Annotated in this window: 111 protein-coding genes and 4 tRNA genes (2 of these 115 running past the window's edge); 55 read left to right on the top strand and 60 right to left on the bottom strand. The window is 70.5% G+C overall.

Annotated elements, in window-relative coordinates:
- Positions 1-297, top strand: the 3' portion of a protein-coding gene (locus P6897_RS02185; RefSeq protein ID WP_114589053.1) for a metal-dependent transcriptional regulator. The gene continues 342 nt to the left of window position 1, outside the view; the window shows 297 of its 639 coding nt (coding positions 343-639); the start codon falls outside the window, past its left edge; it ends in the stop codon at positions 295-297.
- Positions 298-303: 6 nt separating this feature from the next.
- On the opposite strand, the gene P6897_RS02180 is transcribed toward P6897_RS02185, so the two are convergent.
- Positions 304-1,266: an SDR family NAD(P)-dependent oxidoreductase gene (locus P6897_RS02180; protein ID WP_112616129.1), complete on the bottom strand. Its 963-nt coding sequence runs from the start codon at positions 1,264-1,266 to the stop codon at positions 304-306.
- Positions 1,267-1,308: 42 nt separating this feature from the next.
- Between P6897_RS02180 and P6897_RS02175 the strand changes: the two genes are divergently transcribed.
- Both P6897_RS02175 and P6897_RS02170 read left to right on the top strand, forming a co-directional pair.
- Positions 1,309-2,118, top strand: a complete 810-nt coding sequence (locus tag P6897_RS02175; RefSeq protein WP_112616127.1) for an HAD-IIA family hydrolase — start codon at positions 1,309-1,311, stop codon at positions 2,116-2,118.
- A 112-nt stretch (positions 2,119-2,230) separates the two neighbouring features.
- Entirely contained in the window at positions 2,231-2,416 is a 186-nt protein-coding gene (locus P6897_RS02170; protein WP_112616125.1) for a hypothetical protein, read from the top strand.
- A 21-nt stretch (positions 2,417-2,437) separates the two neighbouring features.
- Here the strand turns inward: P6897_RS02170 and P6897_RS02165 are convergent, their stop codons facing one another.
- Positions 2,438-2,848 carry a RidA family protein gene (locus P6897_RS02165; RefSeq protein WP_282501965.1) on the bottom strand — a complete coding sequence of 137 codons (411 nt, stop codon included), beginning with the start codon at positions 2,846-2,848 and terminating at the stop codon, positions 2,438-2,440.
- Positions 2,849-2,925: 77 nt separating this feature from the next.
- Between P6897_RS02165 and P6897_RS02160 the strand changes: the two genes are divergently transcribed.
- Positions 2,926-3,369: a helix-turn-helix domain-containing protein gene (locus tag P6897_RS02160; RefSeq protein WP_282501964.1), complete on the top strand. Its 444-nt coding sequence runs from the start codon at positions 2,926-2,928 to the stop codon at positions 3,367-3,369.
- On the opposite strand, the gene P6897_RS02155 is transcribed toward P6897_RS02160, so the two are convergent.
- The 3 genes from P6897_RS02155 to P6897_RS02145 all read right to left on the bottom strand — a co-directional run bounded on the left by P6897_RS02155 (position 3,330) and on the right by P6897_RS02145 (position 5,653).
- Positions 3,330-4,421, bottom strand: coding sequence for an alkene reductase (locus P6897_RS02155; protein WP_282501963.1), 1,092 nt, complete (start codon positions 4,419-4,421; stop codon positions 3,330-3,332). The genes P6897_RS02160 and P6897_RS02155 overlap by 40 nt on opposite strands.
- A gap of 114 nt (positions 4,422-4,535) precedes the next feature.
- Positions 4,536-5,114, bottom strand: a complete 579-nt coding sequence (gene pyrE, locus P6897_RS02150; protein ID WP_112616119.1) for an orotate phosphoribosyltransferase — start codon at positions 5,112-5,114, stop codon at positions 4,536-4,538.
- A gap of 44 nt (positions 5,115-5,158) precedes the next feature.
- Positions 5,159-5,653 carry a metallophosphoesterase family protein gene (locus P6897_RS02145; RefSeq protein WP_269267055.1) on the bottom strand — a complete coding sequence of 165 codons (495 nt, stop codon included), beginning with the start codon at positions 5,651-5,653 and terminating at the stop codon, positions 5,159-5,161.
- Positions 5,654-5,716: 63 nt separating this feature from the next.
- Here P6897_RS02145 and P6897_RS02140 point away from each other — a divergent pair, with 63 nt between their 5' ends.
- The 3 genes from P6897_RS02140 to P6897_RS02130 all read left to right on the top strand — a co-directional run bounded on the left by P6897_RS02140 (position 5,717) and on the right by P6897_RS02130 (position 8,625).
- Positions 5,717-6,556 (top strand): exodeoxyribonuclease III, encoded by an 840-nt coding sequence (locus P6897_RS02140; protein WP_282501962.1) that lies wholly within the window; start codon positions 5,717-5,719, stop codon positions 6,554-6,556.
- A gap of 72 nt (positions 6,557-6,628) precedes the next feature.
- Positions 6,629-7,915: a sensor histidine kinase gene (locus tag P6897_RS02135; protein WP_282501960.1), complete on the top strand. Its 1,287-nt coding sequence runs from the start codon at positions 6,629-6,631 to the stop codon at positions 7,913-7,915.
- Between the two features lie 65 nt (positions 7,916-7,980).
- Entirely contained in the window at positions 7,981-8,625 is a 645-nt protein-coding gene (locus tag P6897_RS02130; protein ID WP_112616951.1) for a response regulator transcription factor, read from the top strand.
- 12 nt (positions 8,626-8,637) lie between these two features.
- On the opposite strand, the gene P6897_RS02125 is transcribed toward P6897_RS02130, so the two are convergent.
- Positions 8,638-9,972 carry a DUF2029 domain-containing protein gene (locus P6897_RS02125; RefSeq protein ID WP_240309798.1) on the bottom strand — a complete coding sequence of 445 codons (1,335 nt, stop codon included), beginning with the start codon at positions 9,970-9,972 and terminating at the stop codon, positions 8,638-8,640.
- A gap of 74 nt (positions 9,973-10,046) precedes the next feature.
- The gene (locus tag P6897_RS02120) at positions 10,047-11,858 is read right to left on the bottom strand and encodes a glycoside hydrolase family 15 protein (RefSeq protein ID WP_282501959.1); all 1,812 of its coding nucleotides are present in this window, start codon (positions 11,856-11,858) and stop codon (positions 10,047-10,049) included.
- 81 nt (positions 11,859-11,939) lie between these two features.
- On the opposite strand from P6897_RS02120, the gene P6897_RS02115 reads away from it, so the two are divergent.
- The 9 genes from P6897_RS02115 (at position 11,940) to P6897_RS02075 (ending at position 20,801) form a co-directional block, all read left to right on the top strand.
- Positions 11,940-12,983 carry an ABC transporter substrate-binding protein gene (locus tag P6897_RS02115; RefSeq protein ID WP_282501958.1) on the top strand — a complete coding sequence of 348 codons (1,044 nt, stop codon included), beginning with the start codon at positions 11,940-11,942 and terminating at the stop codon, positions 12,981-12,983.
- A 2-nt stretch (positions 12,984-12,985) separates the two neighbouring features.
- Positions 12,986-14,011 carry an iron chelate uptake ABC transporter family permease subunit gene (locus P6897_RS02110; protein ID WP_258524604.1) on the top strand — a complete coding sequence of 342 codons (1,026 nt, stop codon included), beginning with the start codon at positions 12,986-12,988 and terminating at the stop codon, positions 14,009-14,011.
- Positions 14,008-14,772 (top strand): ABC transporter ATP-binding protein, encoded by a 765-nt coding sequence (locus tag P6897_RS02105; RefSeq protein ID WP_282501957.1) that lies wholly within the window; start codon positions 14,008-14,010, stop codon positions 14,770-14,772. The genes P6897_RS02110 and P6897_RS02105 overlap by 4 nt, the downstream gene beginning before the upstream one ends.
- 134 nt (positions 14,773-14,906) lie before the next feature.
- Positions 14,907-15,803, top strand: coding sequence for an ATP-binding cassette domain-containing protein (locus tag P6897_RS02100; RefSeq protein ID WP_282501956.1), 897 nt, complete (start codon positions 14,907-14,909; stop codon positions 15,801-15,803).
- Positions 15,800-16,888, top strand: coding sequence for an ABC transporter permease (locus P6897_RS02095; protein WP_274178234.1), 1,089 nt, complete (start codon positions 15,800-15,802; stop codon positions 16,886-16,888). Before P6897_RS02100 ends, P6897_RS02095 begins: the two co-directional genes overlap by 4 nt.
- A gap of 171 nt (positions 16,889-17,059) precedes the next feature.
- Complete coding sequence (locus tag P6897_RS02090) at positions 17,060-17,641, top strand: nitroreductase family protein (protein ID WP_112616103.1); 582 nt, start codon at positions 17,060-17,062, stop codon at positions 17,639-17,641.
- A gap of 103 nt (positions 17,642-17,744) precedes the next feature.
- Positions 17,745-18,962, top strand: coding sequence for a type III polyketide synthase (locus P6897_RS02085; RefSeq protein ID WP_282501955.1), 1,218 nt, complete (start codon positions 17,745-17,747; stop codon positions 18,960-18,962).
- A complete protein-coding gene (locus P6897_RS02080) occupies positions 18,953-19,651 on the top strand; it encodes a methyltransferase domain-containing protein (protein WP_282501954.1) in 699 nt (232 codons plus the stop codon). Before P6897_RS02085 ends, P6897_RS02080 begins: the two co-directional genes overlap by 10 nt.
- Positions 19,644-20,801, top strand: coding sequence for an NAD(P)/FAD-dependent oxidoreductase (locus P6897_RS02075; RefSeq protein ID WP_282501953.1), 1,158 nt, complete (start codon positions 19,644-19,646; stop codon positions 20,799-20,801). Before P6897_RS02080 ends, P6897_RS02075 begins: the two co-directional genes overlap by 8 nt.
- Before the next feature lie 4 nt (positions 20,802-20,805).
- Here P6897_RS02075 and P6897_RS02070 read toward each other — a convergent pair whose 3' ends face one another.
- The 5 genes from P6897_RS02070 to P6897_RS02050 form a co-directional block, all read right to left on the bottom strand.
- A complete protein-coding gene (locus tag P6897_RS02070; protein WP_274178230.1) occupies positions 20,806-21,630 on the bottom strand; it encodes a UbiA family prenyltransferase in 825 nt (274 codons plus the stop codon).
- 79 nt (positions 21,631-21,709) lie between these two features.
- On the bottom strand, positions 21,710-23,938 hold the full coding sequence (locus tag P6897_RS02065) for an AAA family ATPase (protein ID WP_282501952.1): 2,229 nt from the start codon (positions 23,936-23,938) through the stop codon (positions 21,710-21,712).
- Between the two features lie 64 nt (positions 23,939-24,002).
- Positions 24,003-25,001 carry a helix-turn-helix domain-containing protein gene (locus P6897_RS02060; RefSeq protein WP_282501951.1) on the bottom strand — a complete coding sequence of 333 codons (999 nt, stop codon included), beginning with the start codon at positions 24,999-25,001 and terminating at the stop codon, positions 24,003-24,005.
- Between the two features lie 261 nt (positions 25,002-25,262).
- A complete protein-coding gene (locus P6897_RS02055) occupies positions 25,263-26,369 on the bottom strand; it encodes a glycosyltransferase (RefSeq protein WP_282502629.1) in 1,107 nt (368 codons plus the stop codon).
- Positions 26,370-26,371: 2 nt separating this feature from the next.
- Entirely contained in the window at positions 26,372-27,586 is a 1,215-nt protein-coding gene (locus P6897_RS02050; protein WP_269267037.1) for a glycosyltransferase, read from the bottom strand.
- 185 nt (positions 27,587-27,771) lie between these two features.
- Here P6897_RS02050 and P6897_RS02045 point away from each other — a divergent pair, with 185 nt between their 5' ends.
- Positions 27,772-28,365 carry a hypothetical protein gene (locus P6897_RS02045; RefSeq protein ID WP_282501950.1) on the top strand — a complete coding sequence of 198 codons (594 nt, stop codon included), beginning with the start codon at positions 27,772-27,774 and terminating at the stop codon, positions 28,363-28,365.
- Positions 28,366-28,440: 75 nt separating this feature from the next.
- Positions 28,441-29,079, top strand: coding sequence for a hypothetical protein (locus P6897_RS02040; RefSeq protein ID WP_282501949.1), 639 nt, complete (start codon positions 28,441-28,443; stop codon positions 29,077-29,079).
- Between the two features lie 268 nt (positions 29,080-29,347).
- Here the strand turns inward: P6897_RS02040 and P6897_RS02035 are convergent, their stop codons facing one another.
- The 4 genes from P6897_RS02035 to dnaK form a co-directional block, all read right to left on the bottom strand.
- Positions 29,348-29,791, bottom strand: a complete 444-nt coding sequence (locus tag P6897_RS02035; protein ID WP_282501948.1) for a MerR family transcriptional regulator — start codon at positions 29,789-29,791, stop codon at positions 29,348-29,350.
- Positions 29,792-29,882: 91 nt separating this feature from the next.
- On the bottom strand, positions 29,883-30,887 hold the full coding sequence (locus P6897_RS02030; protein ID WP_112616079.1) for a DnaJ C-terminal domain-containing protein: 1,005 nt from the start codon (positions 30,885-30,887) through the stop codon (positions 29,883-29,885).
- Between the two features lie 11 nt (positions 30,888-30,898).
- Entirely contained in the window at positions 30,899-31,516 is a 618-nt protein-coding gene (locus tag P6897_RS02025; protein ID WP_274178225.1) for a nucleotide exchange factor GrpE, read from the bottom strand.
- Positions 31,517-31,518: 2 nt separating this feature from the next.
- A complete protein-coding gene (gene dnaK / locus P6897_RS02020; RefSeq protein WP_274178224.1) occupies positions 31,519-33,387 on the bottom strand; it encodes a molecular chaperone DnaK in 1,869 nt (622 codons plus the stop codon).
- 329 nt (positions 33,388-33,716) lie between these two features.
- On the opposite strand from dnaK, the gene P6897_RS02015 reads away from it, so the two are divergent.
- Positions 33,717-34,436: a response regulator transcription factor gene (locus tag P6897_RS02015; protein WP_114589032.1), complete on the top strand. Its 720-nt coding sequence runs from the start codon at positions 33,717-33,719 to the stop codon at positions 34,434-34,436.
- Between the two features lie 113 nt (positions 34,437-34,549).
- Positions 34,550-36,007, top strand: coding sequence for an MFS transporter (locus P6897_RS02010; protein WP_282501947.1), 1,458 nt, complete (start codon positions 34,550-34,552; stop codon positions 36,005-36,007).
- Positions 36,008-36,013: 6 nt separating this feature from the next.
- Here the strand turns inward: P6897_RS02010 and P6897_RS02005 are convergent, their stop codons facing one another.
- The 3 genes from P6897_RS02005 to P6897_RS01995 form a co-directional block, all read right to left on the bottom strand.
- Positions 36,014-36,460, bottom strand: coding sequence for a GNAT family N-acetyltransferase (locus P6897_RS02005; protein ID WP_282501946.1), 447 nt, complete (start codon positions 36,458-36,460; stop codon positions 36,014-36,016).
- 70 nt (positions 36,461-36,530) lie between these two features.
- The gene (locus tag P6897_RS02000; RefSeq protein ID WP_071919447.1) at positions 36,531-38,162 is read right to left on the bottom strand and encodes a BCCT family transporter; all 1,632 of its coding nucleotides are present in this window, start codon (positions 38,160-38,162) and stop codon (positions 36,531-36,533) included.
- 114 nt (positions 38,163-38,276) lie between these two features.
- Positions 38,277-38,801 (bottom strand): MarR family transcriptional regulator, encoded by a 525-nt coding sequence (locus P6897_RS01995; RefSeq protein ID WP_282501945.1) that lies wholly within the window; start codon positions 38,799-38,801, stop codon positions 38,277-38,279.
- Positions 38,802-38,913: 112 nt separating this feature from the next.
- On the opposite strand from P6897_RS01995, the gene P6897_RS01990 reads away from it, so the two are divergent.
- Positions 38,914-39,534, top strand: coding sequence for a hypothetical protein (locus P6897_RS01990; protein WP_282501944.1), 621 nt, complete (start codon positions 38,914-38,916; stop codon positions 39,532-39,534).
- A 69-nt stretch (positions 39,535-39,603) separates the two neighbouring features.
- Here P6897_RS01990 and dcd read toward each other — a convergent pair whose 3' ends face one another.
- Together dcd and P6897_RS01980 are read right to left on the bottom strand one after the other, a co-directional pair.
- Complete coding sequence (gene dcd / locus P6897_RS01985) at positions 39,604-40,209, bottom strand: dCTP deaminase (protein WP_023952839.1); 606 nt, start codon at positions 40,207-40,209, stop codon at positions 39,604-39,606.
- 49 nt (positions 40,210-40,258) lie between these two features.
- A complete protein-coding gene (locus P6897_RS01980; RefSeq protein ID WP_112616065.1) occupies positions 40,259-41,272 on the bottom strand; it encodes a LacI family DNA-binding transcriptional regulator in 1,014 nt (337 codons plus the stop codon).
- 202 nt (positions 41,273-41,474) lie between these two features.
- Here P6897_RS01980 and P6897_RS01975 point away from each other — a divergent pair, with 202 nt between their 5' ends.
- From P6897_RS01975 to P6897_RS01950, 6 genes are all read left to right on the top strand, one after another.
- Positions 41,475-42,779: an extracellular solute-binding protein gene (locus P6897_RS01975; protein WP_282501943.1), complete on the top strand. Its 1,305-nt coding sequence runs from the start codon at positions 41,475-41,477 to the stop codon at positions 42,777-42,779.
- 8 nt (positions 42,780-42,787) lie between these two features.
- Positions 42,788-43,804, top strand: coding sequence for a sugar ABC transporter permease (locus P6897_RS01970; protein ID WP_274178216.1), 1,017 nt, complete (start codon positions 42,788-42,790; stop codon positions 43,802-43,804).
- Entirely contained in the window at positions 43,801-44,697 is an 897-nt protein-coding gene (locus P6897_RS01965; RefSeq protein ID WP_023952842.1) for a carbohydrate ABC transporter permease, read from the top strand. Before P6897_RS01970 ends, P6897_RS01965 begins: the two co-directional genes overlap by 4 nt.
- Positions 44,698-44,775: 78 nt before the next feature.
- Positions 44,776-47,001 carry a glycoside hydrolase family 3 N-terminal domain-containing protein gene (locus P6897_RS01960; protein ID WP_282502628.1) on the top strand — a complete coding sequence of 742 codons (2,226 nt, stop codon included), beginning with the start codon at positions 44,776-44,778 and terminating at the stop codon, positions 46,999-47,001.
- Positions 47,002-47,044: 43 nt separating this feature from the next.
- On the top strand, positions 47,045-47,404 hold the full coding sequence (locus P6897_RS01955; protein WP_282501942.1) for a hypothetical protein: 360 nt from the start codon (positions 47,045-47,047) through the stop codon (positions 47,402-47,404).
- 25 nt (positions 47,405-47,429) lie between these two features.
- Positions 47,430-47,503: transfer RNA gene (locus P6897_RS01950), tRNA-Gly, on the top strand.
- Positions 47,504-47,733: 230 nt separating this feature from the next.
- Here P6897_RS01950 and P6897_RS01945 read toward each other — a convergent pair.
- Positions 47,734-48,570 (bottom strand): alpha/beta hydrolase, encoded by an 837-nt coding sequence (locus P6897_RS01945; protein WP_282501941.1) that lies wholly within the window; start codon positions 48,568-48,570, stop codon positions 47,734-47,736.
- A 290-nt stretch (positions 48,571-48,860) separates the two neighbouring features.
- On the opposite strand from P6897_RS01945, the gene P6897_RS01940 reads away from it, so the two are divergent.
- Both P6897_RS01940 and P6897_RS01935 read left to right on the top strand, forming a co-directional pair.
- Positions 48,861-49,670: a helix-turn-helix transcriptional regulator gene (locus tag P6897_RS01940; RefSeq protein ID WP_282501940.1), complete on the top strand. Its 810-nt coding sequence runs from the start codon at positions 48,861-48,863 to the stop codon at positions 49,668-49,670.
- 22 nt (positions 49,671-49,692) lie between these two features.
- On the top strand, positions 49,693-50,064 hold the full coding sequence (locus P6897_RS01935) for a DUF488 family protein (protein ID WP_282501939.1): 372 nt from the start codon (positions 49,693-49,695) through the stop codon (positions 50,062-50,064).
- On the opposite strand, the gene P6897_RS01930 is transcribed toward P6897_RS01935, so the two are convergent.
- From P6897_RS01930 to P6897_RS01915, 4 genes are all read right to left on the bottom strand, one after another.
- Positions 50,059-51,189, bottom strand: coding sequence for an FAD-dependent monooxygenase (locus P6897_RS01930; RefSeq protein WP_282501938.1), 1,131 nt, complete (start codon positions 51,187-51,189; stop codon positions 50,059-50,061). The two genes, P6897_RS01935 and P6897_RS01930, sit on opposite strands and share 6 nt — an antisense overlap.
- Positions 51,186-51,911, bottom strand: a complete 726-nt coding sequence (locus P6897_RS01925; protein WP_269267018.1) for an alpha/beta hydrolase — start codon at positions 51,909-51,911, stop codon at positions 51,186-51,188. The genes P6897_RS01930 and P6897_RS01925 overlap by 4 nt, the downstream gene beginning before the upstream one ends.
- A gap of 83 nt (positions 51,912-51,994) precedes the next feature.
- Positions 51,995-52,870, bottom strand: coding sequence for an alpha/beta hydrolase (locus P6897_RS01920; protein ID WP_282501937.1), 876 nt, complete (start codon positions 52,868-52,870; stop codon positions 51,995-51,997).
- A complete protein-coding gene (locus tag P6897_RS01915) occupies positions 52,867-54,324 on the bottom strand; it encodes a helix-turn-helix domain-containing protein (RefSeq protein ID WP_282501936.1) in 1,458 nt (485 codons plus the stop codon). Before P6897_RS01915 ends, P6897_RS01920 begins: the two co-directional genes overlap by 4 nt.
- Between P6897_RS01915 and P6897_RS01910 the strand changes: the two genes are divergently transcribed.
- On the top strand, positions 54,221-57,046 hold the full coding sequence (locus P6897_RS01910; RefSeq protein ID WP_282502627.1) for an AAA family ATPase: 2,826 nt from the start codon (positions 54,221-54,223) through the stop codon (positions 57,044-57,046). The genes P6897_RS01915 and P6897_RS01910 overlap by 104 nt on opposite strands.
- Here P6897_RS01910 and P6897_RS01905 read toward each other — a convergent pair.
- Positions 57,018-57,401: a nuclear transport factor 2 family protein gene (locus P6897_RS01905; protein WP_282501935.1), complete on the bottom strand. Its 384-nt coding sequence runs from the start codon at positions 57,399-57,401 to the stop codon at positions 57,018-57,020. The genes P6897_RS01910 and P6897_RS01905 overlap by 29 nt on opposite strands.
- 222 nt (positions 57,402-57,623) lie before the next feature.
- On the opposite strand from P6897_RS01905, the gene P6897_RS01900 reads away from it, so the two are divergent.
- The 4 genes from P6897_RS01900 (at position 57,624) to P6897_RS01885 (ending at position 60,707) form a co-directional block, all read left to right on the top strand.
- Positions 57,624-58,565, top strand: a complete 942-nt coding sequence (locus P6897_RS01900) for a Dyp-type peroxidase (protein ID WP_282501934.1) — start codon at positions 57,624-57,626, stop codon at positions 58,563-58,565.
- Positions 58,562-59,623: an FUSC family protein gene (locus P6897_RS01895; RefSeq protein ID WP_282501933.1), complete on the top strand. Its 1,062-nt coding sequence runs from the start codon at positions 58,562-58,564 to the stop codon at positions 59,621-59,623. The genes P6897_RS01900 and P6897_RS01895 overlap by 4 nt, the downstream gene beginning before the upstream one ends.
- A 124-nt stretch (positions 59,624-59,747) precedes the next feature.
- Positions 59,748-60,167, top strand: coding sequence for a redoxin domain-containing protein (locus P6897_RS01890; protein ID WP_282501932.1), 420 nt, complete (start codon positions 59,748-59,750; stop codon positions 60,165-60,167).
- Positions 60,168-60,179: 12 nt separating this feature from the next.
- Positions 60,180-60,707, top strand: a complete 528-nt coding sequence (locus tag P6897_RS01885) for a thioredoxin domain-containing protein (protein WP_282501931.1) — start codon at positions 60,180-60,182, stop codon at positions 60,705-60,707.
- A gap of 55 nt (positions 60,708-60,762) precedes the next feature.
- Here P6897_RS01885 and P6897_RS01880 read toward each other — a convergent pair whose 3' ends face one another.
- Both P6897_RS01880 and P6897_RS01875 read right to left on the bottom strand, forming a co-directional pair.
- Positions 60,763-61,959, bottom strand: coding sequence for an MFS transporter (locus P6897_RS01880; protein ID WP_282501930.1), 1,197 nt, complete (start codon positions 61,957-61,959; stop codon positions 60,763-60,765).
- Between the two features lie 68 nt (positions 61,960-62,027).
- Complete coding sequence (locus P6897_RS01875) at positions 62,028-63,239, bottom strand: cupin domain-containing protein (protein ID WP_282501929.1); 1,212 nt, start codon at positions 63,237-63,239, stop codon at positions 62,028-62,030.
- A 152-nt stretch (positions 63,240-63,391) separates the two neighbouring features.
- Here P6897_RS01875 and P6897_RS01870 point away from each other — a divergent pair, with 152 nt between their 5' ends.
- On the top strand, positions 63,392-64,120 hold the full coding sequence (locus P6897_RS01870; RefSeq protein ID WP_282501928.1) for a YoaK family protein: 729 nt from the start codon (positions 63,392-63,394) through the stop codon (positions 64,118-64,120).
- 159 nt (positions 64,121-64,279) lie between these two features.
- Here the strand turns inward: P6897_RS01870 and P6897_RS01865 are convergent, their stop codons facing one another.
- Positions 64,280-65,077, bottom strand: a complete 798-nt coding sequence (locus P6897_RS01865) for an MOSC domain-containing protein (RefSeq protein WP_282501927.1) — start codon at positions 65,075-65,077, stop codon at positions 64,280-64,282.
- A 177-nt stretch (positions 65,078-65,254) separates the two neighbouring features.
- Here P6897_RS01865 and P6897_RS01860 point away from each other — a divergent pair, with 177 nt between their 5' ends.
- From P6897_RS01860 to P6897_RS01835, 6 genes are all read left to right on the top strand, one after another.
- The gene (locus tag P6897_RS01860) at positions 65,255-66,166 is read left to right on the top strand and encodes a formate/nitrite transporter family protein (protein ID WP_112616051.1); all 912 of its coding nucleotides are present in this window, start codon (positions 65,255-65,257) and stop codon (positions 66,164-66,166) included.
- Positions 66,167-66,241: 75 nt separating this feature from the next.
- Positions 66,242-68,818: a nitrite reductase large subunit NirB gene (gene nirB, locus P6897_RS01855; protein ID WP_282501926.1), complete on the top strand. Its 2,577-nt coding sequence runs from the start codon at positions 66,242-66,244 to the stop codon at positions 68,816-68,818.
- A 17-nt stretch (positions 68,819-68,835) separates the two neighbouring features.
- Positions 68,836-69,222 carry a nitrite reductase small subunit NirD gene (gene nirD / locus P6897_RS01850; RefSeq protein ID WP_274178537.1) on the top strand — a complete coding sequence of 129 codons (387 nt, stop codon included), beginning with the start codon at positions 68,836-68,838 and terminating at the stop codon, positions 69,220-69,222.
- The gene (gene cobA, locus P6897_RS01845; protein ID WP_274178209.1) at positions 69,219-70,448 is read left to right on the top strand and encodes a uroporphyrinogen-III C-methyltransferase; all 1,230 of its coding nucleotides are present in this window, start codon (positions 69,219-69,221) and stop codon (positions 70,446-70,448) included. Before nirD ends, cobA begins: the two co-directional genes overlap by 4 nt.
- Complete coding sequence (locus tag P6897_RS01840; protein ID WP_112616045.1) at positions 70,445-71,590, top strand: uroporphyrinogen-III synthase; 1,146 nt, start codon at positions 70,445-70,447, stop codon at positions 71,588-71,590. The genes cobA and P6897_RS01840 overlap by 4 nt, the downstream gene beginning before the upstream one ends.
- Complete coding sequence (locus P6897_RS01835) at positions 71,587-72,285, top strand: CbiX/SirB N-terminal domain-containing protein (RefSeq protein WP_112616043.1); 699 nt, start codon at positions 71,587-71,589, stop codon at positions 72,283-72,285. The genes P6897_RS01840 and P6897_RS01835 overlap by 4 nt, the downstream gene beginning before the upstream one ends.
- A gap of 26 nt (positions 72,286-72,311) precedes the next feature.
- Here P6897_RS01835 and P6897_RS01830 read toward each other — a convergent pair whose 3' ends face one another.
- Together P6897_RS01830 and P6897_RS01825 are read right to left on the bottom strand one after the other, a co-directional pair.
- Positions 72,312-72,980: a ThuA domain-containing protein gene (locus P6897_RS01830; protein WP_112616041.1), complete on the bottom strand. Its 669-nt coding sequence runs from the start codon at positions 72,978-72,980 to the stop codon at positions 72,312-72,314.
- 99 nt (positions 72,981-73,079) lie between these two features.
- The gene (locus tag P6897_RS01825; protein WP_274178206.1) at positions 73,080-73,706 is read right to left on the bottom strand and encodes a TetR/AcrR family transcriptional regulator; all 627 of its coding nucleotides are present in this window, start codon (positions 73,704-73,706) and stop codon (positions 73,080-73,082) included.
- Between the two features lie 63 nt (positions 73,707-73,769).
- Here P6897_RS01825 and P6897_RS01820 point away from each other — a divergent pair, with 63 nt between their 5' ends.
- The 3 genes from P6897_RS01820 (at position 73,770) to P6897_RS01810 (ending at position 78,009) form a co-directional block, all read left to right on the top strand.
- Complete coding sequence (locus P6897_RS01820) at positions 73,770-74,861, top strand: agmatine deiminase family protein (RefSeq protein ID WP_282501925.1); 1,092 nt, start codon at positions 73,770-73,772, stop codon at positions 74,859-74,861.
- Positions 74,858-76,579, top strand: coding sequence for an amidase (locus P6897_RS01815; RefSeq protein WP_282501924.1), 1,722 nt, complete (start codon positions 74,858-74,860; stop codon positions 76,577-76,579). Before P6897_RS01820 ends, P6897_RS01815 begins: the two co-directional genes overlap by 4 nt.
- A 62-nt stretch (positions 76,580-76,641) precedes the next feature.
- On the top strand, positions 76,642-78,009 hold the full coding sequence (locus P6897_RS01810; protein WP_282501923.1) for an aminotransferase class V-fold PLP-dependent enzyme: 1,368 nt from the start codon (positions 76,642-76,644) through the stop codon (positions 78,007-78,009).
- A gap of 36 nt (positions 78,010-78,045) precedes the next feature.
- Here P6897_RS01810 and P6897_RS01805 read toward each other — a convergent pair whose 3' ends face one another.
- The 17 genes from P6897_RS01805 to tilS all read right to left on the bottom strand — a co-directional run bounded on the left by P6897_RS01805 (position 78,046) and on the right by tilS (position 93,711).
- Positions 78,046-78,780 carry a hypothetical protein gene (locus P6897_RS01805; protein ID WP_282501922.1) on the bottom strand — a complete coding sequence of 245 codons (735 nt, stop codon included), beginning with the start codon at positions 78,778-78,780 and terminating at the stop codon, positions 78,046-78,048.
- Between the two features lie 60 nt (positions 78,781-78,840).
- Positions 78,841-80,310 carry a cardiolipin synthase gene (cls, locus tag P6897_RS01800; RefSeq protein ID WP_258524646.1) on the bottom strand — a complete coding sequence of 490 codons (1,470 nt, stop codon included), beginning with the start codon at positions 80,308-80,310 and terminating at the stop codon, positions 78,841-78,843.
- A gap of 65 nt (positions 80,311-80,375) precedes the next feature.
- Complete coding sequence (locus P6897_RS01795; RefSeq protein ID WP_112615987.1) at positions 80,376-80,567, bottom strand: hypothetical protein; 192 nt, start codon at positions 80,565-80,567, stop codon at positions 80,376-80,378.
- 4 nt (positions 80,568-80,571) lie between these two features.
- A complete protein-coding gene (locus tag P6897_RS01790; protein WP_282501921.1) occupies positions 80,572-81,744 on the bottom strand; it encodes a DUF4192 family protein in 1,173 nt (390 codons plus the stop codon).
- Positions 81,745-81,840: 96 nt separating this feature from the next.
- Positions 81,841-83,358: a lysine--tRNA ligase gene (gene lysS, locus P6897_RS01785; RefSeq protein WP_282501920.1), complete on the bottom strand. Its 1,518-nt coding sequence runs from the start codon at positions 83,356-83,358 to the stop codon at positions 81,841-81,843.
- Between the two features lie 180 nt (positions 83,359-83,538).
- Positions 83,539-84,177 (bottom strand): SUMF1/EgtB/PvdO family nonheme iron enzyme, encoded by a 639-nt coding sequence (locus P6897_RS01780; RefSeq protein ID WP_282501919.1) that lies wholly within the window; start codon positions 84,175-84,177, stop codon positions 83,539-83,541.
- Positions 84,174-84,878, bottom strand: a complete 705-nt coding sequence (locus P6897_RS01775; RefSeq protein WP_282501918.1) for a DUF2520 domain-containing protein — start codon at positions 84,876-84,878, stop codon at positions 84,174-84,176. Before P6897_RS01775 ends, P6897_RS01780 begins: the two co-directional genes overlap by 4 nt.
- The gene (locus P6897_RS01770; RefSeq protein WP_282501917.1) at positions 84,875-86,662 is read right to left on the bottom strand and encodes a PH domain-containing protein; all 1,788 of its coding nucleotides are present in this window, start codon (positions 86,660-86,662) and stop codon (positions 84,875-84,877) included. The genes P6897_RS01775 and P6897_RS01770 overlap by 4 nt, the downstream gene beginning before the upstream one ends.
- A complete protein-coding gene (locus tag P6897_RS01765) occupies positions 86,659-87,267 on the bottom strand; it encodes a PH domain-containing protein (RefSeq protein WP_274178197.1) in 609 nt (202 codons plus the stop codon). The genes P6897_RS01770 and P6897_RS01765 overlap by 4 nt, the downstream gene beginning before the upstream one ends.
- Positions 87,215-87,703: a DUF3180 domain-containing protein gene (locus P6897_RS01760; protein WP_112615975.1), complete on the bottom strand. Its 489-nt coding sequence runs from the start codon at positions 87,701-87,703 to the stop codon at positions 87,215-87,217. The genes P6897_RS01765 and P6897_RS01760 overlap by 53 nt, the downstream gene beginning before the upstream one ends.
- Positions 87,700-88,248, bottom strand: a complete 549-nt coding sequence (gene folK, locus P6897_RS01755; protein WP_282501916.1) for a 2-amino-4-hydroxy-6-hydroxymethyldihydropteridine diphosphokinase — start codon at positions 88,246-88,248, stop codon at positions 87,700-87,702. The genes P6897_RS01760 and folK overlap by 4 nt, the downstream gene beginning before the upstream one ends.
- Positions 88,245-88,613, bottom strand: a complete 369-nt coding sequence (folB, locus tag P6897_RS01750) for a dihydroneopterin aldolase (RefSeq protein ID WP_114589233.1) — start codon at positions 88,611-88,613, stop codon at positions 88,245-88,247. Before folB ends, folK begins: the two co-directional genes overlap by 4 nt.
- Positions 88,610-89,452: a dihydropteroate synthase gene (folP, locus tag P6897_RS01745; protein WP_282501915.1), complete on the bottom strand. Its 843-nt coding sequence runs from the start codon at positions 89,450-89,452 to the stop codon at positions 88,610-88,612. Before folP ends, folB begins: the two co-directional genes overlap by 4 nt.
- On the bottom strand, positions 89,449-90,039 hold the full coding sequence (gene folE, locus P6897_RS01740) for a GTP cyclohydrolase I (protein ID WP_282501914.1): 591 nt from the start codon (positions 90,037-90,039) through the stop codon (positions 89,449-89,451). The genes folP and folE overlap by 4 nt, the downstream gene beginning before the upstream one ends.
- 9 nt (positions 90,040-90,048) lie before the next feature.
- The gene (ftsH, locus tag P6897_RS01735) at positions 90,049-92,064 is read right to left on the bottom strand and encodes an ATP-dependent zinc metalloprotease FtsH (protein ID WP_282501913.1); all 2,016 of its coding nucleotides are present in this window, start codon (positions 92,062-92,064) and stop codon (positions 90,049-90,051) included.
- Between the two features lie 84 nt (positions 92,065-92,148).
- On the bottom strand, positions 92,149-92,700 hold the full coding sequence (gene hpt, locus P6897_RS01730; protein ID WP_023952935.1) for a hypoxanthine phosphoribosyltransferase: 552 nt from the start codon (positions 92,698-92,700) through the stop codon (positions 92,149-92,151).
- Positions 92,701-92,709: 9 nt separating this feature from the next.
- Complete coding sequence (tilS, locus tag P6897_RS01725; RefSeq protein ID WP_282501912.1) at positions 92,710-93,711, bottom strand: tRNA lysidine(34) synthetase TilS; 1,002 nt, start codon at positions 93,709-93,711, stop codon at positions 92,710-92,712.
- A 160-nt stretch (positions 93,712-93,871) separates the two neighbouring features.
- Between tilS and P6897_RS01720 the strand changes: the two genes are divergently transcribed.
- Complete coding sequence (locus P6897_RS01720; RefSeq protein WP_120263697.1) at positions 93,872-94,405, top strand: inorganic diphosphatase; 534 nt, start codon at positions 93,872-93,874, stop codon at positions 94,403-94,405.
- A gap of 80 nt (positions 94,406-94,485) precedes the next feature.
- On the opposite strand, the gene P6897_RS01715 is transcribed toward P6897_RS01720, so the two are convergent.
- Complete coding sequence (locus P6897_RS01715; protein ID WP_274178191.1) at positions 94,486-95,937, bottom strand: M23 family metallopeptidase; 1,452 nt, start codon at positions 95,935-95,937, stop codon at positions 94,486-94,488.
- 228 nt (positions 95,938-96,165) lie between these two features.
- On the opposite strand from P6897_RS01715, the gene P6897_RS01710 reads away from it, so the two are divergent.
- From P6897_RS01710 to P6897_RS01695, 4 genes are all read left to right on the top strand, one after another.
- Positions 96,166-96,238 (top strand) — tRNA-Glu (locus P6897_RS01710).
- Positions 96,239-96,259: 21 nt separating this feature from the next.
- Positions 96,260-96,333: transfer RNA gene (locus P6897_RS01705), tRNA-Asp, on the top strand.
- A gap of 70 nt (positions 96,334-96,403) precedes the next feature.
- Positions 96,404-96,476, top strand: a tRNA-Phe gene (locus tag P6897_RS01700).
- A 130-nt stretch (positions 96,477-96,606) separates the two neighbouring features.
- Positions 96,607-96,858, top strand: a complete 252-nt coding sequence (locus P6897_RS01695; protein WP_282501911.1) for a hypothetical protein — start codon at positions 96,607-96,609, stop codon at positions 96,856-96,858.
- 73 nt (positions 96,859-96,931) lie between these two features.
- Here P6897_RS01695 and P6897_RS01690 read toward each other — a convergent pair whose 3' ends face one another.
- From P6897_RS01690 to P6897_RS01680, 3 genes are all read right to left on the bottom strand, one after another.
- Positions 96,932-97,627 carry an SOS response-associated peptidase gene (locus tag P6897_RS01690; RefSeq protein ID WP_282501910.1) on the bottom strand — a complete coding sequence of 232 codons (696 nt, stop codon included), beginning with the start codon at positions 97,625-97,627 and terminating at the stop codon, positions 96,932-96,934.
- Positions 97,628-97,708: 81 nt separating this feature from the next.
- Entirely contained in the window at positions 97,709-97,846 is a 138-nt protein-coding gene (locus P6897_RS01685; protein WP_282501909.1) for a hypothetical protein, read from the bottom strand.
- A gap of 16 nt (positions 97,847-97,862) precedes the next feature.
- Positions 97,863-98,747, bottom strand: coding sequence for a DUF72 domain-containing protein (locus tag P6897_RS01680; protein ID WP_274178188.1), 885 nt, complete (start codon positions 98,745-98,747; stop codon positions 97,863-97,865).
- A 141-nt stretch (positions 98,748-98,888) separates the two neighbouring features.
- Between P6897_RS01680 and P6897_RS01675 the strand changes: the two genes are divergently transcribed.
- The 4 genes from P6897_RS01675 to P6897_RS01660 all read left to right on the top strand — a co-directional run bounded on the left by P6897_RS01675 (position 98,889) and on the right by P6897_RS01660 (position 103,488).
- Positions 98,889-100,049 carry a polysaccharide deacetylase family protein gene (locus P6897_RS01675; protein WP_282501908.1) on the top strand — a complete coding sequence of 387 codons (1,161 nt, stop codon included), beginning with the start codon at positions 98,889-98,891 and terminating at the stop codon, positions 100,047-100,049.
- 95 nt (positions 100,050-100,144) lie between these two features.
- Positions 100,145-101,272, top strand: coding sequence for a glycosyltransferase family 2 protein (locus tag P6897_RS01670; RefSeq protein WP_112615951.1), 1,128 nt, complete (start codon positions 100,145-100,147; stop codon positions 101,270-101,272).
- A 19-nt stretch (positions 101,273-101,291) separates the two neighbouring features.
- Positions 101,292-101,552 (top strand): glutaredoxin domain-containing protein, encoded by a 261-nt coding sequence (locus P6897_RS01665; RefSeq protein WP_282501907.1) that lies wholly within the window; start codon positions 101,292-101,294, stop codon positions 101,550-101,552.
- 331 nt (positions 101,553-101,883) lie between these two features.
- Positions 101,884-103,488, top strand: coding sequence for a DEAD/DEAH box helicase (locus tag P6897_RS01660; RefSeq protein ID WP_282501906.1), 1,605 nt, complete (start codon positions 101,884-101,886; stop codon positions 103,486-103,488).
- Between the two features lie 156 nt (positions 103,489-103,644).
- Here P6897_RS01660 and P6897_RS01655 read toward each other — a convergent pair whose 3' ends face one another.
- From P6897_RS01655 to P6897_RS01635, 5 genes are all read right to left on the bottom strand, one after another.
- Positions 103,645-104,766 (bottom strand): hypothetical protein, encoded by a 1,122-nt coding sequence (locus P6897_RS01655; RefSeq protein WP_282501905.1) that lies wholly within the window; start codon positions 104,764-104,766, stop codon positions 103,645-103,647.
- A 97-nt stretch (positions 104,767-104,863) separates the two neighbouring features.
- Positions 104,864-105,946, bottom strand: a complete 1,083-nt coding sequence (locus P6897_RS01650; RefSeq protein ID WP_282501904.1) for an extracellular solute-binding protein — start codon at positions 105,944-105,946, stop codon at positions 104,864-104,866.
- 85 nt (positions 105,947-106,031) lie between these two features.
- Positions 106,032-107,024 (bottom strand): ABC transporter ATP-binding protein, encoded by a 993-nt coding sequence (locus tag P6897_RS01645; protein WP_114588998.1) that lies wholly within the window; start codon positions 107,022-107,024, stop codon positions 106,032-106,034.
- The gene (locus tag P6897_RS01640) at positions 107,021-107,818 is read right to left on the bottom strand and encodes an ABC transporter permease (RefSeq protein WP_282501903.1); all 798 of its coding nucleotides are present in this window, start codon (positions 107,816-107,818) and stop codon (positions 107,021-107,023) included. The genes P6897_RS01645 and P6897_RS01640 overlap by 4 nt, the downstream gene beginning before the upstream one ends.
- Positions 107,815-108,636, bottom strand: a complete 822-nt coding sequence (locus P6897_RS01635; RefSeq protein WP_274178182.1) for an ABC transporter permease — start codon at positions 108,634-108,636, stop codon at positions 107,815-107,817. Before P6897_RS01635 ends, P6897_RS01640 begins: the two co-directional genes overlap by 4 nt.
- A 206-nt stretch (positions 108,637-108,842) precedes the next feature.
- Here P6897_RS01635 and P6897_RS01630 point away from each other — a divergent pair, with 206 nt between their 5' ends.
- Complete coding sequence (locus P6897_RS01630) at positions 108,843-109,829, top strand: LacI family DNA-binding transcriptional regulator (protein WP_274178181.1); 987 nt, start codon at positions 108,843-108,845, stop codon at positions 109,827-109,829.
- Positions 109,830-109,910: 81 nt separating this feature from the next.
- Here the strand turns inward: P6897_RS01630 and pip are convergent, their stop codons facing one another.
- On the bottom strand, positions 109,911-110,888 hold the full coding sequence (pip, locus tag P6897_RS01625; protein WP_282502625.1) for a prolyl aminopeptidase: 978 nt from the start codon (positions 110,886-110,888) through the stop codon (positions 109,911-109,913).
- A gap of 40 nt (positions 110,889-110,928) precedes the next feature.
- Positions 110,929-112,281, bottom strand: a complete 1,353-nt coding sequence (locus P6897_RS01620; protein WP_282501902.1) for an MFS transporter — start codon at positions 112,279-112,281, stop codon at positions 110,929-110,931.
- A 63-nt stretch (positions 112,282-112,344) separates the two neighbouring features.
- Here P6897_RS01620 and P6897_RS01615 point away from each other — a divergent pair, with 63 nt between their 5' ends.
- A protein-coding gene (locus P6897_RS01615) for a CGNR zinc finger domain-containing protein (RefSeq protein WP_282501901.1) crosses the window boundary here: on the top strand, positions 112,345-112,584 show its 5' end (the start). It continues 351 nt past the right edge of the window; 240 of the gene's 591 nt are visible here — the first part of the coding sequence; the start codon lies at positions 112,345-112,347; the stop codon falls past the right edge of the window.

Genomic DNA, 112,584 nt, shown 5'->3' with positions numbered 1-112,584 from the left:
ATCGCCGAACGGCTCGGCGATCCCCGGTTCGATCCGCACGGCGACGCGATCCCGGACGCCGACGGCGAGGTCCATCGCGAACCGTTCGTGCTGCTCGCCGAAGCGGCGATCGGCCACGAGGGCCGCATCCTTCGCGTGAGCGACCGTGATCCCGCCCTGTTGCGCACGCTCGAGGGCCACGGCGTCGACGTGGGCCACACCCTGACGGTCAGCGGACGCGACAGCGTGCGGCTCGACGGCGGCGGTTCCGTCGTGCTGCCACCCGGTGCCGCCGCGGCCATCTGGGTCACCGCCTGAGCGCGATCAGCTCTTCGCGCGCGTCCGGCTCGCCTTCAGATACGGCCACGGCGTGCGCGTCGTGTGCTCGCAGTACGACCACAGGCGCGCGGCGATGTCCGGATCGCGCGTGATCGCCGCGGGCGTCGCGACGCGCGGCTCGCCCCGGAGCACACCGGCCGGCCCGTAATACTCGCCGCCCGCGGCATCCGGGTCGACGAGAGCGCGCACGAGCGCCCACGCCCCCCGTTCCTTGGACTGCGTCACGGCGACCTGCAGGTTGTCGGTGAAACGCGTCATCCGGGACGGCTCGTTGATGCCGGCGATGCCGCGGGTGCGCCCGCTCGTGGAATAGCCGGGGTGGGCGACCAGGCTCGAGACCGGCACGCTCGCCGCCCGCAGGCGCTCGTCGGCCTCGAGGCCGAGTGAGGTCGTGGCGACCTTCGACTGCACGTATGCGCGCCAGGGCGAGTAGTCGCTCTCGAGCTCGATGTCGGTCGGGTCGTACTTCCAGATCGATGTCGACACCGAGCCGACCCAGACCATGCGGCCGCGGCCGGCGGCGAGCGCGATGAGCAGCTCCCCCGCGAGCGCGTAGTGGCCGAGGACGTTGGTGGCGAACACCAGCTCGTGACCGTCGGGGGTCGTGCGGCGCTGACGCGGCGGATGCACCACCCCGGCGTTCAGGAGCAGGCCGTGGAGGGGCTTTCGGCCGCGAGCGGTCGCCGCCGCTGCCCGCACGGAGCCCAGGTTGCTCGTATCGAGCAGCAGCGTCTCGACCGATCCCACCCCGTCGGGCAGGGCTCGCACGACCGAGGCGCGCGCCGTCGCGAGCCGCTGCGGGCTGCGGCCGGTCATGATGACGTGGGCCCCGGCCGAAGCGAGCTGCAGACTGGCGAAATACCCGAGTCCCGCGTTGGAGCCCGTGACGAGATACCGCTTGCCCGACAGGTCGGGCAGCTTGCGGGGATTCCAGTCGTCGTGGGCCACGAGTGAAGACTACGGCCGGATCGCCACAGCTAGGCTGGGGCCATGCGGACACGCGCCGATATCGAGTGCTGGCTCACGGACATGGACGGCGTTCTCGTCCACGAGAACCACCCCATCCCGGGGGCGGCGGAACTGCTCGCGCAGTGGCGCGAGACGGGCACGCCGTTCCTCGTGCTGACCAACAACCCCTTCTTCACGCCCCGAGACCTCAGCGCGCGTCTCGCGCGGTCGGGGCTGGAGGTGCCGGAGGACCGTATCTGGACGTCGGCGCTCGCGACGGCGGACTTCCTGCGTTCGCAGCATCCGGGCGGCTCGGCGTTCGTGATCGGCGAGGCGGGCCTCACCACCGCCCTCCACGAGGCCGGCTACATCATGACCGAGACCGACCCCGACTACGTCGTGGTGGGCGAGACGCGCAACTACTCCTTCGACGCCATCACGAAGGCGATCCGGTTCATCAACGCCGGCGCGCGGTTCATCATCACCAACCCGGATGCCACGGGCCCCACCCCGGAGGGCGTCGTTCCGGCGACCGGTTCGTTCGCGGCCCTCATCTCGCACGCGACCGGGAAGAGCCCGTACGTCGTCGGCAAGCCGAACCCCATGATGTTCCGTTCGGCGATGAACCGCATCGGAGCGCACTCCGAGAACACCGGCATGATCGGCGACCGCATGGACACCGACGTCGTGGCGGGCATCGAAGCGGGTCTGCACACCGTGCTCGTGCGCACCGGCATCTCGGACGACGCCGAGATCGAGCGGTACCCGTTCCGCCCCGACGAGATCCTCGACTCCGTCGCCGATCTGCTCGAGACGGAGCCGTACGAGACCGAGGATCCGGGCATCCTGTGAACGAGTTCGAGCAGAACCTCCTGCTGATCAGCGTCGCGCTCATGCTCACGACGACCCTCGTGGTCGTCATCGTGCAGTTCGTCCGGCGGCGCCGCGACGGGGACGACGACTGATGTCGATCGTCCTCGCGCTCACCGGTCTCGCGATCCTGCTGATCGCGCTGATCATCTTCGTGCGCAACCAGCAGATCGGCACCGACGGCACGAATCGCGGGTCGACCCGTCGCGGCATCATCCTGCTCATGTTCTTCGGCCTGCTGCTCGGCCTCGCGTCGCAGCTGCCCGTCTTCCAGAGCTGAGCCCGGATCGGCCGCCGGGAGTCAATCGAGGACCGCGGTCGCCTCCACCTCGACGAGGACGTCGGGCTCGAAGAGGTAGTCCACCCCGATGAGCGAGGCCGGCGGCATCGGTGTGGGCAGCCCGATCTCCGCGGCCACATCGTGGACGCCCGCCATGAAGTCGGCGATGCGGTCGGGCGCCCACCCCGTGACGTAGAAGGCCAAGCGGACCACATCGGCGAACCCCGCGCCGGCGCTCTCCAGCGCGGCGTGGGTGTTGCGGAGGGCGTGCGCGACCTGACCGGTGAGATCGCCGGGAGCCACCGACCTGCCGTCGGCGGTTCGGGCGATCTGGCCGGCGACGTGGACCTGGCGCGCGCCGGTGGCAACGGCGACGTGGTGGTACGGAACGGCCTGCATCAGCGAGTCGGGCGACGACAGGTGAACGGTCATGGTGAAGCTCCTTGCATCGTTATTGGTATCTCATGGATACCTGGTGCTCGGAAGTCACTTCAACGAGACTGGGTAGCGTGACCGATACCACCCCCGCCGACGCAGACCGATTCGAGATCGCGGCCCCGCATCGCGACCTGCTCGACCAGGTACTCGACAGGTGGTCGCTCGCGGTGCTGAACGAGCTGTGCGACGCGCCCGCCCGGTTCAGCACCCTCAGGCGCGCGATCCCCGCCGTCACGCAGAAGTCGCTGACCGCGACTCTGCGGCGGCTCGAGCGCAACGGCATCGTGGAACGCGTCGTACTCAGCACCCGGCCGGTCGCCGTGGAGTACCGGGTCACAGCGCTCGGCAAGACCCTGCGCCCGCCCGTCGACGTCATCCTCGCGTGGGCGCAGGAGCATATGCCGCGCATCGAGGACGCGCGTCGCCGCTTCGACGAGGCGATGGATGCGACGCTCGGGTTCGGGTCCGGTGTCGTTCAGACCGCGCCGGCGGGCACCTCGTCGAGGAACGGGTAGTCGATGTAGCCCTCGGCGGTCGAGCCGTAGAAGAGCTCGGGGCGCGCCTCGTTGAGCTCCGCCCGCTGCTCCCACCGGGCCGCCAGATCGGGGTTGGCGATCACGGGGCGACCGACGGCGACGGCATCCGTCCAGTCGGCGATCACGAGGGTCTCGGCCTCCTCGCGGGTCGTCGGAGATCCGAAGCCCGAGTTGAGGATGAAGGGGGCGGCGGCCGTGCGACGGGTGTGCTGCACGAGCTCGCCCGTCGGGTCGGCGCTGAGCACATCGACGAACGCGAGCCCGAGGGGGGCGAGCCCCTCGGCGACAGCCGTGTAGGTCGCGCGGGCGTCGGCGTCGTCGTGCTCGAGCACACCCTGGATGTTGTGCTGCGGCGAGAGCCGGATGCCGGTGCGGTCGGCGCCCACGGCAGCGGCTACGGCCCGGGTGACCTCGACCGCGAAGCGCGCGCGGTTCGCGGGCGATCCGCCGTACTCGTCGTCGCGCACGTTGGAGACGGGCGAGAGGAACTCGTGCACGAGGTATCCGTTCGCGCCGTGGACCTCGACACCGTCGAGCCCCGCCGCGAGCGCGTTGCGCGCGGCCTGCGCGAACTGCTCGACGACCTCGGGCACCTCCGCCGCGGTCAGCGCGTGCGCGATCGGCATGTCGGCCTTGCCCTTCGGGGTGCGGGTCTGCCCGGGCGCAGCCAGCGCGCTCGGGCCCACGACTCGGTCGGCACCGGTGATGTCGGGGTGCGACACGCGTCCGCCGTGCATCAGCTGCATGACGATGGTGCCGCCGGCCTCATGGACGGCGTCGGCGATGCGTCGCCAGCCCGCGATCTGTTCCTCGGTCTGGATGCCGGGCTGCCCGGGGTACGACTTGCCCTCCACGACAGGCCACGTGCCCTCGGTGATGATGAGGCCCTGCCCCGCGCGCTGGCGGTAGTACTCGACCATGACGTCGGTGGGAACACCGTCCTCGCCCGCGCGGGTGCGCGTGAGCGGCGCCATGACGACGCGGTTCGACAGGTTCAGGGCACCGAAGACGGCGGGCTCGTACAGGCTCATACTGAACCACAACCGCCCAGGCCCCGCGCGCTATTCCTCGGCGGCTGCGGTTCACCTGGCAGCTCATGCCCCCTCACGCAGCCCGAAGCGGCGGATGCTGCCAGGTGAAGCGCCTTACTGCGGGGCGAGGCCCAGGTCGTCGAGGTCGATCGCGGCGAGCCACTGCAGCCCGGCCTCCTCGACCGCTGCCTGGGCGCCGGTCTTGCGGTCGACGATGACGGCCACCGCGACGGGCTCAGCGCCCTCGCGCCGCAGCGCCTCGACGGCCTTGAGTGCGGACTGGCCGGTGGTCGAGGTGTCCTCGACGACGACGACGCGCTTGCCTGCGACATCCGCGCCCTCGACCTGCCGACCGCGGCCGTGGTCCTTGGGCTCCTTGCGCACGACGAACGCATCGAGGGGGCGGCCCGCGCGCACCGACTCGTGCATGACGGCGTTCGCGATCGGGTCGGCGCCGAGGGTGAGGCCGCCGACCGCGACGACGCCGTCGACGTCCGAGATGAGGTCGAGCATGATGCGGCCGATCGCCGGCGCGGCGCGGTGGTCGAGCGTCAGCCGACGCATGTCGACGTAGTACGTCGCCTTCTTGCCGCTCGAGAGGGTGAAGTCGCCGTGGAACACCGCCTCGTCCTGGATCAGCCGGATGAGATCCTGGCGGTCGGCTTCGAGCTCGGGCGTGCCTGCGACGGTCATGACCCCGATTCTACGAGCGGGTCGCCCCGGCCCGACGCCGTCGCTCAGACCACGACGAGGTCGACATCGCGCAGCTCGCCCGCGTCGACCGTGAGCGTGAGGAACGTCTTGTGAGGCTGGCGACGCCGGTCGGTGGGCGAGCCCGGGTTGAGCAGCCGGAGTCCGCGCGGGGTCGTCGTGTCCCACGGGATGTGGCTGTGGCCGAAGACGAGCACGTCGTCATCGGGGTAGACGGCGTCCATCCGTCGCTCGCGCCCCGCCGCGGCGCCGGTCTCGTGCACGACGGCGAACCGCACCCCCTCGATCGTTCGACGCGCCACCTCGGGCAGTCGCGACCGCAGGTCGGCTCCGTCGTTGTTGCCCCACACCCCCAGCACCTCGCCGTGCCGCTCGAGCTCGTCGAGGACGGATGCCGCGACCCAGTCCCCCGCGTGCACGATGAGGTCGGCCGCGTCGGCCGCGGCGAGCACGGCATCCGGCAGGGCCCGCGCCCGCCCGGGGACATGCGTATCGGCGATGAGCAGCAATGTCGTGGCCATCCCCCGACGGTATCCGGATGCCGCGCAGCGGGCGAGGTCCGAGCCGCCGAATAGGCTGGGGGCATGCGTCTTGCCACCTGGAACGTGAACTCGATCCGCGCTCGCGTCGACCGGATCGTCGGCTTCGCGGTGAACGAAGACATCGACGTCCTGGCGATGCAGGAGATCAAGTGCAAGCCCGAGCAGTTCCCGATGGAGCAGTTCGAGGCGGCCGGCTACCACGTCGAGCTCCACGGCCTGAACCAGTGGAACGGCGTCGCGATCGCCAGCCGCGAGCCGATGACCGACGTGCAGATCGGGTTTCCCGGGATGCCGGGATTCCTCAAGGGCCACGAGGGCCCCGACGCGCCGCAGGAGGCGCGGGCCATCGCCGCGACCGTCGGCGGCGTCCGCGTCTGGAGCCTCTACGTCCCGAACGGCCGGTCGCTCGATGACCCGCACTACGTCTACAAGCTCCACTGGTTGCAGGCGCTCGAGCAGTACACGCGCGACACCCTGGCCGCATCCCCCGGCCTCCCCCTGGCGCTCACCGGCGACTTCAACATCTGCCCCACCCCCGAGGATGTCGGCGACCCGACCCTCGTCGAGGGCGTGACGACCCACGTCTCGGCGCCCGAGCGCGCCGCGTTCCAGGCGCTGCTCGACGCCGGCCTCTCCGACACCGTGCGCCCGCTGGTGCCGACCGGCTTCACCTACTGGGACTACAAGCAGCTGCGGTTCCCCCGCAACGAGGGCCTGCGCATCGACTTCATCCTCGGCTCGTCCGCGTTCGCCGATGCCGTCACCGACGCCGCCATCCACCGCGATCAGCGCAAGGGCGAAGCGCCGAGCGATCACGTCCCCGTCGTCGTCGACCTCGACCTCGACGGCGACGACGATGACGACCGTCCGATGATCTTCTGATCGTCGCGACGGCCGTCCGGCTCCCCCGCTCGGGGGATGTCGCACCCCTGCGCGCACCGTAGCGTGGAGGTCATGTCCGTGGCCTCCCCCGTACCCGACGAGCGTCTCGCCGCGACCCCCGAGCAACTGCGCAACGACCTGTGGCTCGCCGCCGCGCTGCTCGTGAGCGCGATCCTCAGCACCTGGCTCGGCAGTGTCGCGCAGGTCTGGGGCGACGACTCACCGCACCTCGGCTGGGGCCTGCTCTACAGCGTGGCGCTGACGGCACCGCTCGCGCTGCGTCGCCGCATCCCCGAGGTCGCGCTGATCGTCGTCGCTGTCGTCTACTTCGTCGGCATGTCGGTGCACATCCCCGAGATGTACGTCGGCAGCATCGCCCTCTTCATCGCGATGTACTCGGTCGGCGCGTGGGTCGTCGATCGGCGGCGGGCCCTCATCGTCCGCGTCGTGGTCATCATCGGCATGTTCTTCTGGCTGCTCGCGGCGATGTTCCAGGCGGCCAGCGAACAGGGCAGCGACAGCGCCGCGGAGTTCTCGCTGTTCTCCCCCGTCGCGGCGATGATGATGCTGCAGTTCCTCTTCAACGTCGTCTTCTTCGCCGGCGCCTTCGCGTTCGGCGAGCGCGCCTACGCGGGCGCGCTCAGCCGCGAGGAGCTCGAACAGCGCACGCGTGAGCTCGAGCACGAGCGCGAGATCACCGCGGCGCAGGCGGTGGCGCTCGACCGCGTCCGCATCGCACGGGAGCTCCATGACGTCGTGGCGCACCACGTTTCGGCGATGGGCGTGCAGGCCGGCGCCGCGCGCACGGTGCTCGATCGCGATCCCGAGGCGGCGCGACGCGCGCTCACCGTGGTCGAGGAATCGGCACGGGCGTCGCTGACGGAGCTCCGCCAGCTGCTCGAGACGCTGCGGACCCCGGATGCCGCAGCACCGCACGATTCGACGCTGCGGCTCGAGGCGATCGCCGAGCTGGTCCGGTACTCGGAGGAGAACGGGATGCCGACCACCTTCACCGTCGTGGGCGAACCGGTCACGGCGTCCGAGGTCGCTCAGGTGAACCTCTACCGCATCGCCCAGGAGGCGCTCACGAACGCGCGCCGCCATGGCGGGCCCGACGCGCGCGCCGACGTGCGGCTGCGCTTCGACGGCGACGAGATCGAGCTCGAGATCGCCAATGACGGCCGCGTGCGCTTCGGGGCGACGCCGGGCCTCGGCCTCGTGGGCATGCGGGAGCGCGCGGCGGCATCGGGCGGCTGGCTCGAGGCGGCACCCCGTCCTCGCGGCGGCTTCCTCGTCCGGGCCCGTGTTCCCGCGAGCGCGCGGTCGTCCCAGCCGAGCGCCGAGGGGGTTCCCGCGTGAGCACGACCACCACGCCCTCGCCCACCACGCCCACGTCGGTGGTGCTCGTCGACGACCATGCCGTCATGCGGGCCGGTTTCCGCATGATCCTCGAGGCGAGCGGCGACATCGCCGTCGTGGGCGAGGCCGGCGACGGCGCGGAGGCCGTCGAGACGGTCGCACGCCTGCAGCCGGACGTCGTCTTCATGGATGTCCAGATGCCCGTCCTCGACGGACTCGAGGCGACCCGCCGCATCGTCGCCGACCCTCGCAATTCCAGCGCGGTCGTCGTCGTGACGACCTTCGACCGCGACGACTACCTGTTCCAGGCGTTGCAGGCCGGAGCCAGCGGCTTCCTGCTGAAGAACGCGGGACCCGAGGAGCTCGCCGCCGCCGTGCGGGTGGCTGCCGCCGGTGACGCCCTCCTCGCTCCGGAGGTCACCCGACGGGTCATCGAGCGCTTCGCGGGCGGCCCACCCGACGCGACCTCCGCGACCACCGAAGCACCCGCCGCGCCGCAGGCGTCGACTCCCGCCGATCACGGCCTCACCGAGCGGGAGGCGGAGGTGCTGCGCCTCCTCGCGCGGGCGCTCAGCAACGCCGAGATCGCGCGAGAGCTCTTCATCGGCGACGCCACGGTGAAGACGCACGTGTCGAACATCCTCATCAAGCTCGGCGCACGCGACCGCGTGGCCGCCGTCGTCCTGGCCCACCGCAACGGCTGGGCCTGACCAGCCGCGAGCTCAGGCCGGGTCGGAGACGGGCGAGAGCGAGGGGCGCGGCACGGGCATCGAGAGGGGCCGCACCGCGCGCGGCATCGCGATGCGCCAGAGCGCCTGGATGCTCCAGATGAACAGTGCGACCAGGAGCACGTTCCGGGCGAGAAGCAGGCTCGCCGCGAACGGGTCGGCGTGCACGAGCGGCATGTAGAAGATCGGGAAGACGAGCGTCGTCAGGAAGCTCGTCACCGCCATCCACTTCGCGGGCGTCCGCCACCGCTCGGGGTCGATGAGCAGCCCCACGACGACGATCGGGGCGAGCCACAGCATGTACTGCGGAGAGCCGACCTTGTTGAAGACGATCAGCGCGGCGGTGAGGGCGAAGGCGCCCAGCACCATGAGGCGACCCTCCGCGCGCTCGACGCGCTGGGCGCCGGCGACCCAGGTCATCCGGGCTCGCACGAGCAGCAACGCGATCGCGGCGAACGCGGCGATCATGAGCCAGCCGACGACCTCGCCGGCAGCCATCGCCCCGTGCCCGATCACCTCGCGGGTGGCGAGCTCGTAATTCTGCTGGATGCGCGCTCCGGGCAGCTCCCAGATCGTCGCCCACACCCACGGCGTCGCGACGGGCGCTTCGAGCTGCGGGGCACGAGTCCCTTGGATCGTGAGGAAGCTGAAGAGGTTCGATGCGCCCCCGGCGAGAACCACCGCGATCATGATGACGACGCTCGCCACGCCACCGCCCACGGCGACCCACCAGCGGCTCCGGCACACCGCGACCACCGCAGCCGCGATGGCGGCCGGCCACACCTTGATCCAGGTGGCGAGCGCGATGAGCGCTCCGGCGACGACGGGGCGCCGCGAGACCCAGACGAGTCCCGCGATGGCGAGCGGAGCAGCGAACCCTTCCAGGCGCAGCATCGACACGGGGGCGAGGAGCAGGATGCTGAGCAGCCAGTACCAAGCGGCCGGATAGGCCGAGCGACGTTGCAGCCGCGCGCCGGCGATCGCGGCGAGCGCGAGCCAGTTGGCGCCGGCGAGCATGAGCAGCCAGACGAGCTGGTACAGGTAGGGGCCCAGCGCGATCGGCGCGACGATCGGCAGCAGCGCGCCCGCCGGGTACACCCACTCGAAGTCGATGATGGGCCAGGTTCCCTGCACGGCATCCTGCGCCCACTGCCGGTACAGCGGGAGGTCGCCCTCCGTGCCGCCCGCGATGATCAGCGGCAGGAGGGCGAGGATGTAGGCCGCGTGGAAGGCCACGAAACCGGTGACGAGACCCCGACGGGTTCGGCCGAATGCCGCCAGTCGCTGGCGGCGCGTCGGGCGGCGGGGGGATGCCGGAAGAGACGTCACCCGGGCATCATAGGCCCCGCGCATATCTGCCCGATGAACGCCGAGGTGGCCGCTGTGGCGTACCGCCGGCCGGCTCAGCGCCGGTGCGCCGCGCGCCCGCCGTGCCCCGCCAGCGCATCGGCTGCGCCCACCAGCGCGAGGTGCGACAGCGCCTGCGGCGTGTTTCCCGCCTGGCGCCCGTCGGTGACGTCGTACTCCTCCGACAGGAGCCCGACGTCGTTGGCGAGTCCGCACAAGCGGTCCATGAGCCGGGTGGCGTCGTCGATGCGTCCGGTCGCCGCGTACTGCTCGACGAGCCAGAACGAGCAGGCGAGGAAGGGATGCTCGGTGCCGGCGAGACCGTCGACGCCGGCCTCGGTGCGGTAGCGCATCACCAGGCCGTCGCGCAGCAGCGTGCTCTCGATGCGCGCGACGGTCGCGAGCATGCGCGGATCGTCGGGAGCGCAGAACCCGACGGCCGGAAGCAGCAGCAGCGACGCGTCGACCTCGTCGGTGCGGAAGTGCTGCGTGAAGTGCCCGCCCGCGGCATCCACGCCCTGCTCGTCGATCTCGGCGCGGACGCGGTCGCGCAGGGCCCGCCAGCGATCGGGATCGCCGCTCAACCCGTGCTCCTCGACGGCGCGGACGCCCCGATCGAGGGCGGCCCAGATCATCGCCCGCGAGTGGGTGAACATCTGCGGTTCACCCCGGATCTCCCAGATACCGTGATCGGGCCGGTCGAGCCAGGCGACGACCTGATCGAGCAGTGCCCGCTGCAACGCCCACGAGAACGAGGTCTCGGTGACGCCGGCGAGCCGGGCGGCCTCGAGGGCGACCATCACCTCGCCGATGACGTCGGCCTGATACTGGTCGACCGCGCCGTTGCCGACGCGCACCGGCGCGGACCCCGCGTAGCCGGGCAGGCTCTCCAGCTCGCGCTCGGGCAGGTCGCGCTCGCCCGCGATGCCGTACATGATCTGCACGTCGGCGGGATCGCCCGCAACCGCCCGCAGCAGCCAGTCGCGCCAGCGCGCGGCCGCCTCGAGATAGCCGTGCGAGATGTAGGCCTCGAGAGTCAGGGCAGCGTCACGCAGCCATACGTACCGGTAGTCCCAGTTGCGCGAACCACCGAAATCCTCCGGCAGAGAGGTCGTCGCGGCGGCGACGATGCCGCCCGTCTCGGCGTGGGTGAGCGCCCGCAGCACGAGCATGGAACGCAGCACCCGGTCGCCCCACCGCCCGCCGTCGCGGATGCGCCGCGCCCAGGTCGTCCACCACCCGCGCGTGCGCTCGAGGGCGCCGTCGACGTCGAAGGGCTGCGGGATGTCGCGGTACGAGGCCTCCCAGCGGAGCACCGAGTCGACGGTGCGCCCCGCCTCGACACGGAACTCGCCCCGGTGCATCGTGTCCCGGGCGACGAGCCGCGGCCCGCGCAGCGTGACGGCATCCGGCCCGGCCACCGCGAGCAGGACGCCCATCGGGCGGGCATCCGACGTGTCGGCCGCACCGATCTGCCGCACCCAGGGCACCGCCCGCGCATAGTCGAAGCGCAGCCGCACCTCGCTCACGAAGTCGACTTCGCCCGCGACACCGACGACGCGCCGGACGACCGCATCGACCCCGTCGAGGACCGGCATGAACTCGTGCACCTCGGCGACACCGGCGGCACACTCCCACCGGGTCACGAGCACGAACGTGTCGCCGTCGTAGCGCCGCGTCGCGGTCGCGTCCGGGTCGCGTGGCCGCAGGCTCCAGCATCCGTGCGAGCTGTCGCCGAGCAGGGCGCCGAAGATGGAGCCGGAGTCATAGCGGGGAAGGCACAGCCAGTCGAGGTCGCCCCGGTCGGACACGAGCGCCGCACTGCGGCAGTTGCTGAGGAGGGCGTAGCGCTCGATCGGTGCGGGCATGCTCGCATCATCGCGGTCGGGGGTCGGATCCGCCAACACGGCGATTCGCGGATGCTGGTTAGGCGAGGCTATCCTTCTGCGGTGCGTCATCGTCTCCTCGCCAGTCTCGCCATCGTTCCGCTGGCCGCTCTCGCTCTCGCGGGCTGCGGCGCATCGGAGGTCGTCCCGGCCGGCGCGGCCGCCCCGGCCGGCAACGGAGAGACGTCCTACCCCCTGACGATCGAGAACTGCGGCCGCTCCATCACCGTCGACGCGGCGCCCCAGCGCATCGTCTCGCTGGACCAGAACTCCACCGAGATCCTGCTCTCGCTCGGGCTGGAGGACCGCATCGTGGGCACGGCGTCGTGGACCGACCCGATCCTTCCCTCGCTCGCCGAGGCGAACCAGAACGTGCCCCGCCTGGCCGACAACGCCCCCACCTACGAGGTCACGCTCGGCGCCGACCCCGACTTCGTCACTGCCTCGTTCGGACGACACTTCACGCAGGGCGGCGTCGCGACGCGCGACCGGTTCGACGAGACCGGGATCGGCAGCTACCTCTCGCCGACCGACTGCGACAACGGCGTCAGCATCAACGGCGGTGGCACCCGCACCACCCCGCTCACCGTCGACGCGCTCTATCAGGAGATCACCGAGCTGGGTCAGATCTTCGACGTCTCCGATCGGGCCGAGGAGCTCGTCGACGATCTGCGCTCGCGCGCTGCGGCCGCGACAGAGGGCCTCGACGCCTCGGGCGCCACCGTCGCCTTCTGGTTCGCCGACACCAAGACCCCGTACGTCGCCGGCGGGCTCGGTTCGGCTGCGCTGCTCGCGGCGACCACCGGGTTCACCAACGTGTACGCCGATGCCGACGACGACTGGCCCGCGACCACCTGGGAGGACCTCGTCGACCGCGATCCGCAGGTGCTCGTCCTCGGCGATCTGCAACGCGATCGCTTCCCCGGCGACCGGCTCGACGACAAGATCGCGTTCCTCGAGTCGGATCCCGTAACGCGCACGATCGATGCCGTGCGCAACAAGCGCTACATCGCGCTGCATGGCGCCGAGCTCAACCCTTCGATCCGCTTCGTCGACGGGCTCGAGAAGATCGAGAGCTGGATGGACGAGCACCGGGACGAGCTCTGAGCGTGCGCACCCGCGGCCCCGTCGCCACGGCCGGGTTGCTCGGGGGCGGCATCCTGCTGCTCGTCGTGTCGGTCGGCGTCGCGATCACCCTCGGCCCGGCCGACATCCTGCTCGTCAACGTCCGCGACATCGTCACCAACCACCTGGGCCTCACCGACATCCCCGTCAAGACCGCGAAAGACGCGATCGTCTGGGAGGAGCGACTGCCCCGCGCGCTGGTCGCCGCGGCGTGCGGTGCGGGGCTCGGGCTCTGCGGCGTCATCATGCAGTCGCTGCTGCGGAACCCCCTCGCCGAGCCGTTCATCCTCGGCATCTCGTCCGGCGCCTCGACCGGGGCCGTCGCGATCGGCGTGCTCGGCCTCGGCGGTGCCGCGCTCGGCCTCTCCGGCGGGGCCTTCATCGGAGCGCTCGTCGCTTTCGCGGTGGTGCTGCTGCTCGCACGCCTCGCCGGGGGCGGGAACGACCGTGTCGTCCTGGCCGGAGTCGCGAGCACGCAGCTGTTCTCGGCACTCACCTCTCTCGTGATCTTCGCGTTCGCCGACGCCGATGAGACGCGCGGGGTCATGTTCTGGCTCCTCGGCTCGCTCGAGGGCATCCGCTGGGACGACGTCGTGCTGTGCACCGTCGTCGTGGCGCTGGGCTCCCTGCTGTGCCTGCGCTACGCCTCGGCCCTCGACGCCTTCGTCTTCGGCGATGAGGTCGCGGCCTCCCTGGGCATCCACATCGCACGCACGCGCGGCATCCTGCTCGTCACGACCGCGCTGATCACGGCCACCCTCGTGAGCGTCGCCGGCGCGATCGGCTTCGTCGGCCTCGTCCTGCCCCACATGGCACGCCTGCTCGTCGGGTCGCGCCACGGGCGCCTCATCCCCACCACGATCGTCGCGGGGGCGATCTTCATGGTGTGGGTGGATGCCGGCTCGCGCGTCGCCTTCTCGCCTACGCCGCTGCCCGTCGGCGTCGGGACCGCCCTGGTCGGCGTGCCCGTCTTCATCGTTCTGCTCGCCCGCCGGAGGAACCGCGCATGACCCTCGCCGCACGCGACGTGTCGTGGACGCGCTCGGGCACGCTCGTCGTCGACGGCGTGAGCGTGCACCCCGAACCGGGTCAGACCCTGGGCCTGCTCGGCCCGAACGGATCGGGCAAGTCATCGCTCCTGCGCCTGCTGCACGGGCTCGTTCGGCCGACCGCGGGCCTCGTGACCCTCGATGACGAAGACCTCTCGTCGCTCAGCCGGCGCCGCGTCGCGCGGACCGTGGCCGCCGTCACGCAGCACGCCGACACGGAGGTCGACATCACCGTGCGCGAGATCGTGCGCCTCGGGCGCATCCCGCACCGGACGACCTTCGGCGGCGACCCGGCGGCCGATGCCGCGGCGGTCGATCGCGCCCTGGAGCACGTCGGCCTGGCTGATCGGGCCGACCGCATGTGGCACACGCTCTCGGGCGGCGAGCGCCAGCGCGCGCAGATCGCCCGCGCGCTGGCGCAGGAGCCGCGCGAACTGCTGCTCGACGAGCCCACCAACCACCTCGACATCCGTCATCAGCTCGACCTGCTCGAACTCGTCTGCGACCTGCCGGTGACGTGCATCGTCGCGATCCACGATCTGAACCTCGCCGCGATGTACTGCGACGCCGTGATGGTGCTGCAGTCGGGCCGGGTCGTCGCCGCGGGCGCCCCCGCCGAGGTGCTGACCGCCGAGCTCATCGCCGACGTCTACGGCGTGGCCGCCGAGGTGCGCCCGGACGCCCGCGACGGGCATCCGGTCATCACGTTCCTGCGCCGCTGACGGGGCCCACCCACCCCGCTCCCCCCGCACGGCTCCCCCGCCGGGCGGGGCGTACTCCGCCACGATCCGCCGTACGGGGGATCCGCCCGACCCCGCCCGCTCCCTAGCGTGGAGTCATCGGCTAAGGAGGCGGAATGCTCGAACTGAGCGGCATCACCAAGAACTACGGCACGCACCGCGTGCTCGACGACGTGGGGTTCCGGGTGCCCGATGGGCGCCTGACCGGTTTCGTCGGCGGCAACGGGGCGGGCAAGACCACCACGATGCGCATCATGCTCGGTGTCCTCTCGCGCGACCGGGGCGAGGTCACCCTCGACGGCTCGCCGGTGACGGCCGCCGACCGGCGCCGCTTCGGGTACATGCCCGAGGAACGCGGGCTATATCCCAAGATGAAGGTGCTCGAGCAGATCGTCTACCTCGCCCGACTGCATGGATTCTCGAAGTCGGATGCCACGGCGCGCGCCCGCGCCCTTCTCGAAGAGCTCGGACTCGGCGAGCGCCTCAACGACAACATCGAGACGCTGTCGCTCGGCAACCAGCAGCGCGCGCAGATCGCCGCCGCCCTCGTGCACGACCCCGAGGTCCTGATCCTCGACGAGCCGTTCTCGGGGCTCGACCCCCTCGCCGTCGACGTCGTGGCGGGCGTCCTGCAGACGCGGGCCGCCCAGGGCGTCGGCGTGCTGTTCTCGTCGCACCAGCTCGACGTCGTCGAGCGCCTCTGCGACGACCTCGTCATCATCGCCGGCGGAACCATCCGCGCCGCCGGCACCCGCGACGGGCTCCGCCGCGAGCACCAGGGGCACCGCTACGAGCTCGTCTCGACGGGAGATGCCGGCTGGCTCCGCACCGAACCGGGGGTCGAGGTCGTCGAGTTCGACGGCGGCTACGCCCTGTTCGACGTCGATGCCGACGAGACCGCGCAGCGCGTGCTGCGCCGGGCCGTCGAGCACGGCGACGTCGCGAGCTTCACGCCGCGGCATCCGTCCCTCGCCCAGATCTTCACCGAAGTCATCCAGGAGGTCGCCCCGTGAGCGCCGCATCCCCCTCATTCGCCCAGAGCACCTGGCTCGTCGCCGAACGCGAGATCGGCTCGAAGCTCCGCAGCAAGTCGTTCGTGATCTCGTTCGCCATCCTCTTCCTCGGCGCGCTCGCGCTCGTGATCTGGGGCGGCTTCTCGGCGGGGAACGACAGCGGCTCGCCCGTCGCGGTGACCCCGGACGCGGCCTCGTACGTCCAGAACGCGCCCGGCCTCGACGTGAAGGATGTCGCCGACCGGGCGGCCGCCGAGAGCGCCGTGCGCGACGGCGACGTCGACGCCGCGGTCGTCGCCGACGCGTCCGCGCCGAGCGGATACGTCGTCATCGGCGACACGTCGGTGTCGAACACCATCCTCCTGTCGCTCGCGCAGCTGCCGAAGGTCGAGCTGCTCGACCCCTCCGGCGACGCCGGCTTCCTCGGCTACATCGTCGCGATCGGGTTCGGCGCGATCTTCTTCATCTCGGCGCAGACCTTCGGTGCCACGATCGCCCAGTCGGTCGTCGAGGAGAAGCAGACGCGCGTCGTCGAACTGCTGATCTCGGCCGTGCCGGTCCGGGCGCTGCTCGCGGGCAAGGTGATCGGCAACACGGTATTGGCGATGGGGCAGATCCTCATCCTCGCCGCGGTAGCGGTGATCGGGCTGACGGTCACGGATCAGACGGCGCTGCTGACGGGCATCGGCGCCCCCATCGCCTGGTTCGCAGTGTTCTTCCTGTTCGGCTTCGTGCTGCTCGCCGCGCTCTTCGCCGCCGCCGCCGCGATGGTCTCGCGGCAGGAGGACATCGGAGCGACGACGACGCCCCTCATCCTGCTCGTCATGGCGCCGTACTTCCTGGTCATCTTCGCGTGGAACAACCCGCTGATCCTCGGGATCATGTCGTACGTGCCCTTCTCGGCACCGGTCGGCATGCCGATGCGCCTGTTCCTCGGCGACGCGCTGTGGTGGGAGCCGCTGCTGTCGCTCGCGATCCTGCTCCTGACCTGCGTCGGGGCGATCCTCGTCGGCGCCAAGATCTACGAGAACTCGCTCCTGCGCATGGGAGCCCGCGTCAAGCTCGGCGAGGCCCTGCGCCGCTGACCCGGCCGCTGCGGGGCCGCCCGCCCTCCCGCCGCATCGCCGTCCTCCGGGTTCACGCCCGGAGGACGGCGATGAGTTTCTCGTGACGGGGAATGTCGGCGAACGCGCCGTCGTTCGCACGTGGCGGGACGATGGAGTCCGACGCTGTCCGCACGAACCCGGGAGAATCCCATGTCCCTCATCGAAGAGCGCGTCGCCGAGACCGACGCCCCCGTCCTCGACATCCTCGCCGCCCGCTGGAGCACGCGCCTGTACGACGAGGTCTCCCCCGTCGACGAGGACGCCCTCGCCAGCGCCCTCGAGGCGGCACGCTGGGCCCCGTCGGCCTTCAACGCACAGCCCTGGCGCTTCGTCGTTGCTCGTCGCGGCACCCAGACCCACGAGAAGGTCGTGTCGACGCTCGTCGAGTTCAACCAGGCCTGGGCCGGCCCCGCGGGCGCCCTCATCGTCTTCATCGCGCAGACCGAGAACGACGGCAAGCCCGTGCCCACCGCGCTCTACGACCTCGGCCAGGCCGCCGCGCACTTCACCGTCCAGGCCCACGCCGACGGCCTGTACACCCACCAGATGACCGGGTTCGATGCCGCAGCCCTCGCCGAGAAGCTCGGCATCGAGGCCCCGTTCACGCCCGTCACCGTCATGGCCGTCGGCGACCTCGGCGACATCGACGCCGCCCCCGCCGCCGTGCGCGAGCGCGAGCTCTCGCCCCGCACCCGCCGGCCCGTGGCCGAGTCGGTCGTCATCGACGACTGAGCCCGCCGGCAGCGGTTCGCACGGCGGCGGCCGCACCATAGACGAGGTCTGTGAGGTGCGACACCCCGGCGCCGCGGCGGTGCCGCACCGGTTATCGTCAAGCATGACCGCCCGCATCCTGTCGATCGGCACCGCCGTGCCGCCGGCCGTGCTTCACCAGAACTCCGTGCGCGACCTGTTCGCCGCACAGCCCGGCATCGGACGGCTGTCGCAGCGTCTGGTCCGCGCGGCGTTCGACGCCTCGGCCATCGAGACCCGGCACACCGTGCTGACCGATCTCGCCGAGGCGCTCGAGCCCGGTGGCGCGCGATCGGATGCCGCCGGCCCGGCCGCCGGCGACCCGGCATCCCTTCCCGTCATCTCCGACGACGGGGCACTGCTCTCGCCCTCGACGGGCACACGCAACGACACCTATATCGCCCTCGCCCCCGAGCTGTCGGCGCGCGCGGCGCGGGAGGCCCTGTCTGCGGCATCCGTCGCGCCGGCGGAGATCACTCACGTCGTGACCGTCTCGTGCACCGGCATGTACGCGCCGGGTCCCGACTACCGGCTGGTGCGCGACCTCGGCCTTCCCACGACCGTCGAGCGCTACCACCTGGGGTTCATCGGCTGCGCGGCCGCCGTCCCGGCCCTTCGGGCAGCGGCACGCATGTGCGCCGCCCAGCCCGACGCCGTCGTGCTCGTGGTCTGCGCCGAGCTGTGCACCCTGCACTTCCGGGTCGCCGACGACCCCGACCAGATCCTCGCGGCATCGCTGTTCGCCGACGGCGCCGCGGCGGCGGTCGTCAGCGCAGACCCGGCGCGTCGCGGAGAGCGGTGGCTCGACCTCGATCGGTTCGCGACCGCGGTGACCGACGACGGTGAGCGCGACATGACCTGGACGATCGGGGACGCCGGCTTCGAGATGGTGCTGACGGCCGAGGTGCCGCGCATCATCGGGCGCGAGATCCGCGCCGCGGTGGCCGAGGTGATCGGCGACGGCCGGGTCGACACGTGGGCCGTCCACCCGGGCGGCCGAGCCGTCCTCGACCGCGTCGAATCGGGCCTCGACCTGCCGTCGGATGCCCTTGCGGCGTCGCGTGCCGCGCTGCGGGACTACGGGAACATGTCGAGCGCGACGATCCTCTTTATCCTCCGCTCGCTCCTCGACGCAGACACCCTGCGCGACGGCGAGACGATCGCGACGCTCGCGTTCGGCCCCGGACTCACGATGGAGGCCGCGCTCCTCACGGCAGGAGTCGCCGCTGGAGCCGACACCGGCGTTGCGGAGAAAGCGTCGACGGATGCCGTGTGGGCGGAACCCGTCGCATCGTGGACCTGAGTCGTCGCGACGTCGAGCTGCGCGAGCTGATGGACGACCCGGACTGCGATCCGGAGGCCCTCGCGCAGACGCTCCGCCGCTTCGACCTCGTCAATCGCGCCGTGAGCGGCTGGGGAACGGTATGGCGGCGGCATCTGCGGCCCGCCCTCGCGCGTCTGGATCGACCCGCCCGCGTGCTCGACATCGGATCAGGCGGTGGCGACGTCACCGCGCGGCTCGCGCGGCTCGCGGAACGGGATGGCCTGGACGTCGGCTGGGTCGGGATCGACCCGGATCCCCGCGCCCTCGCCGTCGCGCGCGAGCGCAGCCGGCCCGACCTGGAGTTCCGCAGCACCGACTCGACGGCGCTGCGGGCGAGCGGCGAGCGCTTCGACGCCGTCATCTCGAACCATGTGCTGCATCACCTCGGCGAGCCCGAGCTCGACGCCTTCATCGCCGACTCGCTCGCCCTGTCGCGCGGCATCGTGCTCCACGCCGACATCGAGCGGGGGCGCGCGGCCTACGCGCTCTACGCGGCGGCCATCCTGCCGGTTCAGCACGGGACCTTCCTGCGCACCGACGGGCTGCGCTCGATCCGCCGCAGCTACCGTGCCCGAGAGCTGCGGACGACGCTCGCGAGTCGCGGCGAGTGGCACGTCGTCCGCCCCGCGCCGTTCCGCGTGCTCGCCGTGGGAGCGGGGCGTGCCTGACGTCATCGTCGTCGGCGCTGGCCCGGTGGGGATGCTGCTGGCGGCCGAGCTTACGCGGCGGGGTGTCGACGTCACGGTGCTCGAGCGCCGCGAACGCGGCGGCGACGGGTCGCGGGCGATCGGGCTGCACGCTCCCGTCCTCGCCGCGCTCGAGGAGGGCGGTGCGACCGACCGCATCCTCGAGGACGCGGTCCGTGTCTCGCGCGGCGAGGCCCGCAGCGACGGAACACTGCTCGGCGTCGTCCGATTCGATCGCCTGTCGGTGCGGCATCCGTATGTCGCCACCCTCCCGCAGGCCCTCACCGAGCGCGCTCTCGCGTTCGGTGCGCCGTCGCCGCTGCGTGGGGTCGCCGTCACCCGCGTGACACCGGGGCCGGCCGACGTACGGGTCGAGACGTCCGGTGCTCGCGGGGCCGGCGAACTGTCGGCGCCGCTCGTCGTGGTCGCCGGAGGCGTCGGCGCACGCGAGCTCGTGTTCCGGCCGAACGCCGTGAGACGCACGAGCTACCCCGACCGGTACCTCATGAGCGACGCCGACGTCCCCGGGAGACCCGATGCCGACGTCGCGGTGGTTCACCTCGCGCGAGCGGGGGTGCTCGAGTCCTTCCCCCTGCCGGGAGGCCGACGCCGCTTCGTCGCCTGGGACGAGCCGCCCGGGCAGGATGACGGCGGGTTCGACGAGCCGGATGCGCGGCTGCGGCGGCTGCGCACGGCGATACGGGAACGGGGCGAAACGGATGCCGCAGAGGCACTGACCGGCGCGACGGGGTTCCGCGTGCGACGTGTGCTCGCACCGGCCCTGCGTCGCGGCCGGGTGACGGTGATCGGCGACACCGCACACGAGATCAGCCCGATCGGAGGACAGGGGATGAACCTCGGCCTCCTCGACGCGGCGACCCTCGCGCCGCTGCTCGCTGCCTGGGTCCGCAGCGGCACCGAGCCCGCTGCTGCCCTAGCACGATGGGAGCACGATCGGCTGCGTTCGGCCCGCACGGCGGGACGGCTGGCGGCGGTCAACATGCGTCTCGGCCGCCCGGTGAGTGCGGGCGCGGACGCCGTGCGCACTCGGATGCTCGGGCGCGTGCTCGCCGCGACCGGCTCCCTGGTCCCGAACGCCTATGCGATGGGGCTCGACGCCGCTGCTCGCTGAGTTCTCAGCGCAACGAGCCCGCAGCCACCACCAGCTGCGCGGCGAGCACGAGAGCCGCGGCCATGACGAGGCGGAAGCCGGTGCGGTCGGGACCGCGGAGCCGCATCCGCACCACCACCGCGACCGCGAGCACCAGCACCACGCCGAAGAACAGCCACGGCAGGACTCCCTCGCTCCGCCCGCCGATGAGCACGGCGATCGCGGCGACGACGATCCCGGCGACAGCGATGATGATCGATACCGGCGCTCCGAGGCGATGCGGCAGCCCCCGCACACCGGTGTCGCGGTCGTCGTCGAGGTCGGGCAGGACGTTGGTCAGGTGCACCGCCGCCCCGAGCGCAGCACCCGCCACAGCAGCGAAGGGCGCCGCGAGCGTCGGATCGGGTGACGAGAGCGTCGCCAGCGAGGGGAAGAGACCGAAGCTCACGAGGAAGGGCACGACGGACACCGGCGTCGACTTCAGCCCGAGGTTGTACGACCAGGCCGACACGATCGTCACGGCGTGCGCGAGCAGCATCCCCCATCCGAGCGCCGCCGAGAGAGCGAGCGCGATGACGGCGGAGCCCCCGGCCGCGATCCAGGCCGCACGATTCGAGACCTCACCGCGGACGAGAGGCTTGTCGGTGCGGCCGACGGCGCGGTCGCGTTCACGGTCGATCGCGTCGTTGGAGATGCCGATCGAGAGCTGACCGAAAAGCACGGATGCCACCAGCACCGCGAGCCGCCAGGGCTCGAGCCCGGCCGCGAGTCCGAGCGCCAGAGCCAGAGCCGTCACGACGACCGAGGGCCCCGGGTGTGAGGCGCCCCACAGGGCCCGGATCGCACGCATGCGTCCACACTCTCACGTCAGGGTCATCGGCTCCGACGGGGTTGCGCGCCTCGGCGTCGTGGGCAGGCCGCCGCCGCGATCAGTCGTCGAGCAGCTCGGCCTCGATCACGTCGTCGTCCCCTCCGGCGGCTGCCGGCGCGGCAGGCTCCGCCGCGGGACCGGCACTCGTCAGCACGAGCGCCGAGCCGTCGGCGGCCACGTCGACCCGGACGATGTCGCCGTCGCGCACCCTGCCCGACAGGATGGCCATGGCGAGGCGGTCCTGGATCTCGGACTGGATGAGGCGGCGCAGCGGCCGGGCTCCGAACACCGGGTCGTAGCCGCGCTCGGCCAGCCACGCGCGCGCATCGGGGGTGACCGCGAGCGAGAGACGCCGGTCCTTGAGGCGCCGCTGCAGCGCGTCGACGGAGAGCTCGACGATCTGTGCGAGGTCGTCCTGGCTCAGCGCCTCGAACATCACGGTGTCATCGAGACGGTTCAGGAACTCGGGCCGGAACGCCTGGCGCAGCAGGATCTGCACCTGCTCGCGCTTCTGCTCGAGGCTCAGCGTCGGGTCGATGAGGATCGGCGATCCGAGGTTCGAGGTGAGGATCAGGATGACGTTGCGGAAGTCGACCGTCCGGCCCTGGCCGTCGGTGAGGCGGCCGTCGTCCATGACCTGCAGCAGCACGTCGAAGACCTCGGGGTGCGCCTTCTCGACCTCGTCGAGCAGCACGACGGAGTACGGGCGGCGGCGCACGGCCTCGGTGAGCTGGCCGCCCTGCTCGTAGCCGATGTACCCGGGAGGGGCACCGACGAGCCGCGACACGGAGTGCTTCTCGCCGTACTCCGACATGTCGATGCGCACCATGGCGTGTTCGTCGTCGAAGAGGAACTCGGCCAAAGCCTTGGCGAGCTCGGTCTTGCCGACACCGGTCGGCCCCAGGAACAGGAACGAGCCCGTGGGCCGGTTCGGGTCGCTGATGCCCGCTCGCGAGCGACGCACGGCGTCGGCGACGGCCTTGACGGCGGTCTTCTGCCCGATGAGGCGCTTGCCGAGCTCGGACTCGAGGCGCACGAGCTTCTCGGTCTCCCCCTGCAGCAGGCGCCCGACGGGGATGCCGGTCCAGGCGGCGATCACGGCGGCGATGTCCTCGTCGGTGACCTGTTCGTTGACCATCCGCTCGGGCCCGTCGACGGCGGTCTCGGCGCGCTCCGCTTCGACGACCTCGCGTTCGAGCGCCGGGATCTCGGCGTACAGAAGCCGCGATGCCTTCTCGAGGTTGCCCTCGCGCTGCGCGCGCTCGGCTTCGACACGAGCCGCGTCGAGACGCGTCTTGAGGTCGCCGACGCGGTTCAGCGACGCCCGCTCGCGCTCCCAGCGCGCCTGCAACTCGTCGAGCTTCTGCTGCTCGTCCTTCAGCGTCGCACGCAAGGCGTCGAGACGCTCGCGCGAGGCGGCATCCTTCTCCTTCTTGAGCGCGAGCTCCTCGAGCTTCAGCCGGTCGACGTGCCGGCGCAGCTCGTCGATCTCGAGCGGCGCCGAGTCGATCTCCATGCGCAGGCGCGACGCGGCCTCATCGATCAGGTCGATCGCCTTGTCGGGCAGCTGGCGGGCCGGGATGTAGCGGTTCGAGAGGGATGCCGCGGCCACGAGCGCACCGTCCGAGATGGCGACCTTGTGGTGGGCCTCGTAGCGCTCCTTGAGCCCGCGGAGGATGGCGATGGTGTCCTCGACGCTCGGCTCGCCGACGTAGACCTGCTGGAAGCGGCGCTCGAGCGCGGCATCCTTCTCGATGAACTCGCGGTACTCGTCGAGGGTGGTCGCACCGATGAGGCGGAGCTCACCGCGGGCGAGCATGGGCTTGAGCATGTTGGATGCCGCGACCGAGCCTTCGCCGCCGCCCGCGCCCATGAGCACGTGCAGCTCGTCGATGAAGGTGATGATGCGGCCGTCGGACTCGGTGATCTCCTTGAGCACGCTCTTCAGGCGCTCCTCGAACTGACCGCGGTACATGGCGCCGGCCACGAGCGCGGAGATGTCGAGCGAGACGAGCTCTTTGTTCTTGAGGCTCTCGGCGACGTCGCCCGCGACGATGCGCTGAGCGAGGCCCTCGACGACGGCGGTCTTGCCGACGCCGGGCTCGCCGATGAGGACGGGGTTGTTCTTCGTGCGGCGGGTGAGCACCTGGCTGACGCGGCGGATCTCGCTGTCGCGCCCGATGACCGGGTCGAGCTTGCCCTGCCGGGCACGGTCAGTGAGGTTGATGCCGAACTGCTCGAGGGCGCTCTGCGCCTCCTCCTGTCCGGGCTGCTGTGTGGCGTTCATATCTCTCCTGAAATCTCTCGGCTCAAACTTGAGCCTGTGTGACTCAAGTTTATCACCGTGTCGTTCAGGACGCTACGGCCTCTGCCGCAGCCCCGGCCACCGACGCCGCCTCGGGCGTACAGGCGAAGCGGGCGCGGTACGCCGAGGGGCTGAGCCCGAGGGCGCGCGCGAAGTTCTGCCGCAGGACGGAGGCCGAGCCGAATCCGCTGTCGGCCGCGATCTGGTCGAGCCCGAGGTCGGTCCGCTCGAGCAGCCGCTGCGCCCGCAGGATCCGCTGCCGCCCGAGCCACGCCGCCGGGGTCGTCCCGTAATCGGCCTTGAATCGGCGCGCGAACGTCCGCGGCGACATGTGCGCGCGCGACGCGAGCAGATCGACGGACAGATCGAGGTCGAGGTTCGCGATCATCCAGTCGGTGATGGGCGCGAGCGACAGCGATGCCGCCTCGGGGAGCGGACGCGCGATGAACTGGGCCTGCCCGCCGTCGCGGAGGGGCGGCACGACCATCCGCCGGGCGATCGTGTTCGCCGCCTCGGCCCCGAGCTCGATGCGCAGCAGGTGCAGGCAGGCGTCGAGCCCCGCCGCGGTACCCGCAGACGTGATGATCCGGTCCGACTGCACGTACAGCACGTCGGGGTCGACCTCGATGCGCGGGTACATCTGCGCCATGGTCTCGGCGTAGCGCCAGTGCGTCGTGGCGCGCTTGCCGTCGAGCACACCGGATGCCGCGACCACGAAGGCTCCGCTGCAGACGGTGAGCACCCATGCGCCGCGCTCGACCGCACGTCGGACGACGGCTGTGACGCGGTTATCCACGGAGTCCCAGCTCTCGCGCGGGATGGGAGTGATGACGACCAGATCGGCCTCGTCGGCGAACTGGAGTCCCGCGTCGACGTTGAGTGAGAACGGGAGATTGGCGGGGACCGCCCCCGGATCGGGTGCCACCACCCGGAAGTCGAAGTTCGGGATGCCCTCGTCACTGCGGTCGAGACCGAACGCCTCGCACGCGAGACCGAACTCGAAGGGCGCGAACCCGGGCTGGACGACGCAAGCGACCGTGTGCATGGCAGGATTCCTCCGAATACCGTCTCATCCGCCAGTATCGGCAGGATAACGCTCATCGTAGCGTTTCTGCCATGCCTTCCGACATCCTTCTTCTCGCACTCGTCCTCCTCGTGATCGCCGCCGTGACAGGCACGCTCGCGGTGGTCGCACGCGACGGCTACCGCCGCGTCCCCACCGACCCGACACGCGTGCCGCCGGCAGAGGAATCGGCGCCCACACACCGCGAGCGCGAGCGGTCACCGCGCCGGAGCGCGGTCGCCGTCAGCGGTCGCGGCGCGCGCGGGCGCGACGGGATGCCGCGAGCAGTCGCGACGCCGATTCCGCCCAGGTGAATCGGGAGATGTGCGCACGACCCGCCGCGACGAGCGCCGCGCGGGCGGCATCGTCATCGAGTGACTCGACGGCCGCGGCGAAGGCTCGCGGGTCGCGCGGCGGCACGTAGAGCGCGCCGTCGCCGCCGACCTCATGGAAGATCGCCATGTCGCTGACCACCGCGGGCACCCCGAGCGCCAGGGCTTCCGCGATCGGCAGCCCGTACCCCTCGTCGAGGCTGAGTGTCGCGAGCATTCCCGCATCGGCGAGGAGCGCGGCGTACTCGGCATCCGTCACTCCGCCGTGGAAGATGATGCGGGCACCGCCGGGCGCGAGCTCCTCGAGCTCGGCGCGTCGACCGTCGGAGATCCGACTCAGCAGGTGCAGCGTGCGGCCGGGCAGCCACTGCATCGCCCGGACGAGCGTCTCGACGTTCTTGTAGGGCATGAACGAGCCCATGTAGACGATGTTCTGCGGCTTCGCAGCCCCGGGCATGGCCGTCGCGGGCGCCAGCTCGGCGAGACGCTGCGGAGCGTTGGGCAGCACCACCACCTCGCGCTTGGTCAGCTTGACGTCGGCGAACTGACGCTTGCTCGTCTCGCTGACCGTCGCGACGACGTCTGCGGCGTTCAGCGTCGCCCGCTGCGGCGCATACGAGAGGTGGAAGAGCCGCCAGCCCAAGCGCACGAACCACGGCAGATCGCGGGGCGGTGTGCGGTGCCGGTAGTAGATCGTGTCGTGCAGCGTGAGGATCAGCGCGAACCGCCGACCGAGGGCCCCGATCGTCTGCATCGGCGAGTAGACGACGTCGGGTCGGTGCCGGTTCAGCCGCAGCGCCGCGAACGGCTCGAGCATGGAGGTCGGCGCGTGCAGCGTGACGTGCGGCGCCCCTGCCGGGAGGAACGGCAGCTGCGCGGGGTCGTGCACGATGAACGTGACCTCGACACCCTCGGCGGGCGCCGCCGCGAACAGCGCGTGAGCGAGCTCATGGGAGAAGCGGCTGATGCCGTCGTGGAAATCGGTGCGGATGTAGCGCGCGTCGAAGAAGAGCCGCATCGTCACGCGTCGAGCGGCTCGCCGCGGTAGAGCTTCTCGAACGTGTCGAGAGTGCGCTCGATGTCGTGGATCTCGACGCCGTCGAGTGAGGCCTGCTGCATCCGCAGGTACTCCTCGGGAGAGGCGGTCAGCACGCGCCGCAGCTTGTCTGCGAGGTCGTCGACGTTGCCGGGCTCGAAGAGGTAGCCATTCACACCCGATTGGACGAGGTGCGGCAGGGCGACGGCATCCGCCGCCACGACGGGCAGGCCCGAGGCCATGGCCTCCATCGTCGCGATCGACTGCAGCTCGGCGATCGAGGCGATCGCGAAGACGTCGGCCCGCGTGTATGCCGCGCGGAGGTCGGCCTCGTCGGTGCGCCCATAGAACGTGACGCGGTCGGTGATGCCGAGCTGCTGCGCGGTCTGCTCGAGGTTCCGACGCTGGTCGCCGCCGCCGACGATGTCGAAATGGACGTCCAGCTCGGGGGCGAGCTTGGCGACCGCCTTCAGGGTGACCTCGACGTGCTTCTCCGTCGTGAGGCGCCCGACGAACAGGATGCGGCGGTGCTCGCGCGGAGTCAGGTCGGGGGTGTAGTTGCGCTTGTCGATGCCGCAGCTGATCGGGATGACGCCCGAGATGTCGATCGTGTCCTCGAGGAACTGCGCGGCCTTGCGCGTCGGGGTGGTCACGGCGCGCGACATCAGGAACGTGCGCTTGGCGTCGTCCCAGCAGAGCTTGATGATGATCTTGTCGAGGAACGGCGGCAGCGTCGTGAAGTCGATGACGTTCTCGGCCATGACGTGGTTGGTCGCGACGACGGGGATGCCGCGCTTCTTCGCCTCGCGCGTGAGTCCGCGGCCGATGACGATGTGCGACTGGCTGTGGACGACGTCGGGCTTGACCGAGTCGAGCACGCGCCGGGCGTAGTGCTTCGAGCGCCAGGGCAGCACGAAACGCAGCCAGTCGTGCGGGTACCAGCGCCACCCGGGGAGGCGGTGGACGGTGAGGTCGGCACCCTCGATGTTCTCGGTGAAGACTCCCGACTGGGAGTGCTTCACGCTGGGGGTCACGACGTGCACGTCGTGACCGCGGGCGGCGAGGCCGGCGGAGAGGCGTTCGGCGAAACGGGCGGCTCCGTTGACATCGGGGGCGAACGTGTCGGCGCCCATCACGATGGTCAGGGGCGCGCGAGAACTCTCGGCGGGAACACCCTCGGTCGTCGTGGATTCGGTCACGGGTCAGGCCCAATCTGTACGGCGGCGTGCCGCCGGCTGTGGCCGACGCGGCGGCCCCGAGCTTACCCGAGCGGTATAGGGGCTCCCGGGAGGCGGCACGGCGTTGGGGGAAACCGACTCGGGCCGCGTCGGACGCTGCGCGCGACGCCCCGCGCGCACCCAGGCGGCATCCCTAGGCTGGGGTCATGGCCCGACTCGAAGCCGATGCCGATCCCGCCCGCTGGGTTGCCGTCACCGAATCGTTCGGATTCTCCGGACGCCGCGCTCGCAAGCGCGCGATCGGGATGCTGCTGAGCCAGGCGAACGCCGCGATAGGAGCGGCGCCCCGCCCCGGTGGACGCTTCGCCGCGTGGGCCGCGAGCCAGGCGGTGCCGATGCTCATGCGCCGAGCCGACGGGCGCGTGCGAGCGTGGATGTGGAAGGCCGACCCCGAGCTGCTCGTCGTCCTCGCGCAGATGCAGGAGGCGACCCCGCAGGTGCGCACCGCGCGAGCGATGATGCCGATGGAGTACGACGACACCGAGGACTTCCGCTCCCCCTACCTCGGGGCGGGCGAGAAGCTCGTCATGACGCTGCCGCCTCACCCGCGGACTCCCCCGTTCGTCTCGTACACCTGGGACACGGGAACCCATCTCGTCACGCTGTCGGCCGTGTGCAGCGACCGCGAGCGCGTGGGGACGGTTCTGGAGGAGCTCGATCACCTCGCCCGCTCGCTCCGCGTCGTCGACGACCTGACCCTCGACGAGTCCGCCAACACGCTGCGCCTCCCACCCGCCTGACCCCGCCGACTTGCCCCCGCCGACTTGCCCCCCCCCCCCGCCTGATCGGCGGCCGTACTGCGCGTCGTCGAGCCGGTGCTGCTGACCGTCGTACTCCAGGAGCACGCGCCGCTCGACGTCGACGAGGTCGCCATAGGCCACGAAGCGCCCGGCCTCATCGCGGATGACCGCGTTGACCTCGAAGGTGGTCATTCCGAGGTCTTCGGCGTCGAGACGCAGCTCCGTCTCCGCAACCGAGTCGGTGCGTTCCCGGCAGCGTTCGTACGCGAGTCGGAGCGCGCGTACGCCGCGCCGACCGGACCACTCCGCCACCGCTCCACGGAGCTGCTCGATCGACAAGACAGGATCATGCCTGCGCATAAGGGAGTCTGCCGAGATGACGAGCTCGCGTTCGTCCATGAGCTCGGCCGATTGGCACCAGGCGACGGCCGGGTGCGCGATCGGAACGGGTCCGAATCGCCACAGACTCGCCGCGGCAGCTTCGTGCCCGCGCACCCCGACACCACGGGCACGCCCGAGCGGTCGCGGCGCTGCGACATCCACCTGCGCGCGCAGCCGCCCGGGGATCCAGCCGCCGACGAGAGCCACTGCCGTGGCATGACTGATGTGCTCGCCCGCGCGCAGTTTCGGCAGATAAGCGGTCACCAGCGCGCGCACGTCCGTCACGGGCGCACGCGAGCGGATGCCGTGGAAGGGCGCGGCCAGGTCGGCTGAACGGAGTCTGCCGCGCGTCACTCCGGTCGCGCGCGCCCTCCCGACCGTGAAGGCACCCGGCAGCGCCTCGGGGAGTTCAGCAGGAGTGCGTGCCACCCGTCCAGGCTGTCGGCCCTCCGCACCCACCCCGAGATCTCCCCAGCCCGTTCGACATCCGACCTCCGTCGCGCCGCCTGTGCAGGACCCCTGCCCACATCCCCGCCCCACGCTCGAACCGACCCGAATGGTCGGTGCGCGCGTCGGATAACGCCCCTTCGCGTCGGGTCGGCTACGACTGCGCGGGCGGGTCGGAGGGGCGGCGGTAGAGCACGACCTCGGTCGCCCGGCGCACGCGCGCACCGTGACGCAGGGTCACGACGGCACCCGTGGCGCCGGCGGCGAACACTCGCGCGCCGGGGCGCTGCTGCATCTCGTCGCGCAGACGCTGCTCGAGGTCGCGCACCTCGCGGCGGAGTCCCGCGACCTCGTTCTCGAGCTCCAGGATGCGTGCGATGGCGGGCAGGCTGATGCCCTCCGCCGACATCCGCGCCACTTCTCGCAGCTGCCGGATGTGGCGCAGCGAGTATCGACGCGACCCTCCCTGCGTGCGCCCGGGCACCACGAGGCCCAGCCGGTCGTACTGCCGGAGGGTCTGCGCGTGCATGGCCGCGAGCTCCGCCGCGGCCGCGATCGCGAAGATCGGGGCGTCCTCGTCGATGTCGTCATCAGCCATGGTTGGTCACCTCCTGGGCGTCGAGAGTGTCGTCGGGCGACCCGCCGCGTCCGCCCGAGGGGATCGGATGCGACGGGTCGAGACGAATGTGTCAGCCGCGCGCCTTGTTCATCAGGTCGGCGCGGGGGTTCTCGCGGGGCTCGACCTCCGCGAATCGTTCGAGGGCCGCTCGGGCCTCTTCGTCGAGATGCGCGGGAACGGCGACCTGGACCTCGGCCAGCAGATCGCCCGTGCCCTTCGACGTGCTCACGCCGCGCCCCTTGACCCGCAGGACGCGGCCCGACGGGGTGCCGGGCGCGACCCGGAGCTTGACGGGGTCGCCGCCCAGCGTCGGCACCTCGATCGTGGCGCCGAGGGCCGCCTCGGTGAAGGTCACCGGGACCACCACGCGAAGGTTGAGTCCGTCGCGCGTGAAGACCGGGTGCGGCCGGACCGTGACGCTCACGACGATGTCACCCGATTCACCGCCGTCCGGCGAGGGACGCCCGCGACCGCGGAGCCGGATCTTCTGCCCGTCCTTCACACCCGCCGGGATCTTCACCTTGAACGGCTTGCCGTCCTCGCCCTGGAGCGTGACGGTGTCACCGCGGACCGCGGTGGCGAAGTCGAGCGTCGTCCGTGCGGTGACGTCCGCACCGCGCTGCGGGCCGCCGAAGCCCTGGAAGCCCCCGGTCGAGCGGCCGAAGCCGCCCGACCCGAAGCGGCTCGACCGCCCCGTCTGCTGGTTGAACATCGCGAAGATGTCGTCGAAGTCCGCGCCGCGAGCTCCGGCACCGCCTCGCGCACCCTGGTTGAAGGCGCTGAAGACGTCCTCGAAGCCACCGGCGCCCTGGCCACCCGCGGTGAAGCGGGCGCTGCCCGACCCCATCGCCCGGATCTGGTCGTACTCCGCGCGCTGCTCCTTGTCGGAGAGCACGGAGTACGCCTCGCTGATCTCCTTGAACTTCGCCTCGGCCGCGGGGTCTCCCTGCGTCGAGTCGGGGTGGTACTTGCGCGCGAGCTTGCGGTAGGTCTTCTTCAGGTCGGTGTCGGAGACGTCTTTGGAGACGCCCAGCACCTTGTAGAAGTCCTTGTCGAACCAGTCCTGACTGGCCATGTCGTTGCCTCCTATTCGGCCGGCACCGCGACGACGACCTTCGCCGGACGCAGCTCGATGCCGCCGAGGCGGTAGCCGACCTCGACGACCTCGAGGATCGTCGGCTCGGCCGTGCCCGGGGTGGGCGCCTGGAAGATCGCCTCGTGCTGCTGCGGGTCGAACGCGTCGCCGGCGGCGCCGTAGGACTCGACGCCCAGTCGTGCCACCACCCCGCGGAGCTTGTCCGCGATCACCGCGAGCGGCGATCCCTCGACGAGGTCGCCGTGCTTGTCGGCACGGTCGAGGTCGTCGAGCACGGGCAGCAGGCCCTTCGCGACCGAGCCCTTGGCGCGCTCGATCTCAGCCTCGCGCTGGTCCTCGGTACGCCGACGGTAGTTGGCGTACTCGGCCTGCACGCGCTTGAGGTCGAGCAGCAGGTCGTGCTCTTCGGCGGGTGCTTCCGCGACGGCGGCCTCGTCGGACTGCGTCGCACCGAGGATGTCGTCGATGGTCAGTTCGTCGTCCGCAGCCGCGGCATCCGATGCTCCGGGGGCCCCGTGCGCGTCGGGGCCGGACGCCTGGGCGTCCGACCCCTCCTCGCCGAGGACCTCGTCATCGCCGTGCGGCTCTTCGAAGTCCTTGTCGGTCATGATTACTTCTTGTCTTCCTCGTCTTCGACGACCTCGGCGTCGACGACGTCCTCATCGGATGCCGTCGCGCCGGCGTCGCCGGTCGGAGCGTCGGTCGGGGCGCCCTGCGCCTGGTCGGCCTGACCCTGCGCGTAGATGGCCTCGCCGAGCTTGCCCTGCGATGCGTTGAGCTTGTCGAACGCGGTCTTCACCGCTTCGTCGTCGTCGCCCGCGAGTGCGGTCTTCAGCGCGTCGACGTCGCCCTGGACCTCGGACTTGACGTCCTCGGGGAGCTTGTCGGCGTTGTCGGCGATCAGCTTCTCGATCGAGTACGAGAGGGTCTCGGCCTGGTTGCGGACCTCGGCGGCCTCGCGGCGCTTCTTGTCCTCGGCCGCGTGCTCCTCGGCCTCGCGCACCATGCGCTCGATGTCGTCCTTGGGCAGCGACGAGCCGCCGGTGATCGTCATCGACTGCTCCTTGCCGGTGCCCTTGTCCTTCGCCGAGACGTGCACGATGCCGTTCGCGTCGATGTCGAAGGTGACCTCGACCTGCGGGATGCCGCGGGGCGCCGGTGCGATGCCGGTGAGCTCGAACGTGCCGAGCGGCTTGTTGTCGCGCGTGAAGTCGCGCTCACCCTGGAAGACCTGGATCGCGACCGACGGCTGGTTGTCGTCGGCGGTCGTGAAGGTCTCGCTGCGCTTGGTCGGGATGGCGGTGTTGCGCTCGATGAGCTTCGTCATGATGCCGCCCTTGGTCTCGATGCCGAGGCTCAGGGGGGTGACGTCGATGAGGAGGACATCCTTGCGCTCGCCCTTGAGGACACCGGCCTGCAGGGCGGCGCCGACGGCGACGACCTCGTCCGGGTTCACGCCCTTGTTGGGCTCCTTGCCGGCTTCCTTCTTCACGAGCTCCGAGACGGCGGGCATGCGGGTGGAACCACCCACGAGCACGACGTGGTCGATGTCGCCGACCTTGATGCCGGCCTCACGGATGACGTCCTCGAAGGGCTTCTTCGTGCGGTCGAGCAGGTCCTTGGTGAGGTCCTCGAACTTGGCACGCGAGAGCGTCTCGGACAGCGAGACGGGGCCCGAGTCGGTCAGCGAGAGGTACGGCAGGTTGATCGACGTCGACTGCGAGCTCGAGAGCTCCTTCTTCGCCTGCTCCGCAGCCTCCTTGAGGCGCTGCAGGGCGATCTTGTCACCGGAGACGTCGACACCGGTCGTGTCCTTGAACTGCTTGATCAGGTACTCGACGATGCGCTGGTCCCAGTCGTCACCGCCGAGGCGGTTGTCACCGGCGGTGGCGCGCACCTGGATGGTCGAGAAGTCGTCGTCCTTGCCCACTTCGAGGAGCGAGACGTCGAAGGTTCCGCCACCGAGGTCGAAGACGAGGATGAGCTCGTCCTCCTTGCCCTTGTCGAGGCCGTAGGCCAGGGCGGCTGCGGTGGGCTCGTTGATGATGCGCAGGACGTTCAGGCCCGCGATCTCGCCGGCCTCCTTGGTCGCCTGACGCTCGGCGTCGTTGAAGTACGCGGGGACCGTGATGACGGCGTCGGTCACTGTGTCGCCCAGGTACTGCTCGGCGTCGCGCTTGAGCTTCTGGAGGATGCGGGCCGAGATCTCCTGCGGCGTGTACGCCTTGCCGTCGATCGCCTGGGTCTTCCAGTCGGTGCCCATGTGACGCTTGACCGAGGTCAGCGTGCGGTCGACGTTGGTGACGGCCTGGCGCTTCGCGGTCTCACCGACGAGCACCTCGCCGTCCTTGGTGAACGCGACGACCGAGGGGGTCGTACGGAGCCCTTCGGCGTTGGCGATGACCTTGGGCTCGCCGCCCTCGAGGACGGCCACGACGGAGTTCGTCGTGCCCAGGTCGATACCCACTGCACGTGCCATGAGTTGTCTCCTTACTTGCGGTTCTATGGGATCGGAAGTCTGCGGCGGCCCAACCTGAGCCGCGATGACTCAACTGTACTCCCGGCCCGAAATGGTGTCAAGCGAACTTGAGTCAAGGCGTATCAAGTTCCGCATCGCGCCGCGCTGCACAATTTCGTGCGCCTGAGCCAAACCTGAGAAAGACTGAGGCACGATCATCGGTTCCTCCCAGGGGCGCGCTATATGTTGAGTCCACCCATGACAAGAAGCGTGATCCCGAACTCGCCTCTCGTCGACCTCGGACCCGCAATGGGCGGTCGTCGAGCGTTGCGTCGCGCCCGGAGACGACCATGACCCGCACCGCTGTCGTGATCGAGGATGACGACGACCTTCGCAGCCTGCTCACCCAGACCCTCGAGCAGCACGGCTTCGCCGTTCACGCTTTCGCAGACGGGCATGCCGGCGTCAACGCGGTGCGCGCCGTGCGTCCAGACCTGACCACCGTCGATGTCAAGCTCGACGGCATCGACGGGTTCGAGGCGGTCCGCCGCATCCGCGCCTTCTACGACGGATACGTGCTGATCATCAGTGCCGTCGACGACGAGACGGCGACCGTCGAGGGATTCCGCAGCGGCGCCGACGACTACGTCATCAAGCCCTGGCGCCCGTACGAGCTCCGGGCCCGCATCGACGCCCTCATGCGGCGCCCGCGGACGCTCCAGGCGAACGAGGCGGCACCGGGCGCATGGCTCGAAGCCGGCGGCCTGCGACTGAGCCCCGGCTCGCGCCGCGTCGAGCTCGACGGACGCTCCCTCGATCTGACGCGTTCCGAGTTCGATGTCCTGCAGGCCCTGATGCAGCGTCCCGGTGACGTCGTCGAGAAAGCGTGGATCGCGCTCATGCTCCGACGGCAGAGCGGCGCGCACGGCGAGCACGTCAGCCCCCACGACCTTCACGCGGTCGAGGTCCACCTGATGAACCTGCGCCGCAAGCTCGGCGACGACGGCCGGACCGGCCGCTGGATCGAGACGGTGCGCGGCATCGGCTATCGGTTCGCGCGTCGCGACTGAAAAGGGCGTCGACCCCCTTCCCGACGGATACGCTGGCCCCGTCGCGATGACGCGACGTGACGCCGCCGGCCGGCGGCACCGAGTGTTCACGGAGAGGTTCTAGCGTGCCCGGCATGTCACCCGAGACCGATCCGCCCCGTGGGCCCAGCTCCCCGATGTCTTCCGCGCGCGGCGTGCCCGCGCCGCCGACCGCAGCCGACACGCAGGCGCTCGGACGCATCGCCGCCATGCAGGGTCGCGATGTCGACGAGCAGCCGGTCCCCCGCAAGGCCGTCATCTCGTGGGCGCTGTGGGACTGGGCGACGCAGCCGTTCAACTCCGTCATCCTCACGTTCGTGTTCGCGTCGCTGTTCCTCGTGTCGGACTCGTTCCTTCCCGCCGACATCGCGGCACTGCCCGACACCGACCCGGTCAAGGAGGCGGCACTCGCCGAGTTGGCGAGCGGCTACGGCGTCGCCTCGACGGCCGCCGGCATCCTGATCCTGCTGCTGGCCCCGGTGCTCGGCCAGACCGCCGACCGGTCGGGACGCAAGAAGCGCTGGCTCGGGGTCTTCACCGTCGTCCTCGCGCTGCTGCAGTTCGCCCTGTTCTTCACCTTCGCCGACCCGGCCTTCTTCTGGTACGGCGCGATCGTCCTCTCCCTCGGCGCCGTCGTCTCCGAGATCGCGGGCGTCAACTATAACGCCATGCTCGTGGAGGTCTCGACGCCCCGCACGATCGGCCGGGTCAGCGGCCTGGGCTGGGGGCTCGGTTACATCGGCGGCATCATCGCCCTCGCACTGGTGGTCGCCCTCACCTTCGCCGATTGGTTCGGGATGGACACCAGCAACGGTCTCGCCTACCGGCTCATCGCCGTGGGCTGCGGCGTATGGACGATCGTCTTCGCCATCCCCCTGCTGCTGAACGTGCCCGAGCGCACCGCGCCGCACGACACCGAGAAGGTCGGCTTCCTCGCCGCGTACGCTCACCTCGTCACGGACATCGTCCGCCTCTACCGGACCGAGCGCCCGACATTCTGGTTCCTGCTCGCGAGCGCGGTCTACCGCGACGGGCTCGCAGGCGTCTTCGCCTTCGGCGGCGTCCTCGCCGCACGCGCCTTCGGGTTCTCCGCGACCGAGGTCATGGTCTTCGGCATCGCCGCGAACCTCGTCGCCGGCGCCTCGACCATCGTCGCGGGACGATTCGACGATCGCTTCGGCGCGCGCTCCGTGATCGTGGCCACCCTGTCGGGCCTCATCGCCGTCGCGGTGCTGCTGTTCGTCCTGCGAGATGCCGGCTCGATCGTCTTCTGGATCGCCGGGCTCATCCTCTCGGGCTGCGTGGGGCCGGCCCAGGCCGCGAGCCGCTCGCTACTCGCCCGGGTGACGCCGCCGGGGATGCAGGGCGAGATCTTCGGCCTCTACGCCACGACGGGACGCGTCGCGAGCTTCCTGTCGCCCGCCATGTGGTCGTTGTTCATCGCCTGGTTCGGCAGCATCATCTGGGGCGTGCTGGGCATCGCCGTCGTGTTGCTCTTCGGGCTCGTGCTGCTGCTCTTCGTTCGACTGCCGAAGCAGGCCGGCATCCGCTGACCGGGCTCAGGCGGGGCGGCGCATGGGGACGTGCGGGATGTCGTCCTCGGAGAACTCGGGTCCGTTGACCTCGAACCCGAAGCGCCCGTACCACCCGGCGAGGTGCTTCTGCGCGTCGAGGTCGATCGCGGTGCCGGGCCACCGCTCGACGGCGCGCTCGACCGCCGCGCGCATGAGCTGGGCAGACAGACCGCGGCCTCGCGCGTCGGCCGCGGTCGCCACTCGGCCGATGCGGGCGTTTCCCGAGACGTCGCGAAGCAGCCGGAGCGTCGCGAGCACGCGTCCGCCGTCTTCGATCCAGAAGAGTTCGGTGTCGGGCTCGAGGTCGCGGCCGTCGAGCTCGGGGTAGGCCGCGGCCTGCTCGACGACGAAGACGCTCACGCGCAGCCAGAGGAGGCGGTAGAGCGTCTCGGCGGGGACATCGGTCAGACGGGCGGAAGACACCGGAGGCATCCGCCCAGCGTACGACGAAGGCGCCGGACGGTCGTGCCCGGCGCCTTCGCGACGATTCGCTGCAGCGGTATCAGCCGCGCCTGCCGCCGATCCACGGGAAACGCACTCCCCGTTCGTTCGGCTCTTCGACCTCGAGCCCGTAGTGGTCGCCGATCCGCTCGATGAACTGAGCCCGCTCCGCGCGGGCGTACGCACGACGTTCGCGCTGGAAGGCCAGAACCGTCGACCAGCACATCAGCAGCATCACGATCGAGAACGGCAGGGCGATGAGGATCGCCGCCGTCTGCAGCGCCTGCAGGCCTCCGGCCAGCAGGAGCGCGCTCGCGAGGGCGGCGGTGATGACGACGAAGAAGGTGCGCACCCAGCGCGGCGGCTCGGGATTTCCGCCCGTCGCGATCATGCCCATGACGAGCGCACCCGAGTCAGCCGAGGTGATGAAGAAGACGGCGATCAGGACGATGGCACCGATGGTCAGCACACCACCGGCGGGCAGCCCCTCGAGCAGCTGGAACAGGGCGCCCTGCAGGTTCACCGACCCGTCGGCGGCGAGCATCGATCCGGGCTGCTCGAGCTCGCGGTACAGCGCCGAGCCGCCGAGGACGGCGAACCACAGGATGCCGATCAGCGTCGGGACGAGCAGCACGCCCGCCACGAACTGGCGCACCGTCCGCCCCTTGCTGACGCGCGCGATGAAGATGCCGACGAAGGGCGCCCACGAGATCCACCAGCCCCAGTAGAACGACGTCCACTGCGCCTGCCAGGCCTCGCCGGCCGCCCCCTGAAGCGCGCTGACGGTGAAGGAGAGACCGATGAAGTCCTGGATGTATGCGCCGATCGACTGCACCCACTCGCGCAGCAGGAACTGCGTGGGTCCGACGAAGAGCAGGAACAGCAGCAGCAAGCCGGCGACGATGAGGTTGAAGTTGGAGAGCCACTTCATCCCCTTCGTCACTCCCGACAGTACGGAGAAGAGGACGAAGACGGAGACGATCGCGATGAGCCCGATGAGCATCGCGTCGTTCATGGGCGGGAGGCCGATGAACTCGAGCCCGGATCCCATCTGCATGACACCGAGCCCGAGCGAGGTCGCGACGCCGAACAGGGTGCCGACGAGGGCGACCGCGTCGATGACGTTGCCCGCAGCACCGCGAACCCGGTTCCCCAGCAGCGGCTCGAGCGCCCAGCGGATCGAGATCGGGCGGCGGCGGCGATGGATCGCGTAGGCGAGGGCGAGGCCGACGACGACGTACATCGCCCAGGCGTGCACGCCCCAGTGCAGGTAGGTCTGGGTCAGAGCGCTCTGCGCCAGCTGCTGCTCGGTGCCCGTGACGCCGGGACGCGGGTCCACGAAGTGGCTGAGCGGCTCACTCACGCCGTAGAAGACGAGGCCGATGCCCATGCCCGCGGCGAAGAGCAGCGAGAACCACGATCCCGTCGAGAACTCGGGCTCGTCGTCGTCGCGTCCGAGCTTGATGTCGCCGAAGCGGCTGAAGCCGACGAAGATCGCGAAGCCGACGAAGAAGGCGGCGATGAGGACGTAGTACCAGTTGAACGAGTCGACGATCGACGTCTGGATGGCGCCGAAGAACGACTCGGCTGTGGTGGGGAAGATGATCGCGAAGGCGCTGAACCCGACGATGACGACCGCAGCCGGCCAGAACACCCAGCGGGCGATCGTGCCCGGGGTGGACACCGCGGCTATGCGTTCTGCGGGAGAGGGCTGATTCTCGGTGCTCACCGATACAGGGTGTCAGGATACCGACGCGACGCAAAGCGGGGAAGGGCAGTTGCCTGCCGCGATGACACCGGGTATGGCTCAGCCGCGCGGCCAGGCGTCGGCGAGTTTGGTGAGCAGCCGAGCCAGCTCGGCCCGCTCGTCATCGGTGAATCCGCCCAGCGCGCTGCCGAGGGCCGCCCGACGCTCGCCCCGCACGCTCTGTGCGAAGCTGCGCCCCTCGCCGGTCAGCGCGATGCGCGTGCGGCGGGCGTCGTCGGGGTCGGCCTCCCGACGCACCAGGTCGAGCTCGACCGCCTGCTGCACCAGCCGCGAGGCGCGTGGCTGATCGACGCCGATCGCCTCACCGATCTCGCTGACGCTGAGCGGATGGGATGCCGCGGCGAGCGCCTCGAGCATGCGGAGGCGGGCGAGCCCCGCCATCCTGCCGCGTCCCTCGGCGAACGGGCCGCCGTGATGGCCGTGCGGGCCGTGTCCGCCGTGAACGCCGAACGGTTCGTGCGCCTGCGGTCCGCGCTCGACGCCCGGCGCGGGCCGCCGCCGTCCGCGCAGGCGCCCCAGGGCGTCCGCGATGGCATCGATCCGCGGGTCGTCGTCGGCCGTCATGCTTCGAGAATACATGCGACTTGACATGCACCCGCGGTACATGTCATAGTGCATACACATGACAGATGACATGCATCAGAGGCCGGATAGGCCGGCCCACGAAGGGAACACCATGAACAACCACGACAGCACCCCCGAGACGCCCGACACCCGCCCGCGGTCGCTGCCCTTCTGGATGCGCGCGGCCGGAACCGCCCTCGCCGGCGAGATGAATCGGACGCTCGCCGCCGAGGGACTCGACCGCCGAGACTGGGCCGTGCTCGACGTCCTCGCGGGCGAGCGCGACATCCCCGGCCTCGCCGAGCGCGTGCAACGCGGCGGCAAGCGCGTCCACTCCCTCGCGGCTCGCGGCTGGGCCGTCGAGCGCGACGGCGCCTGGACCATCACCGAGGACGGACGTCGCGAGCGCGACCGCATCCACGGTCTCGTGAGCGGTGTCCGCGATCGCGTGCGCGGCGCCGTGACGGACGCGGACTACGCGACGACCCTCGCCTCGCTCGAGGCGATCGCCCGTGAGCTCGGCTGGGACGAGAGCTCACCGCGCCGATTCGGCCCTCGCGGCCGGCACGGTTTCGGGCGCGGCTTCGGTCACGGTCACGGCTGCGGCCCTCGCTTCGGCGAGCACCCGCACGACGGCGACCACCCGCACCGCGGTGAGCACCCGCGCCGCGGTGAGCGAGCCTTCGAGCGCGGCTTCACCGCGGGCTTCGCGGCCGGGCGCAACGCCGCCTGACCCGCGACATCCCGAACGGCGGCCCCGAGGTTCTCCACCTCGGGGCCGCTGTGCATCCCGGAACGGGCGTCAGGCGCCGCGCGATCCGGCGTCGATGGTGCCGACGTCGGTGCGGTGGAAGTTCTGGAAGGAGCGGGATGCCGTCGGCCCGCGCTGTCCCTGGTAGCGGTTGCCGTAGGGGCCCGACCCGTAGGAGTTTTCGCTCGGCGAGCTGAGCTGGAAGAAGCAGAGCTGCCCGATCTTCATGCCCGGCCACAGCTTGATGGGCAGAGTGGCCACATTGGCGAGCTCGAGCGTCACGTGACCCGAGAACCCCGGGTCGATGAATCCTGCCGTCGAATGAGTGATCAGGCCGAGGCGTCCGAGCGACGACTTGCCCTCCAGACGCGCGGCGACGTCGTCGCCCAGGCGCACCTGCTCGAAGGTCGACCCGAGCGCGAACTCCCCGGGATGCAGGATGAACGGCTGATCCGGCTCGACCTCGATCAGACGGGTCAGTTCGGGTTGGTCCTGGGCGGGATCGATGAAGGGGTACTTGTGGTTGTCGAACAGCCGGAAGTACCGGTCGAGGCGCACGTCGACGCTCGACGGCTGCACCATCGAGGCATCCCAGGGATCGAGGCCGATGCGGCCCTGGTCGATTCCGGCACGGATGTCGCGATCACTCAGCAGCACGGACACAGCCTAGAGCGCGACGCCGCCGCTGCCGGCATCCGCGACAGCGTCATCCGGCCCGACGCCCCGCGGGCGGTGCCGTGGTCTGCCGGGCGACCAGCTTCGTCGGAAGCCGCAGGTGCGTGGCCGGCGGCGTCTCGCCGCGCATGAGGGCCAGCAGCATCTGGACCGCGGCCGCCCCCAACCGCCCCATCGGCTGACGCACCGTCGTGAGGGGAACCGGGAGCCGCGTCGCCTCGGGGATGTCGTCGAACCCGACGATCGACAGATCGCGCGGCACCTCGAGCCCGAGCTCGGCGGCGACCTGCAGGATCGCGATGGCCGACACGTCGTTCGCCGCGAACACCGCGGTGGGGCGATTGTCAGCGGAGAGCATCTCGATCGCGACCTCGCGCACCGTCGCCTCGCGATACCGGCCGGCGCCGACGTAGGTCGCATCGAACGGGATGCCGGCGTCGGCGAGCGCTCGGCGGTATCCGGCGTCGCGCGCGATCGACGATCGCAGGTCGGCGCGCCCCGCGATATAGCCGATGCGCGTGTGGCCCATGCCGATGAGATAGGCCGTCGCCTCACGGGCGCCGCCGTAGCTGTCGCTCTCGACGATCGGCACGTCGGCCGGACCCGTGTGCGGGTCGATCGCGACGAGCGGCACGTCGGCGCTCGCCCTGACGACGGTCGGGGTGACCATGATGGCGCCGTCGATGAGCGTTCCACTCAGCCGCGAGAGCGATCGGCGCTCCCACCCCTCTTCGTCACCGCGCGAGCCCGAGTACGCGAGCAGGTCGTAACTGGTGTCACGCAGCGCCTCCCCCACGCCCTTCAAGATCTCGGCGCTGAACGGCTCGAAATCGGCGACGAGCACACCGATGACACCCGTCGAGCGCGAACGCATGCTGCTGGCGATGAGACTCGACTCGTAGCCGAGCTCGGCGACTGCCGCCATGACGGCATCCACGGTCGCCGTCGCGACGCCGTAACGCCCGTTGACGGCCTTCGACACGGTCGACACGGAGACGCCGGCACGCTCCGCAACGTCGTGGATGGTGGGTCGTCGTCGGTCCATGACCGCATGCTAGCCCGAAATGGAAACCGTTTTCGAAAACGTTTGACACCTCTTTGTTGCCCGCGCAAACTTTCGGTGTCCGACAGCACCAGCGAATGTCCGACGACTCCGAGCATCGCCGCTCGGCGGTTCGAGCAGCCCAGCCCGGGCCCGACGCGGCGCGCTCGGCAGATGTCCACTCAACGAAGAGAGAAGGAATCACATGGCACGCACCATCACGGCTCGCCGCAAGGCTGCCGTCACGGCTGCCGTCCTGGCGGTGGGGGCGCTCGCGCTCACCTCCTGCAGCGGCAACGGCGACGGAGGCAGCGCCGACGGCACCGTCGAGATGACCCTGTGGCAGAACTCCACGACCGGCCCCGGCCAGGAGTTCTGGAAGGACGCGATCGCCGCGTTCGAGGCCGAGAACGAGAACGTGAAGATCTCGATGCAGTCCGTGCAGAACGAAGACATGGACGGCAAGCTCCAGACGGCGCTCAACGCGGGCGACCCGCCGGACATCTTCCTGCAGCGCGGTGGCGGCAAGATGGCCGCCATGGTGCAGGCCGGGCAACTGATGGACCTCACCGACCTCATCGGCGACACCGCCAAGGAAGAGATCTCCGAGGGCTCGTTCAAGGCCGAGACCTATCAGGACAAGGTGTGGGCGATGCCGCTCGCAGTGCTCCCCAGCGGGTTCTGGTACAGCTCCGACCTGTTCACCCAGGCCGGCATCACCGAGGCCCCCGCGACGGTCGAGGATCTCGAGGGCGTCGTCGACCAGCTCAAGGCCGCCGGCATCGCGCCCATCGCGCTCGGCGCGAAGGACGCCTGGCCCGCCGCGCACTGGTTCTACAACTTCGCCCTGCGCGAGTGCAGCCCGGAGACGATCGAGAAGACCGGCGACTCGAAGGATTTCAGCGATGAGTGCTGGCTGAAGTCCGCCGAGGACCTCGCCGACTTCGCCGAGCTGCAGCCGTTCAACGAGGGCTACCTCACGACCTCGGCTCAGCAGGGCGCGGGCAGCAGCGCGGGCCTCATCGCCAACCACCAGGCGGGCATGGAGCTCATGGGCGCCTGGAACCCGGGCGTCATCGCGTCGCTCACGCCGGACGAGCAGCCTCTCCCCGACCTGGCGTGGTTCCCCTTCCCCGAGTTGTCGGGTGGCGAGGGTGAGCCCGGCTCGATCATGGGCGGCGTCGACGGATACTCCTGCTCGGCGAAGGCCCCGAAGGAGTGCGCCGACTTCCTGAACTTCCTCGCCAGCGCCGAGCAGCAGGAGGCCTACTACCAGGCCTTCAACGCACCGCCGGTGAACTCGGTCGCGCAGGAGGCGGTCGAGGAGGAGTACCTCCAGGAGGTTCTCGCCGCATACAACAAGGCGCCCTTCGTCTCGCAGTGGCTCGACACCGTCCTCGGACAGAACGTCGGCAACGCGCTGAACGTCGCCGTCGTCGATCTGCTGGCGGGCAAGAGCACGCCCGAGCAGATGATCAAGTCGGTCTCCGACGCAGCGAAGAAGGGCTGATCCGCATCATGTCGCTCAGCGAGACAGCCGTGGCGGACTCCGCCGGCGGCGTGGATCTCGCGGCCCGGGGCGAGGGCGTCACCACGACGCCCTCGCCCTCCCGGCGCCGCCGAGGCCTGGGCTGGTCGGGTCGCCTCGAGATCGCGGTGCTCGTCGGCCCCGCCCTGGTGATGTTCGTCGGGTTCGTCATCTTCCCCGTCGTGATGGCGGCCTACTACGGCTTCTTCCGGTGGCAGGGCTACGGGCCGCCCACCGAGTTCGTCGGCCTGCAGAACTACATCACGATCCTCACCGATCCGACCTTCGTCGAGGCCCTCGGCCACAACGCGATCATCGTCGTGGCATCCCTCGTCCTGCAGGGGCCGGTCGCGATCCTCCTCGCCCTGCTGCTCAACCGCCGCATGCGGGGGCAGTCGCTCATCCGGGTGCTGATCTTCGTGCCCTACGTCATCGCCGAGGTCGTCGTCGGCACGGGCTTCGGGCTCATGCTGCAGACGCAGGGCGCGCTCAACGGGGCCCTCGAGCAGCTCGGGCTGGGCGCGCTCACGCGCGACTGGATCGCCGATCCCTCGATCGCGATCTGGACGCTCATGGCCATCCTGACCTGGAAGTACGTCGGCTTCGCCGTCATCCTCTTCCTCGCGGGCCTCCAGGGAATCCCCGACGAGCTCTACGAGGCCGCCGCCCTCGATGGTGCGGGCTACTGGCAGATGCACTGGCGGATCACCCTGCCGCTGCTCGCCCCCACCCTGCGCATCTGGGCGTTCCTGTCGATCATCGGCGCACTGCAGCTGTTCGACCTCGTGTACATCATCTGGGGTCAGTACGTCGCGTCGACCGCGGGCACCTCGACGATGGCCACCTACATGGTCGTCAACGGCCGCAACGCCGGCAGCTACGGCTTCGGAAACGCCGTCGCCGTCGTCATCTTCCTCATCTCCCTCGTCGTCGCGATCGTCTACCAGCGCTACGTGCTGCGTCGTGACACCGCCGGGGCCATCACCGAAGGGAAGCAGGAGCGATGACCGCCCTCACCTCCCCCGCCACGCGCGCGATCGTCGCGCCGGCACCCACCGGCCGTCGCGGCCGCCGCACGGAGCGCCTGCCCTGGGGCAGCCCCGTCGTGTATTTCGTCGCCCTCGTGGTGATCGCGCTGATGCTCGCGCCGGTGCTGTACATCATCATCGGCGGCTTCCGCAGCAACGCCCAGATCACCGTGGACCCGGCCGGCTGGCCGTCGCCGTGGAACATCGAGAACTACCTGGCGGTGCTGACCGGCTCGCAGTTCTGGCAGCAGGTGCTCAACTCGACCATCGCCGCCGGCGCGACGACGATCGGTGCCGTGCTGCTCGGCCTCATGGCGAGCTACATCCTCGCCCGGTACCGGTTCCGCGGCCGCGGAGTGCTGTACGCCGTCTTCGCCTCGGGCCTGATGTTCCCCATCACCGTCGCGATCACGCCGCTGTACATCGTCATCCGCGACCTCGGCCTGATGAACTCGCTCGCGGGCATCATCCTGCCGCAGATCGCCTTCGCGCTGCCGATGACGATCATCATCCTGGTGCCGTTCCTGCGGGCGATCCCCGACGAGATCCAGGAGGCGGCGTTCATCGACGGATGCGGGCGCCTGTCGTTCTTCTGGCGGATGGTGCTTCCCCTGTCGGTGCCCGGCGTCATCACGGTCGGCATCCTCGCCTTCATCGGCAGCTGGAACAGCTACCTGCTTCCCCTGTTCATCCTCAACAACGAGGCGACCTTCACCCTGCCGCTCGGCGTGCAGGCGTTCTCGTCGCAGTACTCGGTCGACACGGCGAAGGTGCTCGCCTTCACATCCCTGTCGATGCTTCCCGCCCTGGCGTTCTTCAGCCTGTTCGAGCGCCGCATCGTCGGCGGTCTGACCGGCGCCGTCAAGGGCTGATCCCCCGTAGAGAAAGCACGAACTGTGACCCTCACCGATATCTCCGTCTCGACGCGCGTCTCCGACCTGATCGCGCGCATGACCCTCGACGAGAAGCTCGCCCAGCTGGTCGGCTTCTGGGTCGATCAGGGCGACGAGGTCGTCGCGCCGATGGCCGGCGAGATGGCGTCGTCGACCGCGTACGCCGATGCGACCGTCCACGGCCTGGGGCAGCTGACCCGCGTCTACGGCACGCGGCCCGTCGACCCGATCGAGCGGGCGGCATGGCTGTGGGAGGAGCAGCGCCGACTCATTCGCGAGACGCGCCTGGGCATCCCCGCCCTCGTGCACGAGGAGTGCCTGACCGGCCTGGCGGCGTGGCAGGCGGCGACCTTCCCCACTCCCCTCGCGTGGGGCGCGGCGTTCGACCCGGAGCTCGTCGAGGAGATGGGAGCGCTGATCGGCGAGTCGATGCGCGAGCTCGGCATCCACCAGGGGCTCGCGCCGGTGCTCGACGTCATCCGCGACCCCCGCTGGGGACGCGTCGACGAGTGCATCGCCGAGGACCCGTACGTCGTGGGCGTCATCGGCACCGCGTATGTGCGGGGCCTGCAGAGCACGGGCGTCCACGCGACGCTGAAGCACTTCGTCGGGTACTCGGGCTCGCAGGCGGGCCGCAACCACGCGCCGGTCCACGCGGGACCGCGCGAGATCGCCGACGTGTTCCTGCCGCCGTTCGAGATGGCAGTCCGCGACGGCGGCGTGCGGTCGGTGATGAACTCGTACGCCGAGATCGACGGGATGCCGGTCGCGGCGACGCCCGCCTACCTCACCGACCTCCTGCGCGAGACGTGGGGCTTCGACGGCACCGTCGTGTCGGACTACTTCGCCGTCGCCTTCCTCCACACGATGCACGCCGTCGCCCGCGACCGCGGCGAGGCCGCGCAGCTCGCCCTCGAGGCCGGCATCGACGTAGAGCTGCCCACGGGCGACGCCTACGTCGGGCCGCTCGCCGAGCGCGTCCGCGCGGGCCAGGTCGACGAGGCGCTCATCGACCGCGCCGTTCGTCGGGTGCTGATCCAGAAGGAGGAGCTCGGGCTCCTCGACGAGACCTTCGAGGAGCCGCCGACGAGCATCGACCTCGACTCGCCCGCGCACCGCGCGGTCGCCCGGCGCCTGGCCGAGGAATCGGTCGTGCTGCTGACCAACGACGGCGTGCTGCCGCTCGCATCGCCCCGCCGCGTCGCCGTGATCGGACCGAACGGCGACAGCTCGGAAGCCCTCATGGGCTGCTACTCGTTCGCCAACCACGTGCTCGCCCACCACCCGGGCGTGCCGATGGGATTCGAGATCCCGACGCTCGCGGCATCCGTCATCGACGCCATGCCGGACGCCGAGGTCACCGTCGTGCGCGGCTGCGAGGCCGAGGGCGACGAGCGGTCGGGCTTCGCCGAGGCGGAGGATGCCGCACGCGCGGCCGACGTCGCGATCGTCGCCGTCGGCGACCGGGCCGGACTGTTCGGCCGGGGCACCGTCGGCGAGGGGAACGACGCCGACTCGCTCGAGCTGCCGGGCGTGCAGCGCGAGCTCGTCGAGCGTCTCGTTGCGACGGGGACGCCGGTCGTGCTCGTCGTCCTGTCGGGGCGGCCGTACGCGATCGACTGGGCGCTCTCGGGCGAGGGGGCCGTCGCGGCAGCGCTGCAGACGTTCTTCCCGGGCGAAGAGGGCGGACCGGCGATCGCGGCGGTTCTGTGCGGCGAGGTCTCGCCGTCGGGCCACCTGCCCGTCTCGCTCCCCCGGTCGTCGGGCTCGCAGCCCTACAGCTACCTGCATCCGATTCTCGGCGGTCCGAACGAGATCACGAGTGCCGACAGCACCCCCGCGCTGCCTTTCGGGCACGGGCTCAGCTACACGTCGTTCGAGCGCTCCGGCCTGTCGGTGACCGCGTCGGTGGCGACGGGCGGCTCCTTCACGGCGAGCGTGCGGGTGCGGAACACCGGCGAGCGCGCCGGCACCGATCTCGTGCAGCTCTACGCCCGCGACGTGCACGCGAGCGCCACCCGCCCCGTCGCGCAGCTGCTCGGCTTCGCCCGCGTGCAGCTGGATGCCGGAGCCGAGGCGACCGTCTCGTTCGACGTGCCGACCGCGCGGCTGGCCTTCACCGGGCGCGAGGGGGTGCGCATCGTCGAGCCCGGCGACATCGAGCTGTGGGTTGGACCCTCGTGCGCGGAGCACGAGACCGAGGCGGCGACCGAGATCGTCGGCGACGTGCACCGCATCACGGCATCCGACCGGCGGATCGTAGAGGTCTCGATCGAGCGGTGATCGGGGGTCGTGCGCGGAGGGCGCGAGCGATAGTGTGCGGGCCATGTACAACGACTACGCAGGGCCCGCGGCGGCCTTCGGCATCGGCTTCGTCGTCCTCGGTATCGCGATCTACCTCGGGACGATCGCACTCGTCCTCTGGGTGAGCTACCTGCTGATGCGCACGGCGGTGAAGAACGGGATGCTGCTCGCGATGCGCGAGAGCGGCGGGCAGTTCCCGGGTGGGGGTGTCGGTGGTTATGGTGCCGGTCCGCGTCCGGCGGCGCCGCCGTACCCGCAGGCTCCGCCCGCGCCGGGCGGGCACGGGCCGGCTGCGCCGGGCGGGCCGGGCACCCACGGTGGGCCTGCTGCTCCTGGTGCACCAGGTGGTCCGGCTTCGGGCGGTCCGGGCCCCGTGGGGTAAGCTGACCGAGCACCTCCGGGTGCGTGGGGCTGTAGTTCAATGGCAGAACATCTGCTTCCCAAGCAGATAGCGCGGGTTCGATTCCCGTCAGCCCCTCCACAGCCCCGACGGGCGGCCACCGGCCGCGCGGCGGGGCTTTCCCGATGTTGCCGTCGGAACCACCCCGCCCCGCCCGCGCCGCGATGCAAGGGTTCTGGCCCGACACCCCGCTCAGCGGCATCCGGCCCGGGGTGTCGTGTCGGATCCCTTGCATCCCGGTCCACGCCGCCCGAGGCTCCGCAGAAGAGGCGCACCCGTCATCCGGGTGCGCCTCTGAGCTGATGCCGCGATTACTTCTGGATGAAGGCCAGCAGGTCGGGGTTGATGACGTCCGCGTGAGTGGTCAGCATGCCGTGCGGGTAGCCGGCGTAGATCTTCAGCTCGGAGTTCTGCAGCAGCTCGTGCTGCAGCAACGCGGCGGCCTTGTAGGGGACGACCTGGTCGTCGTCGCCCTGCATGACGAGGACGGGAACCGTGATGGCCTTGAGGTCCTCGGTCTGGTCGGTCTCAGAGAACGCCTTGATGCCCTCGTAGTGGGCGAGGGCGCTGCCCGTCATGCCCTGACGCCACCAGTTGGCGACGACCGGCTCGGACACCTCGACACCGTCACGGTTGAAGCCGTAGAACGGCCCCGAGGCGACCGCCTGGAAGAACTCGGCGCGGTTGGCGGCGAGAGCGGAGCGGAAGCCGTCGAAGACCTCGATGGGCGTTCCCTCGGGGTTGCTGTCGGACTTGAGCATGATCGGCGGAACCGACGAGACCAGGACGGCCTTCGCGACGCGCCCCTGCGGCTGACCGTACCGAGCGACGTAGCGGGCGACCTGGCCACCGCCGGTGGAGTGGCCGATGTGGATCGCGTTCTTCAGGTCGAGGTGCTCGACGACCGCGTTCACGTCGCTGGCGTAGTGGTCCATGTCGTGGCCGGTGCTGATCTGCGAGGAGCGACCGTGGCCGCGCCGGTCGCTGGCGACGACACGAAAGCCCTTGGCGAGGAAATACAGCATCTGCGCGTCCCAGTCGTCGGACGACAGCGGCCATCCGTGGTGGAACACGATGGGCTGGGCGTCCTCGTCACCCCAGTCCTTGAAGTAGATCTCGGCGCCGTCTTCAGTGGTGATGTATCCCATAATGAGTCCTTTGTCATGTCGTCGAACGAGTGGGCCCGACCGACGGGTGAATGGTGCGCGCCTCGACGATGTGGCGACGGGATTCACGGTAACTTTCGGGTCTGCGCGACGCCTCCGACAATTGCCGACTCCCGTTGCTACGTCTATCCAAGCCGGGTACGTCGCCGCGAAGAGGGGATACGGATCCCCCGGAGAGGTGATGTGAGCACACCCTCGTTCTCCTTACGGTGAAGTCTCTCCCCCGGCTCGGCACGAGTCGGGAGGACGGTTCGTGACAGTCAGGGAGCTCGGTGAGCGATAACAAGAGTGTTCTCGGGAGCTTTCTGCGTGCGCGGCGCTCGCGCGTCCGCCCGACGGACGTCGGCCTCCGTCCGACTGACGGCAGACGAGTCTCCGGGCTGAAGCGCGACGAAGTCGCGATGCTCGCAGGCATCAGCATCGAGTACTACACCAGGCTCGAGCAGGGACGGGGAGCCGACCCCTCCACCACGGTGGTCCGCGCTCTCGCGCGCGCTCTGAATCTGGACGACGTGAGCGTCGAGTACGTCAACCGTCTCACCGGAAGAGTCGACGAGCAGCGACGCATGATCCCGCCCGAGAAGAGCTACATCATGCGCGAACTGCTCGACACGTGGGCGCACATTCCGGCGTACATCACCAATGGCAACCTCGACATCGTCGCGGTCAACGAACTCATGCGTTCCCTGAGCTCCGGCACCATCCGCCCCGGCGCCAACGCCCTCATCGCGCACTTCGCGGCCGGGAACAAGCGCCAGATCGTGAACTGGGAGGAACTGGCGGCACGCGGTGTCGCGACCCTGCGGTTCCTCGGAGATCGAACGTCCACGCGGTATAACGAGATCATCCGTGAGTTGTCGACGGATCAGGACTTCGTGAGGCTGTGGGAGCTGCACGAAGTCGCTCGCCCGTCGGACTTCGATTCTCACCTGCGGTTGGACGGGATCGGCGAGATCCAGATGCGGGTACATAATTTCGAGGTCCCCTCCCTGCCGTTCCACACGTTGTCGACCCAGTCCCCGAAACCCGGGTTCACCGCTCTCGCCGACACCCCCGTCAGCCGCGAAACGAGCTTCGCCTGAGCCCTCGAACGAAAGGCCGCCCATGCCGAGCATCCGCATCAAGCGCGCATATGACGCAGCTGCCGCAGACGACGGTTACCGGATCCTCGTGGACCGCCTCTGGCCACGGGGCGTGTCGAAAGAACGCGCTGCTGTCGACGAGTGGTTGAAGGACATCGCGCCCTCGCCCGATCTGCGCACCTGGTGGGACCATGACTCCGCGCGAATGACGGAATTCACCCATCGGTACGAGGCGGAATTGGAAGCGAATCCCACGGCCGTTCAGCACCTGCTCGAGGTCGCCCACGCGCAGGGCACGGTCACCTTGATCTACGCGGCGCACGACCCGGCGGTGAATCATGCCGTGGTCCTCCAGCGTTTCGTCCAAGAGCGGCTCGCCCGCACCGGGTCATAGCGGCAACTGCTCGCCGAGCCTCACCCCGTAACGCGCGATGCTCGTCGCCACCGGGAGCCGCTGCTCGTCGTACGAGGCGAGGGCTGCGTCCACGGTCGACGAACGCAGGAGGCGGGCGAGAGCGAGCGCGTCGCCCGCCGCTTTCGCGGCCCCCATCGCGGTGTGCGGACGGACCACCGCTGCCGCATCCCCGAGGAGCAGTGCGCGCGTCCGGGTGAGCCGAGGGGCGACGTAGTCGAGCACACCCTGGAGGAATGGCCGAGGCTCCATCGCGATCACGTCGGCGAACGGGGGCGGGAGGCGATGCTGGGCCGCCTCGATCAGGTGCGTCCTGACGTCCTCCGGCGTCTGCCCGGGCGCGAGGGACGTCGACAGGGGGAGGCGTCCCGCGGCGGTCATCAGCGCCGACAGGTCGCCGGAGCTCATCGACCGGTACCAGACCCAGTTGTATCGCCGACGCCCCGGCTGGGTCTGTCCGTCCGCCCCGGGGACGAGATAGCCGAGCGCGTGCTCCCCCGGTCCCGTGAAGAAGGTCATCCGACGAAACAGGGTGTCGGCGGATGCCCCGGGGACGAGGTCTTCGGGGATGAGGCCGCGCCAGATGGCGTAACCGGCGTAGCTGGGTTCGCCGCCGTCGGGTGCGACGAAGCGGCGCACGTGCGAGTGGGCTCCATCCGCTCCCACGAGGAGCGAAGCCTCCTCTCGTTCCTCGCCCGCAGTGAAGGAGAGGACGCCGGCTCGCGCGTCGACATCGGTGACCGGACTGTTCACGACATATCGAGAGTCGGGGATCGCATCGCGGAGACCGTCGTATAGGCGGTCCCACGACAACTGCGTCTGCTCGGCCCGCTCTCGGTAGCGAACGGCACCTCGCAGGTCGAGCGCGATCCGCTCGACGGATGTCACCCCGGGGACAGCGCCCGCCGGGACTCCGGCGACATCGAGTGCGGCGAAGACCTCGTCCTGGGCGACCAAGCCGGCGCCGCGCGCTCGGAGACCGTGCACCGACTTCTCGTACACCGTGACGTCGTGTCCCAGCCGGTGCAGCATGGCCGCCGCGAACAGCCCGCCGATGGAACCGCCGGCCACCGCGATGCGGTGCGCGGACGACGCGAAGCCGCTCATGCGGTCAGCGGCACGGCGTTGGCAGCGTCGACGATAAAACGTGCGATGTCGCCGGGGTGCGTGTGCAGGACGAGGTGCGGGCCCGGCAGCTCGAGCACCATGCGGGCCGAGGCTCGCTCGAGACCGAAACGGACGGCGTCCGGGTTCACGATCTGATCCGCCGTGGCGACGATTCCCCAGGTCGGGCGGGTATGCCACGCTGCGTGCGTGGCTCGGTCGCTGAGCACCGCGGCGTCCAGCGGGCGCTGGGTGACGGCGATGACGGCCGCCTCGTCGGAGGGAATCCCCAGGGCGGCGAGGAAGGGGAACTCGTCGATGGCGACGGATACCTCCTGCCGGGTCGCGCCGTCGGCGGTGGCGTATCGCCGGTAGTCGAAGTAGTCGGCGGCGTCGGATGCGGGGAAGCGCTGACTCAGGTCGTCTGCACTCTCGTCCACGTCGAGCACGAATCCCGCCACGAAGACGAGCCCGCGAACGTTCTGCGCCGTTCCTGCACCGGAGGCCACGGTGGCTCCATAGGAGTGGCCGACCAGGAGCACCGGTCCGTCGATGTTCTCGACGAACGATCGCACATACGCGACATCCTCCGCGAGACTTCGATTGGAGATGGCGGGAACGCGCACCTCGATACCCGCACCCATCACGCGCATCGCCACCGGTGACCAGCTCGCTCCATCAGAGAACGCGCCGTGCACCATCACAACGGTCGGCGTCTCGCGCATATCCCACTCCCTCGTTCCCGGAGATGACCCGGCCACGTCTCACGGTAGGAGCAGTGTCCGCGCCCTCCCTCCGAAGGTTGTCGCTACCTGACTGGACGGATGTCGGAAACCGCGTTCGCATCGAGGAACACTCGGACGACCTCGTTGAACGCCTCCGGATTCTCCAGGAACGGGAAATGCGAGCTGGCGACATCGCGCGGGAAGATGTGCACGAGCGCTCCGGGGATGCGCGAGGCGACGTAGCGTTGCGACTCGGCCGACACATGGCTGCCGTCGCACCCCAGCACGAGGGTGGGCTTGGCGATGGTCGGCAGGAGTTCCCGCCAGTCCTGCGCGCCGTGGTCGAACAGCAATGGCGCGGCGACACGGCGCGGTGTCTGAGCGACCTCCGATGACACGAACGACCAGAGGCCGTCGTCGACGGGCCCGGTGAACATGCTCCGCACGAAGGCGCGCACCGTGGCGTCTCCGCCAGTATCGTCGGCGATGGCGTTCGCGAGGGTACCGAGCCCATCCGCGGGCAGGATGCAGCCTGCGGACTGCTGCTCGATCGCACTCATCCACAGCTGCGCGGCGACCGCGGCGGGCTGGTCCACCAGCACGAGGCTTCGCACTCTCCTGTCGCCGAAGAGTTCGAGATACGACCAGATGACCGAGACCCCCATCGACCAGCCGAGGAGATGGACATCCCGGATGTCGAGATCTTCCAGGATGTCGCGGACGTCGGCTGCGAGACGAGCGATGCGGTGGCCCCGCCCAGGCTTCTCCGACCTGCCGTGTCCACGCATGTCGTACGTGATGACACGGCGTTCTCCGAGTCCGTCACGCTGGTGCCGGAACATCTCCTGCGATTGCGACCACCCATGGAGCATCAGGACCGGGGCGCCGTTCCCGCCCGTGTCGTACACCTCGAGGGTTACGCCGTCGCTGGTCTGGACCTGCCGGCTTTGCGCCCTCATTGGATGTGTCCCGCGTTCTCCCAGTACGAGGCGAGTTTCAAACCGAGGTGCAGTGCACTGCGCTTCATCCCGTCATCCATCGCGTCTTTGACCACCTGTGGCATGTTTTCCAATCGGTAGTACAGCGTCGTGCGGTGAATGTGCAGTTCTTCGCATACGACTTTGATCTGGTGGGCATGGTCGAGGAGGGTCTCGATGGTCTGGCGGCGCAGCGGGTCCGCATCGTGGATCAGGGCGTATGCGGCGGGTGAGTACCACTGCAGTCGGTTCGGATCCGAGACGACGTCGGCGATGAGCAACCACGGGCCGACGTCTTCGGCGCGCAGGCTCGTGCCCAGATCCGGCAAGAGCTCCGCGACCGCTGCCGTCGCGACAGCTCGCTCGGCGACCGGTCGCACGTCGATGTCGGTTCCGGTGAGATAGGCGGACCCGATTGCGCGCAGCGGCACACCCGCGCGCGCCGCCGTGGCCGCGATGAGGTCATCCGTTCGCGTGTTCTCATGTGAACGCTCCAGGAACAGCAAGGCAGCTCCGATCTCGCCCATGAACATGAACGTCGCTGTGGCCAGGCTCTCCACAGCCCGACCGAGCGAAGCGCGCTGGACCACGGAGGTGTCGTGCCCGACGGCCACGGCGCGAACGACGGTCGCCGAGCTGCGAGACACGCCGTAGGCGCGGACAGCAGTGCTCAGCGCATCCCGTCTGACGATCGGATCCGGGGCGAGGAGTCCTCGGAGGACCATGTCGCGCGTCGATCGGCCCGGTATCTCGTCCTGCGCGGCGGCGAGATACTCGCGTGCGATCTCCACCGCGGCGTCGACTGCACGAAACTGCGATGACGTCAGCGGGGGGAGCCCGCCCGTGATCAGCCACAGGACCCCGAGCAGTGCGTCACGGGAGCGGATCGGCACCGCCAGGCGTTCCCGTGCGCCGAATCGATCGAGGTTCACGGTCTGCGGTCGTTTGGCGGAGGACAGGTGGATGCTCTCCAGATACGCGCGCTCACGCGGAGGTGTCGCGCGTCCCAACAGTCCACGGGCGCGGAGCTCATCGATCTCCTCGCCCTGTGCGCTGGAAACGATGGGGCGGTACTGGGCGTCGTTGATGACGACGGAACGGCCGAGGTCTTCCGCGAGGTCATCCACGAGTGTCTGCAGGTTCATCCCCGTCCGCTCCCTTCTCGGCCGCACCCGCGCCCTCGGCTTGAGCGTAAGAACGGCCCTCCCGGGCGAGGAGGCCCAACTTGTACTACTCAGGCGGCGGCGACCTCCGCGGCATACGTCGCCGCGGAATAATGAGGGGATGCACGACCGGCACTCCGGCTTCGCCGTTGCGTCAGACCGCGCCTTCCTGGCCGGGTCTTCCACCGCTGCCAGCACCCCCCTGCGCGGGCGCGGCGACATCATCTCGTCCCTCACCGCGTCCATCGAGCGGTCTCTCTCGGGCGAGCCCACGCCCGCGCTCATCCGCGGGCGCGCGGGCATGGGAAAGACCCGCCTGCTCGCGGAGGTTCTCGCCGTCGCCGAGCAACGAGGCTGGCCCACCCTCACCATCACCCCGGACGTCGACTCCGGAGCAGTCCCCTTGGGGGCACTGACCGAGGCGATGCTGCGCGGCACACCGCGCCTGGTGACGGAGGAGGAGCTGCGGCCGGCCCTGGGCGCGGGAGAACCGCAGTACTGGATCGCGCGCCTCCTGACCGACCGATTGGAGTCGACGGCTACGACGGCGGGCGGTGCGATCGTCGTCGTCGACGACCTGCAGTGGTTGGACGCCGCGTCCGTCGGGATCCTGTTACGGTCAGCGGCCGCCCTGGCGGATCAGCCTGTCGCCTGGGTGCTTGCCAGCCGCTCCGGACAGTTCCGGGCGGCCCATGCTCGAGTCGCCGAGTATGTCGAGCGCACCGGCACGGTCCTCGATCTCGAGCCTGTCGCGGCGGATGCTGCGCTCGAGATCGCGGCAGACCTCACCGGCGCCACCCTCGGACCCAAGCTCGAGGCGGCCCTCGAGCAGACCTCGCACATCCCGCTGCTCATCGTCGAACTCGTGCGCGGGCTGCAGGAAGAAGCGCTCCTGGCGGCCCGTGGTGGCGTCGTCGACGCCATCGGCTATGCCGTTCCCGCCAGATTCGGGGCGGCATCGCGACAGCGGGTGGCGCACCTCTCCGACGACGCACTGACCTTCGCCCAGGTCGCGAGCTTGTTCGGCAGGCGGTTCCGCCTCTCCGACGTCTTGACCGCGACCGGCGGCACCGCGGTGGCCTCGATGACCGCGGTGCGCGAACTCCTCGGTGCCGATTTCCTGATCGAGGACGGGGCAACCCTCGCCTTCGTCCACGACACGATCCGGGAAGCGGTGGAAGCGTCGATCCCGGCATCCGTCCGTAAGGCGATGCTGCGCGAAGTCGCACAGCTGCGCCTCGCCTCCGGCGAACCAGCCTCCGCCGTCGCCGCGGCACTCGTGGAGGCTGCCGAACCCGGCGATCAGCAATCGTTCGCACTGATCCGCGACGCCGCGCAGCAGTTGGCTGCGTCCGACACATCGCAGGCCGCGGACCTCGCCGCAGCGGCACTGCGCCTCGCGAACAACGTTCCGGCTCTGGCGGAGGCCAGTACCGAGCTCCTTCCGTACCTCTGGGCCGACGGGCGCGACACCGAGGCGGACAACGCGACCCAGGCACTCGCGCCCTATCTCTCACCGGAGTCGCGGGCACGTGTCCTCCTCGGTGCCGCCCGTCGCCAGACCGAATCCTCCTTCGATCGCGCCATCGCCACCTGTGATCAGGCGCTCGCGCTCGCAGGCATCGAACGCGCGACGCGAGCGGACCTGCTCGCCGTACGCGCCCTGAACTGTGCGAACAAGGCGGACTTCGTCGAGCTGACCCGCACCCTGGCGCTCGCACGCGAGGTCGCCGACCCCGATGCGGACCACGAGGCGCTCGCCACCGTGGACGCGACAGAGTCGGTGTACGCGTTCAACAGCAACCGGTTCGACGACGCGGTCGCCCTCATGGAATCCGCGTCGAGACGCGCCGCTCTCGCGGGGCTGGATCCGGCGCGATGGGTGCCGGAAGGATTGTGGGACGCATTCCTCCACAACTCGAAGGGCGACGTCACGCGAGCTCTCGAGCTGGTGGACGAGGGGCTGAGCTCGGCGATCGCATCCCGGGCCGCTGTCGCCGAGGCGTATTGGATGATGGTCCGCGCCCGCGTTCTGCATGACCTCGGCCGGCTGGATGACGCGAGGCTGCAAGCGGAGTCGGTGCTCGCTCTTGCTGATGAACTCGGACTCGGCGATTTCGCGAATGCGACCGCCGGCATCGTATTGTTCCGAATCGCTCTTCGCACCGGTGACACCGCTCTCCGAAAGCAGACCGAACCGCTCGTCGAGACTCTCGCGTCCGGCGGCGGTGTCGTCCGAGCGGGTCAGTGGATGCTCGTGCTGCGAGCGCTCAACGACGGAAAAGTGGATGACGCTGTGGCGCACAGCGTCCTCGCACGGGAATCACTCCACGACCCGATCCCCACGATGACGACACCCTCGGACTTCGCCGACGACCTTCTGCTCATGGAGGTCGCGATCCGCTCCGAGGATGACGAACTCGCTCGTGAGGTCATCACGCGAGCCCGCATCCGATACGACGCCAATCCTGAGAATGCCTACTGCCGGGCCATTCTGCGGACCGCGGAGGGCTGCCACGGACGTGATGCGGACACGCTGACTGAGGCCGCGATGATCCTCCGGCAGTCGGATCGCCCGCTCATCCTCGCTCTCGTCCTCGAGTTCCTGGGCGTTGTGGCGCCCGACGCGGAACGCTCGGTCCCGGCGCTCGACGAGGCACTCGCCATCTATGAGACCGCGGGCGCGCATCGCGATGTCAACCGTGTGCTGCAGTCTCTCCGACACCTCGGAGTTCGCCGTCGCGCGCACGCGCACGGCGATCCGCAGATGCTCTCACCGCGTGAGCAGCAAGTGCTCGAGCGCGTCGCCGCCGGCGCGACGACGCAGCAGATCGCGGACGCACTGTTCATGTCGCCCCACACCGTCGTGTCCCACATTCGCCACATCTACGCGAAGTCGGGACTCAATTCGCGAAAGGACCTGCGCGAGTGGCACGGAAAGCGCGCGGCGCGCGCCCCGTCACAGCTCACGCGTGAATCTGGTTCCATGCGCTGATCTGGGCGCCCGCGACGCGGAAGCTCGCGAACCCCATCACCTCGACCGTCGACGTGCCGGGGAGCCTCAGCCGCAGCCGCTGCTCGGTCAGCACCGTGTCGCCGCAGACCGCCACGGACTCGAGGTGCGTGGTCCACTGGTCGAACTCCTCGTGCAGCTCGGCGATCATCCGTGTCACGGCGGGTCGCCCCCACACGCGCTTGTTCGCAGACGGACGATAGACGACATTTTCAGCGAGGAACGGATGCAGTTCGGCATGCGCGCGGTCGTTGAGGAGCGCGATGAAGTCGCGCACGACGAGTTCGCGTTCGAGTTGGTGGATCCCGGTGAGTGCCTCGCGGCCGATGGCGTCCATGGTGTCTCCGTCCAGGTCAGGTGGCACTCACGGTATGGCGGGTCGCGACCAGCGCTGTGCGACGTCCGTCCAGTCCGCGAAGGACACTTCGTGCAGATCGGCGACCCCGATCACCGGGCGATGCACTCGTCGCACGCAGTCTCGTCACGTGTCGGAAGCACATCGCTCCGGATAACGCGATGGTGGTGCCGTCAGACGAATGCGAGAGCGAGCGGACACCGGATGAACAACGTCGAGACAGGACCGACACAGGCACCAGGAGCACCTCTCACCGCGAATGCGGTGTTCCTGGTCGTGACCATCGCGCCAGGCGGCGTCGACATCGTGCGCGACGTTCTCGCCGATCTCTCCGATTCGATGAAAGCCATCACCTTCCGATTTCCGGAGGCGGCGTTGACGTGCACGGTGGGAGTCGGCAGCCGCGTGTGGGCGTCGCTCATGCAGAGCGCTCCCCCCGCGCAGCTCCGCCCCTTCACGCCGGTCGTCGGGGCGAGGCATACGGCACCCGCGACACCGGGGGATCTGCTCTTCCACATCCGCGCGGAACGCACGGACGTCTGCTTCTTCTTCGAGAAGCGCCTGCTGAGTGATCTCGGTGCGGCGGTGCACGTCGTCGATGAGACGGTGGGCTTCCGCTCTTTCGATCGTCGCGACCTGTTGGGTTTCGTCGATGGAACGGCGAATCCGGTTGAACCGGCCATCGATGCCACCGTCCTCGTCGCCGACGAGGACCCCGTACACACCGGAGGCACCTATGTCGTGACGCAGAAGTACGTGCACGCGATGGCCGAGTGGGATTCGCTGCCCGTCGAGACACAGGAGCGGATCCTCGGACGCACGAAGGTCGATGGGATCGAGCTGGATGACGCCCCCAGCGGCCAGCAGTCACACAAGTCCCTGGCGACCATCGAGGACGACCACGGTGTCGAGCACGACATCGTCCGCGACAACATGCCGTTCGGCAGGCCCGGAGCGGGAGAGTTCGGCACCTACTTCCTCGGGTACAGCCGCAACCTCTGGGTCATCCAGCAGATGATCGAGCGGATGTTCATCGGACATCCTCCGGGGATGCACGACCGGCTGCTCGACTTTTCCACCGCGTTGACCGGCACCGTGTTCTTCGCCCCGTCCGCCGCCGAGCTCGACGCGCTCGGCAGCGGATGAGCAGGCGCGTCTGGCGTCAGCTGTTCGCCCTCCGACCGGCTCCGCGCCAGTGGCCGGCCGCACTGCAGGCTGCTCTGGCCGTCGCCGTTCCCCCGCTGCTCGGACTCGTCATCGGCGAACCACGTTGGGGGTCGGTCGGTTCCCTCGGCGCTCTCATCGTCCTGCACCTCCCCGACCGGTCGCGCAGAGAACGTGCTGTCGCGCTACCGATCATCGCCGGCGCTCTTCTGGTGGCCGCGTGTGTCGGTGCGGCGCTGGGTACAGCGCTCATTCCCGGCCTCGTGGCCATGTCCGTCATCGCCGTCGGCGGGTCGTTCCTCGCGCAGGCGCTGGCGGTCGGTCCGCCCGGGGCGCTCTTCCTCGTCCTCATCACCGGCTCTGCCGGCCAGCTCGTGGCCCCCGCGGCTGCCGGCGGTGCCGGCATGAGCTGTCTCGAGGTCGTGGCTTCACTCGCCGGCGGTGCGCTCCTGGGGTATCTGATCGTGGTGCTGCCGCTGCTCGCGCCCACGATCCGAGCCCGCGACCGGATGATATTCGCGCAGCGAACGCCCTGGCGCTTCGCAGTCCCCGCATCCGCTCGCCTGATCGTCGCTCGGATCGCTGCGTCCGCGGTGCTCGCTGTACCGGTCAGCGCGACCCTCGGCCTGCATCATGCGGCGTGGGTCATGTTGGCGTGCCTCGGAATCCTTCAGAAAGACGCGGACGTCTATTCAGCAGTCCTGCGGGGTACGCAGCGCCTCATCGGCACCGGACTCGCCATCCTCCTCGTGATCGTCCTGGCGGCCATCGAGCCCCGGGGGTGGGAGCGCATCGCCTGGGCGGCCGGGTTGATCTTCCTCTTCGAGCTCCTGCTCCGACGGAACCTGACCTGGGCGCTCGCCGTCGTCACACCGATGGCGGTGCTGCTCGCCTCAACCGCAGGGCAACCCATCAGCGAGGTCGCGGCCGAGCGCGTCGTCGACACGATCGCTGGTGCCGGAATCGCGGGAGTCGTCCTTCTCGCCGCCGTGACAGGGGAGCGCCGGCGCAGCACGACCGGTTCGACACATGTCGGATGACGTTCGAACGCGCGGCCTACGGGAGCCCCATCTCACCCGAGCACAGTGAGGGTACGTTCAGAAAGGGCCGATCATGCCAGACATCCTGCAACCGGGGAACCATGCGCCGCACTTCAGTCTCCGGGTGACCGCCGACCAGTCGCTGAGTTCAGATGAGCTCCTCGGCAGCCCCGTTGTCCTCGCGTTCTACCCCGCCGACTGGAGTCCCGTCTGCGGCGACCAGCTGTCCGTCATCAATGAGGCTCTGCCGCTGATCCGCGCCCGGGGCGCGCAGGTGGTCGCCGTGTCCGTCGACAACGTGTGGTCGCACGAGGCGTTCACGGCAGCTCACTCACTGCACTTCCCGCTGCTCAGCGATTTCGAGCCGAAGGGGGCGGTCGCACGACTCTTCGGTGCGTACGACGACGCCGTGGGCGAAGCGCGCCGAGCGCTCTTCGTCATCGACCCCGCCGGCGTCATCGCTTGGAGCTACCTCGCGCCCGTCGCCGTCAACCCCGGCGTCGACGGCGTACTCGATGCCCTCGACACCCTCACCCACAACTGAAAGGAGAGGACCATGTCCTCACTTCGCGTTCCCGTCTCCTCACACGACCACAGCTCGGGTCCCGCCGACGCGGCGGTGGTTCTCGTCGAGTACGGCGACTATCAGTGCCCCTATTGCGGTGCCGCGTATCCCGTCGTCGCGAAGCTGCTCGCCGCATACGAGGGGCAGGTGCGTTTCGTCTTCCGGAACTTCCCGCTCGCCGAACTGCACCCCGAGGCGGTCGATGCAGCGTTCATCGCCGAGTTCGCGGCCGAACACGGCAAGTTCTGGGAGGCTCACGACCTGCTGTTCGAACACCAACGACAGCTGGGCCCCGACCTCTATGCGACGATCTGCGAGCGCCTCGGCCTGCCGATGGACGAGCTCCGCGCGGCGGTGGCCGAGGGACGCTACCTGTCGCGAATCCGCGCCGACGAAGAAGGCGGCATCCGCAGCGGCGTCAACGGGACGCCGACGTTCTTCCTCAACGGCCATCGCGTCGACTCCGGTACGGACGGCCTCGCCGACGCCCTCGCGGATGTTATTCGTCGCTCTGCGTGAGCCATGGCGATAGCGAAGGGCCGCCGGGAGCATCTCGGCGGCCCTTCCCTGTTGCTCAGCGCGCGGCGCGACGCATCCGCAGTGCCGCAGTCACCGTCACGACGCCCACCAGGACGACGAACGCCAGAAGCACGGTGGTCTGGGGCAGCACGGTCAACGCTCCCCCGATAGCGAGCACCGGAAGCGCCAGACCGCAATACGCGACGAGGAACATCGCGGCGAGCGTCTCACCTGTGCGACCCGGTTCCGCGATCTCCGAGGCGGTGGCCAGCGCACATCGGAACAGCGCGCCGACGCCCGCCCCGCCGACGATCCCGCCGAGAAGGAAGAGAGCGAGCGACGGCGCGAGAGCCCCGCCGGCGATCACGAGCAGACCGACTCCACAGGCGATGGCGGCGAACAGCAGCTGGGTGCGATACGCGACGCGGGCCAGAAGCCCCTGAGCGGCGGCGGCGGACCCGAAGACGAGGAAGACGGTAATCCCGGCCACGAGGTGGCCGTGCTCGTCGAAGATGCCGACGAGGATCGACGGGGCCAGAGAGGTGAACAGCCCGAAGAGCGCGAAACCTGCGAAAGCCGCGAAGGCGGCAGCCACGAAGCGGTCGCGGGACGCCGCGGGGACCGCGACCTTCTGCGGACGATATGTGCGCCGAGCCGCGGTGACGGTCTCCGGAACAAGCGCGACGGCGATGGCCAGGAGAATGAGGACCACGGCGAACACGGTGTGCGGAAGGTGCAGCGGGTCGGGCAGGAAGTCGGCGAAGAGCCCGCCGATGAGGGGGCCGAGGGCGAGACCGCCGAGGTTCGCTCCCCCGGCGACGGATGCCGCGACGACGGCGTTCTCGTCTGGTCGCGCCCGAGCCCGCAACTCGCCGAGGTGCGCAGTCGCGGTCGCCGTGAGCACGCCGATACTGACGCCGTTGACGATTCGGGCGATCAGCAGCCCCGGGACGTCGGTGAATACCGTGAACAGCATCGCGGACAGCGCGGAGATGACGATGGCGATGACGAGCATCCGTCGTCGCCCCATCCAGTCGCTGACGTGCCCGAGCAGGAACAGGCTCGCAACCACCCCGGCCGCGTATGCCGCGAACACGACGGTGACGACGGAGACGGGGAACCCGTCGAGCTGCTGATAGAGCGGGTACAGGGGTGTGGGGACGGTGGAGTACGCCATCACCAGGAGGAACGCGACCGCGACCACCCAGAACGGCGTGGTGCGGCGTGTGACGTGTGAGTGTGTGGGGGCCAACGCGTGCAGCTTTCTCGGGGAGCGTGCCGTTCATCGCCTCGGGCATGAACCCGAGGCGATGTCGCGGCTCATCGCAGCGGTGTGATGCCCTGCGAGCCGCGCGGGAAGGTCGCGAGAACCGCAGGGTCGATGTTGAGGTGCGCCGAGACGAGCTGCGGCGGCACGTGGGACAGCCAGTTCGCGAGGGAGATCTCCTCGTACTTGTCGGTGCGGAACACCTCGAGGAACTGCAGCACGTCGTCACCGGTGTTCTCGATGTAGTGGCCGAAGTTTTTGCGGACCACGCCCACGTCGCCGGCACGGAAGTCCGTGGTGTTCGCATGCGGTCCGGTGTTGAACACCGTCATGCGGGCAGAACCGCGAAGGTAGTACTGCCACTCATCGGCATTCGGGTGCCAATGCAGCTCTCGCATGGAGCCCGGCTCGACGGTGACGAGTGCCGCGGCGACCGTGGATGAGTACGTGTAGTTGGTCGAGTCGGCGATCTGGATGGAGCCGCCCGTGTTCTCGTAGAGCGGCTTCGATCGCGAGAGGCGGAAGATGACCGGCTCCATGCCCCACTCGACGCCGGCCGCGGCCTGGTCGGCCTCGACCGCCGGCGGCTCGTCACCGGGGAAGATCCACAGGTTGTGCAGAGGGATGTCGGAGAAGACCTCCTGGGCAACGCCGAAGTTCTTCGCCAGGACCTCCGGCGGCGTGTGAGCGAACCAGTCGGTGAGGAGCAGCGTGTTCGACTCGGACTGGTCGCCGTCATCGAAGGCGAGGACGAACTCGGCCCCGTCGGGTCCGAGACCCTGGAGCGAGTGCGGCGTACCGGCGGGGAAGAACCACAGATCGCCCTCCTCCACGTCTTCCACGGCGGGAAGACCGGAGCGACTGAGGGTCGTGACGCGCGCTTTGCCCCGGGTCATGACGGCCCACTCGGCAGTCTGGTGCCAGTGCAGCTCACGAATGCCGCCGGGCTCGAGGTACATGTTGACGCCGGCGATCTCGTCGGAGATGTGGAAGTCCTGCTTCGTCAGCTCCCGCGCCCAGCCGCCCCGCTGGACGCGGCGCGGCGAGATGTTGAACGAGGACCAGAAGAACGGCTGGGTGCTGATGTCGGTCGCCGGCGCGTGAATCTGGTTGGGGAACTGCGAGGTGATAGCCGTGTTCTGCGGGCCGGTCATCGTGTTGCTCTGCGGGCGATCGGCGATGTTGACCTCGCCCTCCTGCGGCAAGTCGGGGTTGCCCAGCGTGGGAACCTCGTGCCCGACGGGGACGTTCTCAGACGAATCCATGGCTTGCTCCTTCGTGACGGATCCGGACGGTATTCAGGAGTCTGGCGATGCCCCGCGATGCGTCACAGGGATAGCTGACGAACGGGTATTCGACACTCGTCGGACGCCGTCGATCGCTCCGTTCGCTTGGGTGGAAGGCCCCGGGAGGTTCCATGTCGCTCGCCCACGCCTCATCGATTCGTCGCTACCCGCTCCTGGAGACGGTGTGGGCGTCGGCATCTCTCGCGTTCGTCTCCGGACTGCTCGACGCATGGACGTTCGGCCAGGTCGGCACGTTCGCGACCGTGCAATCCGGCAATCTCATCTCGCTGGGCTACGCCACCGCGGAGGGAGACGTCGACCGCGCGCTCCTTGCGGCCAGTTCCGTTCTCGTCTTCGCGGCCGGAGCCTTCGCGTGCAGCATCCTCATCCTCGGGCTCGCTCGCCGGGGGAAGTCGTACTCGGCGCCCGTCCTTCTCGGCGAGGTCGTGATCGTCACGGTCCTCGCCGTGCTGAGCGTCACCCGCGGATCGGAACCGATGTGGATCGCCGGGGCCGTCAGCTTCGTCGCCGGCGTTCAGGGCAACGCCTTTCACCGCGAGACGGGGATGCTCTATGGCAACATCGCCGTCACCTCGGTCATCCAGATGGCCGCCGGCCTGCTGGGACGCGCGGTCGCACGCCGCATCGCCGACGACGGTGAACAGCACCTCCGCCCGGCAGGGGCGTACGTGGCCGTGCTCGTCGCATTCGCTGCGGGAGGCGGGCTCGGCTTCAGCGCGAACGCGGTCCGGTCCGGCTTCTCGTTGATTCTCGCCGCTGCGGTTCTCCTCGGGCTGTGGACGTGTGCCGTCCGCGGACGCGGGGCCGTCGACCCGGCGCAGAACGCGCCGACGCCGTAGAAGCTCCCGCCGCCGACATCCCGGCTCAGCCCTCAAGCACCAACCCCGTACCGCGCTGCAAGGCGCCGCGACCGACACGCCGCTCAGCGGCATCCGTCCCGGGGTGTCGGTCGGGAACACTTGCATCCCGGCACCCACGAACGGATGCCGCCACCCGGTTCAGCCCTCGACGACGACCTCGTCGCCCACCCGCACCACTCCCCCGCCGTCGGCGGGGAGGAGCAGGATGCCGAGGGTCGGCTCGGCCTGATCGAACTCGGTCGTCAGCACGCGCAGCAGCCGCGCGTCGCGCTCGCCCGTGTCGGGGTTGGCCATGATCGCGGCGCACCGGCCGATGGGGCGCTGCACGTCGAACGCGACCTCACCGATGCGGGCGCGGCCGCTCCAGCCGAGTTCGTCCCACGCACCGACACCCGAAACGACGATGTTCGAGCGGAACCGGCGGCTGTCGACGGGCGCGGCCACCGCAGCATCCACGTCCTCGACCGAGGCGGCACCGTGCAGCGAGACGTAACCGCGGGCGCGGTCCTGGAAGCGCGAGGTCGCGCCGTCGCCGACGAGCCGCAGCGGCAGCACGCCGTCGCGGTCGAGGCGTCGCGCGTCGCCCGAGCCCCGCACGAATGCGGTGATCGCGTCCTCGAGCTCGCGCCGCCCGGCGTCGTTGAGCCCCGCGTCCGCGAGCACCGCGCCATCGACGCTCAGCCGCAGCCGCCGCGCGTCGGCGTCGAAGTCCAGCGCCACGCGCGCGAGCGCCGGGAAGTCCATGAGCGCGAGGCCGCGGCTCTTCGGCCATGACTCGAGGCCGTCGGCGTCCTCCGGCTCCACCGCGTCGGCGAAGCGGAACGCGAGCACCCGGTCGCCGGCGATCCGGCCGTCGGGCTGGACGACGAGCTCGTCGCGCGCTTCGGGAGTGAACCCCTTGACGGGATAGCGGTACAGGGCGGAGACGACGGGCACACCGCTACTCTGCACCACCCCGCCCGAATCGCCACCAGAGCCGGCGATCTCACAACCGCCGACGGCCCGAAGAGAGAAAGAGGTAACGGAACGGACGATCAGCGAGACCGCCGGGGAAACACCCCGCCTCTAGCGTCGAGCACCATACCCACCGGCTCTCGACCGAAGGAGGACGCGATGTCCTACGTCAAGCCCACCGAGCTCGTTCAGACCGTCATCGACGCGGGCGCGTCGAAGGTCATGCTCTCGACCCGCGACACGCTCATCCGCTCCATCATGGGCGGCGCCGTCCTCACGATCGCCGCCGCCTTCGCCGTGACCATCACCGTGACGACGGGGATGCCGCTGCTCGGCGCCGTGCTCTTCCCGATCGGCTTCATCATGCTGTACCTGCTCGGCTACGACCTGCTGACCGGCGTCTTCGTGCTCGCACCGCTCGCCTGGCTCGACCGGCGGCCGGGGGTGACGCTCGGCGGCATCCTGCGCAACTGGGGGCTGGTGTTCCTCGGCAACTTCATCGGCGCCTTCACCGTGGCCGTGCTGATGGCGATCGTCGTCACGTACGGCTTCTCGACGCCGCCGAACGAGGTGGGTCAGGCGATCGGCCACATCGGCGAGGGCCGCACGGTCGGCTACGCCGAGCACGGCGCGGCGGGCATGCTCACGCTCTTCGTCCGCGGCGTCCTGTGCAACTGGATGGTCGCGACGGGCGTCGTGCTGGCGATGATCTCGAAGGATGTCATCGGCAAGATCTTCGCGATGTGGATGCCGATCATGCTCTTCTTCTTCATGGGATTCGAGCACTCGATCGTGAACATGTTCCTGTTCCCCTCGGGGCTCCTCCTCGGCGGCGACTTCACGATCATGGACTACCTGATCTGGAACGAGATCCCCACCGTGCTCGGCAACCTCGTCGGCGGCCTCGTCTTCGTCGCGATCCCGCTCTACTTCACCTACGGCCGGCCGACTTCGCCGCGCCGCGTGCGCGCGCCGAAGCGAACCCGTGCGACCGGGACCGCCGAGCCTGTAGCCACCGAGCCCGCCGCCGCGGAGCCGGCAGCCGTCGAGCCCGCGACCGCCCGGGTGTGACCCATGGTCCGCACCGTAAACAGCCGGAAACACGCCGCTGACGGCGCCGCAACCTCGCCCGCGTACGGTCACGACATGAGCTCCACCGGCCCCACCCGACACGTCGTCGTGGTGGGTGCCGGGATGGTCGCCCACCGTTTCGTGGAGAGCCTGCTGAGCCGCGCAGACGACACCTGGCGCGTGACGGTCGTCGGCGACGAGCCCCGCCACCCGTACGACCGGGTCGGGCTGACGTCGTTCTTCGCCGGCGCCTCCGCCGACGACCTCGAGCTCGACCGCTCTCCCTTCGGCGACGAGCGCGTCCGGTTCCTCCGCGGGCGCACCGTCACCGGCATCGATCGCGACGCCGGCGAGGTGCTCGTCGATTCCGGCGAGCGCATCGGCTATGACCGGCTCGTGCTCGCGACGGGCTCGTACGCGGCCCGGCTCGCCGTGGACGGATACGACCACGAGGGCTGCTTCGTCTACCGCACCCTCGACGATGTCGAAGCGCTCGAGGCGTTCGTGCAGCGCCGGTCGGCTGCGCTCGGCCGACGGCTGACCGGAACCGTCATCGGCGGCGGCCTGCTCGGCCTCGAAGCGGCGGGCGCGTTGCAGGGACTCGACGTCGACTGCACCGTCGTGCAGTCCTCCGACAGGCTGATGTCGGCTCAGCTCGATCTTCCGGCCGGAGATGCCCTGCGCCGCCTGATCACGGCACGGGGGATCGGGGTGCGCACCTCGTCACTGACCACACGGCTCGACGCCGATCGCAGCGGACAGGTCGTGGGCCTGGAGTTCCACGACGGCACGTGGGAGCGCACCGACGTCGTGGTCTTCACCGTCGGCGTCCGCCCCCGCGACGAGCTCGCCCGCGATGCCGGCCTCGCCGTCGACCCGCGCGGCGGCGTCGTGATCGACCAGGGGTGCGACACCTCGGATGCCCGAATCCTGGCGATCGGCGAGGTCGCCAGCTTCGGCGGGCAGTGCGTCGGGCTCGTCGCTCCCGGCTACGCGATGGCCGAGGTCGCCGCGACGCGCCTGCTCGGGCTCGAGGCCAGCTTCGGCGGCTTCGACGTGTCGACGAAGCTGAAGCTGTCGGGCGTGGATGTCGCGAGCTTCGGCGACGCGTTCGCCGAGACGCCCGGAGCGCTCGACGTCGTGTACGCCGACCCCGTGGCCGGGGTCTACAAGAAGCTCGTGCTCTCCGACGACGCGAAGACACTGCTCGGCGGCATCCTCGTCGGAGACGCGTCGGCCTACGGGGCGCTGCGTCCGCTCGTGGGCGGCGCGCTCGGCGGCGACCCGGTCGCCTACCTGATGCCGGACGGCGGCGTCGCGGCCCCGACCGGCGAGCTGCCCGATGCGGCCCTCGTCTGCACGTGCAACAGCGTGACCGCCGGTGGCATCCGTTCGGCCGTCCACGACGAGGGATGCACGGATGTCGCCGCCGTCAAGGCCTGCACGAAGGCGGGAGCCGCGTGCGGCTCGTGCGTCCCGATGATCAAGAAGCTGGTCGGCGCCGAGCTCGCGAAGTCGGGGGCGACCGTCAGCAACGCCCTCTGCGAGCACTTCGACCTGTCGCGCCGGCAGCTCTTCGACGCGGTGCGGGTGTCGGGCCTGACGACGTTCAGCGCCGTGATCGAGCGCTTCGGCTCGGGGCGCGGATGCGACATCTGCAAGCCCGCGCTCGCCAGCATCCTGTCGACCCTCACCGGTCGCCACGTGCTCGATGGCGAGAACGCGACGCTGCAGGACACGAACGATCACGTCATGGCGAACATGCAGAAGGACGGCAGCTACTCCGTCGTCCCCCGCATCCCGGGCGGCGAGATCACCCCGGGGAAGCTGCTCGTGATCGCGCAGGTCGCCCAGGACTTCAACCTGTACACGAAGATCACCGGCGGCCAGCGGATCGACCTCTTCGGGGCCCGGTTGGAACAGCTGCCGGCGATCTGGGGGCGACTCGTCGAGGCCGGCTTCGAGTCGGGTCACGCGTACGGCAAGTCGCTGCGCACCGTGAAGTCGTGCGTGGGGTCGACCTGGTGCCGGTACGGGGTGCAGGACTCCGTCGGCATGGCGGTGCGCCTCGAGCTGCGGTACCGGGGCCTGCGCGCTCCGCACAAGTTCAAGCTCGGGGTCTCGGGATGCGCCCGCGAATGCGCCGAGGCCCGCGGGAAGGACGTGGGGGTCATCGCGACCGAGACCGGGTGGAACGTCTACGTCGGCGGAAACGGCGGGTTCACTCCGCGTCACGCGGTGCTGCTGGCCGAGAACCTCGACGACGACGCCCTCCTGACGACGATCGACCGCTTCCTGATGTACTACATCTCGACGGCCGACCGACTGCAGCGCACGGCTCCGTGGTTCGAAGACCTCGAGGGCGGCATCGACGGGCTGCGGGAGGTCATCTTCGACGACTCGCTCGGCATCTGCGCCGACCTGGATGCCGCCATGGCGCGCCACATCGACGCCTACGAGGACGAGTGGGCGGCGACCCTCGCCGACCCCGAGAAGCTGCGGCGGTTCGCGTCGTTCGTCAACGCGCCGACGACGCCGGACCCGTCGCTGGCGTACACAGTCGAGCGAGGTCAGCCGCGCCCCGCGACCGCCGACGAACGCACGGACGACCGCGTGCTCATCGCCGGCACGACCCTGGAGGTGCGGCGATGACCCTGGTGGACGACACGATGAGCGAGACCGGCAGCGCACCCCGCGCGCGGAGCCGCAGCTCGGCGTGGACGGCGGTGTGCCGGCTCGACGACCTCGAGGTCGAGCGTGGCCGTGCGGCGTTGCTCGGAGACCGGCAAATCGCCCTGTTCCTCCTGCACGACGGTCGTGTTCACGCGACGGCCAACCTCGACCCGTACAGCGGCGCGAACGTCATGTCGCGCGGGATCGTCGGCACCCGCGGCGACGCCCCCACCGTCGCGTCGCCGATGTACAAGCAGGTCTTCGACCTGCGGACGGGCGTGTGCCTCGACACCCAGGGCAAGGAGCAGCGGATGCTGCCGGTCTGGCCGGTGGCCGTGAACGGCGAAGGCACCGTCTTCATCCGCGACGGAGGTGCGGCATGACGACGATGCTCGGGCTCTCGCTCACCGGCCGCCGCGTCGTCTTCGTCGGCGGCGGCGCCGTCGCCGCCCGCAGACTCGGCCGATTCCTCGACGAAGGGGCCGACGTCCGCATCGTCTCACCGGAGCTCGGTGACGCGATGCGCGCCGCAGTCGCCGCCCACGGGCTGACGTGGGTGTCCCGCGAAGCGCGGCGCGACGACATCGCCGACGCCTGGCTCGTGCACACAGCCACCGGCATCCCTCGCGTGGATGCCGCGGTCGCGGCCTGGTGCGAATCCGAACGGGTCTTTTGCGTCAACACGTCCGACGGCGCGCACGGCACCGCGCGACTGACGGCCGAGACCCGCAGCGGCGACGTCATCGTGGGGGTCGCCTCGGACGCGGGCGTCGACCCGCGGCGCGCCGTACGCCTGCGCGATGCAATCGCCGCCGCCCTGCGTGCCGGAATGCTGCCGCTGCGCCGACGCCGCCGCGGCGGCGGCCGCGTCGACCTCGTCGGCGGCGGCCCGGGTCCGGCCGACCTCATGACCGTACGGGGTCGGCGCCTGCTCGCCGAAGCGGATGTCGTCGTGGCCGACCGGCTCGGCCCCGTCGACGTCCTTCACGAGCTCGAGCCCGGTGTCGAGGTCATCGACGTCGGCAAGCAGCCCGGCCACCACCCGGTGACGCAGGACGAGATCAACGCCCTGCTGGTCGCTCATGCCCGCGCCGGCAAACGCGTCGTGCGCCTGAAAGGCGGCGACCCGTTCGTCTTCGGCCGCGGTGGCGAGGAGGTCGCGGCCTGCCACGCGGCCGGCATCCCGGTCGAGGTCGTCCCCGGCCTCACGAGCATCGTCTCGGTGCCGCAAGCCGCCGGCATCCCGGTCACCCACCGCGGCGTCTCGGGCGGGCTCCACGTCGCCAACGGCCAGGGGCCGATCACGCCGTCGACACGGGCGGCGCTCGGCGACGACGCGATCACGACCGTCTTCCTGATGGGCGTCGCCGCGCTGCCGCGCATCGTCGAGGCCGCGCGGGCCGGGGGCGCTCCTCTCGAGCGTCCGGTCGCCATCGTCGAGCGGGGGCACACGCCGCAGCAGCGCACGACCCGATCGACGCTCGCGACGGTGCTCGCGGATGCCGCAGCCGCCGGTGTCACGAATCCCGCCGTCATCGTGATCGGCGAGGTCGCCCGAGCGGGCCTGCTGCTCGCGCCGGCTGAGGAGCGGGAGCGCGTCATCCGGTGAACCAGTCCGTCCGTCCCGCGCTCTCGGCCGCCCTCGGCGGCTGCACGATCGTCATCGCCGTCGATCGGCGATCGAACGAGCTCGCGACGGCGCTCGAGAGACACGGAGCGACCGTGCGCCATGCCCCGGCGCTGAGCATCGTGCCCCACATCGACGACGAGGCACTCATCTCGGCGACGCGCTCGCTCATCGCCGATCCGCCGGATGTCGTCGTCGTGACGACGGGCGTGGGATTCCGGGGCTGGATGGAGGCTGCCGACGAAGCGGGACTCCTCGACGATCTGCACGACGCCTTCGCGGGTGCCCAGATCGTCGCCCGCGGGCCCAAGGCGCGCGGCGCGATCCAGCAAGCGGGTCTGCTGGCGGACTGGGTCGCCGAGTCGGAGACCTCGGGTGAGCTCGGCGAGTTCCTGCTCGCCGAAGGCGTGCGCGGTCGCCGCGTCGCGGTGCAGCATCACGGTTCGGGAGCCGATGGCCTCGACGAACTGTTCACGGGGGCGGGCGCGGAGGTCGTCAGCCTCACCGTGTACCGGTGGGGGCCGCCGCCGGATCCGGCCGCCGTCGCGCGCTCGGTCGTCGCGACCGCGCAGGGTGAGGTCGACGCGGTGCTGTTCACGTCCGCTCCGGGCGCAGCGGAGTGGATCGCGACGGCCCGGCGCGAGGGTGTCATCGACGAGATCGTCCGGCGGGCGCGGGGCCGGCGGCTGCTTCTCGCGGCCGTCGGGCCGATCACGGCGGCTCCCCTCCGCGGCGCCGGAGCGGAACCTCTCATCGCCGAGCGCGGGCGGCTGGGCTCGCTCGTCCGTGCCGTGGTCACCCACTTCGGCGGCGGGCACGCACCCTCGCTTCCGACGCCGGCGGGGCTGCTGGAGCTGCGCAGCTCGGCCGCCGTTCTCGATGGCCGCGTCATCCCGCTCTCGCCGACCTCGGCCCTCATCCTCGAAGCGCTGTTCACCGCGGCGGGTGGCGTCGTGAGTCGCGCCGATCTGCAGCGGTCGCTTCCGCGTTCGAACGCCGGCGACCACGCCCTCGACGTCGCGATCGCCCGCACGCGCGAAGCGCTCGGGTGCTCCGGCCTCATCCGGACGGTCGTCAAGCGCGGCTACCGCCTCGACCTCACGACGACGGGAGCGACACCATGACGCCGGTCCTCATCGCCTGCTCCCACGGCACGAGCTCCCTCGAGGGGCGCGCCGCGATCGCCGGCGTCGTGACGCGAGTCCGACAGATGCTTCCCGGAGTGCAGGTCGAAGAGGCGTTCGTCGACGTGCAGGAACCCGAGATCGACGCCGTCGTGGCGGGCGTGCCCGCGGGGGCGGCATCCGTCGTGGTGCCTCTCCTGCTCTCCACCGGCTTCCACACGCGGGTCGACATCGCACGTGCGGTCGCAGCGGCTCCCGGCCCGTGCGTCGCGACTCCCGCGCTCGGTCCGCACGACCTGCTGGCCGGTCTGCTCGCCGAGCGGCTGCGCGCCGCCGGCCTGGGCGCCGCCGACGCGCCGCCCGGCGCCGAGGCCGTCGTGCTCGCGGCGGCGGGATCGTCCGATCCGGCGGCCGAGGTCGACGTCGCGGCGATGGCCGACCTGCTGGCCGCCCGCCTGGGGATGCCGGTGTCGGTGGGTTTCGCCGCGGGCGCCGGCATCCGCATCGACGCGGCGGTCGCGGCCGCGCGCTCCGCCGGAGCGACACGCGTCTTCGCCGCGAGCTATGTCCTCGCGCCCGGGCACTTCGCGGGCGTGATCGCGGGCGCCGGCGCCGACGTCGTGACCGACCCCCTCGCGCCCGACGAGGCGGTGGCAGCCGTCGTCGTCGAGAGGTACCGCGCCTCGCTTCGCTGACGCGTCGGGTACCGCTGGCACGCGATTCAGCTGCCGGCGACCGCCCAGGCCGCGAGGGCGGCGACCAGCGTGCGATGGCCCGAGGCCTCGAAGGCTTGCGCGTCGTGGCCGAGCACATCGACCGCGATGCGCCCGCCGCCGTACTCCCGCACCCACGCCGCGGCCTCCTTCGCGCCGTCGCCCTCGTGCCACGCCACGACGGTGCGCTGCCCGAGCCGCTGCAGCGCGCAGTAGCGCTCGTCGTGGGTGTGGAAGGTGGTCGGCACCTCGGCGGGCACGGCATCCGGCTCGACCTGGACCGTCATCTCGCCCGCCTCCGGGTGGAACGACAGCTCGGGCAGCCAGATCGCGCCGAGCGCCGGCGCCCACTCCGGGTAGTCACGCAGCGATGAGACCGCCGAGTGCACGGCAAGGACGCCGATGCCGCGCTCGAGCGCCGCGGCGAATCCGGCCACGGACGACGGCGGAGCACCCCGCGTCAGGCTGGTGCCGCTGCGCCACGGGTCGCCCGCGCAGACCGCGACGAGGTCGTATCCGTCGAGGTTCGCCATGCCCTGGTCGACGTCGTCCGAGACGGCGACATCCCAGTCGCGGTGGCGAAGGATGTCGGCGACCTGCGCCCCGACCTCAGCGAAGGGGTGCCACGGATCGGCGTACCGACCCGATCCGGTCAGGACGAGTGCTCGATGTGCCATGGCGGTGTCCCCCTCGCTTGTGTGCTCCCCACCGTAGGGCGACCACCGGAGACGTCGCAGACGGGTTGAGATTGGACGCCGCCTGTGACAGCGACGTGGTCACGCGGCGGTGAGCTCCCCGGGCCGGAGTCCGAGCATCGCCTCGACGGCGGTCGACATGAGGCGGATGCGCGCATCGGCGTCGTGCCACGAGACGAGAGCGTGCGCGTTGAGCCCGTCGATCATCCCGAGCACCTGGGCCGCGACGGCGGCGGGGTCGTCGACCCGGAACGATCCCGCGCGGACGCCGTCGCGGATGATGCCCTCGAGGAAGGCGGTCCAGGCATCCATCTGCGCGCGCACCCGCTCGGCGAGCGCTTCGTTCCGGCGACCGAGCGCCCACGACTGCACCCACACGAGGGTGACGTCGGAACGGGTGCCGTCGAGGAGCGTGCGCAGCAGCTCGCGGACGAGGGCGACGGCATCGGGACTGCCCGCCCGCAGGTGCTCGAGGTCGCACAGCTCCGCCGCGACGATCGTCTCGAAGGCGGCGGCGACGACGTCGTCCATGCTCGGGGCGTGGTGCGCGACGAGCGCTGGCCCGACGCCGACGGCCGTCGCGACGGCGCGCAGAGTCACCGCGCTCAGGCCGTGCTCGCGGGCGATCCGCTCGGCGGCGGCGGCGATCTGCGCGCGACGCTGCTCTCCGCTCAGTCTCGCTCGCCCCGCAGAATCCTTTGACGCCATGCCCGCCAGTCTGTACGCTTCCCAGAAATTGATCAACTGATCAACTAGTCCGGGAGGACCGCGATGGCCTGGAGGATGCCGGCCGAGACCGCGCCGCACGATCGCACGTGGATGGCGTTCCCGCGCGTCGGGTTCACCCTCGGAGACACCGATGCCGACCGGGCCGACGGATACGCCGCCTGGACGGCCGTCGCCCGGGCCGTCGCCGAGTTCGAGCAGGTCTCGATGCTCGTCGATCCGACCGAGACCGCGCGGGCGCGCGACCTGCTGGGCAGCGGGATCGAGCAGCACGAGACGCCGGTCGACGAGTTCTGGATGCGCGATCACGGGCCCACCTTCGTCGTCGACGACGAGCGGCCGGGCATGCTCGGTGCGGTCGACTGGATCTTCAACGGGTGGGGCGCTCCCGACTGGGCTGACTGGCGCCTCTCGGCCGAACACGCGCGCATCATCGCCGCCCACGTCGGAGCAGAGCTGGTCAGCTCGATGCTCGTCAACGAGGGCGGCGGCATCCACGTCGACGGCGAGGGCACGGTGCTGCTGACCGAGACCGTCCAGCTCGATCCGCGCCGCAATCCCTTCGCCGACCGGGCGCGCGTCGAGGCCGAGATGCTGCGCACGATCGGCGCCGACACGGCCATCTGGCTGCCGCGCGGACTCACGCGCGACTACGACGAGTTCGGCACGAACGGCCACGTCGACATCGTCGCGACCTTCGCCGCGCCCGGACGGGTGCTCCTGCACGCGCAGCCCGACCCCGCGCACCCCGACCACGCCGTGATGCCCGAGATCCGCGCCGCCCTCGAGCCCGCGACGGATGCCGCGGGCCGGCACCTCGAGATCATCGACCTGCCCGGCCCCGCGCAGCTGCGCGACGCCGAGGGCTTCGTCGACTTCAGCTACGTCAACCACCTCGTCGTCAACGGCGGGGTCATCGCGTGCGGCTTCGGCGACCCCGCGGCCGACGACCGGGCCCGCGGCATCCTCGCCGACGCCTACCCCGGCCGCCGCGTCGTGACGGTCGACGCGCGCCCGCTCTTCGCCCGCGGCGGCGGCATCCACTGCATCACCCAGCAGCAGCCCGCCCTGCCCTCCCCCGCCGGACACGCACTTCGTGGCGACTCGACGGGAAGAGCAGCGGGGACAGAGCGGTGATCGAGGTCTACGAGGCCTCCATCGGCGAGCTGGGGGCGGCGCTCGCGAGCGGCGAGGCCACTGCGGTCGAGCTCGTCGAGGCCTACCTCGCCCGCATCGACGCCTACGACGGCCCCGATACCGCCACCGCACTGAACGCGATCGTGGTCCGAAACCCCGATGCCCTCGCCGAAGCCCGCGCGTCGGATGAGCGTCGCGTGCGCGGTGAGAGCCGGGGGCCGCTCGACGGCATCCCCTACACCGCGAAGAACAGCTACCTCGTGCGCGGCCTGACCGCCGCTGCCGGAAGCCCCGCGTTCGCGGACCTCGTCGCGCGACGCGACGCCTTCACGATCGAGCGACTGCGGGATGCCGGCGCCATCTGCCTCGGGCTGACCAACATGCCGCCGATGGCCAACGGCGGCATGCAGCGCGGTCTCTACGGGCGGGCCGAGAGCCCGTACAACGCCGACTATCTGACCGCCCCGTTCGCATCGGGATCGTCGAACGGCTCGGGGACGGCCACCGCAGCGAGCTTCGCCGCGTTCGGGCTCGGCGAAGAGACGTGGTCGAGCGGGCGCGGCCCGGCCTCGCACAACGCCCTCTGCGCCTACACCCCGTCGCGCGGCGTGATCTCGGTGCGCGGCAACTGGCCACTGGTGCCGACGATGGATGTCGTCGTCCCCCACACCCGCACCATGGCCGATCTGCTCGCCGTGCTCGACGTCGTCGTCGCCGACGATCCCGACACGCGCGGCGACTTCTGGCGGATGCAGCCCTGGGTCGAGGTCCCGGCCGCCTCGACCGTCCACCCGCCGAGCTACCGCGACCTCGCGGTCACAGGCCCCGCCGACGCCCGCGCCGTCCTGGCCGGTCGGCGCATCGGCATCCCGCGCATGTACATCGACGCCGACCCGGATGCCGGCACCGCCGACTCCCCCGGCATCGGCGGGCCGACCGGGCAGCGCATCGAGACGCGACCGGGCGTGATCGCGCTCTGGCGGTCGCTCCGCGCCGATCTCGAGGCCGCCGGAGCCGAGGTCGTCGAGACCGACTTCCCCGTCGTGTCGCGCTACGAGAACGACCGGCCCGGCGCGGGGTCCATCGCGACGAACGGCCGCGTGAACCCTGAGTACCTGCGCCGCGAGATCGTCGACCTGTCGGCCTGGGCCTGGGACGACTTCCTCCGGGCCAACGGCGACCCCGCCTTCCCCGGTCTCGCGGACGTCGACGGAGCACGGATCTTCCCGCATCCCGACGGCGCCCTGCCCGAGCGCTACGACGGGTTCGACGACGACATCGCCGAGTACCCCGCCTGGGTCCGCGCACATCCGGGCGTCGCGCTCACCGACATCCCGCATCTCGAGGCCGGGCTTCGCGGCCTCGAAAAGACCCGGCGCGTCGACCTCGAGGAGTGGATGGATGCCGCGGGCCTCGACGCCGTCGTCTTCCCCGCCGTCGCCGATGTCGCTCCCGCAGACATGGACGTGAACCCCGCTTCGGCCGACATCGGGTGGCGCAACGGCACCTGGATCGCCAACGGTAACCTCGCCATCCGCCACCTCGGCATCCCGACCGTGACGGTACCGATGGGGCTCCTCCCCGGCATCGGGATGCCGGTCGGCCTGACGATCGCCGGACGCGCGTACGACGACAGTGCACTGCTCCGCCTCGGCGCCGCCGTCGAGGCACTCGCCCCTCGCCGGGTCGCGCCACCGCGCACCCCGCCGCTGACCTGACCAGACCCGACCCCGCCTCGGGCCCTGCCCCGCCCGAACTACCCTCGACGCAAGGAGGACCCATGACCGAGCGCTTCCCCGCCCGCATGCACGACGTCACCGATGAGACGCGCGCGATCGTCGATCTCGTGCTCGAGTACTCGCGCGGCCGGCTCCTCGCCGAAGACACGCCGCTCGACAAGCCCCTGCCGCCGACCGAACTGCGCCGCCTGGCCGGGCGCACCATCGACGCGGACGGCATCGGCGCCCGCAAGGCCATCGGCGTCTTCGAGCACATCCTCGCCCCGTCGTGCATCTCGACCGACGACCCCCGCTACCTCTCCTTCATCCCGAGCGCGCCGTCGAAGGCCGCCGCCGCGTTCGATCTCGTCGTCTCGGCGAGCGCGCTCTACGGCGGGTCGTGGCTCGAGGGCGCCGGAGCGGTGCACGCCGAGAACGAGGTGCTTCGCTGGCTCGCCGACGAGTTCGGGCTGCCCGCGAGCGCCGGTGGTGTCTTCGTGCAGGGCGGCACGCTTGGCAACCTTTCGGCGCTCGTTGCCGCTCGCGAGACCGCTCGCGCGCGCGGCATCCGTCCCGACCGCTGGCGCGTGGTGTGCAGCGCGGAGGCCCATTCGTCGATCGCGTCGGCCGCTCGGGTCATGGATGTCGAGGTCGTGGCGGTGCCCGTCGCGGATGACGGCGTGCTGCGCGGCGACGCGGTGCGGGCTGCGCTCGCGGAGCACGGCGAGAGCGTCTTCGCCGTCGTCGCGACCGCCGGGTCGACCAACTTCGGCATCGTCGACGACATCGCCTCGGTGTCGGCGGTCACGCGCGAGCACGGCGTCTGGCTGCACGTCGACGGGGCGTACGGTCTCGCGGCGATGCTCTCCCCGGTTGCGCGCCACCGCTTCGCCGGTGTCGAGAGCGCCGACTCGGTCATCGTCGACCCGCACAAGTGGCTGTTCGCGCCGTTCGACGCGTGCGCCCTGATCTACCGCGACCCGGAGCTTGGACGGCAGGCGCACACGCAGCACGCCGAGTACCTCGACACGCTGACCGAGACCTCCGACTGGAGCCCGTCGGACTACGCCGTGCACCTCACGCGCCGGCCGCGCGGCCTTCCGCTGTGGTTCTCGCTCGCGACCTACGGCACCGACGTGTACCGCGACGCCATCACCCGGTCGATCGAGCTCGCCGAGCGCATCGCCGCCGAGATCGAACGCCGCCCGGAGCTGACGCTGGTGCGCCGCCCGCAGCTCGGCGTCGTCGTCTTCGAGCGCGTCGGGTGGGAGCGGTCCGATTATGCGCGCTGGTCCTCGGATCTGCTCGAGCGTCAGCACGCGTTCGTCACCCCGAGCAGTCACGCCGGTCGGACGAACGCCCGCTTCGCGATCCTCAACCCGCGGACGACGTACGACGACCTCACCGGCATCCTCGACACGATGGCCTGATCGGCACGCGGGCGCTGACGGCCGCAGGGGCCAGCGTCAGCCGATGATGGAGATCCGCTGCTCGTCGCCCGCGGGCGACACCAGCACGATCTCGCCCGGGCGAGCGTCGTCCGAGACGCCCTCGACCGCGACCACGCTCAGCCGGGGCGCGTAGTCCATCGTGCAGACCTGGTCGGCGGCGGGCGTCGCCTCGGTGGCGCGCACCGCGTCGCCGTCGAGGGCGACGGTCTCGAACACGGGCGGGCAGCTCGACGAGCCCCAGGTCAGCAGAACGAGGCCCGCGTCGTCGAACCAGCCGGCGCTCGGCAGCATCTCGTCGTTCACCCCGCCCGTCGAGCCCTCGAGACCGGCGACCCCGTCGAGGTCGGCGTCGCCGGTGTAACCGCCGGACACGACGATGTCGACGTCCTGCGTGGGGTCGACGCCCGTCGGCAGCCCGACGTACGACGCGCGCGGCGCATAGTCGCGCGTGCAGGCCATCCCTTCGGGATCGCTCAGCTCGACCGTGACCGTCTGCCCCGAGGCTGTCACCTCGCCGACGACGGGCTGACACGAGGAGCTGCCGTAGGTCACGAGGCCGACAGCACGCCCGCCGTCGAGCCACGCCGCCTCGACGTCGGCGTCCTGCGACGGCGCCGCGGAGCCGGCATCCGATCCGCTGGAACCCGTGTTTCCGGACGCGGCCGCGCCGGGGGTCGTCGCGCAGCCGGCGAGCGCGAGCGCCGAGAGGAGCAGCAGTGCGGATGCCGCGGTCGTGCGTGTCGTCGTCATGGTCTCATCCTTCCGTCATCCCGAGAGTGTCGCGTCACCGCGCATCGTCTCAGAACCCGATCACTGCAGGGCGGAGGTCAAGCGAGCGAGGTTGTCGAGCACCGTCGACCTGAGCGGCTGCTTCATCCACTCCTCGAGCGTGAGCTCACGCGAGAGCGACCGGTACTGGTCTTCGACCTGGCGCAGCTGGGCGATGAACTCCTCACCGCGCACGAGCATCGAGATCTCGAGGTTCAGACCGAACGATCGCATGTCCATGTTGCTCGAGCCGATGATGGCGACATCGTCGTCGATCGTCAGGCTCTTCGTGTGCAGGATGTAGGGCTTGCGGTACATCCAGATCTTCACGCCCGCGCGCAGCAGCGCCTCGTAGTAGCTGCGCTGGGCGTGGTAGACCATCGCCTGATCGCCCTCTTCCGAGACGAAGAGCTCGACCTGCAGGCCACGTTGGCAGGCTGTCTGCACCGCCAACAGCAGCCCCTCGTCGGGCACGAAGTACGGGCTCACGATGATCACGCGCTTCTGAGCGGCGAAGAGGAGCGCGGTGAACAGCTTGAGGTTGTTCTGGAACTCGAACCCGGGTCCGGACGGGACGATCTGGCAGTCCAGGTCGCCCGGCCCGCTCTCGAGCTCGAACAGACCCACGTCCTCCGATGGCGCCGAGCCGGTCTCGCTGTACCAGTCGGAGAGGAACACCGCGTCGATGCTGGCGACCACGGGACCCTGCACCCGCACCATCAGGTCGACCCAGTGCAGGCCGCGCTTGATGTTCTTCTTCAGGTTGTAGGTCGAGTCGGTCATGTTCTGCGACCCGGTGAACGCCACGCGGCCGTCCACGACGATGAGCTTGCGGTGGTTGCGGAGATCGGGGCGCTGGTACTTCCCCCGCAGCGGCTGCACCGGGAGCATGTGGTGCCAGTCCGCGCCCATGGCCGTGAGGCGCTTGACCGTGGCGCGATAGTTCGGCTTGCCTCGGTTGGCCCAGTAGTCCAGGAGTACGCGCACAGTCACGCCGCGGGCTGCGACCTCCTCGAGCGCTGCGAAGAAGACGTCGGTCGTCTCGTCGGACTGGAGGATGTAGAACTCGACGTGCACGTATCGCTCGGCCGTGCGCACCTCTTCCGCCATCCGGCGGATGCTCTCCTCGTAGTCGGAGATGATCTCCGCGCCGTTGTCGCCCGCGAGCGGCATCGCGCCCAGATTGCGGTTGAGCGTGACGACCGAGGTGAACCACGCGGGGGCGTCGGGTCGGAGGGTGCCGAAGTCGAGCCCCTCGCTGGTCTCGCGGATGTACTGGTTGATCTCGCGCTGCATCCGGCGCCGCTTCCGCGGCAGGCGCGGGTTGCCGATCAGGAGGAACAGCAGCACACCGACGAATGGGATGAAGTAGATCGCGAGCAGCCAGGCCATGGCCGCCGTGGGCCGCCGGTTGCGCGGGACGACGATCACCGCGGTGATGCGGATGATGAGGTCGGCGATGAACACCAGGACGAGCCACCAACCGGGGAACTCGAACGCGGTGAACTCGATCGTCACGCCGCCCCTCCGATCTCCTCGGAATCAGCGTATCGGGCGCGACCGCTCATCCCACGGGTTCAGGGGGTCGAGCTGTCGGGCGCCGGAGCGGCGAGCCCACGGGCCGCACGCTCTTCCGCCTCGATCTTCGCGTACGCCCGGCGCTCGGTGCGATCCATGCGCAGGATGCCGCGGAGGACGAAGACGAAGAGCACCGAGACCACGAGGGTCGGCAGCAGCGACCAGATGACCGCGCTCACGTATTCGTCCATGCCCCTATCGTACGGGTCCCCGCTGATGAAAGGCCCAGTCCGGCAGGTGACCGATCTGCGCGAACGACAGCAGGATCTCGGCAAGCCCGTGATCGGGATCGATCTCGAGGGCGCGCTCGGCGTACGACGCGGCATGCGACGATCGCCCCAGCGCCCAGGCGAGCCACGCGCACAGCGCGAGCGGTCCGGGCCGCAATCGGCGCGGAGCCAGCGCGGCGACCTCGCGCACGACTGCGAGCGCGGCGAGCAGGCGCTCGGGATCGGGCCGGTCGCCGTCGCCCCACATGATCCGGCCGAGCCGCTCGGGATACTCCTCGCCCTCCTCCCACCGCCGCTGCGCATCGAGGGCATCGTCGCCGCGGCCGGCATCGGTCGCCCACTGCACGAGGGCCACGTCGCGCAGCGAGGGACGCGAGAGGCACCACACCAGCAGCGCCACGACGAAGGGCTCGAGCTCGGCGGGATCGCCGTCGAGGACCCGTTCGAACAGTCGCGGCGGGTCGTCGAGTTCGCAAGCCGCCTCGAGCGCGGCGGGGTCGACGCCGCTCCCACCCTCTGCCCCCGTGCCTCGCGCCCGCCGCCGGCCGCCGCCCACCCGCGGGATGCCGCACAGCACCGCGAGGGCCGTCTCGAGCGAGCGGAGCGCGCCGCCCACCACGCGGCGCTCTGCGGCGCTGCGCCGCGGCAGCTCGGCGCCCGACGTGTGATCGCGATCGATCGCCGGCCCCGGGCCCGGATCGTCGTCGCGCGCGGCGGCCCGTTCGATCTCGCTGAGCGGCCTCCCGCCCGCCGGGCACGACGCGTCGAGATGCGACCCCCAGCCGTCCTCGGCGACGCTGAGCAGATCGACGACCCGCACGCCGCAGACGTCGGCCGCCCGGCTGACCGCCGCCAGGACGGCAACCGCCGGCAGCCCGTCAGCCGCGGACTCCGGAGCGTACGCGATCGCCGTCAGGGCATCGGCATCCGGAATGCGACACACCATTCCCACGATGGTCGCGGCGGCGCTGTCGAGGTCACCGAGCGCGCCGGTCGGCAGGTCGACGCGCATCGCCCCGAGGCTCCGTGACCCCGCGAAGGGCACCACGACAAGGCTGCGGCTCGGAGCGAATCCGAGCAGACGAGGAACGAGAGAGAGGAAGTGCGCGGCATCCGCGGCGCGAACAGTCGTGGTCATGCACACCAGGCTGGCGCCGGGCCGAGTGGTGCAGAGCCCGGCCGGGGCAGGATGTGGAAACCCGGACGGCCCCCTGGCCCTCGCAGGAACCGCCGGTTACTTGACGAGCGGGAAGAGGATCGTCTCGCGGATGCCGAGGCCCGTGATCGCCATCAGCAGGCGGTCGATGCCCATGCCCATGCCACCGGTGGGCGGCATGCCGTGCTCGAGGGCGCGCAGGAACTCCTCGTCGACGCGCATCGCCTCGTCGTCGCCGCGCGCGCCGAGCTTGGCCTGCTCGACGAAACGCTCGCGCTGGATGACGGGGTCGACGAGCTCGGAGTAGCCGGTCGCCAGCTCGAAGCCGCGGACGTAGAGGTCCCACTTCTCCACGACGCCCGCGATCGAGCGGTGCTCGCGGACGAGCGGCGACGTGTCGACCGGGAAGTCCATGACGAAGGTGGGGCGCTCGAGCCCGCCCTTGACGAAGTGCTCCCAGAGCTCTTCGACGAGCTTGCCGTGCGTCGCGACCTTCTCGGGTACGACGACACCCACCTCCGCGGCGAGGGCCTGGAGCTCCTCGAGCGAGGTGGCGGGCGTGATGTCGCGTCCCGCGGCGGCCGAGAGCGAGTCGTACATCGAGATGCGGTCCCAGTCGCCGCCGAGATCGAACTCGGTGCCGTCGGCCCACGTGACGGTCGTCGATCCCGCGACGGCGATCGCCGCGTTCTGGATGAGCTCCTGCGTCAGATCGGCGATGCCGTTGTAGTCGCTGTACGCCTGGTAGGCCTCGAGCATCGCGAACTCGGGGCTGTGGGTCGAGTCGGCACCCTCGTTGCGGAAGTTCCGGTTGATCTCGAACACGCGGTCGATCCCGCCCACGACGGCGCGCTTGAGGAACAGCTCGGGCGCGATGCGCAGGAACAGCTCGGTGTCGAAGGCGTTCGAGTGCGTGATGAACGGGCGCGCGGCGGCACCACCGTGCTGCACCTGCAGCATCGGGGTCTCGACCTCGAGGAAGCCGTGCTCGTCGAACGTGCGACGGAGCGAAGCGTTGACCTTGGCGCGGGCGACGACCGTCTCGCGTGCGGTATCGCGCACGATGAGGTCGAGGAAGCGCGAGCGCACGCGGCTCTCCTCGCTCAGCTCGGAGTGGAGGTTCGGCAGCGGCAGCAGCGCCTTCGACGCGATCTGCCAGGCGGACACCATGATCGACAGCTCACCGCGGCGGCTGGAGATGACCTGGCCCGTGACCGAGACGTGGTCGCCCAGATCGACGAGCTCCTTCCACGCCTGCAGCGACTCGTCGCCGACCTCGGCGAGCGAGACCATGGCCTGGATGCGGCTGCCGTCACCAGACTGCAGCGACGCGAAGCAGAGCTTGCCGGTGTTGCGGCTGAACACGACGCGCCCCGCGACCGAGGCGGTCACGCCGGTCTCGGCACCGGCCTCGAGGTCGGCGTAGCGCTCGCGCAGCGCCGGGATGGTGTCGGAGACGGCCACGGCGACGGGATAGGCGCCGCCCGCGGCATCCTCTCGCTCGCTCAGCAGCCGCTCGCGCTTGGCGAGGCGCACGGCCTTCTGTTCGATGACGTCGTCGGCGTCGTCGACGGGGGGCACGGGCGCGTCGCTCATGGCAGAAGAACTCCTCGGGATTCGACGTGCCAGTCTACCGAGCGTGCCGCGGGCGCTTGACGATACAGCCGTCGGACCGCTGGTGCTAGTGTCGCCTCGGCGGCGTCGCGGCACTACTCCAGCACCGCCGATCCGACGAGTGTGCACCTACCGGCCACCCGACGACCCCGAGCCGGGCCGCTAAGCGACGGCGCCGCGGGCGACGCGCAGGCCGATGTCGTCGTGAGCGCTGTCGGGGCGCGCCCCGCGGCGCGTTCCCGCCCGCACGGACGTCGCGGCATCGGCGAACCCGCCGCCCCGGAACACCCGGTCGCGCGACCCGGCGTCGGGGGCGAAGAGGTCCCAGCACCACTCCGAGACGTTGCCGAGCATGTCGAAGAGGCCGAAGAGGTTCGGATGCCGCCCGCCCACGTTCTGCGGCGACGAGAGGTTGTCAGCGGCGGTCCAGGCGATCTCGGCGAGCGGGCCGTAGTGCGCGGCACGCGAGCCCGCACGGCAGGCGTACTCCCACTCGCGCTCGGTCGGCAGCCGATACCCGTCGGAGTCGTCGTACCAACGCACCTCGTCGCCGTCGACCGCGTAGGCGGGGTCGAGCCCCTCCCATTCCGACAGCGCGTTGCAGAACCGCACGGCTCTCAGCCACGACAGCTGCACCGCCGGACGCCGCGGGTGCGCGGCGGTCACCCCGAGCACCTCGCCGAGTTGCTCCTCGGTGACGGGATACACCCCGATCTCGAAGGACTCGACCCGCGGGCCCTGGCCCGCGCCCGCGACGGGCAGCTCTCCGGCCGGGATGCGGGCCAGCTCGACGTCGCTCACAGCAGTTCGTCGTCGGGGGTCGCGCCGCGGCCCGCCTCGGTCAGCGCCCGCTCGACGGTCGAGTGCACAAGGGTCGAGAGGAAGCGACCCGGGGCCGGCACTCCGGCGTCCTCGAGCAACGCGGCCGACTGCTGCACGATCGAGGCGGCGAACTGCGTCGCGGTCGCGATCGCCTCGCCGTAGGCCGGACGGTCGGCGTCGGCGACGACGACGGGCTCGCAGCCCAGCTCGACGGCGAGCGCCTGCCCGATCGGCAGGACGGCGGCCGGCGCGGTCACCGCGGCGTAGGCGCCCGTGAGCTGGCGGAGGTCGAGGGTCGACCCGGTGAACGCGATCGCCGGGTGCACGGCGAGCGGGATGGCTCCTCGTGCGGCGGCCGGCGCCAGCACATCGAGCCCGTGCCCGGGGTCGGTGTGCAGCACGAGCTGCCCGACCTGCCAGGCGCCGAGCTCGGCGAGACCGCTGACCAGCGGGCCGAGCTCGTCGTGCGGCACCGCGATCACGACCAGTTCGCTGCGACGCACGACCTCGTCGGCGTCGAGCACCGGCACCCCCGGGATGACCGCGTCGACCCGTTCCCGATCGGATCCCGCGGTGACGCCGGTCAGCGCGTGGCCGGCGCCCGCGAGCGCCGCGCCGATGACGGGTCCGACCCGGCCTGCGCCGATGATGCCGACGCCCAGGCGCGAGCTCGCGGTCATCGTTCGCTCTCCGGCGAGGTCTCCCCCGCGGGAGGCACATACGGCGGGGGCGGCACGGCGCCCGGCGGGAGCTCGGTCACGCTCGGCGGGGGCGGCACCGGGCTCGGGCCCGCGTTCGGGCTCGGCACGGGAACGGGCGCCGCCGGCACGGGAGGCACCGACTCAGCGACATCCGCCACCTCGGCCCAGCGGTGCGAGCGGTCGGATGCCGCGGCCGAGACGGCTACGTGGGCCACCCGCTCGAACGCTGCGATCACGTCGTCGCGGTCGATGCCCGCGACCGCGGTGAGCACCGGGCCCGAGACGGTATGAGCGCGCAGCGTCGCGACGCGCAGCGCGCGCGACACCGGCCCCTGGTGCAGCGCGACGGACTGCAGCCGGGCGAGCGGCAGCACCGCGAGCATGCGCCAGATCAGCCCGCGCCGCAGCATCAGCAGGTCACCCTCGATCGCGAGGCCGTTCCGCCGCCACGACAGCGGGCGCACGATGCGTGCCCGCCGCGGTGTCGTGACGTATCCCCCGGCGGACGAGCCGCCGAGCACACCGTTCCGGACGATCGCCGCGCGCTCCTCCTCGCTGACCGATGGCAGGATGAGGCCGAGCACCCGCTCGACGTCGGCGAGCGTGCCGACGGGAAGGACCGTGGTGAACTGATCGGTCGTCGTGTCGGAAGCGCTCCGGCCGGTCATGCGGTTGATCCGAACCGTCCACCACCCGAATCCGCGCCAGAGGATGGACTGCGTGATCTCTACGGCATGGATGCGTCCGGGAGGCAGGATCTCCGACACGGTCGTGAGCAGGCCGAACGTCACGCGCACGCCGTCGCGCGTCGGCGCGATCGAGTAGCGCAACGACTTCACGATCGTGCGCACCCAGTACGCGCCGAAACCGAGCAGCGCCGGGAAGTAGGCGAAGAGCACCCAGTACACGCCCTGCGACAGGGCGATCGCGAGCGCGGTAGCGCCCGCCAAAATCACGACGGTGCCCCAGCTGGCGAGCTGCGACCCGATGAGCCGCCCGGGTGGAATCCGGACGACCGACTCGGGCTCGGCGGCATCCGCGTCGTCGCCCTCGATGAGACCGGTGATGCCCCGGGCGACGGTGTCGGCGACGGCGACGCGCGACCCGCCGGCCGCGGCCTCGGCGGCTCGCTGTTCGGCCAGACGCTGCCCCGAGGCCAGCCTCAGGATGTCGGCGCGGATCGTCTCGGCATTACCGGTGGAGAGGTATTCGAGCTTGACGTTCGCGTCGGCACCCGCACCCACGATCTCGAGCTTCGCCGCGCCCAGAAGCCGCGCGACGGCGGGGCGGGTGAGGTTGACGCCCTGCACCCGGTCGAGCGGTGCGCGACGATGCGTGCGCGAGAGGATGCCGCTGCGCACCTCGACGTCGTCGTCGGTGATGCGGAAGGTGTGGAAGCGCCACGACAGGTAGAACGCGCCGATGATGAGCGCGAGCACGCCGACGGTGACGAGCAGGGCGATCTGGAGGAGGTTGTTCGCCAGCACCCACCCGATCGGGTCGCCGGCGGCCTCGTACTCCTCCCACTCGTCAATGGGGGCGTCGGGAGCGAACGCCGGCACGAAGATGCTGATGAGCCGGTCGCGCATGTTCGCGACCACGATGCCGAGCACCACGAGCAGCGCCAGCCCGCCGCGCAGCAGCGGCGTCAGCGGATGCAGCCGGTGCCACTCACCGTCGCTCAGGGGTGAGCGGACGAGCTCGGCCGGCGGAGCGGAGACGGTCGCGTCGGCCGGGGGCGGGGTCGGTACGGGGTCGGTCACAGCCCGGTCCGCCGCGATTCAGCCACCGACATCAGGTGGTCGCGCAGCGCCTCGGCAGCCTGCTGCGTGAGGCCCGGGATCACGACGCCCGTCGCTGCCGCGGCCGTGACGAACTTCAGCTGCGCGATGCCGAACCCGCGGTCCATCGGCCCGTGCGTGATGTCGACGAGCTGCATGCGGCCGTACGGCACGGCGACCATGCGCTGCCACAGGATCCCGCGGCGGAAGACCAGGTCGTCTTCGCGCAGCTGGTATCCGATCGAGCGCACCTGGCGCGGCAGGATCGCCATGCCCGCCAGGGTCAGCACGATGAGGATGATGCCGGGGATCAGCAGCCAGGGCAGATCGAAGACCAGAAGCGCCACGAGCAGCGCGGCGACGATGATCGCCAGGATGAACCCGTTGCTGATCAGCTGCACGGTGAGGTATTTGCGCGAGATCTGGTGCCAGACGCCCTGCTCGAGGGCGAGACGCCCGGCTCCGCGGGGCTCGCGGATGCGGTCGTACGTGCCGGCGTCGAGGGTGGCGTCGATCGCGCCGGACTCCGCAGCGTCAGTGGTGGGAGGGAGTGGCGTCGGGCTCGGGTGGTCCGGGCTGGTCGTCATCGTCGTCCTTCCGAATGGTGCAGAGCTGTTCTGCGATCACACCGGCCGCCACGAGCACGACGGCTCCGACGATCGCGGCGACGACCGCTCCCGTCGAGCCTACTGACGGCGGGACCGGCCGTGTGAGAAGGAAGAGCAGGAGGCCGACGCCGATACCGCCCACGAGCGCTCCGACGATGCTCGACGCCTTCGCCAGCATCGCGACGCGCACGGCGCGGAACGGGTCGACCCGCGGAGCCTGACCCCGCGTCGCCCGACGGATCGGCAGCGCGAGGGCGATGACCGAGACCGCCAGCAGCACGAAAAGCACCGGGAGCATGACCGACGGGGTGAAGGTCGCGCGCCCCGCCCCCGTGAGCACCTGATCGATGACGAACCCCGCGGCGATGCCGAGCACCGCCGACACGATGAGGGTCGCGGGAGACGTTCGTCTCACGGCGTGCTCCCGGGCAGCGCGGCCAGCAGCGCGTCGACGCGCCCGCGTCCGGGGAGCACGGCGTCGGGGTCGACCGCGAGCCACGGCCGGAGCACGAAGTCGCGCTCGTGCGCACGCGGATGCGGCAGGACAAGCGTCGGGGTCTCGCAGACGACGTCGCCGTGCGCGATGAGGTCGAGATCGAGCGTGCGATCCTGCCACCGGGCCTGGTCGGCCGAGCGCGGGGCCCGGCCGTGACGCTCCTCGATCGCGTGCAGGTAACCGAGCAGCACGCTGGGCGCCAGCCGCGTGTCGACGAGGGCGACCGTGTTGAGATAGGCCGGGGCCGCGGCATCCGGTCCGTCGAGGGTCAGCGCGACCGTCTCGATCGGGTCGGCCGACCGCGCGACCCGGGTGAGCGGCAGCCCGTCGAGATCAGCGATCGCTCGCGCGACCGTGTCGGCCCGGTCACCGAGGTTCGCGCCGATCGCGACGACGGCTCGACGCGCGGGCGCGCTGTCGGCCGGGCGGGGCTCGGGCGATTCTTGGGCGAGGCGGCGGCTCATCGGTTCTCCCGTCGTCGGGTGAGGGTCACGCTGACATCGCCGAAGGGCACCGCGATGGGCGCCTGCGGCTTGTGCACGGTCACGGCAACGGCATCCACGCGATCGAAAGCGAGGGCCGCGCGGGCGATACGGTCGGCGACCGTCTCGATGAGGTCCGCGGGCTCGCCCGCCAAGATCGCGGCGACCTGCTCGGCCAGCTCTCCGTAGTGGACGGTGTCGGCGACGTCGTCGCTCGCGGCGGCGTCGGCCAGCGACAGGTCGAGCTCGACGTCGGCGATGAACTCCTGGCCCTCGCGTCGTTCGTGCTCGTAGACGCCGTGATACCCGACGGCCCGGATGCCGCGCACCGTGATGCGGTCGCTCATGAGGCCTCCCGCCATCGCCCACGCACGGCCAGCGCGTCGCGGGTCGTCGCGACATCGTGCACGCGCACTCCCCACGCTCCCGCGTCGGCAGCCAGCACGCTCGTGACGGCGGTCGCGAGATCGCGCCGGGCGAGGTCGAACCGGCCGGCGTCGGCGATGTCTGCGCCGGGGGCTTCTGCGTCGCGGGGGTCTCCGATGGCCTCGCGCAGGAAGCCCTTGCGGCTCGTGCCGACGAGCACGCGCTTGCCGAGCCCGACGATGCGTTCGAGGTGGTGCAGCACGGTCCAGTTCTGGTCGCCGCGCTTGCCGAAGCCGATGCCCGGGTCGAGGACGATGCGCGAAGGAGCGATGCCGGCCGCCGTCGCCGCGCTGACGCGATCCTGGAGTTCGGCGACCACTTCTGCGACGACGTCCTCGTAGCGGGCGGTGGCGTACATGTCCGTCGAATGCCCGCGCCAGTGCCCGATGACGACCTCCGCGTCGGATGCCGCGACCGCCGCGAACATGTCGGGATCGGCCAGGCCGCCCGAGACGTCGTTCACCATGCGGGCCCCCGCGGCGACGGCGGCCGCCGCGGTGCCGGCGTTCATCGTGTCGACGCTCACCATGATGCCGCACGCCGCGAGCGCCTCGATCACCGGGACGACCCGCCCGCGCTCGACGGCGGGGTCGACGCGCTCGGCCCCCGGCCGGGTCGACTCGCCGCCGACGTCGACGATGTGTGCGCCGGCGCGGCGCAGGGCCTCGGCGTGACCGATCGCGACGTCGAGGTCGAGGTACCGCCCACCGTCGCTGAACGAATCGGGCGTGACGTTGAGGATGCCCATGATCGCCGTCATGCCGCACCACCCGAGATCAGGGCGATGAGCTCGGCCCGCTCGGCCGGCCCGGTGTAGACGCCGCGCGCAGCGACCGTCACGGTCGAGGCATCCGTCTGGCGTCCGCCGCGCATCGTGACGCACTCGTGAGCAGCATCCAGGACGACCAGCACGCCGCGCGCGTCGAGCGCACCCGCGATCGTGTCGGCGATCTGCTCACCGAGGCGTTCCTGCACCTGCGGGCGCGCCGCCAGGGTGTCGACCACACGGGGCAGCGCGCCGAGCCCGACGACCTGCTCGCCCGGCAGGTAAGCGATGTGAGCGTGGCCCGCGAAGGGCAGGAGGTGGTGCTCGCAGAACGAGCGGAACCGGATCCCGCGCACCATGACCGCGCCCGACGGCAGCGTGTCGGGCGCCGGGCCCCGCGCTATCGAGATCGTGTGCGCGAGGGGTTCGGCGGCGTCCGCGCCCACTCCCGAGAAGAACTCCGCGTACGCGTCGGCGACCCGCTGCGGGGTCTGCTTCAGCCCGGGACGGTCGGGGTCCTCCCCGATCGCCTCGAGCAGGTCGCGCACGAGGGCGGCGACGCGTTCGCGATCGACGGCCACGCCCCGAGCCTAAGCGGTCGCGGGTCGCGCCTGCCCCGAGGGGCGACGGTGCGGAGCGCGCTCGGCGGCGGTCTCGGCATCCGTCTCGGCGACGGTGGATGCCGCCAGGCCGGCCTCTTCGCGACGCTTGGGGACGTCGATCGGGGGCAGGCTCGAAACCGGACGGTCCTGGCTCGAGAGCCACTGCGGGCGCGGCGGGAGCTTCTTGATGTCCTTGAAGATCTCGGCGAGCTGCAGGTGGTCGAGGGTTTCCTCCTCGAGCAGCGCGAGCGCCAGCTTGTCGAGGATGTCGCGGTTGGCGTTGATGACCTCGTACGCCTCGTTGTGCGCCTGCTCGATCAGCAGCCGCACCTCGGCGTCGACGCGCTCGGCGATGCGCTCGGAGAAGTCACGGCCGTGCCCCATGTCGCGACCCATGAACACCTCGCCCGACGACGACCCGAGCTTCACGGGGCCGACCTCCGTCGTCATCCCGTACTCGGTGACCATCTTGCGGGCGATACCGGTCGCCTTCTCGATGTCGTTGGAGGCACCGGTCGTCGGGTCGTGGAACACGACCTCTTCGGCGACGCGTCCGCCCATCGCGTAGGTGAGCTGGTCCTGGAGCTCGTTGCGGGTGACGGAGTACTTGTCCTCGAGCGGCAGCACCATCGTGTAGCCGAGCGCCTTGCCGCGCGGGAGGATCGTGACCTTCGTGACCGGGTCGGAGTGGTTCATCGCCGCGGCGGCGAGGGCGTGGCCGCCCTCGTGGTACGCCGTGATGAGCTTCTCCTTGTCCTTCATGACGCGCGTGCGGCGCTGGGGACCGGCGATGACGCGGTCGATCGCCTCGTCGAGTGCGCGCATGTCGATCAGCTGCGCGTTCGAGCGCGCGGTCAGCAGCGCGGCCTCGTTCAGCACGTTCGCGAGGTCGGCGCCGGTGAAGCCAGGGGTCTTGCGAGCGATGACGGCCAGGTCGACCGAGGGCGAGAGCGGCTTGCCGCGTCCGTGCACCTCGAGGATCTTCTGGCGGCCCTTGAGGTCGGGCGCGTCGACACCGATCTGGCGGTCGAAGCGGCCCGGACGCAGCAGCGCCGGGTCGAGGATGTCGGGACGGTTCGTCGCGGCGATGACGAGCACCGAGACCTTCGGGTCGAACCCGTCCATCTCGACGAGCATCTGGTTCAGCGTCTGCTCGCGCTCGTCGTGACCGCCGCCCATGCCGGCGCCGCGGTGGCGGCCGACGGCGTCGATCTCGTCGATGAAGATGATGGCGGGCGAGTTCTCCTTCGCCTCCTTGAAGAGGTCGCGCACCCGGCTCGCGCCGACACCGACGAACATCTCGACGAAGTCCGAGCCCGAGATCGAGTAGAACGGCACACCGGCCTCGCCCGCGACGGCGCGCGCAAGGAGCGTCTTACCGGTGCCGGGAGGGCCGTACAGCAGAACGCCCTTCGGGATGCGGGCGCCGACGGCCTGGAACTTCGTCGGATCCTTCAGGAAGTCCTTGATCTCCTGCATCTCCTCGATGGCCTCGTCGGAGCCGGCCACGTCGCCGAAGGTGACCGTCGGGGTCTCCTTCGTGACGAGCTTGGCCTTCGACTTGCCGAACTGCATGACGCGGCTGCCGCCGCCCTGCGCGCTCGACATGAGGAACCAGAAGAGCAGGCCCAGCAGCACCAGCGGCAGCATGAGCGAGAGGAAGCCGTCGAACCACGTGGCCCGCGGCACGACGTCGTTGTACCCGTCCGCCGGGTTCGCCGCGTCGACGGCCGCGACGACCTCGTCGGCACGTGCGGAGGTGTAGTAGAACTGCACCTGCTTCGAGCCCTCGAAGTCGTCGGAGAGCGTCAGATCGACGCGCTGATCGCCGTCCGTGGTCTGCACCTTCGTGACGGTGTCGCCCTTGAGCAGCTCGAATCCCTGCTGGGTCGTGATCTGCTTCGCGCCGGTGAGGCTGGAGATCAGCATGAAGCCGATCAGCAGCAGCGCGCCGATGAGCAACACGTACATCAGCGGGTTGCGCGTGACTTTCTTGACGTCCATGGTGCGATCAGGCTACCCCGCGCCGACTATGCGGGCTCTGTGCGTTCGTTTTGGGCGTACCGGGAGCCGGCACGCGAAGCCCGTTCAGCTGTAGACGTGGGGCGCGAGGATCGCGACATCCCGCAGGTTGCGGTACTTCTCCGCATAGTCGAGGCCGTAGCCCACGACGAAGTCGTTCGGGATGTCGAAGCCGACGTACCGGCAGTCGATCTCGACCTTCGCGGCCTCGGGCTTGCGCAGCAGCGCGAGCACTTCGAGCGACTCGGCACCGCGCGACTGGAAGTTCTCGAGCAGCCAGCTGAGGGTCAGGCCCGAGTCGATGATGTCCTCGACGATGAGGACGTGCTTGCCGTGCAGATCGGCGTCGAGGTCCTTCCGGATCTGGACGACACCGCTCGACTTCGTGCTCGCGCCGTAGGATGACACCGCCATCCAGTCCATCGTGATGTCGCGCTTGAGCGCGCGGGCGAAGTCGGCCATGACCATCACGGCACCCTTGAGCACGCCGACGAGGATGAGCTCCTTGCCCTCGTAGTCGGCCTCGACCCGGGCGGCGAGCTCGGCGAGCTTGGCCTGGATCTCCTCCTCCGTGACGAGGACGTCGGTGAGCTGGTCGGCGATCTCGGCAGCACGCATGCGACGAGTTTAGGCGCCGCTCCCGCCCGCCGAGAACTCGACGAGTCGGCCGACGCGGCGGGCGCGGCATCCGGGAAGGTCGATCGGCCCCTGGCCGGAGTAATCGGTGACGAGCCGGGCGACCTCGAGGGTCTGGGTGCGGGTCAGGCTCTCGTGGAACTCGCTCTGCACGACGTGGCGGATGATGCGGTGGCGCAGCGCCGGCGGGTTGGCGGCGAGCGCGGCGACCGAGATCGCGATGCCCGCCTCGGCCGGCTCGACGATGTCTTCGATCGTCTCGGCGATCATGTCGTCGAAGGCCTGCGCGTCCTCGCGCAGATGCTCGGCGGTGCGCGCGAGCGCCTCGGCCACGCCGGGGCCGAGCTCGGCCTCGAGAAGCGGAAGGACGCGGTCGCGGACCCTCACCCGGCTGAAGCGATCGTCACGGTTGTGCGGGTCGAGCCAGGGCTCGAGCCCAGCCGCCGCGCAGGCCGCGACGGTGGTCTCGCGCCGCACCGCCAGCAGTGGACGGAGCCAGCGCACCCCGGAATCGTCGTCGGTGCGGTCGGGCGCCATGCCCGCGAGGCTCGTGGCGCCGGAACCTCGAGCGAGCCCGAGCAGCACCGTCTCGGCCTGGTCGTCGAGCGTGTGACCGAGCAGGACCGCGGCGGCGTTCGCGTCGCGCGCGGCATCCCGCAGCACCCCGTAACGCGCGTCGCGGGCCGCAGCCTCGGGGCCGCCCGCGGTGCCGACCTCGACGCGCACCACCAGCGGGTCGAGGCCGAGGCCTGCCGCGGCCCGCGCGGCAGTGAGCGCGACCTCGTCGGAACCGGGCTGCAGCCCGTGGTCGACCGTCACCGAAGCCGCGCGCAGGCCGAGCTTCGGAGCCTCGAAGGCCGTCGCGGCGGCGAGGGCCAGCGAGTCGGGCCCGCCCGAGAGCGCGACGATCACGGTGCTGCCGGCAGGCAGCGCCGACAGCGATGCGCGCACGGCGCGACGGACCTCGGCGATGGCGGGGCTGAGCGACGGCACGCCCCTACGGTAGCCGTGCTCGTGCCGTCGCCAGGCTGGAGCGGCGCAGCGCGGCCCCGTCGCGGGCGCGAAACCCGGGCTGAGCCTTGTATAGGGCGCGGCGGGCGGCGCAAGTAGGCTGGACGGCGGCATCCCACCGTCTTATCGAAGGAGCACACGTATGGGCGCGTACGACGCCGTCATCGAAATCCCCCGCGGCAGCCGCGTGAAGTACGAGGTCGACCACGGCACCGGCCGGGTCTTCCTCGACCGCGTGCTGTTCACGCCGATGGGATACCCCAGCAACTACGGCTTCTTCGAGAACACTCTCGGCGAGGACGGCGACCCGCTCGACGTGCTCGTGCTGCTCGACCGCGACATCTACCCCGGCGTGCTGGCGAAGGTCCGCCCCGTCGCCGTGCTGAAGATGAGCGACGAGGCCGGTGGCGACGACAAGGTCGTGGCCGTGCTCGCGAAGGACCCGCGCTGGGCGCACATCCAGGATGTCGGCGACATCGACGACTGGACCAAGAACGAGATCGGCCACTTCTTCGAGCACTACAAGGACCTCGAGCCCAACAAGTGGGTCAAGGTCGACGAGTGGGCCGGCGCCGCTGAGGCCGAGCGTCTCGTCTCCGAGGCGTTCGAGCGCTTCGAGGAGCACGAGGGCCAGACGAAGACGCAGGGTGAGGGCGAAGCGCCCAACTCGCTCTGACGCTCAGACGAACGCGAGGAGGGGCGGATGCTGCGGCATCCGCCCCTCCTTCGTCGTTCCGGGCTCGCGAGCGCTGAGGCTCAGACCGAGATGCCCCGATCGCGCAGGAACGGCGCGGGGTCGATGCGCTCGCCGTTGCGGTAGATCTCGAAGTGCAGGTGGCAGCCCTGCGAAATGCCGGTATTACCGGCATAGGCGATGACCTGTCCGGCCGAGACGCGCTGCCCGTATCCGACGTTGAAGCCGCCGTTCTGGATGTGCGCGTAGCCCGAGATGATGCCGCCGCCGTGGTCGACCTTGATGTAGTTGCCCCAGCTGTTCGTGTACGCCGCGAAGACGACGGTGCCGGATGCCGCGGCATAGATCGGGGCGCTGCATCCGCCGGCGAAGTCGATGCCGCGGTGCCCGCTGGTGCACACACCGCCAGAGCAGATGGTGCCGCGATTGCCATACCAGGAGCTGATGTAGCCGGGACCGGGGCGCACCCAGCCGGAGGGCTGGACCTGTCCGGCGCCGCCACCACCGCCGCCACCGCCGCCGCCGCCGCCGCCACTGTTGCCGCCGCCACCGCCACCGCCGCCACCGCTGTTGCCTGCGGCGGCTGCCGCTGCTGCGGCCTCCTGGCGACGACGCTCTTCCTCGGCGGCACGACGGGCTGCCTCTTCTCGCTCGCGGCGACGACGCTCCTCGTCGCGACGGCGCTGCTCTTCGACTCCGGCCTGGTAACCGGCGACCGTCGTCGCCGTCTCGTCCTTGAGCGCCGCGAGCTGCGCCTCGAGGGTCGCCATGTTCGCGGTCTGTTCTTCGAGGGCCGCCTGAGCCGCCGTCGCAGCTTCCTGCGCGGCGATCATCTTCTGCTCGGCTTCGACCTTGAGGCGGTCGCGCTCGTCGCGAGCGACGCCGGCCTGGTCACTGAGGCTCTGTGCGGTCTCGCGGGCGGCGACGGCATCCGTGTACACGCCTCGGTTCGCCTGCAGCAGCTTGTCCATGGTGCCGAGGCGGGCGAGCAGATCGTCGGCGCTGGCCGCGGAGTCGGAGAAGAAGAGCTTGAGGCTCGTGTCGTCGCCGCCGTTTCGGTAGAGCTGGGCGGCCAGCTTGCCGGCGCGGCGCGCGGCCTCGAGGGCGGCGGCAGACTGCGCATCCGCCTGCTCCTGAAGCGAGGTGGCGCGGGCACTGGCGTCTTCGAACGCGGCTTGGGCCTGCGCGTACTCCTCGCCCAGGCGCGCGGCCTCGGCCTGCTTGTACGCGACATCTGCGGCGAGGTCGGAGATCAGCTTCTCGATCCGCGAGATCTCGGCGGCCTTCGCCGCCTCGTTGCCCTTGGCGCGCTGCACGTCATCCCACGACGGATAGCCCTCGATACCGAAGGCCGACGGGATGCCGGGGGCGAGAAATGCCGTCGCTGCGACGAAGCCGACGGCGCCGAGGCCGAGGGCGCCACGGCGCGAGATCAGCTGGGAGAGCTTCTTGCTCTCTGCGGGCGTCGGGGCGCAGCCGCAGTCTTCGGGGGAGTCGAGGCTCTCGTATCGCACGCGGGTGATCCTCCATATCGCGTGAGCAACTTCGTTCACAGTAGCAACACACGTCACAACACCGGAAGCGTCGACGACGACGTCCGGAGCGTGCGAACCCGGCCATTGTGACCCGGAGACACGCCCGGGCGGCGGACGCCACGCCCCCGATTCGCACATCCGCGTCGGATCGCATATGCTTGTCCCTCGGTAAGCGTGAACGTTTGACTCCCGGGTCTGGGTTCGCTCGGCCCCATCGTTTAGCGGCCTAGGACGCCGCCCTTTCACGGCGGTAGCACGGGTTCGAATCCCGTTGGGGTCACTCCCACAACTTAATAAGCATGGCCCTGTAGCGCAGTTGGTTAGCGTGCCGCCCTGTCACGGCGGAGGTCGCGGGTTCAAGTCCCGTCAGGGTCGCTCTAAAGCGACGGGCCCTTTGGTTTCCAGAGGGCCTTTCGTCTAGGACATGGCATCTCTGACGCCATGCGGCTCTGTAGCTCAGTTGGTAGAGCGCACGACTGAAAATCGTGAGGTCACGGGATCGACGCCCGTCGGAGCCACACGGACCGTCATTACAACGGTCCCAGAAACCCTCGCCTAGCTTCTACATGGCGGGGGTTTTGCTCTGCCCTGGTGCCGCGCGTCGCGCCGGCCGGGCCGGCGAGCACCGACGGCCGCTATCGTCTTGGCATGATGGCGTCGCTCCAGCCGCAGAGCCCCCGCACACAGCGCCTGCGCCGGTGGGCGGTGGCGCTGGCCGCATTCAGTGCCGCCGCGTTCATTGCGTCGATCGTCTTCGCGGGCCTGCTTCCGGATGCCCCGGCACTGGTTTACCCGGCACTGCACTTCGTCGGGCTCGCGACCGCACTCGCCGGATACATCCTGTGGCAGCGGTCGGACCCCGCGTACGACTACCGGCAGGAGCCGACAGCCGACGAGTGACGTCGCCGGACGGCGCGCCAGCGCAGGCGTCACGACGCCCCCCGCACGCCACCGGCACGACAACCGCCACCGGCTAGGCCACCGGGTCCAGCAGCGTCGGGTCGGCGGGATCGACCGTGCGCGAGTTGCTGACCTTGCTGTCCACGACGTGCTCGCGGATCGTCGAGGCGACCTGGCCGGACGTGTGCTCCAGCATCGCGAGCGTCTCCGCCTTGCGGTCACCGGTGAGCTTCTCTGGGCTCAGCCAGGCATCCCAGGTATCCGGTGTCAGAAAGGCCGGCATCCGGTCGTGCACCTGTCCGCTCGCATCCCGCGCCTCGCGGGTGATGACGACGAAGCAACGCGTCTTCTCGCCGGTCGGCAGTTCCATCGACCAGGTGAGCCCGGCAGCCGAGAGCAAGCGGTCGCCGTGGAGGAAGTGCGGGGTCTTCGGGGTCTTCTCACCGGTCCACTCGAAGTAGCCCCGCATCGGAACAATGCATCGAGCCGCGCTGAATGCCGGCGCCCAGAATCCCTGGGCCAGCTTCTCCATCCGCGCGTTGATGATCGGACCGCCCCGCGGGCGATTCGCCGGCTTCTGCCAGTCCCAGCGCACGAGCTCCAGGACCCGCCCTTCGCCCCGGTCGCGGACGATTGGCGCATCCTCGGTCGGCGCGATCGAGTACGCACCGGCCCACGACTTCACCCAGTCCTCGGGGTCGCCGCCCTCGGCGACGTACTCCCGGATCAGCTCGTCCGTCTTGGCGTCGTTCGCGAATCGACCGCACATGTCAGCGACCCTACGGCCCGGGGCGGACGGCGTCGAGCAGATACCTCTGCACCTTGGCCGAGGTACGGAGGCCCGACAGGCTCAGGCCGGCTCGGTGACGCGGACGAGTCCGCAGTTCAGACACGACCACGCCACGAGGAACGCCTCGTCGTCGAGGATCTCGAAGCGCAGCGGCTCGCCGCAGGTCGGGCAGACCCACGGTGCCGGCTGCACGCTCACGCGCCATCCCGATCGGTCACCCGCCGAGCCTAAACGCCGCATCGCACCGTCGGGCGAGAGCGACGGCATCGTGCGGCGCCCTCCCCCGGGCGTCGTTGTCGAAGTACACCCACACGTCACGCGGACGGCCATCGGATGCCGCCGAGCCGTCGGCCCATCCGCGGATGCGGTCCGCCCACTCGTCGAGCTCGGCGTCGGTGTACCCGCTGGCGTACAGGTCGGTCGCACCGTGCAGCCGGACGTACACGTGCCCCGCGGTCGTGACCTCTTCGAACCGGGGAAAGCGCCCGGCGGTGTCGGCCACCACGAGAGCGATGTCGTGCGCACGCAGCAGCGCGAGCGCGGCGTCCGAACCGAACCCGGCCGACCGAGGCTCGAGGGCGTGACGGATCGGACGGTCCTCCTCGATCTCGAGCCACGCCCGTCCGTCGAGGCGTTCGTCGTGCCGCTCGGCGAGCGCGAGGGCCTCGCCCGTCGTCCGCGGCAGGAGGGCGAGGAACTCCTCGAGCACATCGGCGTCGAACTCCTCGCGTTCGGGGAGCTGCCAGAGCACAGGTCCGAGCTGCCGTCCGAGCGCGAGCACCCCTGAGGCGAAGAAGTTCGCCAGCGCCGTCTCGACTCCGCGCAGCCGCAGCATGTGCGTGACGTAGCGCGAGCCTTTGACGGCGAAGACGAACGACTCAGGCACCTCGCTCCGCCACCGCTGATAGCTCGACGGGCGCTGCAGCGAATAGAACGACCCGTTCAGCTCGGCCGTCGACATCCGCTCCCCGACATATTCGAGCTCGCGTCGCTGAGCGAGTCCCGTGGGATAGAAGTCGCCCCGCCACCCGGCGTACCGCCACCCCGAGATGCCGACGCGCACCCGGCCGGCGTCGGCTCCTGCAGGTGGCGCGTTCATGATTTCGCAGTCTCCGCCCGCGAACCGAGGCAGGAAAAGGGGGTTGCCCTCGCCCGAGCATCCCAGAACACCGGCGAGTACCCGCATAGCCGAGCGCCCTAGGATTCGACGGACGCACCGGGCACCACAGGGGGAGTAACGATGGGCGCAACGCGACGTTCGAACGCGGGAGGACGGCGCAAGCGCCGGGCGATCGGCATCGGGGCAGCCCTCACCGGGGTTCTGCTCGTTGCAGCGGTCGGGGGCTGGTTCGCCGTCGACGCGATGCAGCGCGCGAGCACGACGCCCGACCCGGCGGCATCCGAGCCCACCCCCGCCCCCACGACCGACGCCGCGACCCCGACGCCCGAACCGCTGTCGCCGGCGGAGCAGCTCATCGCCGATGCGGACGATCCGAACGCGTGCGCCGTGTCGTTCACGGGCGATGCGATCGACATCGCCCCGGTCCTCGAGACGCAGGGGAAGCCCTACGCCTCCCTGCCGCTCCCCTCGCGGGAGGGCATGGTGTTCGCCGGCTGGTACGACACCGCCGAGCATGCCGCGGCTCTGTCGATTCCCGGCCGCCTGAACGGCGCGGATGCCGTCGTCTGCGACGCCCAGCAGCGCACCGTGCACGCCGCATGGATGAGCACCGCCGATAACGACGGCGCGGAGACGCGCGTCCCGATCCTGATGTACCACCAGTTCACGACGAAGCCGGAAGGCGAATCGGGCTGGCTCCGCGGCAACTACGCCTACATCGGCGACTGGGAAGCTCACCTGAAGTACATCTCCGACCAGCAGTTCTACCTGCCGACGTGGCCGGAGCTGAGCGCCTTCATCGACGGCCGGCTCTTCCTGCCCGACCACTCGGTCATCATCACCGACGACGCCGACCCGACGTGGCTCGAGCTCGCCGTGCCGCTCGTCGAGAGATACCGCGTGATGACGACATCCTTCGTGATCACCTCCAACGGGCCCGGGCCCGAACTCACCCCCTACGTGCTCAAGCGCTCGCACACCCACGACATGCACTCCGCGGGAGCCGACGGGCAGGGGCGCATCGTCAACTGGACGCACGACGAGATCGTCGCCGACCTCGAGACCTCGGCGAGCGTGCTCGGCGGCGCGAAAGAGGTGATCGCGTACCCGTTCGGCCACCACAACGACGCGGCCAAGCAGGCGGTCGCCGACGCGGGCTTCGAGATGGCGCGCACCATCGAGCCCGGCTACGTGTCGATTGGAACCGACAAGCTGGCGCTGCCGGTGGTCCGCGTCAACTACGGGATGACCGTGGATGACATCAAGAAGGCCATCGGGTGAATCTCAGGCGATATCCAAAGAGTCAACGGGTTGTACGCATATGAATCCTCAGTACTGTGTGAACTCCCCCGTCCGTTTCCACTTGCGAGCGATTCATGGATCTGACGATCGTCGTCCCGACCTTCAACGAAGGCCCGAACGTCGTGGAGCTGCTGCGGCGGATCGGTGACGCGGTCGACGACCGGATGATCGAGGTCGTCTTCGTCGACGACTCCACCGACGACACCCCCGCCATCATCGAGCGGGCGGCGAAGACGGCCGACTTCCCGGTGCGACTGATCCACCGCGACGAGCCGGTGGCGGGACTCGGCGGGGCCGTGGTCGACGGCATCCGGGCCGCGAACTCGTCGTGGTGTCTCGTGATGGACGGCGACCTGCAGCATCCTCCTGAGGACATCCCGCGGCTGCTGGCGCGAGCCGACCGCGGCGACGTCGATGTCGTCGTCGCCTCGCGCTACATCGCCGGCGGCGACTCGAAGGGCCTCGCCGACGCCACGCGAACGACCGTCTCGCGCGCGTCGACACTGCTGACCAAGGCGATGTTCCCCCGCAAGCTCGGTGAGTGCAGCGACCCGATGACCGGGTTCTTCCTGGTTGACCGCGACACGATCGACATCGACGCTCTGCGTCCGCGCGGCTTCAAGATCCTGCTCGAGATCCTCGCTCGCCGGCACATGCGCGTCGCCGAGGTGCCGTTCGCCTTCGCGCCCCGCTACGCCGGATCGTCGAAGGCGACCTTCACGCAGGGCATCCGGTTCCTCACGCAGCTGCTGATGCTCCGCTTCGGGCGGATGTCGGCGTTCGCGCTCGTCGGCGGCGTCGGCGCCATCGCGAACCTGGTGATCATGTGGGGCCTCATCCGGCTCGGCATGGACTATCTGCCGGCATCCATCATCGCGAGCGAGATCACGATCATCGGCAACTTCCTGTTGCTGGAATACCTCGTCTTCAGCGATATGCGCTCGGAATCGGGCAGCATGACGCAGCGGTTCGTGAAATCGTTCACCTTCAACAACGCCGAGGCGATCATCCGGATCCCGGTGCTGTGGGTGCTCGTCGAGAACGCACACATCCCGAGCGTCATCGCCGCGGGACTGACCCTCATCGCCGCGTTCGTCGTGCGCTTCGTGTTCCACGCGCTCGTCGTCTACGCACCCAAGAAGCAGCGCGTCGCCCCGGTGCTCGAGGCCGCCCCCGAGCGCGCCCGGGCCGCCGAGTACTGAGCGGACGTACCCTGGAAGCATGACCGCTTCCACCGACACGATCACGATGTTCGGCGCCGACTGGTGCCGCGACTGCCGCCGCACGAAGGCTCAGCTCGAGGAGCTCGGCGTCGACTACACCTACATCGACCTCGAGGCGGAGCCCGCCGCGGCCGACGTCGCGCGCGAGATCTCGGGCCGCACCCAGATCCCCGTGGTGGTCTACCCCGACGCGACCCACCACGTCGAGCCGAGCAACGACGACGTGGCAGCCAAGCTGCGCGAGCTCTCGCTCATCTGACCTGCGCGCGTTCCGTACGCTGTGCGCGTGCGCGGATGCAAGACATCCGGTCCGACACCCCGTGACGGATGCCGTCCGGCCGGGGTGTCGGGCCGAATCCCTTGCATCGCGACGCGCAGGCCCCGGCCAGGGACCGGACCGTCATACAGGCGGGCACTGGTAGGCTGGGGGTTCTTGTGGCGCGCTCGCGCCGCACGCGTCGTAGAACGCCTTCCGCCCACCGGGTCACGACCGGCATCCCGCGGACTCTTTCGTACGGCGACCCCGCATGCGCACCCGCATCCGGGCCACCGATCAGGGCGCCGACGTGCGCCCGGAGACACACTCCCTCATGACTGACACCACTTTCCGCACGCTCGGCGTGCCCGCTCCCCTCGTCGAAGCGCTCGCGAAGGACGGCAAGACCACCGCCTTCCCGATCCAGGTCGACACCCTGCCCGACACGCTCGCCGGACGCGACGTGCTCGGCCGCGGCAAGACCGGCTCGGGCAAGACTCTCGCCTTCTCGATCCCGATGGCCGCGCGCCTCGGCGGCGAGCTCGCCGGCGGCAGCCGCCGCGCTGCCCGCATCCTGGGCCTCGTCCTCGCCCCGACCCGCGAGCTCGCGACGCAGATCAACGCGACCCTCGAGCCGCTCGCGGCGGCCTACGGCATGAAGACGACCACCATCTTCGGCGGCGTCAACCAGAACCGTCAGGTGCAGGCGCTCAACGCCGGCGTCGACATCGTCGTCGCCTGCCCGGGCCGCCTCGAAGACCTGCTGCAGCAGCGCCACCTGACGCTCGACTCGGTCGAGATCACGGTCATCGACGAGGCCGACCACATGGCCGACCTCGGCTTCCTCCCCGCCGTCACGCGCATCCTCGACAAGACGCCGCGCGACGGACAGCGCATGCTGTTCAGCGCGACCCTCGACAACGGCGTGGACAAGCTCGTCAAGCGCTTCCTGCAGAACGAGGTCCTCCACTCGGTCGACGAGGCCCACTCCCCCGTCGCGGCGATGACGCACCACGTGTTCCACCTCGCGGGCGCGGAGGAGAAGAAGGATGTCGTCAAGGCGCTCGCCTCGGGCATGGGCCGCCGCATCCTGTTCACCCGCACCAAGCACGCCGCGAAGAAGCTCGCCAAGCAGCTGACTTCGCAGGGCATCCCCTCGGTCGACCTGCACGGCAACCTCTCCCAGCCGCAGCGCGACCGCAACCTCGCCGCGTTCTCGTCGGGCGCCGCGAAGGTGCTCGTCGCGACGGATGTCGCCGCGCGCGGTGTCCACGTCGACGACGTCGAGCTGGTCGTGCACGTCGACCCGCCCATGGAGCACAAGGCGTACCTGCACCGTTCGGGTCGCACCGCCCGCGCGGGCGCCGAGGGCGCCGTCGTCACCCTCGTGATGCCGGGCCAGGAGCGCGACGTCAAGGACCTGCTCCGCAAGGCCGCCATCGCGGTCACCCCGATCACGGTCACGGCCGAGTCGCCCGAGGTCGTCGCCCTCGTCGGAAAGGTCGCGCCCTACGTGACTCCGGCGCCGGTCGAGGTCGCACCCCGCGGCACGAGCCAGGGCGCCAACGCGCAGCGCAAGCGCGCCGCGCGCGACGCTCGCGAGGGCGGGTCGGCGAACGGCGGCGGCCGTTCCGGCGGTGGCAACGGCCGCGGCCGCGGCGGACGCGGTCAGAGCCAGGGCGCTGCCGGTGGTCGCGACGGCCAGGGCGCACGCTCGGGCGGTCAGCGCGACCAGCAGCAGAGCCGCGGCGGGCAGCAGTCCTCGCGCGGCGGTCAGACCAGCGACCGCGCGCCCCGCGAGACGCGCGACGCCGCTCCCGCGGGCAACCCGCGCCGCACCGGCCGTCGCGCCTCGTCGAACGGCGGTGCCGCCGGCGGCAAGCTCATGGTCGGTTCGGTCGTGCGCCAGAACAGCGCCGGCCGCCGCGGCGGTCGCTGACCCGCAGCATCCGGCTCACCCCGGCATCCGGCGCTGCCCCGCCCGCCGAGAACGCACGCTCGCCGCGAGAACGCACCCTCAACCGTGCGTTCTCGCGGCGACGGTGCGTTCTCGGCGCAACCCGGCGCAACCCGGCGCCCGGCCGGGGGCCGGGGCTCAGACGGAGAGCGCGAACTCGGCGTCGAGCGCGTCGACCTCGGCGGTGACCTCGGCGACGCGACGCGCGCGCTGCTCGGCGGGCAGCCAGGATGCCTCGAACGACGAGATCGCCATGCGACGGACCTGTTCGTGCGTGGCGCCGATCTGGTCCGCGACGATGCCGTACTCGGCGGCGAGCGTCGTGGGGAACATGCCCGGGTCGTCCGAGCACGGGATGACGTTGAGCCCGGCCTCGAGCATCGCGGCGATCGACGCGCGACGCCAGGGCCGCCACGAGCGGCGTGACGTGGTCGAGGCGACGGTGAACGCGACCTGGTCCTCGCGCATCCGCTCGACGACGGCGTCGTCCTCGAGCACGTAGTAGCCGTGGTCGATGCGGTCGCAGCCGAGCAGGTCGAGGCAGGTGATGGTGTTGACCGCAGTCGGCGCGTGCTCGGACGAGTGCGCCGTACGGCCGAGGCCGGCCTCGCCCGCCAGGCGGTACGCGTCGACGAAGCGCTCGGGCGGACCGGCCGTCTCGAGGTTGTCGAGGCCGATGCCCGCGACGTACGGGTGCGGGTTGTCGACGACGCGGCGGACGACCGCGAGGGCCTCCTCGCCGCTGCGGCTGCGGTCGATGCCCTGGATCATCAGACCCGTCATCCCGAAATCGCGCTCCGCCATGCGGATGCCCTCGGCGTACGCCTCGACCGCGCCGAGATATCCGAGCGACTCGAGGTGCGGCGGCAGCGCGTCGAAGAACAGCTCGAGGTGGCGGGTGCCGCTGCGGCGGTGCGCGTCCTCGAACGCCTCGTAGACGATGCGGGTCAGGTCGTCGGCATCCCGGAGCACCTCGACCACCCAGTTCGACACCTGGAAGAGCGAGTACGACACCTCGGGCTCGTCGGCGCTGCGCTGCTGCGGGACCGGGATGCGCGTGTTGCGGTACAGCGCGGGGTCGGGCGGCAGCGAGTTGATGTCGGCGAAGATGCGCTCGGGGTCGGCGGGCAGCTCGAGCGACTCCCGGCGGGCCAGCTCGGCGAACGTCGACGCGCGCACGGTCCCGATGAGGTGGCAGTGCAGGTCGGCCTTCGGCAGGCGCTGGAGGTAATCGACGGGGAGGGATGCTGCGGAAGTCATGGTGCCGTTCGTACTCGTGGAGCGATGCGGTCGGGGAACCGCGAGAAGAGGCCCGGCCACCGAGGATGGGGGGTGCTCGGCGGCCGGGCGGTCTGGATCAGCGCGAGGCGACCTCGCGCGCGAACCGCTCGACCCACTGCGCGCGGTTCGGGACGACCTCGGCCGGGTCGAGCGTGGCGTAGCCCGCCGCGATCGGGTCGGCGGCGATGTCGCCGACGACAGCGGTGATCTCGGCGGGGATCGTCGCGTCGAGGGCGACGGGGAGGTCGCCGACGATCTCGGCCGACGCGGTCTGGGCCTCGACCGAGAGCAGGTAGTCGATGAACGCGTACGCACCCTCGAGGTTCTTCGCACCGCTGGGGATCATGGCCCGGTTGGTGGCCATGTAGCGGCCCTCGGCCGGAGCGGTCCACGCGACGGGCTCACCCGAGGCGACGAGCGTCGTGGCGAAGCCGCTGAGGGCATCGGCCGCGACGATCTCGCCCTGGGTGAGGAGGTTGGTGACCTCCGTCGACGACGAGTAGAACTGCAGGATGTTCGGCGCCCATCCGCCGATCGTCGTGTATGCGGTATCGATGTCGTACGGGCCGTCGCCGAAGGTCGAGGCGACGCCCGAGACGGCGAGCTGCCCGGCCGTCACGGCGATGTCGGGGAAGGCGAGACGACCGCTGTAGGCGGAGTCGGCGTAGAGCGACCAGTCGGCGGCCTGCGCGGCATCCAGCTCGTCGGTGTTGTACAGCGTGCCGTTGAGCTGGTAGCTGTAGGCCGGGCCGTCGTAGCCCTCCTCGACGGCGAAGTCGGCGATCTTCGCGAGGTTGGGGACGTCGGACTCGTCGAAGTCCTGGAACAGGTCCTGCTCCTGCCCGGATGCCGCGAAGGTGTCGGAGATCAGCATGACGTCGATGCCGGCGTCGCCACCCGCGAGCTGCAGCTGCGACAGACGGTCGGCGTTCGAGCCGGTCTCGATCTCGACCGTGATGCCCGTCTTCTCGGTGAAGGGGTCGACGATCGCCTCCTGGAACTGCTCGACCCCGAACGGGAACGCGCTGACGACGATGGAGTCGCTCGAGCCACCGTCGCCGGAGTCTCCCGAGCCGCCGGAGCAGCCGGTGACGACGAGGGCCGTGGCGACGACGGCGGCGGATGCCGCGAGGACGCGGCTGGTGCGGGTGCGGATCATGCGAGTTCCTCTCGGGGCTCTGCGGGCGGGCCGCAGGGGCGCGGGTGCTGGTGCTGGTGCGGGTCGGGCGGGACGGCGGATGCGTTCAGGCGGCGAGGCGGATGAGCCGGGCCGCGGGAGCGGTGACGGTGACCCGGTCGCCCGGGCGGGCGGCAACGGCCTCGTCGCGAACGTCGGCGATGAGACGCACGGCCGTGCCGGTGGCGTCCGCGGTCTCGACCGTCACGAGACGGTCGACCCCGCGGTAGGCGACGTCGAGCACGACTCCGTCGAGCGCGAGCCCGGTGCCGTCGGCGGGGAGTCCGAGAGCGAGATGCTCGGGGCGCACGGTCGTGAACGAACCGTCAGCGGCGGCGAGGAAGTTCTCGTAGCCGAGGAACTCCGCGACGAAACGATTGGCCGGAGCGGTGAAGACCTCAGAGGGAGCACCCTCCTGCATGATGCGGCCGTCGCGCATGAGGACCATGCGGTCCGACATCTCGAGCGCCTCGTCCTGATCGTGCGTGACGAGCACGACGGTCAGGCCGGTCTCGGACTGGATGCGGCGGATCTCGGCGCGCATCTGCACGCGCAGGCGCGCGTCGAGGTTCGACAGCGGCTCGTCGAGCAGGAGCAGGGTCGGGCGGATGGCGATGGCGCGCGCGAGAGCCACGCGCTGCTGCTGCCCGCCCGAGAGCTTTTTGGGCCGGCTCGCCGCGAGGTGTCCGAGACCGACGAGATCGAGCGACTCCTCGACGCGGCGGCGGCGCTCCGCTGCCGGGACCTTGCGCAGCTTCAGGCCGTATCCGACGTTCTCGGCCACGCTCATGTGCGGGAACAGGGCGTACGACTGGAACACCATGCCGAGCCCGCGCCGCTCGGGCGGGGTGCGGGTGGCGTCCTCGCCCGCGATCATGATGCGGCCCGAGGTGGGCTGCGTGTAACCCGCGAGCATCCGCAGCGAGGTGGTCTTGCCGCATCCGCTCGGCCCGAGCAGCGTGGTGAGCTGCCCCGACGGGATGGCGAGGTCGATGTCGTCGACGGCGGTGAAGTCGCCGAAGCGCTGGGTCACCCCGACGAACTCTGCTGCGGTGGTCATCGGTTGATCCCTCCGAAGATGCGGGCGAAGCCGACCGTGCGCTCGGCGATGACGGCGATGACGACGGTGCCCGCGAGGATGATGGTGCTCGTGGCCGCGACCATCGGGTCGTAGCTCTGCTGGACGTAGTCGAGCATGGTGACGGGGAGCGTGCGGAAGTCACGGCTCTGCAGCAGCAGCGACAGCGGCACGTTGTTGAACGAGGTGACGAAGCTCAGCAGCCCGGCCGAGAAGATGCCGGGGCGCAGCAGGGGCAGCGTGACCGAGAAGAAGGCGCGCAGCGGCGAGGCGCCGAGGCCGCGGGCGGCCTCCTCGATGCCGGGATCGGCGAGTGCGAGCGACGCCCCGGTGACCCGCACCGCATAGGGCAGCATCAGCACGGTGTGGCCGATGAGCAGCACCGGGAAGTTGTCGAGGCGCAGGCCGATCATCAGCTGCTGATAGAGCGCAAGGCCGACGACGAGCTCGGGGACGATGAGCGGCGAGAGGAACAGCCCCTCGACGAGTCCCTTGCCGGGGAGCCGGCCGCGGTGGATCGCCAGCGTCACCGGAACCCCGATGAGCAGCGCGAGGACCGTCGCGATGAGGGCGAGCTGGAGGCTCGACAGCAGCGCGCTGATGAACGGGTCGTAGTTCCGCGCTGCCTCGAACCACTGCAGCGAGAAGCCCTCGGGCGGGAAGCGCAGGGTGCGTCCGCCCGTGAACGCCGTGGCGACCACGAAGAGGATCGGCACGATCATGATGATGTAGCCGGCGACGGCGAGGGATGCCGCGACGGGACGACTCGTCTTCACGCGGTGGCCCCCCGTCGTCCGACGACGGCGGACAGGCCCGACACGGCGAACACGAGGACCGTCATGATGATGGCCGTCGCACTGGCCGCCGCCCAGTCGATCGTCACGCTCGAGTACGAGTAGAGCTGCGTCGACAGCATCCGCTGGCTCGATCCGCCGAGCAGGTAGGGGGTCGTGTAGGCGGTGACGCTCCCCGCGAAGACGAGGGTCGACGCGACGACCATGCCCGGCGCCGAGAGCGGCACGACGATGCCCCAGAAGGTACGGGTCCGGCTCGCGCCGAGACCGCGCGCGGCGTCGTCCAGTCCGGGGTCGACCTGAGCGACGGCGGAGTAGCAGGAGATGATCGCGAGCGGCAGGAAGAGCTGCGTCAGACCCAGCACGATCGCGAGCTCGGTGTAGAGCAGCTGCGGCGCGCGGTCGACGAGTCCCAGCCCCGTGAGCAGCTGACCGATCGCGCCGTTCGACCCCAGCAGCACGAGCCAGCCGAAGGTGCGCACGACATTGCTCAGCAGCAGCGGGAAGATCGCGAGGGCGAGCAGCACACCCGACCAGCGCGAGCTCGAGCGGGCGAGCAGGTAGGCGATCGGGAACCCCAGCACGATGCAGATCACGGTGACGATGAGGCCCAGCCCGACCGTGCGCCCGATGATCGCGAGATCGAACGGGTCGGTCAGCATCCGGCCGAGGCGTTCGAGGATGTCGACCAGGCTGACACCGGGAGGGGCGAACAGCATCGCGATCGACGGGATGAGGAACCCCGCCAGCAGGAGCGCGAGCCCGGGAAGGGCCAGCAGTCCGGTGCGGCGTGAAACCACGAGCGAACTCCGTTCGTGCGAGGGGGTGCGGGTGCAACCGGTTGCGCAACCGGTTGCTCCTACCGTAGAGCCCACTCGGGGAGGCGCGCGACCATTCGTGTTAACACCGTGTAAAACCGGCGTTCATCGGCGGCGCAACCGGTTGCTCCCGCTCAGTAGGATGAGCGGACCGTCGCGCCATGCGGCGGCGGGACGAAGGGGGCGCGGTGACGACACTCGCCGATGTCGCCGCGCATGCGGGTGTGTCGAAGTCGACGGCATCCCGGGCGCTCAGCCGCCCCGACCTCGTCGCCCCCGAGACGGTCGCGCGCGTGCGCGCCGCGGCCGAGACGCTCGGCTTCATCCCGAACCGCGCCGCCAGCCACCTCGCTCGCGGGCGCAGCGGCATCGTCGCCCTCGTCGTGCCGACGCTCGACAACGCCTTCTTCACGCCGATCATCGCGGGGGCTCAGGAGCGCGCCCGCGAGTCCGACCTGCAGCTCACGGTCGCCGTGCACCGGCTCGACGACGTCGACGGGCTCGACGAGCTCGAGCGCCTCGCCCGGCAGGTCGACGGCTGCATTCTCGTCGCACCGCGTGGCCCCGACGACATCGTCCGTGCCGCCGGCGCCTTCGGGCCGACGGTCCTCGTCGACCGTGAGATCGACGGCATGACCTCGATCGTGGCCGACACCGCGAGCGCGTTCGCCGAGCTCGCGACGCGCCTGGCCGACGCGGGCCACCGCGGAATCGTGTACCTCGGAGGTCCGGAGGGATCATGGCAGGACCGGCAGCGCTCGGCCGCGATCGAGGCCGCCGTCGGCGAGCGCGTCGAGCTGACCGCGCTCGGTCCCTTTCCGGCGACGTTCGCGGCGGGTGTCGCGACCGCCGACGCGGTCATCGACTCGGGCGCGACGGCGGCTGTGCCTTACGCGACATCCATCGGGCTCGGTCTCGTCTTCGCCCTCCGCGCTCGCGGCGTCGCCTCGCCCGGAGAGATCGTCGTCAGTGCGGAACGCCTGGTGGCCGAGGCGATCGGAGCCGACGACGTGCCCGCGATCGACGTCGACGGTGACGAGCTGGGCCGCGAAGCGATGGCCGCGCTCCTCCCGATGCTCGTCGCCCCTGGGTCCGGCCCGACCCGCCGTCGCCTCGACGTGTCGGTGCACTGGCCCGCGGCTCGACCCGCCGAGAACGCACTCGCCCCGCGATAACGCACCATGCGCGGTGCGCTCTCGCGGCGACGGTGCGTTCTCGGCGCCGGCGCGGCACCGGCGCGCGCGGCGCGGCGCGCGTCAGCGGGCGAAGCGGTCGGTCGCGGCGACGAGGGCCGCGGCGATGCCGGGCTCACCGGCCGAATGGCCGGCGTCGTCGACCATGACGAACTCGGCCTCGGGCCAGGCCCGGTGCAGGTCCCATGCGGTCATCGGGGGCGTGCACGCGTCGTAGCGGCCCTGCACGATGACACCCGGGATGCCGCGGAGGCGGCCCGCCGCGGCATCCTCGATCAGCTGCCCTTCACGCAGCCATCCGCCGTTGAGGAAATAGTGGTTCTCGATCCGCGCGAACGCGGTCGCCGACTCCGCCTTCGTCATCCCGGCCACCAGCTCCGGGTCGGGACGCAGGGTCACGGTCGAGGCCTCCCAGCGCGTCCAGGCCTGGGCGGCGGGAACGTGCACCGCCGGATCGGGGTCGGTCAGCAGCCGGTGGTACGCCTCGATCAGTCGGCTCCGCTCGATGACCGGAACCGGGGCGAGGTAGTCCTCCCACAGGTCGGGGAACAGCGCTGCCGCCCCGCCCTCGTAGAACCACTCGAGCTCATGGCGCCGCAGCGTGAAGATCCCGCGCAGCACCAGCTCCGAGACGACATCCGGGTGCGACTGCGCGTAGGCGAGTGCGAGCGTCGAGCCCCACGAGCCGCCGAAGACCTGCCACCGGTCGATGCCGAGGTTGCGACGCAGCAGTTCGATGTCGGCGACGAGGTGCCACGTGGTGTTGTAGCGCAGGTCTGCGGCCGGATCGCTCGCGTGCGGCGTCGACTTCCCGCAGCCGCGCTGGTCGAACAGGATGATCCGGTAGGCCTCGGGGTCGAAGAAGCGGCGGTGCCAGGGCGAGGTTCCGCCGCCGGGGCCGCCGTGCAGGAACACGACCGGCTTGCCCTCGGGATTGCCCGACTGCTCCCAATAGACGCGCTGGCCGTCGCCGGCGAGCAGGAAGCCCGTCTCGTAGGGCTCGATCTCGGGATACAGGATGCCGGCCAGGGCGGCCGACACGCTCACCGTGCGGCTCCGCGGTCGCGTTCGTTCATGCGCTTTACCGTACCTGCGGCGCGTCGCCCATCACGTCGCCGCACGGAGACGAGCCGGGATGCGCCGCCTCGGGCCCTCCGTCCGAAACGCCGCTCGCGTCGACCAGCTCGCGGGGATCGCGGATCGAGCGCAGCGGCGACAGCACGACCCAGACGACCGTCAGCATGACGCCCGCACCCGCGATGGCCATCCCGGCCCGGGTGCCCACCAGCTCACCGAGCCCGCCGCCGATCGCCGCGCCGATCGCGACCACCCCGTACGAGACCCAGCGCATCGTCGCGTTCACGCGCCCGAGGACCTCGTCCGGCGTCCGCAGCTGACGCAACGTCACGGCGACGACACTCGACAGCGACGTGCCGGCTCCGTTCAGCGCGAACGCCGCGGCCAGCACCGCCACCAGCACCGTGGGCGACCAGGATGCGGGCACGAGCGGCAGCATCGACAGCGCGATGCTCTCCGCGACTGCGCATGCGATCAAGACCGACCCCGCCCCGAAGCGGCGCACCGCTGCCGGGGCACTCGCCGCGGCCGCCACGGCACCGACGGCACCGAGCCCGAAGATCAACCCGAGCTGCCCCGCATCCAGCCCGAGCTCGCGGACGGCGTGCACCGTGAACAGCACCGTGATCGCCTGAGCGAACAGGTTGTAGATGGCGGCGAATGCGACGAGGGCGATCAGGAAGCGATCTCGCCGCACGAAACGCAAGCCCTCGCGCAACTCCGACAGCGCACCGCGGCCGCTGGGGACGGGGCGGTGTTCCCGGGTGGAGATGCTCGTCAGGGCGAGTGCCGAGACGAGGTACGTGGCCGCGGGAGCGATGAGGGCCCAGGCGGCGGTCAGCGTCTGGACGAGCAGCCCCGCCATCCCGGGGCCGCCGATCTGAGCTACGGCGGCCGTCGCCTGCAGGCGACCGTTCGCGCGCTCGAGGTGAGACCGGCCCGCGACGGTGGGCAGATAGGACTGGTAGCTCACGTCGAACGCCACGGTGAAGGCGCCCAAGAGCAGGACAAGCCCGACGAGAGCGGGCAACGTCAGCACCCCGGCGACGGCGAGGCCGACGATCACGACCGTCAGGAAAGCTCGGGCGAGGTCCGCGACGATCAGGATGCGGCGGCGACGGGACCGATCGACGAGCACGCCGAGCGGCAGCGCGAGGAGCAGGAACGGCATCCATTTCGCCGCGCCCAGCAGCCCCACCTCGCCGGCGCTCGCCCCGAGCACCACGACGGCGAGCAGCGGGAGAGCGAGGTCGCCGACCTGCGCTCCGACAGAGGAGGCCCCCTGCGCGACCCAGAGACGGCGGAAGTCCGCGCCGAGACCGTCCGCGGAGTGTCTAATGGGTGCTCTGGCTTTCATGCGTTACACACTCTCAGCCCTGAACTAATGGCACAAGCTGACGACGAGCGTTAGCATTCATTCGTGGCGCAGTCCGACGCAGCGGCGTTCCCCCGGGTCGCGGGGCACCCCGCTCTCGATCTGGTCGACACGGTGCACTGGCGGCTCGACCCGCAACGCGCGATCGACACCCTCCGCGACTTCGACGACGTCGTGTCGTGGTGCCACCAGATGGATGTCGGCGCCGCGACGGGCGCCGCGAGAAGCGCACTGCCCCGGGCCGAATCGGACGTGGCGGCCCGGGAGCACCGCGCGGTCGTCGCG

This window comes from Microbacterium sp. BDGP8 (assembly GCF_029991045.1).
GTDB lineage: Bacteria > Actinomycetota > Actinomycetes > Actinomycetales > Microbacteriaceae > Microbacterium > Microbacterium plantarum.
The sequence above is the reverse complement of the archived record's forward strand: the minus strand, read 5'-3'. Positions and strand labels throughout refer to the sequence as shown.

What these genes read in the sequence shown, in the direction of transcription:
- P6897_RS01720 (WP_120263697.1), top strand. Translation starts at nt 93,872, where the DNA reads ATGGGCGCGTACGACGCCGTCATCGAAATCCCCCGCGGCAGCCGCGTG.
- P6897_RS02120 (WP_282501959.1), bottom strand. Translation starts at nt 11,858, where the DNA reads ATGCCCGCACCGATCGAGCGCTACGCCCTCCTCAGCAACTGCCGCAGT.
- P6897_RS01805 (WP_282501922.1), bottom strand. Translation starts at nt 78,780, where the DNA reads ATGACGACGACACGCACGACCGCGGCATCCGCACTGCTGCTCCTCTCG.
- P6897_RS02175 (WP_112616127.1), top strand. Translation starts at nt 1,309, where the DNA reads ATGCGGACACGCGCCGATATCGAGTGCTGGCTCACGGACATGGACGGC.
- nirB (WP_282501926.1), top strand. Translation starts at nt 66,242, where the DNA reads ATGAGCTCCACCGGCCCCACCCGACACGTCGTCGTGGTGGGTGCCGGG.
- P6897_RS01650 (WP_282501904.1), bottom strand. Translation starts at nt 105,946, where the DNA reads ATGATCCGCACCCGCACCAGCCGCGTCCTCGCGGCATCCGCCGCCGTC.
- P6897_RS02170 (WP_112616125.1), top strand. Translation starts at nt 2,231, where the DNA reads ATGTCGATCGTCCTCGCGCTCACCGGTCTCGCGATCCTGCTGATCGCG.
- P6897_RS01870 (WP_282501928.1), top strand. Translation starts at nt 63,392, where the DNA reads ATGTCGCTCGCCCACGCCTCATCGATTCGTCGCTACCCGCTCCTGGAG.
- P6897_RS01645 (WP_114588998.1), bottom strand. Translation starts at nt 107,024, where the DNA reads ATGACCACCGCAGCAGAGTTCGTCGGGGTGACCCAGCGCTTCGGCGAC.
- P6897_RS02070 (WP_274178230.1), bottom strand. Translation starts at nt 21,630, where the DNA reads ATGCGTGCGATCCGGGCCCTGTGGGGCGCCTCACACCCGGGGCCCTCG.
- folP (WP_282501915.1), bottom strand. Translation starts at nt 89,452, where the DNA reads ATGACGGCGATCATGGGCATCCTCAACGTCACGCCCGATTCGTTCAGC.
- P6897_RS01665 (WP_282501907.1), top strand. Translation starts at nt 101,292, where the DNA reads ATGACCGCTTCCACCGACACGATCACGATGTTCGGCGCCGACTGGTGC.
- P6897_RS02010 (WP_282501947.1), top strand. Translation starts at nt 34,550, where the DNA reads ATGTCACCCGAGACCGATCCGCCCCGTGGGCCCAGCTCCCCGATGTCT.
- P6897_RS01680 (WP_274178188.1), bottom strand. Translation starts at nt 98,747, where the DNA reads ATGAACGCGCCACCTGCAGGAGCCGACGCCGGCCGGGTGCGCGTCGGC.
- P6897_RS02030 (WP_112616079.1), bottom strand. Translation starts at nt 30,887, where the DNA reads ATGGCCAGTCAGGACTGGTTCGACAAGGACTTCTACAAGGTGCTGGGC.
- P6897_RS01860 (WP_112616051.1), top strand. Translation starts at nt 65,255, where the DNA reads ATGTCCTACGTCAAGCCCACCGAGCTCGTTCAGACCGTCATCGACGCG.
- ftsH (WP_282501913.1), bottom strand. Translation starts at nt 92,064, where the DNA reads ATGGACGTCAAGAAAGTCACGCGCAACCCGCTGATGTACGTGTTGCTC.
- P6897_RS01820 (WP_282501925.1), top strand. Translation starts at nt 73,770, where the DNA reads ATGGCCTGGAGGATGCCGGCCGAGACCGCGCCGCACGATCGCACGTGG.
- P6897_RS02165 (WP_282501965.1), bottom strand. Translation starts at nt 2,848, where the DNA reads ATGACCGTTCACCTGTCGTCGCCCGACTCGCTGATGCAGGCCGTTCCG.
- P6897_RS01825 (WP_274178206.1), bottom strand. Translation starts at nt 73,706, where the DNA reads ATGGCGTCAAAGGATTCTGCGGGGCGAGCGAGACTGAGCGGAGAGCAG.
- pyrE (WP_112616119.1), bottom strand. Translation starts at nt 5,114, where the DNA reads ATGACCGTCGCAGGCACGCCCGAGCTCGAAGCCGACCGCCAGGATCTC.
- P6897_RS01930 (WP_282501938.1), bottom strand. Translation starts at nt 51,189, where the DNA reads ATGAGCGGCTTCGCGTCGTCCGCGCACCGCATCGCGGTGGCCGGCGGT.
- P6897_RS01960 (WP_282502628.1), top strand. Translation starts at nt 44,776, where the DNA reads ATGACCCTCGACGAGAAGCTCGCCCAGCTGGTCGGCTTCTGGGTCGAT.
- P6897_RS01885 (WP_282501931.1), top strand. Translation starts at nt 60,180, where the DNA reads ATGTCCTCACTTCGCGTTCCCGTCTCCTCACACGACCACAGCTCGGGT.
- P6897_RS01765 (WP_274178197.1), bottom strand. Translation starts at nt 87,267, where the DNA reads ATGACGACCAGCCCGGACCACCCGAGCCCGACGCCACTCCCTCCCACC.
- P6897_RS01980 (WP_112616065.1), bottom strand. Translation starts at nt 41,272, where the DNA reads ATGGACCGACGACGACCCACCATCCACGACGTTGCGGAGCGTGCCGGC.
- hpt (WP_023952935.1), bottom strand. Translation starts at nt 92,700, where the DNA reads ATGCGTGCTGCCGAGATCGCCGACCAGCTCACCGACGTCCTCGTCACG.
- P6897_RS01695 (WP_282501911.1), top strand. Translation starts at nt 96,607, where the DNA reads ATGATGGCGTCGCTCCAGCCGCAGAGCCCCCGCACACAGCGCCTGCGC.
- P6897_RS01955 (WP_282501942.1), top strand. Translation starts at nt 47,045, where the DNA reads ATGTACAACGACTACGCAGGGCCCGCGGCGGCCTTCGGCATCGGCTTC.
- P6897_RS02060 (WP_282501951.1), bottom strand. Translation starts at nt 25,001, where the DNA reads ATGCACACGGTCGCTTGCGTCGTCCAGCCCGGGTTCGCGCCCTTCGAG.
- P6897_RS02140 (WP_282501962.1), top strand. Translation starts at nt 5,717, where the DNA reads ATGCGTCTTGCCACCTGGAACGTGAACTCGATCCGCGCTCGCGTCGAC.
- P6897_RS01660 (WP_282501906.1), top strand. Translation starts at nt 101,884, where the DNA reads ATGACTGACACCACTTTCCGCACGCTCGGCGTGCCCGCTCCCCTCGTC.
- cobA (WP_274178209.1), top strand. Translation starts at nt 69,219, where the DNA reads ATGACGACGATGCTCGGGCTCTCGCTCACCGGCCGCCGCGTCGTCTTC.
- P6897_RS02035 (WP_282501948.1), bottom strand. Translation starts at nt 29,791, where the DNA reads ATGGCTGATGACGACATCGACGAGGACGCCCCGATCTTCGCGATCGCG.
- P6897_RS01775 (WP_282501918.1), bottom strand. Translation starts at nt 84,878, where the DNA reads ATGACCGCGAGCTCGCGCCTGGGCGTCGGCATCATCGGCGCAGGCCGG.
- P6897_RS02090 (WP_112616103.1), top strand. Translation starts at nt 17,060, where the DNA reads ATGTCCCTCATCGAAGAGCGCGTCGCCGAGACCGACGCCCCCGTCCTC.
- P6897_RS02135 (WP_282501960.1), top strand. Translation starts at nt 6,629, where the DNA reads ATGTCCGTGGCCTCCCCCGTACCCGACGAGCGTCTCGCCGCGACCCCC.
- P6897_RS01905 (WP_282501935.1), bottom strand. Translation starts at nt 57,401, where the DNA reads ATGGACGCCATCGGCCGCGAGGCACTCACCGGGATCCACCAACTCGAA.
- P6897_RS01655 (WP_282501905.1), bottom strand. Translation starts at nt 104,766, where the DNA reads ATGACTTCCGCAGCATCCCTCCCCGTCGATTACCTCCAGCGCCTGCCG.
- P6897_RS01970 (WP_274178216.1), top strand. Translation starts at nt 42,788, where the DNA reads ATGTCGCTCAGCGAGACAGCCGTGGCGGACTCCGCCGGCGGCGTGGAT.
- P6897_RS01945 (WP_282501941.1), bottom strand. Translation starts at nt 48,570, where the DNA reads ATGGGATACATCACCACTGAAGACGGCGCCGAGATCTACTTCAAGGAC.
- P6897_RS01795 (WP_112615987.1), bottom strand. Translation starts at nt 80,567, where the DNA reads ATGGACGAATACGTGAGCGCGGTCATCTGGTCGCTGCTGCCGACCCTC.
- P6897_RS01690 (WP_282501910.1), bottom strand. Translation starts at nt 97,627, where the DNA reads ATGTGCGGTCGATTCGCGAACGACGCCAAGACGGACGAGCTGATCCGG.
- P6897_RS01810 (WP_282501923.1), top strand. Translation starts at nt 76,642, where the DNA reads ATGACCGAGCGCTTCCCCGCCCGCATGCACGACGTCACCGATGAGACG.
- P6897_RS01920 (WP_282501937.1), bottom strand. Translation starts at nt 52,870, where the DNA reads ATGAGGGCGCAAAGCCGGCAGGTCCAGACCAGCGACGGCGTAACCCTC.
- P6897_RS01835 (WP_112616043.1), top strand. Translation starts at nt 71,587, where the DNA reads ATGACGCCGGTCCTCATCGCCTGCTCCCACGGCACGAGCTCCCTCGAG.
- folK (WP_282501916.1), bottom strand. Translation starts at nt 88,248, where the DNA reads ATGAGCCGCCGCCTCGCCCAAGAATCGCCCGAGCCCCGCCCGGCCGAC.
- P6897_RS01875 (WP_282501929.1), bottom strand. Translation starts at nt 63,239, where the DNA reads ATGGATTCGTCTGAGAACGTCCCCGTCGGGCACGAGGTTCCCACGCTG.
- nirD (WP_274178537.1), top strand. Translation starts at nt 68,836, where the DNA reads ATGAGCGAGACCGGCAGCGCACCCCGCGCGCGGAGCCGCAGCTCGGCG.
- P6897_RS02100 (WP_282501956.1), top strand. Translation starts at nt 14,907, where the DNA reads ATGCTCGAACTGAGCGGCATCACCAAGAACTACGGCACGCACCGCGTG.
- P6897_RS02025 (WP_274178225.1), bottom strand. Translation starts at nt 31,516, where the DNA reads ATGACCGACAAGGACTTCGAAGAGCCGCACGGCGATGACGAGGTCCTC.
- P6897_RS02015 (WP_114589032.1), top strand. Translation starts at nt 33,717, where the DNA reads ATGACCCGCACCGCTGTCGTGATCGAGGATGACGACGACCTTCGCAGC.
- P6897_RS01995 (WP_282501945.1), bottom strand. Translation starts at nt 38,801, where the DNA reads ATGACGGCCGACGACGACCCGCGGATCGATGCCATCGCGGACGCCCTG.
- P6897_RS01935 (WP_282501939.1), top strand. Translation starts at nt 49,693, where the DNA reads ATGCCGAGCATCCGCATCAAGCGCGCATATGACGCAGCTGCCGCAGAC.
- P6897_RS02005 (WP_282501946.1), bottom strand. Translation starts at nt 36,460, where the DNA reads ATGCCTCCGGTGTCTTCCGCCCGTCTGACCGATGTCCCCGCCGAGACG.
- P6897_RS01965 (WP_023952842.1), top strand. Translation starts at nt 43,801, where the DNA reads ATGACCGCCCTCACCTCCCCCGCCACGCGCGCGATCGTCGCGCCGGCA.
- P6897_RS01925 (WP_269267018.1), bottom strand. Translation starts at nt 51,911, where the DNA reads ATGCGCGAGACGCCGACCGTTGTGATGGTGCACGGCGCGTTCTCTGAT.
- P6897_RS01675 (WP_282501908.1), top strand. Translation starts at nt 98,889, where the DNA reads ATGGGCGCAACGCGACGTTCGAACGCGGGAGGACGGCGCAAGCGCCGG.
- P6897_RS02130 (WP_112616951.1), top strand. Translation starts at nt 7,981, where the DNA reads ATGCGGGCCGGTTTCCGCATGATCCTCGAGGCGAGCGGCGACATCGCC.
- dnaK (WP_274178224.1), bottom strand. Translation starts at nt 33,387, where the DNA reads ATGGCACGTGCAGTGGGTATCGACCTGGGCACGACGAACTCCGTCGTG.
- P6897_RS01670 (WP_112615951.1), top strand. Translation starts at nt 100,145, where the DNA reads ATGGATCTGACGATCGTCGTCCCGACCTTCAACGAAGGCCCGAACGTC.
- P6897_RS01790 (WP_282501921.1), bottom strand. Translation starts at nt 81,744, where the DNA reads ATGACCACGACTGTTCGCGCCGCGGATGCCGCGCACTTCCTCTCTCTC.
- P6897_RS02065 (WP_282501952.1), bottom strand. Translation starts at nt 23,938, where the DNA reads ATGAACGCCACACAGCAGCCCGGACAGGAGGAGGCGCAGAGCGCCCTC.
- P6897_RS01990 (WP_282501944.1), top strand. Translation starts at nt 38,914, where the DNA reads ATGAACAACCACGACAGCACCCCCGAGACGCCCGACACCCGCCCGCGG.
- P6897_RS02155 (WP_282501963.1), bottom strand. Translation starts at nt 4,421, where the DNA reads ATGAGCCTGTACGAGCCCGCCGTCTTCGGTGCCCTGAACCTGTCGAAC.
- P6897_RS02105 (WP_282501957.1), top strand. Translation starts at nt 14,008, where the DNA reads ATGACCCTCGCCGCACGCGACGTGTCGTGGACGCGCTCGGGCACGCTC.
- P6897_RS01620 (WP_282501902.1), bottom strand. Translation starts at nt 112,281, where the DNA reads ATGAAAGCCAGAGCACCCATTAGACACTCCGCGGACGGTCTCGGCGCG.
- P6897_RS02045 (WP_282501950.1), top strand. Translation starts at nt 27,772, where the DNA reads ATGGCCCGACTCGAAGCCGATGCCGATCCCGCCCGCTGGGTTGCCGTC.
- P6897_RS02055 (WP_282502629.1), bottom strand. Translation starts at nt 26,369, where the DNA reads ATGCGGCTCTTCTTCGACGCGCGCTACATCCGCACCGATTTCCACGAC.
- P6897_RS01895 (WP_282501933.1), top strand. Translation starts at nt 58,562, where the DNA reads ATGAGCAGGCGCGTCTGGCGTCAGCTGTTCGCCCTCCGACCGGCTCCG.
- lysS (WP_282501920.1), bottom strand. Translation starts at nt 83,358, where the DNA reads ATGAGCGACGCGCCCGTGCCCCCCGTCGACGACGCCGACGACGTCATC.
- P6897_RS01975 (WP_282501943.1), top strand. Translation starts at nt 41,475, where the DNA reads ATGGCACGCACCATCACGGCTCGCCGCAAGGCTGCCGTCACGGCTGCC.
- P6897_RS01900 (WP_282501934.1), top strand. Translation starts at nt 57,624, where the DNA reads ATGAACAACGTCGAGACAGGACCGACACAGGCACCAGGAGCACCTCTC.
- P6897_RS02145 (WP_269267055.1), bottom strand. Translation starts at nt 5,653, where the DNA reads ATGGCCACGACATTGCTGCTCATCGCCGATACGCATGTCCCCGGGCGG.
- P6897_RS01830 (WP_112616041.1), bottom strand. Translation starts at nt 72,980, where the DNA reads ATGGCACATCGAGCACTCGTCCTGACCGGATCGGGTCGGTACGCCGAT.
- folB (WP_114589233.1), bottom strand. Translation starts at nt 88,613, where the DNA reads ATGAGCGACCGCATCACGGTGCGCGGCATCCGGGCCGTCGGGTATCAC.
- P6897_RS02085 (WP_282501955.1), top strand. Translation starts at nt 17,745, where the DNA reads ATGACCGCCCGCATCCTGTCGATCGGCACCGCCGTGCCGCCGGCCGTG.